The organism is Mycolicibacterium sp. SMGY-1XX, assembly GCF_059132455.1.
In genome coordinates this window covers 6,249,711-6,362,041 of record NZ_CP101139.1, presented here as the reverse complement: position 1 = coordinate 6,362,041, position 112,331 = coordinate 6,249,711, and the positions used below count along the sequence as shown (strand labels likewise).

At 67.0% G+C, this 112,331-nt stretch carries 112 protein-coding genes and 1 riboswitch (2 of these 113 cut by a window edge); of the genes, 45 read left to right on the top strand and 67 right to left on the bottom strand.

The annotated features are described in order from the left end of the window. A protein-coding gene (locus NL241_RS30355; RefSeq protein ID WP_494395903.1) for a thiolase family protein crosses the window boundary here: on the bottom strand, positions 1–505 show its 5' end (the start). It extends 680 nt beyond the left edge of the window; the window shows 505 of its 1,185 coding nt (coding positions 1–505); it begins with the start codon at positions 503–505; the stop codon falls past the left edge of the window. Between the two features lie 136 nt (positions 506–641). Between NL241_RS30355 and NL241_RS30350 the strand changes: the two genes are divergently transcribed. Together NL241_RS30350 and NL241_RS30345 are read left to right on the top strand one after the other, a co-directional pair. Next, positions 642–1,037 carry a YybH family protein gene (locus tag NL241_RS30350; RefSeq protein WP_494395902.1) on the top strand — a complete coding sequence of 132 codons (396 nt, stop codon included), beginning with the start codon at positions 642–644 and terminating at the stop codon, positions 1,035–1,037. Positions 1,038–1,255: 218 nt separating this feature from the next. Next, the gene (locus NL241_RS30345) at positions 1,256–1,579 is read left to right on the top strand and encodes a hypothetical protein (protein WP_487687642.1); all 324 of its coding nucleotides are present in this window, start codon (positions 1,256–1,258) and stop codon (positions 1,577–1,579) included. Positions 1,580–1,841: 262 nt separating this feature from the next. On the opposite strand, the gene NL241_RS30340 is transcribed toward NL241_RS30345, so the two are convergent. After that, entirely contained in the window at positions 1,842–3,338 is a 1,497-nt protein-coding gene (locus NL241_RS30340; protein WP_494395901.1) for an aldehyde dehydrogenase, read from the bottom strand. 54 nt (positions 3,339–3,392) lie between these two features. Next, entirely contained in the window at positions 3,393–4,157 is a 765-nt protein-coding gene (locus NL241_RS30335) for a class I SAM-dependent methyltransferase (RefSeq protein ID WP_494395900.1), read from the bottom strand. A 33-nt stretch (positions 4,158–4,190) separates the two neighbouring features. Here NL241_RS30335 and NL241_RS30330 point away from each other — a divergent pair, with 33 nt between their 5' ends. Next, entirely contained in the window at positions 4,191–5,363 is a 1,173-nt protein-coding gene (locus tag NL241_RS30330) for a glycosyltransferase family 4 protein (RefSeq protein WP_487693067.1), read from the top strand. On the opposite strand, the gene NL241_RS30325 is transcribed toward NL241_RS30330, so the two are convergent. Both NL241_RS30325 and pgfA read right to left on the bottom strand, forming a co-directional pair. Beyond that, positions 5,347–7,026: an MmpA family trehalose lipid delivery protein gene (locus tag NL241_RS30325; protein WP_494395899.1), complete on the bottom strand. Its 1,680-nt coding sequence runs from the start codon at positions 7,024–7,026 to the stop codon at positions 5,347–5,349. The genes NL241_RS30330 and NL241_RS30325 overlap by 17 nt on opposite strands. 7 nt (positions 7,027–7,033) lie before the next feature. Beyond that, positions 7,034–8,260 carry a cell envelope lipid trafficking protein PgfA gene (gene pgfA, locus NL241_RS30320; protein ID WP_487693065.1) on the bottom strand — a complete coding sequence of 409 codons (1,227 nt, stop codon included), beginning with the start codon at positions 8,258–8,260 and terminating at the stop codon, positions 7,034–7,036. A 113-nt stretch (positions 8,261–8,373) separates the two neighbouring features. Between pgfA and NL241_RS30315 the strand changes: the two genes are divergently transcribed. Then, positions 8,374–9,549 (top strand): acyltransferase family protein, encoded by a 1,176-nt coding sequence (locus tag NL241_RS30315; protein ID WP_494395898.1) that lies wholly within the window; start codon positions 8,374–8,376, stop codon positions 9,547–9,549. Next, complete coding sequence (locus tag NL241_RS30310; RefSeq protein ID WP_487693063.1) at positions 9,546–10,496, top strand: D-2-hydroxyacid dehydrogenase family protein; 951 nt, start codon at positions 9,546–9,548, stop codon at positions 10,494–10,496. Before NL241_RS30315 ends, NL241_RS30310 begins: the two co-directional genes overlap by 4 nt. 81 nt (positions 10,497–10,577) lie before the next feature. Here the strand turns inward: NL241_RS30310 and NL241_RS30305 are convergent, their stop codons facing one another. From NL241_RS30305 to NL241_RS30285, 5 genes are all read right to left on the bottom strand, one after another. After that, positions 10,578–12,017 (bottom strand): AMP-binding protein, encoded by a 1,440-nt coding sequence (locus tag NL241_RS30305; protein WP_487693062.1) that lies wholly within the window; start codon positions 12,015–12,017, stop codon positions 10,578–10,580. A gap of 1 nt (position 12,018) precedes the next feature. After that, the gene (locus NL241_RS30300; protein ID WP_494395897.1) at positions 12,019–12,996 is read right to left on the bottom strand and encodes a phosphotriesterase family protein; all 978 of its coding nucleotides are present in this window, start codon (positions 12,994–12,996) and stop codon (positions 12,019–12,021) included. A gap of 10 nt (positions 12,997–13,006) precedes the next feature. Continuing rightward, positions 13,007–17,170: an alpha-(1->3)-arabinofuranosyltransferase domain-containing protein gene (locus tag NL241_RS30295; RefSeq protein ID WP_494398415.1), complete on the bottom strand. Its 4,164-nt coding sequence runs from the start codon at positions 17,168–17,170 to the stop codon at positions 13,007–13,009. A gap of 46 nt (positions 17,171–17,216) precedes the next feature. Further along, positions 17,217–17,390: a DUF2613 domain-containing protein gene (locus NL241_RS30290; RefSeq protein WP_487693060.1), complete on the bottom strand. Its 174-nt coding sequence runs from the start codon at positions 17,388–17,390 to the stop codon at positions 17,217–17,219. A gap of 64 nt (positions 17,391–17,454) precedes the next feature. Beyond that, positions 17,455–17,910, bottom strand: coding sequence for a universal stress protein (locus NL241_RS30285; RefSeq protein ID WP_487693059.1), 456 nt, complete (start codon positions 17,908–17,910; stop codon positions 17,455–17,457). 88 nt (positions 17,911–17,998) lie between these two features. Here NL241_RS30285 and NL241_RS30280 point away from each other — a divergent pair, with 88 nt between their 5' ends. From NL241_RS30280 to NL241_RS30265, 4 genes are all read left to right on the top strand, one after another. Next, positions 17,999–19,192, top strand: coding sequence for a glycoside hydrolase family 3 N-terminal domain-containing protein (locus tag NL241_RS30280; protein ID WP_494395896.1), 1,194 nt, complete (start codon positions 17,999–18,001; stop codon positions 19,190–19,192). Between the two features lie 28 nt (positions 19,193–19,220). After that, the gene (locus NL241_RS30275; RefSeq protein WP_494395895.1) at positions 19,221–19,847 is read left to right on the top strand and encodes a TetR/AcrR family transcriptional regulator; all 627 of its coding nucleotides are present in this window, start codon (positions 19,221–19,223) and stop codon (positions 19,845–19,847) included. An 86-nt stretch (positions 19,848–19,933) separates the two neighbouring features. After that, positions 19,934–20,719 (top strand): oxidoreductase, encoded by a 786-nt coding sequence (locus NL241_RS30270; protein WP_494395894.1) that lies wholly within the window; start codon positions 19,934–19,936, stop codon positions 20,717–20,719. A gap of 19 nt (positions 20,720–20,738) precedes the next feature. Continuing rightward, positions 20,739–21,305 carry a TetR/AcrR family transcriptional regulator gene (locus NL241_RS30265; protein WP_487693055.1) on the top strand — a complete coding sequence of 189 codons (567 nt, stop codon included), beginning with the start codon at positions 20,739–20,741 and terminating at the stop codon, positions 21,303–21,305. Here the strand turns inward: NL241_RS30265 and NL241_RS30260 are convergent. Then, positions 21,302–22,147: a MaoC/PaaZ C-terminal domain-containing protein gene (locus NL241_RS30260; protein ID WP_494395893.1), complete on the bottom strand. Its 846-nt coding sequence runs from the start codon at positions 22,145–22,147 to the stop codon at positions 21,302–21,304. The two genes, NL241_RS30265 and NL241_RS30260, sit on opposite strands and share 4 nt — an antisense overlap. Position 22,148: 1 nt before the next feature. Further along, positions 22,149–23,516: a 3-oxoacyl-ACP reductase gene (locus tag NL241_RS30255; protein WP_487693053.1), complete on the bottom strand. Its 1,368-nt coding sequence runs from the start codon at positions 23,514–23,516 to the stop codon at positions 22,149–22,151. 101 nt (positions 23,517–23,617) lie between these two features. Between NL241_RS30255 and NL241_RS30250 the strand changes: the two genes are divergently transcribed. Continuing rightward, positions 23,618–24,931 carry an acetyl-CoA C-acetyltransferase gene (locus tag NL241_RS30250; protein ID WP_487693052.1) on the top strand — a complete coding sequence of 438 codons (1,314 nt, stop codon included), beginning with the start codon at positions 23,618–23,620 and terminating at the stop codon, positions 24,929–24,931. Positions 24,932–25,389: 458 nt separating this feature from the next. Here the strand turns inward: NL241_RS30250 and NL241_RS30245 are convergent, their stop codons facing one another. Further along, positions 25,390–27,225: an acyl-CoA dehydrogenase gene (locus tag NL241_RS30245; protein WP_487693051.1), complete on the bottom strand. Its 1,836-nt coding sequence runs from the start codon at positions 27,223–27,225 to the stop codon at positions 25,390–25,392. Between the two features lie 225 nt (positions 27,226–27,450). On the opposite strand from NL241_RS30245, the gene NL241_RS30240 reads away from it, so the two are divergent. Beyond that, entirely contained in the window at positions 27,451–28,539 is a 1,089-nt protein-coding gene (locus NL241_RS30240) for an NAD(P)H-dependent amine dehydrogenase family protein (protein WP_494395892.1), read from the top strand. A gap of 64 nt (positions 28,540–28,603) precedes the next feature. Then, positions 28,604–29,092 carry a flavin reductase family protein gene (locus tag NL241_RS30235; protein WP_487693049.1) on the top strand — a complete coding sequence of 163 codons (489 nt, stop codon included), beginning with the start codon at positions 28,604–28,606 and terminating at the stop codon, positions 29,090–29,092. Positions 29,093–29,105: 13 nt separating this feature from the next. Here NL241_RS30235 and NL241_RS30230 read toward each other — a convergent pair whose 3' ends face one another. The 5 genes from NL241_RS30230 to NL241_RS30210 form a co-directional block, all read right to left on the bottom strand. Then, a complete protein-coding gene (locus NL241_RS30230; protein WP_487693048.1) occupies positions 29,106–29,261 on the bottom strand; it encodes a hypothetical protein in 156 nt (51 codons plus the stop codon). A 188-nt stretch (positions 29,262–29,449) separates the two neighbouring features. After that, positions 29,450–30,199: a succinate dehydrogenase/fumarate reductase iron-sulfur subunit gene (locus NL241_RS30225; RefSeq protein WP_494395891.1), complete on the bottom strand. Its 750-nt coding sequence runs from the start codon at positions 30,197–30,199 to the stop codon at positions 29,450–29,452. 1 nt (position 30,200) lies between these two features. After that, on the bottom strand, positions 30,201–32,126 hold the full coding sequence (locus tag NL241_RS30220; protein ID WP_487693046.1) for a fumarate reductase/succinate dehydrogenase flavoprotein subunit: 1,926 nt from the start codon (positions 32,124–32,126) through the stop codon (positions 30,201–30,203). A 33-nt stretch (positions 32,127–32,159) separates the two neighbouring features. After that, entirely contained in the window at positions 32,160–32,978 is an 819-nt protein-coding gene (gene sdhC, locus NL241_RS30215) for a succinate dehydrogenase subunit SdhC (protein WP_494395890.1), read from the bottom strand. 76 nt (positions 32,979–33,054) lie between these two features. Next, positions 33,055–33,354: an Rv0250c family protein gene (locus tag NL241_RS30210; protein ID WP_487693044.1), complete on the bottom strand. Its 300-nt coding sequence runs from the start codon at positions 33,352–33,354 to the stop codon at positions 33,055–33,057. A 150-nt stretch (positions 33,355–33,504) separates the two neighbouring features. Here NL241_RS30210 and NL241_RS30205 point away from each other — a divergent pair, with 150 nt between their 5' ends. Further along, complete coding sequence (locus NL241_RS30205; protein WP_487693043.1) at positions 33,505–34,272, top strand: isocitrate lyase/PEP mutase family protein; 768 nt, start codon at positions 33,505–33,507, stop codon at positions 34,270–34,272. Between the two features lie 57 nt (positions 34,273–34,329). On the opposite strand, the gene NL241_RS30200 is transcribed toward NL241_RS30205, so the two are convergent. Continuing rightward, a complete protein-coding gene (locus NL241_RS30200; RefSeq protein ID WP_487693042.1) occupies positions 34,330–34,800 on the bottom strand; it encodes an Hsp20/alpha crystallin family protein in 471 nt (156 codons plus the stop codon). Between the two features lie 201 nt (positions 34,801–35,001). Here NL241_RS30200 and nirB point away from each other — a divergent pair, with 201 nt between their 5' ends. After that, a complete protein-coding gene (gene nirB / locus NL241_RS30195; RefSeq protein WP_487693041.1) occupies positions 35,002–37,539 on the top strand; it encodes a nitrite reductase large subunit NirB in 2,538 nt (845 codons plus the stop codon). Beyond that, on the top strand, positions 37,536–37,883 hold the full coding sequence (nirD, locus tag NL241_RS30190) for a nitrite reductase small subunit NirD (protein ID WP_487693040.1): 348 nt from the start codon (positions 37,536–37,538) through the stop codon (positions 37,881–37,883). The genes nirB and nirD overlap by 4 nt, the downstream gene beginning before the upstream one ends. Here nirD and NL241_RS30185 read toward each other — a convergent pair. The 12 genes from NL241_RS30185 to NL241_RS30130 form a co-directional block, all read right to left on the bottom strand. Further along, entirely contained in the window at positions 37,880–38,560 is a 681-nt protein-coding gene (locus NL241_RS30185; RefSeq protein WP_494395889.1) for a sirohydrochlorin chelatase, read from the bottom strand. The two genes, nirD and NL241_RS30185, sit on opposite strands and share 4 nt — an antisense overlap. Continuing rightward, positions 38,557–39,690: a uroporphyrinogen-III synthase gene (locus NL241_RS30180; RefSeq protein WP_487693038.1), complete on the bottom strand. Its 1,134-nt coding sequence runs from the start codon at positions 39,688–39,690 to the stop codon at positions 38,557–38,559. Before NL241_RS30180 ends, NL241_RS30185 begins: the two co-directional genes overlap by 4 nt. 187 nt (positions 39,691–39,877) lie before the next feature. Next, positions 39,878–40,435 (bottom strand): GNAT family N-acetyltransferase, encoded by a 558-nt coding sequence (locus tag NL241_RS30175; RefSeq protein ID WP_494395888.1) that lies wholly within the window; start codon positions 40,433–40,435, stop codon positions 39,878–39,880. A gap of 28 nt (positions 40,436–40,463) precedes the next feature. Further along, positions 40,464–41,336 carry a 5-oxoprolinase/urea amidolyase family protein gene (locus tag NL241_RS30170; RefSeq protein WP_494395887.1) on the bottom strand — a complete coding sequence of 291 codons (873 nt, stop codon included), beginning with the start codon at positions 41,334–41,336 and terminating at the stop codon, positions 40,464–40,466. Between the two features lie 11 nt (positions 41,337–41,347). Then, the gene (locus tag NL241_RS30165; RefSeq protein ID WP_494395886.1) at positions 41,348–41,992 is read right to left on the bottom strand and encodes a 5-oxoprolinase subunit B family protein; all 645 of its coding nucleotides are present in this window, start codon (positions 41,990–41,992) and stop codon (positions 41,348–41,350) included. Positions 41,993–42,073: 81 nt separating this feature from the next. Continuing rightward, positions 42,074–42,754: a queuosine precursor transporter gene (locus NL241_RS30160; RefSeq protein WP_487693252.1), complete on the bottom strand. Its 681-nt coding sequence runs from the start codon at positions 42,752–42,754 to the stop codon at positions 42,074–42,076. A gap of 67 nt (positions 42,755–42,821) precedes the next feature. Next, a complete protein-coding gene (locus NL241_RS30155; protein ID WP_494395885.1) occupies positions 42,822–43,772 on the bottom strand; it encodes an ABC transporter substrate-binding protein in 951 nt (316 codons plus the stop codon). A 25-nt stretch (positions 43,773–43,797) separates the two neighbouring features. Continuing rightward, on the bottom strand, positions 43,798–44,913 hold the full coding sequence (locus tag NL241_RS30150) for a YeiH family protein (protein WP_494395884.1): 1,116 nt from the start codon (positions 44,911–44,913) through the stop codon (positions 43,798–43,800). A 153-nt stretch (positions 44,914–45,066) separates the two neighbouring features. Beyond that, positions 45,067–45,864: an SDR family oxidoreductase gene (locus tag NL241_RS30145; protein ID WP_494395883.1), complete on the bottom strand. Its 798-nt coding sequence runs from the start codon at positions 45,862–45,864 to the stop codon at positions 45,067–45,069. Further along, a complete protein-coding gene (locus NL241_RS30140) occupies positions 45,864–46,868 on the bottom strand; it encodes a hypothetical protein (RefSeq protein WP_494395882.1) in 1,005 nt (334 codons plus the stop codon). The genes NL241_RS30145 and NL241_RS30140 overlap by 1 nt, the downstream gene beginning before the upstream one ends. Further along, on the bottom strand, positions 46,865–48,193 hold the full coding sequence (locus NL241_RS30135) for a Dyp-type peroxidase (RefSeq protein WP_487693030.1): 1,329 nt from the start codon (positions 48,191–48,193) through the stop codon (positions 46,865–46,867). The genes NL241_RS30140 and NL241_RS30135 overlap by 4 nt, the downstream gene beginning before the upstream one ends. Before the next feature lie 7 nt (positions 48,194–48,200). Next, complete coding sequence (locus NL241_RS30130; protein WP_487693029.1) at positions 48,201–48,758, bottom strand: hypothetical protein; 558 nt, start codon at positions 48,756–48,758, stop codon at positions 48,201–48,203. A 354-nt stretch (positions 48,759–49,112) separates the two neighbouring features. Here NL241_RS30130 and NL241_RS30125 point away from each other — a divergent pair, with 354 nt between their 5' ends. The 3 genes from NL241_RS30125 to NL241_RS30115 all read left to right on the top strand — a co-directional run bounded on the left by NL241_RS30125 (position 49,113) and on the right by NL241_RS30115 (position 50,190). Continuing rightward, positions 49,113–49,421: a hypothetical protein gene (locus tag NL241_RS30125; protein ID WP_494395881.1), complete on the top strand. Its 309-nt coding sequence runs from the start codon at positions 49,113–49,115 to the stop codon at positions 49,419–49,421. Between the two features lie 47 nt (positions 49,422–49,468). Next, the gene (locus tag NL241_RS30120) at positions 49,469–49,846 is read left to right on the top strand and encodes a heme-binding protein (protein WP_487693251.1); all 378 of its coding nucleotides are present in this window, start codon (positions 49,469–49,471) and stop codon (positions 49,844–49,846) included. Positions 49,847–49,911: 65 nt separating this feature from the next. Continuing rightward, positions 49,912–50,190 carry a hypothetical protein gene (locus NL241_RS30115; RefSeq protein WP_494395880.1) on the top strand — a complete coding sequence of 93 codons (279 nt, stop codon included), beginning with the start codon at positions 49,912–49,914 and terminating at the stop codon, positions 50,188–50,190. Positions 50,191–50,202: 12 nt separating this feature from the next. Here the strand turns inward: NL241_RS30115 and NL241_RS30110 are convergent, their stop codons facing one another. Beyond that, a complete protein-coding gene (locus NL241_RS30110) occupies positions 50,203–50,778 on the bottom strand; it encodes a TetR/AcrR family transcriptional regulator (protein ID WP_494395879.1) in 576 nt (191 codons plus the stop codon). Positions 50,779–50,925: 147 nt separating this feature from the next. After that, positions 50,926–51,489 (bottom strand): LysE/ArgO family amino acid transporter, encoded by a 564-nt coding sequence (locus NL241_RS30105; RefSeq protein WP_494398414.1) that lies wholly within the window; start codon positions 51,487–51,489, stop codon positions 50,926–50,928. Positions 51,490–51,887: 398 nt separating this feature from the next. Between NL241_RS30105 and NL241_RS30100 the strand changes: the two genes are divergently transcribed. Together NL241_RS30100 and NL241_RS30095 are read left to right on the top strand one after the other, a co-directional pair. Beyond that, a complete protein-coding gene (locus NL241_RS30100) occupies positions 51,888–52,976 on the top strand; it encodes a GGDEF domain-containing protein (protein WP_494395878.1) in 1,089 nt (362 codons plus the stop codon). A 386-nt stretch (positions 52,977–53,362) separates the two neighbouring features. Next, positions 53,363–53,608 (top strand): hypothetical protein, encoded by a 246-nt coding sequence (locus NL241_RS30095; protein WP_494395877.1) that lies wholly within the window; start codon positions 53,363–53,365, stop codon positions 53,606–53,608. 39 nt (positions 53,609–53,647) lie between these two features. Here NL241_RS30095 and NL241_RS30090 read toward each other — a convergent pair whose 3' ends face one another. Then, entirely contained in the window at positions 53,648–54,016 is a 369-nt protein-coding gene (locus tag NL241_RS30090; RefSeq protein ID WP_487693249.1) for an ArsR/SmtB family transcription factor, read from the bottom strand. A gap of 77 nt (positions 54,017–54,093) precedes the next feature. On the opposite strand from NL241_RS30090, the gene NL241_RS30085 reads away from it, so the two are divergent. Together NL241_RS30085 and NL241_RS30080 are read left to right on the top strand one after the other, a co-directional pair. Next, positions 54,094–55,431, top strand: coding sequence for an NAD(P)-binding domain-containing protein (locus NL241_RS30085; RefSeq protein ID WP_494395876.1), 1,338 nt, complete (start codon positions 54,094–54,096; stop codon positions 55,429–55,431). Next, positions 55,428–56,621, top strand: a complete 1,194-nt coding sequence (locus NL241_RS30080; RefSeq protein WP_494395875.1) for an MFS transporter — start codon at positions 55,428–55,430, stop codon at positions 56,619–56,621. The genes NL241_RS30085 and NL241_RS30080 overlap by 4 nt, the downstream gene beginning before the upstream one ends. Here NL241_RS30080 and NL241_RS30075 read toward each other — a convergent pair. The 7 genes from NL241_RS30075 to NL241_RS30045 all read right to left on the bottom strand — a co-directional run bounded on the left by NL241_RS30075 (position 56,618) and on the right by NL241_RS30045 (position 62,043). Then, positions 56,618–57,406: a bestrophin-like domain gene (locus NL241_RS30075; RefSeq protein ID WP_494395874.1), complete on the bottom strand. Its 789-nt coding sequence runs from the start codon at positions 57,404–57,406 to the stop codon at positions 56,618–56,620. The genes NL241_RS30080 and NL241_RS30075 overlap by 4 nt on opposite strands. A 170-nt stretch (positions 57,407–57,576) precedes the next feature. Further along, positions 57,577–57,999: an arsenate-mycothiol transferase ArsC gene (locus NL241_RS30070; protein WP_494395873.1), complete on the bottom strand. Its 423-nt coding sequence runs from the start codon at positions 57,997–57,999 to the stop codon at positions 57,577–57,579. After that, positions 57,996–59,090, bottom strand: coding sequence for an ACR3 family arsenite efflux transporter (gene arsB, locus NL241_RS30065; protein ID WP_494395872.1), 1,095 nt, complete (start codon positions 59,088–59,090; stop codon positions 57,996–57,998). The genes NL241_RS30070 and arsB overlap by 4 nt, the downstream gene beginning before the upstream one ends. Beyond that, entirely contained in the window at positions 59,087–59,452 is a 366-nt protein-coding gene (locus NL241_RS30060; protein WP_487693010.1) for an ArsR/SmtB family transcription factor, read from the bottom strand. The genes arsB and NL241_RS30060 overlap by 4 nt, the downstream gene beginning before the upstream one ends. Before the next feature lie 43 nt (positions 59,453–59,495). Further along, complete coding sequence (locus NL241_RS30055; RefSeq protein WP_494395871.1) at positions 59,496–59,696, bottom strand: three-helix bundle dimerization domain-containing protein; 201 nt, start codon at positions 59,694–59,696, stop codon at positions 59,496–59,498. A 99-nt stretch (positions 59,697–59,795) separates the two neighbouring features. Then, entirely contained in the window at positions 59,796–60,677 is an 882-nt protein-coding gene (locus tag NL241_RS30050) for an SDR family NAD(P)-dependent oxidoreductase (protein WP_494395870.1), read from the bottom strand. Next, positions 60,670–62,043 (bottom strand): NAD-dependent epimerase/dehydratase family protein, encoded by a 1,374-nt coding sequence (locus NL241_RS30045; protein WP_494395869.1) that lies wholly within the window; start codon positions 62,041–62,043, stop codon positions 60,670–60,672. The genes NL241_RS30050 and NL241_RS30045 overlap by 8 nt, the downstream gene beginning before the upstream one ends. Positions 62,044–62,290: 247 nt before the next feature. On the opposite strand from NL241_RS30045, the gene NL241_RS30040 reads away from it, so the two are divergent. Beyond that, positions 62,291–62,839, top strand: coding sequence for a hypothetical protein (locus NL241_RS30040; protein WP_487696573.1), 549 nt, complete (start codon positions 62,291–62,293; stop codon positions 62,837–62,839). Positions 62,840–62,858: 19 nt separating this feature from the next. On the opposite strand, the gene NL241_RS30035 is transcribed toward NL241_RS30040, so the two are convergent. From NL241_RS30035 to NL241_RS30025, 3 genes are read right to left on the bottom strand one after another with little or no spacing between them, the layout of a single operon-like run. Next, the gene (locus NL241_RS30035; RefSeq protein WP_494395868.1) at positions 62,859–63,674 is read right to left on the bottom strand and encodes a metallophosphoesterase; all 816 of its coding nucleotides are present in this window, start codon (positions 63,672–63,674) and stop codon (positions 62,859–62,861) included. A 5-nt stretch (positions 63,675–63,679) separates the two neighbouring features. Next, the gene (locus tag NL241_RS30030) at positions 63,680–65,569 is read right to left on the bottom strand and encodes a putative nucleotidyltransferase substrate binding domain-containing protein (protein ID WP_494395867.1); all 1,890 of its coding nucleotides are present in this window, start codon (positions 65,567–65,569) and stop codon (positions 63,680–63,682) included. 12 nt (positions 65,570–65,581) lie between these two features. Further along, positions 65,582–67,054 (bottom strand): sugar porter family MFS transporter, encoded by a 1,473-nt coding sequence (locus NL241_RS30025; protein WP_487696570.1) that lies wholly within the window; start codon positions 67,052–67,054, stop codon positions 65,582–65,584. A 272-nt stretch (positions 67,055–67,326) separates the two neighbouring features. On the opposite strand from NL241_RS30025, the gene NL241_RS30020 reads away from it, so the two are divergent. Together NL241_RS30020 and NL241_RS30015 are read left to right on the top strand one after the other, a co-directional pair. Beyond that, on the top strand, positions 67,327–68,505 hold the full coding sequence (locus tag NL241_RS30020; RefSeq protein WP_494395866.1) for a Gfo/Idh/MocA family protein: 1,179 nt from the start codon (positions 67,327–67,329) through the stop codon (positions 68,503–68,505). A 29-nt stretch (positions 68,506–68,534) separates the two neighbouring features. Next, positions 68,535–69,545, top strand: a complete 1,011-nt coding sequence (locus tag NL241_RS30015; RefSeq protein ID WP_487696568.1) for a sugar phosphate isomerase/epimerase family protein — start codon at positions 68,535–68,537, stop codon at positions 69,543–69,545. A 13-nt stretch (positions 69,546–69,558) separates the two neighbouring features. On the opposite strand, the gene NL241_RS30010 is transcribed toward NL241_RS30015, so the two are convergent. Next, positions 69,559–71,007, bottom strand: a complete 1,449-nt coding sequence (locus NL241_RS30010; RefSeq protein ID WP_494395865.1) for an MFS transporter — start codon at positions 71,005–71,007, stop codon at positions 69,559–69,561. A 206-nt stretch (positions 71,008–71,213) separates the two neighbouring features. Between NL241_RS30010 and NL241_RS30005 the strand changes: the two genes are divergently transcribed. Continuing rightward, positions 71,214–73,439 (top strand): S15 peptidase family protein, encoded by a 2,226-nt coding sequence (locus tag NL241_RS30005; protein WP_494395864.1) that lies wholly within the window; start codon positions 71,214–71,216, stop codon positions 73,437–73,439. Between the two features lie 3 nt (positions 73,440–73,442). On the opposite strand, the gene NL241_RS30000 is transcribed toward NL241_RS30005, so the two are convergent. Then, positions 73,443–75,047, bottom strand: coding sequence for an MFS transporter (locus NL241_RS30000; RefSeq protein WP_494395863.1), 1,605 nt, complete (start codon positions 75,045–75,047; stop codon positions 73,443–73,445). Between the two features lie 106 nt (positions 75,048–75,153). Here NL241_RS30000 and NL241_RS29995 point away from each other — a divergent pair, with 106 nt between their 5' ends. Continuing rightward, complete coding sequence (locus NL241_RS29995) at positions 75,154–75,756, top strand: ClpP family protease (protein WP_487696564.1); 603 nt, start codon at positions 75,154–75,156, stop codon at positions 75,754–75,756. Further along, complete coding sequence (locus NL241_RS29990; RefSeq protein WP_494395862.1) at positions 75,753–76,343, top strand: ClpP family protease; 591 nt, start codon at positions 75,753–75,755, stop codon at positions 76,341–76,343. Before NL241_RS29995 ends, NL241_RS29990 begins: the two co-directional genes overlap by 4 nt. On the opposite strand, the gene NL241_RS29985 is transcribed toward NL241_RS29990, so the two are convergent. The 3 genes from NL241_RS29985 to NL241_RS29975 all read right to left on the bottom strand — a co-directional run bounded on the left by NL241_RS29985 (position 76,340) and on the right by NL241_RS29975 (position 78,084). After that, positions 76,340–76,669, bottom strand: coding sequence for a helix-turn-helix domain-containing protein (locus NL241_RS29985; protein ID WP_494395861.1), 330 nt, complete (start codon positions 76,667–76,669; stop codon positions 76,340–76,342). The genes NL241_RS29990 and NL241_RS29985 overlap by 4 nt on opposite strands. A 58-nt stretch (positions 76,670–76,727) precedes the next feature. Continuing rightward, positions 76,728–77,192 carry a hypothetical protein gene (locus NL241_RS29980; RefSeq protein WP_494395860.1) on the bottom strand — a complete coding sequence of 155 codons (465 nt, stop codon included), beginning with the start codon at positions 77,190–77,192 and terminating at the stop codon, positions 76,728–76,730. Positions 77,193–77,346: 154 nt separating this feature from the next. After that, a complete protein-coding gene (locus NL241_RS29975; protein WP_487696560.1) occupies positions 77,347–78,084 on the bottom strand; it encodes a cutinase family protein in 738 nt (245 codons plus the stop codon). 241 nt (positions 78,085–78,325) lie between these two features. Between NL241_RS29975 and NL241_RS29970 the strand changes: the two genes are divergently transcribed. From NL241_RS29970 to NL241_RS29960, 3 genes are read left to right on the top strand one after another with little or no spacing between them, the layout of a single operon-like run. Beyond that, the gene (locus tag NL241_RS29970) at positions 78,326–78,931 is read left to right on the top strand and encodes a biotin transporter BioY (protein WP_487696559.1); all 606 of its coding nucleotides are present in this window, start codon (positions 78,326–78,328) and stop codon (positions 78,929–78,931) included. Next, positions 78,918–79,613: an energy-coupling factor ABC transporter ATP-binding protein gene (locus NL241_RS29965; protein WP_487696558.1), complete on the top strand. Its 696-nt coding sequence runs from the start codon at positions 78,918–78,920 to the stop codon at positions 79,611–79,613. Before NL241_RS29970 ends, NL241_RS29965 begins: the two co-directional genes overlap by 14 nt. Then, the gene (locus NL241_RS29960) at positions 79,610–80,212 is read left to right on the top strand and encodes an energy-coupling factor transporter transmembrane component T family protein (protein WP_494395859.1); all 603 of its coding nucleotides are present in this window, start codon (positions 79,610–79,612) and stop codon (positions 80,210–80,212) included. The genes NL241_RS29965 and NL241_RS29960 overlap by 4 nt, the downstream gene beginning before the upstream one ends. Before the next feature lie 9 nt (positions 80,213–80,221). Here NL241_RS29960 and NL241_RS29955 read toward each other — a convergent pair whose 3' ends face one another. Further along, positions 80,222–80,821, bottom strand: a complete 600-nt coding sequence (locus NL241_RS29955; protein WP_487696556.1) for an Rv1733c family protein — start codon at positions 80,819–80,821, stop codon at positions 80,222–80,224. A gap of 202 nt (positions 80,822–81,023) precedes the next feature. Here NL241_RS29955 and NL241_RS29950 point away from each other — a divergent pair, with 202 nt between their 5' ends. Next, positions 81,024–81,581 (top strand): type 1 glutamine amidotransferase domain-containing protein, encoded by a 558-nt coding sequence (locus NL241_RS29950; protein ID WP_487696555.1) that lies wholly within the window; start codon positions 81,024–81,026, stop codon positions 81,579–81,581. 106 nt (positions 81,582–81,687) lie between these two features. Further along, the gene (locus tag NL241_RS29945) at positions 81,688–81,993 is read left to right on the top strand and encodes a WhiB family transcriptional regulator (RefSeq protein ID WP_494395858.1); all 306 of its coding nucleotides are present in this window, start codon (positions 81,688–81,690) and stop codon (positions 81,991–81,993) included. A gap of 9 nt (positions 81,994–82,002) precedes the next feature. Here NL241_RS29945 and NL241_RS29940 read toward each other — a convergent pair whose 3' ends face one another. Genes NL241_RS29940 through NL241_RS29915 form a run of 6 tightly spaced genes read right to left on the bottom strand, consistent with a single transcriptional unit; the run spans position 82,003 to position 86,167 of the window. Next, positions 82,003–82,341 carry a DUF3140 domain-containing protein gene (locus tag NL241_RS29940; protein WP_494395857.1) on the bottom strand — a complete coding sequence of 113 codons (339 nt, stop codon included), beginning with the start codon at positions 82,339–82,341 and terminating at the stop codon, positions 82,003–82,005. Positions 82,342–82,350: 9 nt separating this feature from the next. Beyond that, complete coding sequence (locus NL241_RS29935) at positions 82,351–82,560, bottom strand: hypervirulence associated TUDOR domain-containing protein (protein ID WP_494395856.1); 210 nt, start codon at positions 82,558–82,560, stop codon at positions 82,351–82,353. Between the two features lie 49 nt (positions 82,561–82,609). Beyond that, positions 82,610–83,587, bottom strand: coding sequence for a glycine betaine ABC transporter substrate-binding protein (locus NL241_RS29930; protein WP_494395855.1), 978 nt, complete (start codon positions 83,585–83,587; stop codon positions 82,610–82,612). Continuing rightward, positions 83,587–84,354 carry an ABC transporter permease gene (locus NL241_RS29925; RefSeq protein ID WP_487696550.1) on the bottom strand — a complete coding sequence of 256 codons (768 nt, stop codon included), beginning with the start codon at positions 84,352–84,354 and terminating at the stop codon, positions 83,587–83,589. The genes NL241_RS29930 and NL241_RS29925 overlap by 1 nt, the downstream gene beginning before the upstream one ends. Next, complete coding sequence (locus tag NL241_RS29920) at positions 84,351–85,523, bottom strand: ABC transporter ATP-binding protein (RefSeq protein WP_494395854.1); 1,173 nt, start codon at positions 85,521–85,523, stop codon at positions 84,351–84,353. Before NL241_RS29920 ends, NL241_RS29925 begins: the two co-directional genes overlap by 4 nt. After that, a complete protein-coding gene (locus tag NL241_RS29915; RefSeq protein ID WP_487696548.1) occupies positions 85,520–86,167 on the bottom strand; it encodes an ABC transporter permease in 648 nt (215 codons plus the stop codon). Before NL241_RS29915 ends, NL241_RS29920 begins: the two co-directional genes overlap by 4 nt. 149 nt (positions 86,168–86,316) lie before the next feature. Next, positions 86,317–86,382, top strand: a riboswitch (guanidine-III (ykkC-III) riboswitch). Between the two features lie 13 nt (positions 86,383–86,395). Here NL241_RS29915 and NL241_RS29910 point away from each other — a divergent pair. After that, the gene (locus NL241_RS29910) at positions 86,396–86,710 is read left to right on the top strand and encodes a DMT family transporter (protein ID WP_487696547.1); all 315 of its coding nucleotides are present in this window, start codon (positions 86,396–86,398) and stop codon (positions 86,708–86,710) included. Positions 86,711–86,712: 2 nt separating this feature from the next. Further along, complete coding sequence (locus NL241_RS29905) at positions 86,713–87,051, top strand: DMT family transporter (protein WP_487696546.1); 339 nt, start codon at positions 86,713–86,715, stop codon at positions 87,049–87,051. Positions 87,052–87,106: 55 nt separating this feature from the next. Here the strand turns inward: NL241_RS29905 and NL241_RS29900 are convergent, their stop codons facing one another. Beyond that, complete coding sequence (locus NL241_RS29900) at positions 87,107–87,505, bottom strand: heme-binding protein (RefSeq protein WP_487696545.1); 399 nt, start codon at positions 87,503–87,505, stop codon at positions 87,107–87,109. A gap of 282 nt (positions 87,506–87,787) precedes the next feature. Here NL241_RS29900 and NL241_RS29895 point away from each other — a divergent pair, with 282 nt between their 5' ends. Then, on the top strand, positions 87,788–88,678 hold the full coding sequence (locus NL241_RS29895; RefSeq protein ID WP_494395853.1) for a LysR family transcriptional regulator ArgP: 891 nt from the start codon (positions 87,788–87,790) through the stop codon (positions 88,676–88,678). Here the strand turns inward: NL241_RS29895 and NL241_RS29890 are convergent. From NL241_RS29890 to NL241_RS29870, 5 genes are all read right to left on the bottom strand, one after another. Further along, on the bottom strand, positions 88,675–89,613 hold the full coding sequence (locus tag NL241_RS29890) for a DUF808 domain-containing protein (protein ID WP_494395852.1): 939 nt from the start codon (positions 89,611–89,613) through the stop codon (positions 88,675–88,677). The two genes, NL241_RS29895 and NL241_RS29890, sit on opposite strands and share 4 nt — an antisense overlap. Before the next feature lie 49 nt (positions 89,614–89,662). Further along, positions 89,663–90,736 carry an NAD-dependent epimerase/dehydratase family protein gene (locus NL241_RS29885; RefSeq protein ID WP_494395851.1) on the bottom strand — a complete coding sequence of 358 codons (1,074 nt, stop codon included), beginning with the start codon at positions 90,734–90,736 and terminating at the stop codon, positions 89,663–89,665. Between the two features lie 3 nt (positions 90,737–90,739). Beyond that, positions 90,740–91,114 (bottom strand): malate dehydrogenase, encoded by a 375-nt coding sequence (locus NL241_RS29880; RefSeq protein ID WP_487696541.1) that lies wholly within the window; start codon positions 91,112–91,114, stop codon positions 90,740–90,742. 126 nt (positions 91,115–91,240) lie between these two features. Beyond that, a complete protein-coding gene (locus NL241_RS29875) occupies positions 91,241–91,666 on the bottom strand; it encodes an STAS domain-containing protein (protein ID WP_487696540.1) in 426 nt (141 codons plus the stop codon). 112 nt (positions 91,667–91,778) lie between these two features. Then, entirely contained in the window at positions 91,779–92,999 is a 1,221-nt protein-coding gene (locus tag NL241_RS29870; RefSeq protein WP_487696539.1) for a DNA polymerase domain-containing protein, read from the bottom strand. A gap of 67 nt (positions 93,000–93,066) precedes the next feature. Here NL241_RS29870 and fadD2 point away from each other — a divergent pair, with 67 nt between their 5' ends. Both fadD2 and NL241_RS29860 read left to right on the top strand, forming a co-directional pair. Beyond that, positions 93,067–94,767, top strand: coding sequence for a long-chain-fatty-acid--CoA ligase FadD2 (fadD2, locus tag NL241_RS29865; RefSeq protein ID WP_487696538.1), 1,701 nt, complete (start codon positions 93,067–93,069; stop codon positions 94,765–94,767). Between the two features lie 61 nt (positions 94,768–94,828). Beyond that, entirely contained in the window at positions 94,829–95,608 is a 780-nt protein-coding gene (locus NL241_RS29860; RefSeq protein WP_494395850.1) for an SDR family NAD(P)-dependent oxidoreductase, read from the top strand. A gap of 83 nt (positions 95,609–95,691) precedes the next feature. Here NL241_RS29860 and NL241_RS29855 read toward each other — a convergent pair whose 3' ends face one another. The 4 genes from NL241_RS29855 to NL241_RS29840 form a co-directional block, all read right to left on the bottom strand. Then, positions 95,692–96,660, bottom strand: coding sequence for a hypothetical protein (locus tag NL241_RS29855; RefSeq protein ID WP_494395849.1), 969 nt, complete (start codon positions 96,658–96,660; stop codon positions 95,692–95,694). Between the two features lie 162 nt (positions 96,661–96,822). Further along, entirely contained in the window at positions 96,823–99,009 is a 2,187-nt protein-coding gene (locus tag NL241_RS29850; protein ID WP_494395848.1) for an acyl-CoA dehydrogenase family protein, read from the bottom strand. A gap of 60 nt (positions 99,010–99,069) precedes the next feature. Continuing rightward, positions 99,070–100,038 (bottom strand): 2-hydroxyacid dehydrogenase, encoded by a 969-nt coding sequence (locus NL241_RS29845; protein WP_487696534.1) that lies wholly within the window; start codon positions 100,036–100,038, stop codon positions 99,070–99,072. Continuing rightward, entirely contained in the window at positions 100,014–101,132 is a 1,119-nt protein-coding gene (locus tag NL241_RS29840) for an alpha/beta hydrolase family protein (protein WP_487696533.1), read from the bottom strand. Before NL241_RS29840 ends, NL241_RS29845 begins: the two co-directional genes overlap by 25 nt. A 76-nt stretch (positions 101,133–101,208) precedes the next feature. On the opposite strand from NL241_RS29840, the gene NL241_RS29835 reads away from it, so the two are divergent. Then, positions 101,209–101,802, top strand: coding sequence for a VOC family protein (locus NL241_RS29835; protein ID WP_494395847.1), 594 nt, complete (start codon positions 101,209–101,211; stop codon positions 101,800–101,802). On the opposite strand, the gene NL241_RS29830 is transcribed toward NL241_RS29835, so the two are convergent. Next, positions 101,774–102,403, bottom strand: a complete 630-nt coding sequence (locus tag NL241_RS29830) for a TetR/AcrR family transcriptional regulator (RefSeq protein WP_487696531.1) — start codon at positions 102,401–102,403, stop codon at positions 101,774–101,776. The two genes, NL241_RS29835 and NL241_RS29830, sit on opposite strands and share 29 nt — an antisense overlap. Before the next feature lie 73 nt (positions 102,404–102,476). Here NL241_RS29830 and NL241_RS29825 point away from each other — a divergent pair, with 73 nt between their 5' ends. From NL241_RS29825 to NL241_RS29800, 6 genes are all read left to right on the top strand, one after another. Then, positions 102,477–103,385 (top strand): oxygenase MpaB family protein, encoded by a 909-nt coding sequence (locus tag NL241_RS29825; protein WP_487696530.1) that lies wholly within the window; start codon positions 102,477–102,479, stop codon positions 103,383–103,385. Between the two features lie 235 nt (positions 103,386–103,620). Next, positions 103,621–105,447, top strand: a complete 1,827-nt coding sequence (eccA, locus tag NL241_RS29820; RefSeq protein ID WP_487696529.1) for a type VII secretion AAA-ATPase EccA — start codon at positions 103,621–103,623, stop codon at positions 105,445–105,447. Beyond that, positions 105,444–106,964, top strand: coding sequence for a type VII secretion protein EccB (eccB, locus tag NL241_RS29815; RefSeq protein ID WP_487696528.1), 1,521 nt, complete (start codon positions 105,444–105,446; stop codon positions 106,962–106,964). Before eccA ends, eccB begins: the two co-directional genes overlap by 4 nt. Then, positions 106,961–110,923 carry a type VII secretion protein EccCa gene (eccCa, locus tag NL241_RS29810; RefSeq protein WP_494395846.1) on the top strand — a complete coding sequence of 1,321 codons (3,963 nt, stop codon included), beginning with the start codon at positions 106,961–106,963 and terminating at the stop codon, positions 110,921–110,923. The genes eccB and eccCa overlap by 4 nt, the downstream gene beginning before the upstream one ends. Further along, positions 110,920–111,234, top strand: a complete 315-nt coding sequence (locus NL241_RS29805) for a PE family protein (protein WP_487696526.1) — start codon at positions 110,920–110,922, stop codon at positions 111,232–111,234. Before eccCa ends, NL241_RS29805 begins: the two co-directional genes overlap by 4 nt. Next, positions 111,231–112,331 carry the 5' portion of a PPE family protein gene (locus tag NL241_RS29800; protein ID WP_494395845.1) on the top strand. Its footprint extends 501 nt past the window's final position, so the window shows 1,101 of its 1,602 coding nt (coding positions 1–1,101); its start codon is at positions 111,231–111,233; the stop codon falls past the right edge of the window. Before NL241_RS29805 ends, NL241_RS29800 begins: the two co-directional genes overlap by 4 nt.

Genomic DNA, 112,331 nt, shown 5'->3' with positions numbered 1-112,331 from the left:
CTGCGCAGTTGTGCGCGACGGTGATGGACATGTCGAACGGGGGAGCGTCGGGGCTGTCGATCGGATTGGACATCGGCGCCCAGCGCTCCCAGTCGCCTGCTTCTTTGCCGGTGGTGAACGGCTTGCGCTTGGTGAACTGCGGCATGGTCGACAGCGACTCCATGCCGCCGGCCAGGATTGCGCGGCTCATTCCCGACGCGATCTGTCCGGCGCCCACCGCGATGGCGGCCAGGCTGGATGCGCACTGGCGGTTGACGGCCAGGCCCGGGATGTTGTCGAAACCGAGATCCACGGCGATGTAGCGGGCGCTGTCGCCCCCACCTTGCAGGCTCTCGGCCAGGACCAGATCGTCGAAGTCACTGGGGTCCAGGCCCGACCTCTCGACGGCAGCGGCCACGATCGGTTTGGCCAGTTCGACCGCGGGGGTGTTGGCCAGCGTGCCCTTGCGGGCGGTTCCGATCGCGGTGCGGGCTGCCGCGATGATGGCGGCTTTACTGCTGCTCATGGGATCTCCGAACTCGGGCCGAGAGGACGCTTCTGGTTTACAAAGAATGATATTACCGTAACGCCTGTCGCCCCGCCTTCGTGATCGACCGTCGCCGCCGCGATGACTTGGCATAACCGCGCCGGTCTCAACCGGTATGACCGACAACCAGAGCGAGATCCGTGACCTCGTGTACCGCTGGGTCGCCGCCATCCGAACCCGCGACCTCGACGCGGTGGTCGCCGACCACACCGACGACATCGTGATGTTCGATGTGCCACCGCCCCACAACGGTATCCGCGGCATCGAGGCATACCGCCAATGCTGGCCGCCGTTCTTCGAATACGTGACCAGCGGGGCGTTCTTCGACCTGCTCGAGCTGGATGTGACGGCCGGTGACACCGTTGCCTACGCCCACGCGTTACTGCGGTGCGGGACGCCGGTCGAGCTCACCGCCAAGCCGGCGCTGCGGTTGCGGCTCTCACTGGGGCTACGTAAGCAGGACGGCCGCTGGCAGGTGGCACACGAGCACCACTCGTTTCCTGTCACTTAGCTGATTTGCACCGCGTGTGCGTCACCGGAGACGGCTGTGGGCTATGGCCAGTGCCGCGCGAAGACGCAAGTTCCTGCCACCCGGCGATCAATTTCTGCCAGTGGAATTAAACCGCTGATCTGCTGGTTTACACCATCAGAGCACCACGAACCGCGAGCCACAGACCCTCTCTGGGACCCACGATTCGAACCCCAACGAATCAAGAGAGAAGAACCATCATGACCAAGTTTGGATTTGCCACCGCCATTGCCACCGCCGCCACTGCCGCGTTCTTGGGGCTGGCCGCGCCCGCGCTGGCCGCCCCCACCGGCGCCGGCAACGCCCAGGACACCATCTCCTCGCTGCAGGACCAGGGGTACAAGGTGATCGTCAACCGGCTGTCCAACGCCCCGCTGAGCGAAGCCAGCGTCGTCTCCGTCGGTGAAGGCGCCACCTTCAGCCACACCAACCCCAACAACGGCAACGAAGGCGGGTACGGCCCCAACGCCGACAACCAGTTCGCCCCGCAGAACACCAAGACCGTCTACGTCAACGTCCGCTAGTCGCAACGACAAAAGACGCGCCCAGCTCATCGCTGGGCGCGTCTTTTTGTTTGAGACGGAACTCAGTCGAGAGAAACCGGCCGATTCCGTTGACTGAGGTGAATATCAACTGGGTCCGAACCCTCGTCCCTCGGCCGCTCGAACTCACTCCGGGTTGTTGGGTCGTGAGCTTCTTCGCGGCCTCGTCCCTCGGCCGCTCGAACTCACTCCGGGTTGTTGGGTCGTGAGCTTCTTCGCGGCCTCGTCCCTCGGCCGCTCGAACTCACTCCGGCGGCGTGTACCCGAACGGCAGCAGCACGCTCTTCGACTCCGTATATGCCGCAATGCCTTCCGGGCCGTTCTCGCGCCCGATGCCCGAATTCTTGTATCCGCCGAACGGCGCGCCCGGGTCGAACGCGTACATGTTCACCGCGTAGGTACCGGTGCGGATCTTCTTGGCGATCTCCAGCGCCCGGGCGAAGTCGGTGGTGTACACACTGCCGGCCAGTCCGTAGTCCGAATCGTTGGCGATGCGGATGGCGTCGGCTTCGGTGTCGTAGGGGATCACCGCCAGCACCGGCCCGAAGATCTCCTCCTGGGCGATGGTCATCGAGTTGTCGACGTCGGCGAACACCGTGGGCTGGACGTACCACCCGCTGTCCAGGCCCTCGGGGCGGCCGCCGCCGACCACGATCCTGGCGCCCTCCTCGACACCCTTCTTGATGTAGCCCTCGACACGGTCGCGCTGTTTCTCGCTGATCAGCGGGCCGATCATGGCGGCGGGATCATCGGGCAGGCCGGCCTGCATGCCGGCGGCCGCACCCGCCAGTTTCTCCACCACTTCGTCGTAACGCGAGCGCGGCGCCAGGATGCGGGTCTGGCCCACACACGCCTGACCGGAGTTCATCAGACCGGAGAACACCAGCATCGGCAGCGTCGAATCCAGGTCGGCATCCTCGAGGATGATCGCCGCGGACTTACCACCCAGCTCCAGCGTGCACGGCTTGAGCTTCTCGGCGGCCAGCTTGCCGATCTCCTTGCCGACCGCCGAGCTGCCGGTGAAGGTGAACTTGTCCAGCTCCGGGTTGTTGGTCAACGCACGCCCGGTCTCCACCCCACCCGGCACGATCGACAGCACGCCTTCCGGCAGGCCCGCTTCGGCGAACACCTCGGCCAGCGCGTTGACCGTCAGCGGCGTCTCGGCCGCCGGCTTGAGCACGACGGTGCACCCGGCCAGCAGCGCGGGGCCGAGCTTGTTGCAGGCCAGGAAGAACGGCACGTTCCAGGCGATGACGGCGCCCACCACGCCCACGGGTTCCTTGAGCACCAGGGTCTGGCCGTAGATGCCGTCGCGGATGTCCTGCCAGACGAATTTGTCTGCAGCGCCGGCGAAGTACTGCAGCCCGGACAGGCCGGCGCCGTACTGCATCATGTCGACGATCGTGGCGGGCTGGCCGGTTTCGAGTTTCAGCAGATGTTTGAACAGATCGGCGCGGTCCTCGATCAGCTTGACCGCACGGCCGATCACCGCGGCCCGGTCGGCCGGCGGCATGGTGGGCCACGGCCCGTCGTCGAACGCCTTCCGCGCCGCCGCGCAGGCCGCATCGACGTCGGCCTCGGCGGCCAACGGCACCTGTCCGACCTTCTCGCCGGTGGCGGGGGAGAAGACCTCGATCACCTCGGAGGTGGACGGGTCCACCCAGTGGCCCCCGATGAAGAGCTTGTCGTAGGAGGTCTTGTACGCCTCGGTTGGTGAAACAGCATCAACGCTCTGTGTCATGAGCGTCACACTACCGAGAATCGAGCCGAACGAGAACCTGTTCCAGTAACGACTTCAACGAGGGCGCAGAACCAGCACCAGGTTGCTCACCAAAAACTCCCGCACCCCGGGTGCCGAGGTCAACCACCACGCCCATCGCGGGTGGTAGCGGGGAAATGCGGCGATCAGGGCGCCGGTGCTCGCGGCCCAGTCCAGCCCGTCGGCCGCCGACACCGCAAAAAGCGACGATCCGTAGTTGTTCTTCGGCGGATGGCCGTGTTTGCGGGTGTACCGGCGGGCCGCCCGGGCGCCACCCAGATAGTGCGTCAGCCCCATTTCGTGACCGCCGAACGGCCCCAGCCACACCGTGTACGACAGGATCGCCAGCCCACCCGGCCGGGTCACCCGCAGCATCTCGGAGCCCAGCCGCCACGGGTGCGGTACGTGCTCGGCGACGTTCGACGACAGGCAGATGTCGACACTGTCGTCGGCGAAGGGCAACGCCATCCCGGAGGCCCGCACGAACACCCCCGCCCCGCGGGCATGCCCTGGTGCAGCGTGCATCTCCTGCGGGTCGGGTTCCACCCCGACATAGGACATCCCCCGCGCGGTGAACGCCTCGGAGAAGTAGCCGGGCCCGCCGCCCACGTCCACCACGGTGCGGCCGGCCGCTGACCCGCCGGTCGCGCCCTGCCACAACTCGTCGACCATGGCGGCGGTGTCCTCGGCCAATGCGCCGTAGAACCGCGCGGGATCGGACTGCTCGAAGCGGAACTGGGAGAGCAGTCGCACCGACCTCGTGAGCGTCGCCCGCCGCGCAAGCAGATCGGTGGCGGTCATCGGCGCCACGTTACGCAGTTAGGCTGGCTGACAATGACCAGCACACCGCATCACCCCGGAGTCCGCTCCGTGCTGTTGTTGTGCTGGCGCGACAGCGGCCACCCGCAGGGCGGTGGCAGCGAGGCCTACCTGCAGCGCATTGGCGCGCAACTGGCCGCCGGCGGGGTGCGGGTGACGCTGCGCACCGCGCGGTATGACGGCGCTCCGCGGCACGAGATCGTCGACGGCGTGCACATCAGCCGGGGCGGCAGCCCTTACACCCTGTACATCTGGGCCGGTCTGGCGATGGTGCTGGCCCGCTTCGGCCTGGGACCGCTGCGCGCGGCGCGGCCGGACGTGGTGATCGACACCCAGAACGGCATCCCCTTCCTGGCCCGGCTCGCCTACGGTCGCCGAGTCGTGGTGCTGGTCCATCACTGTCACCGTGAGCAGTGGCCGGTGGCCGGTCCTGTGCTGGGCCGCATCGGCTGGTTCATCGAGTCGCGGCTGTCGCCGTGGATGCACAAGCACCACCAGTACGTCACCGTGTCGCTGCCGTCGGCGCGTGACCTCACCGCCCTCGGAGTGGCGCAGGAGCGCATCGCGGTGGTCCGCAACGGACTCGACGACGCCCCCGACTCCAGTCTGCGGGCGGCCCGTTCGGCGACGCCGCGCGTTGCGGTGTTGTCCCGGCTGGTGCCGCACAAGCAGATCGAGGACGCCCTCGATGCGGTCGCGGTGCTGCGCAGGCGAATCCCGGATCTGCACCTGGACGTGGTGGGCGGCGGCTGGTGGCATCAGCCGCTGGTGGATTACGCGGCGCTGCTGGGCATCTCCGACGCGGTCACCTTCCACGGCCACGTCGATGAGGTCACCAAACACCACGTCGTGCACCGCGCCTGGGTGCACGTCCTGCCGTCCCGCAAAGAGGGCTGGGGGCTGGCCGTGGTGGAAGCCGCCCAGCACGGCGTGCCGACCATCGGTTACGCGTCGTCGGGCGGGCTGGCCGACTCGATCGTCGACGGCGTGACGGGCATTCTGGTCGACGACCGCGAAGAGCTGGTCGACAAGCTCGAGGAACTGCTCGGTGACGCCGAACTCCGGTCCGGGCTGGGGGACAAGGCGCAGGCCCGCAGCGGCGACTTCTCCTGGCCGCAGAGCGCGCGGGCCATGCGCACCGTGCTCGACGCCGTGCACAGTGGGCGACGGGTCAGCGGCGTCGTCTGAGCCAGGCGCCGGCGGCCATGCCCGCGGCGCCACCCACCAGCACCGCCAGCCATGTCCAGTGTGCGGCCAACACCGCCGCGCGCGGTCCCGCACCCGCCCCCGCCGCGTCACCTCCGACGCGGTACAACGTGATCTCGGGGTCCTGGTAGGTCACCGGCAGCTGGGCGAGTGTGGTTGCCGCTGAACCGGTTTCGCCGGCCGAGCCGGACTCCAGGACCACCCAGCCGATACCGGCGTCGGCCAATTGCGCAGCGTCGGCGCCCTCCAACAGCAGATTCTGCACGGCCCGGGCCCGCCCGCCCTCGCCCAGTACGGTGTCACCCGAGATGGTCAGATCACCCGTGGTGAGGACGTCGGCGCTCACCCATCGGGGCAGCGGATCGAGCACCGGCGCGGGACCCGACCAGCTGAACTGACGCATGGAATCGGCGGGTAGCACCGCGACGGGCCGGGGGTCGGCGTTGATCTGGCCGGCGACTGCCGCCCACCCGTCCGGGTACCGCACCGGGGCCACCTTGCCCCACACGCCCCACGCCAGGTCCGGCAGCACCGCGATGACCGCCACGCAGCACGCCGTCGCCGCCACCGCCGGCTTCACCGACGGGCGCCGGCTCGTGAGGGTCAGCACCGCCCCCGCGGCCGCCACCGCGTAGCCCGGCATCGCCAGCGCCACCCACTTCTGCGCATCACGCAGCACCCCGAGGCCGGGCAGCAGCTCCACCACCGCCTGGGTGGCGGCCAAACCCGGGCCGGTGGCCATCAACGCGGGCACCACCACCGCCACCGCGGCCAGCACCATCAGTGGCACCGCCGCACGCGCGCGGGCGGCGACCGGCACTCCGAGAGCCACCACCCCCAGCAGCGCAGCGGTGCCCACGACCGCGAACAGCGTCGACCGGGAGCCCGGTACGGCCTCGGCGTTCCAGATGCCGGCCAGCCCGGCCAGACTGCCGACGGTGCCCAGCCCCGGTTCGGCGCGCGCCGCGAACGCCGCCACCCCCGGCACACCCACGGCCTGGTACGTCGCCAGCGACGAAGCGGCTGCAGCGGCCACCAACCACGGCAGGGCCGCCAGCGCGGACAGCCCGGTCGCCACCCCGCCGACCAGCCATCGTGACCGCGGGCCCGGGGCCGTCACACACACCAGCGCCACCGCCGCGGCCAGCAACAGTCCCGTCGGCGTCAGCCCGGCCAGGGCCAGCCAGAAGGCCAGCCGCGCATAGCCGCTGTCCCCGGCCCGCAGCCGCAGCACGGTGTGCGCCACCCAGGGCAGACACCCGTAGCCCACCAGCAGACTCCAGTGGCCCTGCAACAGCCGCTCGGCCACATAGGGATTCCACACCGCCACCGTCGCCGCCACGAACTGTCCGGCTGTGCCCGCGAGCGGTAGCACCGCTGACGCCAGGGCCGCGGCACCCCAGCCGGCCGCCCACAGCCCGCCCACCAGCAGGACTTTCACCACGAGTCCACCGTCGATCAGGTGCGAGGCCAGGGCCAGCGCGAAATCCTGGGGGAGGGCCCGCGGCGCCGCTTCGGTCAGGCCGAGCGCGGCGTCGGACAGATAGGACCGCGGGGTGGACACCGCATCGCGCAGCAGCAGGTAGCCCGGCGCCAGCAGCGGCGCGGTGATCAGCAGGCTCAGCGCCAGGGCGTACCCCGGCACGACCCGATTACCGACGGTCGGGCGGACCCGGGTCGGGGTGCAGGTCCGGTCGTTGCGCCGGCAGCTTCTCGGTCTCGGCTTCGGCGGCGGGCATCGGGCCGGTGTCCTCGCCCCGCCGGCCACCCAGTCCGGCGAAGAAGCCGCCTTCAGGGGCCTCACCGCCCGAATCGAGCAGTGCGGCTTCGGCACGCAGGCTGAACGAACCCAGCAGCGCCCCGCCCACCAGGGCGATCAACCCGGCGGCGGTGAAGGTGATGGGCAGCACGCGTGACCACAGGCCGATCCGGTCACGCTCGTCGCGGGCCGCGGCGACCTGCGATTCGACGCTCTCCTCGGTGGAGGTCACGGTGTACTCGGCGTACGTCACCTCGGGCCGCAGTTCGTCGCGTGAGTAGTAGTGGTTGGCGTGTTCGTCGGACTTGACGATCACACCGGACACCGGGTCCACCCAGAAGGTGCGCTGAGCGGCGTAGTAGCGGGTCATGGTGATCGGCTCTTCGGGGTCGCCCTCGAGTCCCCACTGGATCGCGCGGGCGGTCACCACACCGTCTTCCTCGTTGTCGTACAGCGAGGCGTACTTCACGGGTTCCACCAGCTGACCGTCCGCGTCGTAGCCGACGTTCTGGGTGAAGCGGTAGGTGGTCAGGCCGTTGACGTCTTCTTCACCTTCGTAGTTCGCATCGAAGGCGCGCTGGGCGATCGGGTCGAAGAAGGGGTAGGTCTTCTTCTCCGTGTTGAACGGGAAGCGGTAGGACAGGCCGTCGTGTGGCAGCGCAATGTTGGTGGGCGGCTTGGTGTCCTCGATGGACCGCGGCTTCTGCACCGATCCGCCCGGGTGGGTGTCATCGGAAACGGCCATCGCGGTCTCGCGGTTCACCGTCACGGTGTCGACCATCGCCAGCAGCAGGCCGTTGTCCTGTTGCTGATCCGTCCGGCGCACGGTGGTGCCCACCTGGAACGTCACCACGTCGGCGTTCGACGGCGACTCCACGGTGACCTGCTGCTGGGACACCAGCGGTACATCGCGGTCGATGACGAATCGCTCGCCGGCCAGGGACGCCGGGTCCAGCGCGGTGCCGGTGCCGTCGCTTGTCAGCGAGGTGTCGATGTCCAGCGGGATCCGCTCGATCTTGCCCGCGGTGTAGGTGGTCAACAGCAGCGCGGCGATCAGCAGCGCGGCGCCGAGGCCCAAGATGCCGCATGCGGCGATACGCAACATGACTGCTCGGTTCACGTTGTGCGTACCTTCCTTCCAATACACCGCAGGTGGGGCAAACCCCGTTGACCCTAACAGCAGACTCTAAGGCGGTGACTTACCCGAGTTCGCGGCCCGGCACACTGGAAACGATGACCGACCAACCTGTGACAGGGACGCGCAGCTTTCTTCCTGCCGTCGAGGGGATGCGGGCGTGCGCGGCGATCGGCGTCGTGATCACCCACGTCGCCTTCCAGACCGGACACTCCTCCGGTGTCGACGGCCGCCTGCTCGGACGGTTCGACCTCGCGGTGGCGGTGTTCTTCGCGTTGTCCGGGTTCCTGCTGTGGCGCGGGCATGCCGCGGCGGTCCGTGGCCTGCGGCACACCCCGCCGACGGGGCACTACCTGCGCTCGCGCATCGTGCGCATCATGCCCGGATACCTGGTGGCGGTGATGGTCATCCTGCTGCTGATGCCCGACGCCACGGGTGCCAGTTGGACGGTGTGGTGGGCCAATCTGACGCTCACCCAGATCTACGTGCCGCTGACGCTGACGGCCGGGTTGACGCAGATGTGGAGCCTCTCGGTGGAAGTCAGTTTCTATCTGGCGCTGCCGCTGCTGGCCGTCTTCGCGCGGCGGCTTCCGGTGCGGGCGCGCATCCCGGTGATCGCCTTCGTGGCGGTGGCGAGTTGGGGCTGGGCGTGGGCGGTTGCGGCGTCGGACCTGGCGCCTGACGGGCTCAATCCGCTGAACTGGCCGCCGGCATTCACCTCGTGGTTCGCCGCAGGAATGCTGATCGCCGAGCTCACGGTCAGTCGCGTCGGGTTCTGGCACCGGCTGGCACGTCAGCGGATCCTGATGGCCGTCATCGCGGTGGCGGCGTTCCTGGTGGCCGCCTCCCCGGTGGCCGGACCGGAGGGACTGGTGCCGGGCACTTCCTCACAGTTCGCGGTCAAGACCGCGATGGGAGCAGTGCTGGCCGCCGCGCTGCTGGCGCCGCTGGTGCTCGACACACCCGATACGCAGCACCGCATTCTCGGTAGCCGGGTGATGGTGACGCTGGGGCGCTGGTCCTACGGGCTGTTCGTGTGGCACCTCGCGGCGCTGGCCATGGTGTTCCCGGTGATCGGCGAGTTCGCCTTCAACGGGCACATGCCGACGGTGCTGGTGTTGACGCTGATCTTCGGATTTGCACTGGCCGCGGTCAGTTACGCGCTGGTGGAGCAGCCGTGCCGGCAGGCGTTGCGGCGCTGGGAGTACCGCATGAAACCGCCGCCGCTGGACAGCTCGGTCACCGACGACGCCGAGCCCGTGGTGGCGCGATGAAACCGGTACTGGCGATCCTCAACGACTACCAGGGGGTGGCGCTGGCCAGCGCCGACTTCGATTCGCTGCGTGAGGGTTTCGACATCCGGGTGTTCACCCGGGCGTTCGCCGACGAGCGGGAGACCATCTCAGAGCTGGCCGACGCCCAGGTGGTGGTGGCCATGCGCGAGCGGACGGCGTTGAGCCGCACCGTCCTGGAGGCGTTGCCGAACTTGCGGTTCATCGTCACCACAGGCACCCGCAACGCCGCCATCGATCTGGCCGCGGCCGCCGAACGCGGGATACCCGTCAGCGGCACGGGTATGTCGAAACATGCCGCCGGTGAACACACCTGGGCCCTGTTGATGGCAGCGGCGCGGCACATCCCCACCGAGGTCGACAACCTGCGCGGTGGTGGCTGGCAGAGCACGGTCGGCACCGAGCTGTACGGCCGCACGCTCGGCATCGTCGGCCTCGGTCATATCGGAAGTCAGGTGGCCCGTTACGCGCAGGCGTTCGGGATGACCGTCCACGCCTGGAGTGCCAACCTCGATCCCGACCGTGCCAGGGCGCTGGGCGTGACGCCGGTGGCCAAAGACCAGCTGTTCGCCGAATCGGACATCGTCACAGTGCATCTGGTGCTCAGTGCGCGCACCCGCGGGGTTGTCGGCGCTCACGAACTGGCCCTGCTGGGGCGCAACGGGTTGCTGGTGAACACCTCGCGAGGGCCGCTGGTCGACGAGGCCGCGCTGGTGGCCGCGCTCACGTCCGGCGCGTTGGGCGCCGCGGCGCTCGATGTCTTCGACACTGAGCCGCTGCCCGCGGACCACCCGCTGCGCAGCTTGCCGAATGTTGTTGCCACACCGCATATCGGCTTCGTCACCGACAGCGCGTACGGCGTGGCTTACCCGCAGGCGGTGGAGAACATCCACGCGTGGTTGCGCGGTGAGCCGGTCCGCCTCCTCTAGTCACCTCCGCTGACCGCGCGTGTTTGCACACATCTGCGCGGCGTGTCGTGTACAAGAACGCACGCTCGCACAAGGCGGGCTTTACAGGCGCGCCAGGATCTCGTCGCGCACCGCGGACCGGCGGGCCTTGCCGGCGTCGTCGCGCAACGGCCGGTCGACGAACTCGATGGTGTCCGGCACTTTGTACCCCTCGAGGCGCTCGCGCAGAAACTCCTGTAAACCCGCCTCGGTCAACGGAACACCGGCCTGCACCAAAGCGTACGGCACCTGCCCCAGATCGTCGTGAGGCACACCAACCACCAGGCAGGACAACACATCCGGATGCTCGGAGAGCGCGTTCTCGATCTCGGCGGGGTAGGTGTTGCGGCCGCCGACGGTGAACATGTCGACGCGCCGGTCGCTCAGATACAGGAAGCCGTCGGCGTCGAAGTACCCGAGATCGCCCAGCGAATCCCAGCCGTCGCGCGATTTCGCGGTGGCGCCGATGTACCGGTAGGTCGGCGCGCTACCGGGGCTGGGTCGCATGAAGATCTCGCCCACCTGGCCGGGCGCGCACGGCCGGCCGTCGTCGTCGAGGACCGTCATCTCCCCGGACACCACGACACCCACCGAACCGCGGTGGGTCAGCCATTGCGAACCGGAGATGAAGGTCAACGCCTGGAGTTCGGTGCCGCCGTACAGTTCCCACACCGCGTCGGGGCCGATGAGGTCGATCCACGCCTCTTTGACGGTGGGCGGACACGGTGCGGCCAGATGCCAGAACCGCCGGATCGACGACAGGTCGTAGGCGTGTGGGTCCGCGCGGTACACCGGCAGCAGCCGCTGCATGATGGTGGGCACCGTGGCCAGGTACGTGACGCGGTATTCGGTGACCAGGCGCAGGAACTCGTGGGGCTCGAAGCGCGGCATCAGCACCAGATGGTGTCCCAGCAGCAGGCCCATCACGGCAGTGGTGAATCCGGTGTTGTGGCTCAGCGGCACCGACACCAGGTTCACGTCGTCGGGCTCGGCGCCCAGCGGGTGACCGATCGCAGCCGGGATGCGGCTGCTGCCACCGGCTTCGATGAGCTTCGGCCTGCCCGTGCTGCCTCCGGACGCCATCGCCTTCCACACCGGTGACACCGCCTCGGGCAGCGGTTCGTCGCGGAAATCCGAGTCCAGGCCGCCCGGCACGTCCGGAACCAGTCCACGCGGGTCGGCCCGGCCCACCAGCAGCGCGCGTGGCCGCAGGTCCAGCAGGGCGGCGTACTCGGCGTCGGGCAATCGCGGCGACAGGGGTTGCGGCACCGCGCCCAGCTTCCAGCACGCGATCACGGCTTGCAGCCATTCGATCGAGTTCGCCAGGGCGACAGTCACATAGGAGCCTTCGGTCACTCCCAGTGAGGCGTAGGCCCGGGCCAGCCGGTTTGTCGAGCGATCCAGCTCGGCGCGGCTCAACGTACGGCCGTTGCAGGTGACGGCCGGGCGGTCCGGCTCCTGGGCGGCCAGCACGGAGATCTGCGCCGGTATGGTCGGATACAACTCAGTACCCGCCTTGGCGTTCGAAGATCCTGCGCGGGTTGATGATCAGCATGGTGTCCAGCTGTTCCTGGGTGACACCGCGCTCCTTGAGAGCGGGGATCACGTCATTGTGGATATGCAGGTAGTGCCAATTCGGCAGCGCCAGTGGCAATGTCTCTTCGGGTAGGGCGTCGAAGTAGCACGCGGCGTCATGGGAGAGCACCATCTTGTCGGCGTGACCGCGTTCGCACATCCGGGCCACGGTGTTCACCCGGTCTTCGAACGGCAGGTAGGCGTCGATACCGAAGCGGTCCATGCCGATATACGAGCCGGCGGCGACGAGCTCCTCGAGGTAGTCCAGGTCGGTGGTGTCACCGCAGTGGCCGATGACCACCCGGGACAGGTCCACCCCCTCGTCGGCGAAGATCTTCTGCTGCTCGAGCCCGCGGCGCGTCGCGGCGTGGGTGTGAGTGGAGATGGGCACGCCCGTGCGCCGGTGTGCGACGGCGACCGCACGCAGCACCCGTTCGACGCCGGGGGTGACACCGGGTTGATCGGTGGCGCACTTCAGGATTGCCGCCTTGATACCGGTGCCCGCGATGCCCTCTTCGATGTCGCGGACGAACATGTCGGTCATGATCTCCGGGCCACCCAGTTCGGCGCCGGGCCCGAGGTAGTGGAAGTACATCGGGACGTCGTTGTAGGTGTAGAGCCCCGTGGCCACCACGATGTTCAACTCGGTGGCTGCGGCGATCCGCGCGATCCGCGGGATGTAGCGGCCCAGCCCGATCACCGTGAGGTCGACGATGGTGTCGACGCCCCGCGCTTTCAGTTCGTTGAGCCGGTTGATGGCGTCGGCCTCGCGGCGGCCCTCATCGCCGAAACCCTCGGGATAGTTCTGGGTGATCTCGGTGGTCATGATGAAGACGTGCTCATGCATCAACGTCACGCCGAGGTCTCCTGCGTCGATCTGTCCTCGCGCGGTGTTCACTTTCGGCACGGTGCCGATGCTAGAAGCCCGCGCGCTCCTCGTTGGCGGAATCGGTCGCCCGGGTGAACATCACCGCGGAGGCGGCCAGTAGCGCCACCGAGATCAGGGCACACAGCTGCACCCCGACGGAGAACCCGACGTACCCGTCCACCGACCGCCACGGATTCCGCGACAGCACCGCACCGGCCAGGATCAGCCCTCCGCTGACCCCACCGAGCGTGATCGCCTTCGCAAGCCGGGGCCGGGATCGCAGCCGCCACAGCAGTGCCGTGGCCGCCGCGCACACCAGCGCACCGGCCCACCCGGACAGCAGTGTGCCTGCGACGATCACGCCGGCGGCCGCCCATGGACCGGGATTCCAGGGTGCGGTGCGTCCCGTGCTGATTCGCCGCGACGGCCACAGCGCCAGCAATGCCAGCAGCGGCAGCAACGCCAGCCCGGTGGTCAGCCCCACCCGGTACAACCCGTTGGACTCGAAACTCAACGCGACAACGCCGTCGGTGCCGGCGGGCACCACGAACCCCTGCTGCCAGCCGTTGACGGTCACCGCGCGCAGGGCGGCGCCGTCGGCGGCGCGTGCGGTCCAGCCGGGGTTGACGCTCTCCGGCACCACCAGCACCCGGTCGGAGTTTGCAGCGGTGACGTCGACTTCGCGGTGGTCGGGTCCCCAGTCGCCGGTGCGGGCGGGTTCGGTGCGTGGGCCGGGCAGCGTGGCGGCGACGGGCGCGGTCAGCTGGATACCGTCGACGAAGAACGCCTTGCCGGGGCTGACCAGCACCTCCTGCTGGCCGGCGGGCAAGGTCAGTGGCGCCCGGTCACATGGTTGCGCGGCGATGGGCGCGCCTTCCAGTAACGCGCCGACGGTCGTGGTGACCGACGTCTGCACGAATCGGCCCGCCGCGGCGATCACCGGCCCACGCCCGCACGGCACCGTGATCTCGCGGGCCCGGTTGCGTTCTCCGTCGGCCGCGGCGATCGGTTTTCCGTCCGGGCCCAGGGCCACCACCTCGGCCAGGCCGGGCGGTTTGACCTGATCGAAACCCAGTGCGGTGCGGTCGATCACGTCGGCCCAGTCCAGCAGGCTGATCTTGATGGTGTCGGTGACCGTCGGCGCCAGGTCCAGCGTCTGGGCGCCGTCGGGTTCCATGCTGCGTACCTGGGGTCCGGTACCGAGGTCGACGGCCACCAACGAGGGGTGCGTCGGCAGCGGTGAGCTGCTCGGGGTCAGTTCGACCGCGGACACCTCGGTCGGTTCGGGCAGTGTCAGTGTCAGCGTCGGCGCGGTGCGGTGCTGCACGACGCCCTGCGGTGCGGTCCACGACGTGCGTGGGTCGCCGTCGGCGGCCGCGAAGGCGGTGCCGAGTACGTCGAACGAATCGGCGTCCCCGTCGGCGCGCGCGGTCCCCGGCTGGCGTACCAGGTCGGCCAGCTCGGGTCCCTGCCGGGGCCGCACCCACACCGTCGGGGCCAGCGAAACTTCTTGCGGCACAGTCAAAGTCCGGCTGAGGCTGACCAGCTCCTCGGGTGCCAGCGACAACGGTGAGGCACAGTGCACCCCGTCGGGTGTGTCGACGCATCCGGGCCGGCCCTGCAGTTCGGAGCCCAGATCCCATTTCGCCACCTGCGCGTCCTCGGGCGGCCCGGGCACCAGCGCGGTGTGCCGCAGGTTCACCGGGTGGGCGAAACCCGAGGCGTCGTACTGCGTGATGGCCAGATCCGTGATGCCGAACTGGACGCCGCCGGATCCGTCGACGGTGCCGACAGCGGAGACGCGCACCCACGGCGTCTCCCCGAACGGCAGGGCCACCGTCACCGGTGTGCCGGGCTCGTCGACGCCGATGGTGGTGCTGCCGTTGGCCGTCGAGACCTGGATGCGGTTCACCTGGGCCCCGATCGCCGACGAACTCGGCGTCAACGTCATGGTCGCGTTGGTCACCGGATGATCGAAGTCCACCTGCAGCCACTGTCCTATCGCGGCTTGCAGGGCATTGGACACCCAGCTGGTGGCGGAGTCGGCGTCGACGGCCGCGGGCGGCCCGGAGGCGGGCGCGACATCGGGCAGCGCGGTCGAGTCGGCGGCCGAGCTGGAGACACTGATGCGGCCGCCGTCCCAGCTGCCGTACACCAGCTGCTGGCCGGGCGCGGGGTAGTCGCGAACCCGGTTGTGGGTGTGGCGCGGATCGCCGTCGGCCAGCATCGCCGACGAATGATCGTCCACCCGGCCGTAATCGGTTTCGCGGGCCACCGGGGTGTCGGTGACGGTCACCACGGGATTGGGCAGGCCGGCTTGTTCGGCATCGGAGGTCAGCAGCGCCGGCCCCAGCGGAGGCTGTTCCAGCAGCCGGCGGCGCTCGTCGAGGCGCAGCAGCGATTCCGGTCCGCCCTGCACCCGGGCCATGGTGTCGGTCTCGACGAGATACGGTGCGCTGGACGCGCCTGCGACCCGGTAGATCTCCACCGCCGGGTACCGCAACCGCAGCCCGCTGTCGCTGATGAAGCCCTCGAGCGTGCCGGGCCCCACCGGGTCGCCGAACTCGGCCACCTTCTCCAGTCCGGGGGAGTTGTCCATGACCCGGTGGACCAGGATCGGGCGGGCCGACCGCGAGCTGTCCGGATCCAGATCGTTGCGCACCACCACATACGAAATGCCTTGTCGGGCAAGCGTATCGGCTAGCCCAGCGGATGGCCGGCCGGCGGCGAACAGCCGCTGCACCGAGTCGAGGGCGCGAATGGTCTGCGGCGGGGTCAACGGGATGGAGTCACGCACGCCCCACGGGCTGTCGCCGAGCACCTGCAGTGGTTCATCGTGGCTGCTGCCCCACACCTGGGTGGCGAACGGCGAACCCGGCGCCGCCAGGACGCGGCCGCGTTCGGTGTTGTGCTCGTCGAGCCAGTCGGCGGCCTCCTGCCAGTACGACGGGATGGCGCTGAAGGTGCCCGGCGGGGTCAACCGGCCCGTCCACGCCAACGACGTCGCCGCCATCAGCGCGGTCAGCGCCACGATCCCGACGGCGACGCGCTTGTTGTTCTCGGGGTGGGCGAAGGCACGCACCGACGCCGGCACCCGGCCCAGGAGGTGTGCCAACCCCAGCGCGATCGGCAACCTCAGCAGCGGTTCGAGCTTGTGCACATTGCGCAGCGGTGCGCCCGCGGCGTCGAGGAACAGTTGCACCTGATGTGCCACCGGCGAGCCCAGACCGCCGGCGTATCCGAGACCCATCAGGACGAGACCGGCCAGCAGCACCGTCACCACCCGCCCCCGTGCGGGCATGGTGCGCAGCGCCAGACCGGCCAGTCCGGCGGCGGCCACCAGCGTGGTGGCCAGGACCGCGACCGGACCGGTCACCAGTGAGGTGCCCGCGGTCGCGCCCGGGGCGACGAACGGGGTCCATGCCGCGGTGCCTCGCAGCATCTCGGTCAACGACGTCCACTGGGTGGTGACTCCCGAGGACTCGATGTAGTCCAGGAACGGCGGGCTGATCCGGCCCAGCGACAGCAGCGCCACCACCCACCACACGACGGCCAGTGCGCTCGAGAGCAGCCACCAGCCGCTGAACCGCAGCCAGTTGCGGTTGGGCCGGTGACATGCCCACCAGATGATCGCGGGCAGGCAGGCCGTGAACGTGGCCACCGCGTTCACCGCACCCATCAACGCCAGGGCCACGCCTGCCCGCGCCGCCAGCACCCGCAGTGACCTGCCGCTGTCACCGCGCAGCGCCAGGATGACGGGCAGCAGCACCCACGGCGCGAGCATCATGGGCAAGGTCTCCGAGGAGATGGAGCCCAGCGTGGTCAGCACCCGCGGTGACAGCGCGAACGCCGCAGCGGCCACCACCCGCGACGGGGTGGTGCCGATGCCGAGCGCCTCGGCCACCCGCAGCAGGCCCCAGAACCCGGCGGCCAACAGCAGCGCCCACCACAGCCGTTGGATCACCCAGGCGGGCAGGCCGAGGACGTCACCGGCGAGGAAGAACGCCCCGTGCGGGAAGAGGTAACCGTAGGCCTGGTTCTGCGCCTGTCCGAACGGCAGTTCGCTGTTCCAGAGGTTGGCCGCCCTGGTCAGGAAGCGCAGGGGATTGGCCGTGAGATCGAGTTTGGTGTCCGGGGAGATCAACCCCGGCGACTGGGCGAACGTCAGCAGCAGTGACACCGCGCCGACGAGCCAAAGCCAGCGGCGTGACAGGTGAGCAGGACTGCCCGGATCGAGCCCTGTCGGTGATGCGCTCAGACTAGCTGCGGTCGCCGTACTCGACGCGGTTGAGCACCGACGATGCCGGATCGCCGGCGACCAGCGGCGGTTTGGTGTCCTGCTCCACCATCAGCGTGACACCGAATACCGCGGCCGCGCCCAGCAACAACCCGACCACGATGCTGGCGGCGGCTGGCACCACGAACCGGGTCATGTGGGGCTCCTCAGCGGGGTGGATCGGGCGGCGGACACTGTTCGCCAACCTAGCACGGGTCCGATCACTGCCCCGGCGGCACGATCAGCACCGGGCGGCCACCGTGGCGCAACACACGGTCGGCCACGCTGGACTGGATCAGCGAGCGCACGCCCGTCGTACCCCGGGTCCCGGTCACGATCAGATCGGCGTCCAGCTTGTCCGCCGCGTCGATGATCGTGCGCCACACCGTGCCCGAGACCGCGACCACCAGGGTCTCGGCGTTCAGGCCCGCGCCGCGGGCCAGATCGGCGCCTTCGTCGTTGGTGCGCTGCGCGTCGGCGAACGCGATGTCGAGGTCATCCTCATCGGGGAGGTCGGGCGGGCCGTCGAGGTCGATGCTCACCGAATCCTGGCCGCCGCGCATCGGTTCCCACACCGTCAGGACCACGGCGCGTTCAGCGGAGAGAAATCGACCGGCGTAGTGGACAGCGCGCTGTGCGTTCTGGCTGCCGTCGTAGGCGATCATCAAGACCGTCATGCCTCATCCTCTCTTATGAGGCCAGGTCGTGGCGACGCAGCCCGGTAACCGGTTTCAGGCGGGCGGACCGTCATGCCACAGTGAAGGTATGGCTTTGACTCGAGCACTGACCCGGACGCTGGTGTCCGTCGCGGCGCTGCCTGCCCTCCTGGTGGCCTGTTCACCTGCGGCGGAGGCGCCCACCGCCGCCCCGGCAGCGACGCCGGCGCCGGAGGTCGCGCCGTTGTCGAATCCTGTGCCCGCCGCGCCCGCGCCGGCGACCTGCGGTGATCTGCAGGGCCAGGTGGCGGCGATGTCGACCCGCGACAAGCTGGCCCAGCTGCTGATGGTCGGCGTGCAGGGCGCCGCCGATGCCCGTGCGGTGGTCGCCGACCACCATGTCGGTGGCATCTTCATCGGCAGCTGGACGGACAAGTCGATGCTCACCGACGGTTCGATCGGCGAGATCAACAATCTGGCGGGCGCCCTGCCGGTGGCGGTCAGCGTCGACGAGGAAGGCGGCCGGGTGTCGCGGCTGTCCGGCCTGATCGGTAGCCAGCCGTCGTCGCGGGTGCTGGCCCAGAGCAACACCCCTGAGCAGGTGTATCAGATCGCCCTGGACCGGGGCCGGGCCATGCGCGGGCTGGGCATCACCGTCGATTTCGCGCCCGTCGTCGACGTCACCTCCGACGCCGACGACACCGTGATCGGTGACCGGTCCTTCGGGTCCGACCCCGCGGTGGTGACCGAGTACGCGGGCGCCTACGCGCGTGGTTTGCGCGACGCGGGTCTGCTGCCGGTGCTCAAACACTTCCCGGGCCACGGCAACAGTTCCGGCGACTCGCACACCGGCGCGGTGACCACGCCCCCGCTGGACGCTTTGCAGGCCTCCGACCTGGTGCCGTACCGCTCGCTGACCGGGCAGGCGCCGGTCGCTGTGATGGTGGGGCACATGGAAGTGCCGGGTCTGACCGGAGCCGACCCGGCCAGCCTGAGCCCGGCGGCCTACCAGTTGCTGCGCAGCGGCGGCTACGGCGGGCCCGGATTCAACGGCCCGGTGTTCACCGACGACCTGTCGGGGATGCAGGCGATCAGCGACCGCGTGGGCGTCCCCGGAGCGGTGCTGGCGGCGTTGCAGGCCGGCGCCGACAACGCACTGTGGCTGAGCACCTCCGAGGTGCCCGCGGTGCTGGACCGGTTGGAGCAGGCGGTGGCCGCCGGTGAACTGTCCATGCCGGCCGTCGACGCCTCGGTGCTGCGGATGGCGAACGCGAAGGGGCCGCATCCGCGCTGCGGCGGTTAACCTTGGGCGCGACAGGAGGTTCACAGAGGTGGCAGGTGGTACCAAGCGATTGCCCCGTGCGGTCCGGGAGCAGCAGATGCTCGACGCCGCCGTGCAGGTGTTCTCCGTCAACGGCTATCACGAGACGTCGATGGACGCGATCGCCGCCAAAGCGGAGATCTCCAAGCCGATGCTCTACCTGTATTACGGCTCGAAAGAGGAACTGTTCGGCGCCTGCCTGACCCGCGAGCTGAGCCGGTTCGTCGAGGCGGTTCGTGCTGACGTCGACTTCACGCTGCCGCCGAAGGACATGCTGCGCAACACCATCCTGTCGTTCCTGCGTTACATCGACGCCAATCGCGCGTCATGGATCGTGCTGTACACCCAGGCCACCAGCTCGACGGCCTTCGCCCACACGGTGCGCGAAGGCCGTGAACGGATCATCGACCTGGTGGCCCGGCTGCTCAGCGCGGGCACCCGGAATCCGGAGCCCGACACCGACTTCCAGATGATGGCCATCGCCCTGGTGGGTGCCGGCGAGGCTGTGGCCGCCCGCGTGAGCACCGGCGACGTCGACGTCGACGACGCCTCCGAGTTGATGATCAACCTGTTCTGGCGTGGCCTGAAGGGCAAGCCGAGTGAGCGCGACGGTATGACGCTGTCCGAGCGGAACTGACAGTTCCGGCACAAAGCCAGCTCGAGGCGGCTACTGTTCCCTCAGGTAGACAGATTGGTCTGTCTCGTTGGTGAGGTGGTCGGGGTATGGATCTGCATCTGAACGGTAAGAACGCGCTGGTGACGGGCGCGAGCAAGGGGATCGGGCTGGCCATCACCGCGGCCCTGGTCGAGGCGGGCGCGCACGTGATCGCGGGTGCGCGGACCCGCTCCCGCGAACTGGAGGACCTCGAGAGCGCGGGGCAGGTGAGCTTCGTCGAGGTCGACCTCGCCCGGCCGGACCAGCCGGCGCTGCTGGTGGCCGCCGCGCAGGCGCGCGGAGGCCTCGATGTCCTGGTCAACAATGTCGGGGCGGCCGTGGTGCGGCCCGGGGGCTTCGTCAGCGTCACCGACGAGGACTGGGACCGCACCTGGAATCTTGGTGTGATGGCCGCGGTGCGCACCACCCGTGCCGCCATCCCGGCGATGCTGGACCGTCCGGGCGCGGCGATCGTCATGGTCGGCTCCGTCAACGCCTTCCTGCCCGATCCGGCGCTGCCGGACTACTGCGCCATCAAGGCAGCGCTGACCAACCTCTCCAAGGGACTCTCGAAAGAGCTGGGCCCCAAAGGAATTCGGGTCAACTCCGTCAGCCCCGGCCCGGTGGTGACACCGCTGTGGTTCGGTGACGGCGGCGTCGCGAGCGCCTTCGCGGGCGCCAGCGGCCAGACACCGGAGGACGTCGCGAACTCGGTGGTCGCAGACACCCCGCTCGGGCGCTTCAGCACCTCGCAGGAGGTGGCTGACCTGGTGGTTTTCCTGGCCAGCGACCGCGCTGCCAACATCACCGGTTCAGACATGACCATCGACGGTGGGATGATCACCACTGTCTGAGCCCGGGAAAGGGGATGTGATGTCACCGCGCGATCGAGTGCTCGACACCGCGGACCGACTGTTCTTCTCCGTCGGCGTGCATGCCGTCGGCGTCGACCGGATCATCGCCGAAGCCGGGGTGGCGCGCGCGACGCTGTTTCGGCATTTCCCCACCAAGGACCACCTGATCGCGGCCTATCTGGAACGGCGTGCGGCCACGGCCAGAGCGACGCTGACGGCACTGCGTGACGCGCAGGCAGAGCCGGCGCAACTGCTGACCGCGATCGCCGACGTGGTCGACGACTACCGTCGCCAAACCGGCTTCCGCGGCTGTGAGTTCATCAACGCAGCAGCGGAATTCGGCGACCCGGAGCACCCCGCCCGGCGCCTGGCCGTCGAGCAGCGTCGGTGGATCACCGACTTCCTGGCCGAGACCCTGGCCGCGGCGGGACGGTCCGACAGTCGCGAGACCGCCGAGGCCATGCTGATGGTACGGACGGGCGCGTTGGTGGGCGCCTCGCTGGAGCTCGGAGTGGACGGCGCCGGTGTGGGTGTCCGGTTGTGGAATGCGCTCGCGCAGAACGGTCTCGACGCGCTGACTGGTTAGAGCGGCCGCACCGTCCCCGTCAGGTGCGGGTAGCCCTTCTTCAGGTTGCGCAGTGAGATGTCCCAGCCGCCGTCGGCGCGGTCGATGTACACGCCTGCGGTGGCGGGCAGGATCACCGGTTTGCCGAATTTGACGTCGTAACGGACCGCATCCGGGAACTGGCCTTCGATGTTCGCCAGAACCGCTGCCGCGCTGAACATTCCGTGTGCGATCACGGTCGGGAAGCCGAACAGTTTGGCCGCGATGGGGTTCACGTGGATCGGATTGTGATCACCACCGGCCGAGGCGTAGCGCCGGATCTGCCCGGGCGTGATCTTCAGCAGGGCCTGCGGCGGCGGCAGCTTGTGCTGTTTCTGGGGCGGGGCCTTTGGCTCGTCCGAGAGGCTGGTGCGCTGCTGATGCAGGAAAGTGGTGACCTGGTGCCAGGCCACCTCGTTGCCGACGCTGACGTCGGTGACGACATCCACCAGCAGGCCCTTGCGATGCTCGCGCAGGTTCTCGGTGCGGGTCTTGATGCCCACGGTGTCGGTGACGGCGATGGGGCGGTGCTGGACGATGTGGTTCTCCACATGCACCGAACCCATTGCGGCAAAAGGAAAGTCGAACGCCGTGATCAACGCCATGACCGTCGGGAAGGTCACCGCGAACGGGTAGGTCAGCGGCACCGTGTCGCCGTAGCGCAGTCCGGTGGCCGCCGCGTATGCGGCCACATGTGCGCGGTCGATCGGCAGTTCGTCGACGCTCAGTGTGCGCTCGGGCAGGGTGTCACCGCGGCGGACGAAGGGCAGTGCGCCCGCGGCGGCCCGGGCCAGGTTCGCCAGCCCGCTTGGTTGTTCGGTCATCTCACGCCCCCAGCATGGCCTGGCCGCATACCCGGATGGTGTTGCCGGTGACGGCATTGCTGGCCGGGCTGGCGAAGTAGGCGATGGTCTCGGCGACGTCGACGGGCTGACCGCCCTGGAACAGGGAGTTGAGCCGGCGGCCCACCTCGCGGGTGGCCAGCGGGATCGCCTCGGTCATCTTGGTCTCGATGAAACCCGGGGCCACGGCGTTGATGGTGATGCCCTTGTCGGCCAGCTCCGGTGCCAGCGCCTGGGTCAACCCGATCATGCCGGCCTTGGTGGCGGCGTAGTTGGTCTGTCCGCGGTTGCCTGCAATACCGGCCATCGATGACAAGCCGATGATGCGGCCACCTTCGCCGATGGTGCCGTTGGCCACCAGGCCTTCGGCGAGACGTTGCGGCGCAAGCAGATTCACCGCGATCACCGAGTCCCACTTGGCGTCGTCCATGTTGGCCAGCAGCTTGTCGCGGGTGATTCCGGCGTTGTTGACCAGCACATCGGCCTTTCCGCCGTGATGTTCGCGCAGGTGCTCGGTGATGCGGTCCACTGCGTCGTCGGCGGTGACGTCGAGGGTCAGCGCGGTACCGTCCACCTTGGCCGCGGTCTCCGCCAGCGCCTCGCCGGCGGACTCCACGTCGACGGCCACCACTTTGGCGCCGTCACGGGCGAACACCTCGGCGATGGTGGCGCCGATACCGCGGGCGGCTCCGGTGACGATGGCGACCTTGCCCGCCAACGGCTTGTCCCAGTCGGCGGGCGGAGTGGAATCGGCGTCGCCGACGTAGAACACCTGCCCGTCGACATAGGCGGACTTCGCCGACAGCAGGAATCGCAGCGTCGATTCGAGGCCGGTGACTCCGGGTTTGGCGGAGGGCGACAGGTAGACCAGTGACACCGTCGCACCACGCTGCAGTTCCTTGCCCAGGGAACGGGTGAAACCTTCCAGCGCGCGCTGAGCGATGTGCTCGTTGACACTGGATGTCTGATCGGGGGTGGTGCCGACCACCACGATGCGGCCGGAGCGGCCGACGTTGCGCAGCAGGGGCGTGAAGAACTCGTACAGCGCCCGCAGCCCGGCCGGGGTGTTGATGCCGGTGGCGTCGAACAGGAGCCCGCCGAACGAATCCGCCCACCGACCGCCGAGGTTGTTGCCCACCAGGTCGTAGTCGTCGGCCAGCGCGGTGCGCATCGGCTCGGCGACACGCCCGTCGCCGCCGATCAACAGGGGCCCTGCCAGTGGGGGTTCGCCGGCCCGGTACCGGCGCAGCGTCTCCGGCTGCGGCACGCCGAGCTGCTTGGCCAGGAAAGAGCCGGGCGCCGAGTTGACGACTTGCGAGAACAGGTCGGAAGCCACAGGACTACCTCTCATGTCATGTTCGGGTGGTGTCTCCCACGAACTTACTCCAGAGTAAGAACAGTCGGTAGTATGGGCTGTACCACCCTGCCTAGTGAACGAAGACGGAGATTCCCGTGGCCAGCACCAATTCAAACAGCCAGATTCGCCGCCGTGTGGCCGTTCTCGGTGGCAACCGCATTCCATTCGCCCGGTCGGACGGCGCATACGCCCAGGCGTCCAACCAGGACATGTTCACCGCGGTGCTCGACGGTCTGGTCGACCGTTTCGGTCTCGAGGGCCAGCGACTCGGCGCCGTGGTGGGCGGTGCGGTGCTCAAGCACTCCCGTGACTTCAACCTGATGCGCGAGTGCGTGCTGGGCAGCAAGCTCTCGCCGTACACCGCTGCCTACGACGTGCAGCAGGCGTGCGGCACCGGACTGCAGGCGGCCATCGCGGTGGCCAACGGCATCGCCTTGGGGCAGTACGAATCCGGTGCCGCCGGGGGAGTGGACACCACCTCGGATGCGCCCATCGCCTTCGGTGACAACCTCCGCCAGGTGCTGCTCGGTCTGCGGCGGGCCAAGTCCAACGTGGACAGGCTCAAGCTCGTCGGCAAGCTGCCCGCCTCGCTGGGGGTGGAGATCCCCACCAACGGCGAACCCCGTACCGGCATGTCGATGGGGGAGCACGCCGCCGTCACCGCCAAGCAGATGGGCATCAAGCGCGTCGATCAGGACGCTCTGGCCGCGGCCAGTCACCAGAACATGGCCGCCGCCTATGACCGCGGATTCTTCGATGACCTGGTGACCCCGTTCCTCGGGCTGTACCGGGACAACAATCTGCGGGCCGATTCGACGGCGGAGAAGCTGGCCAGACTCAAGCCGGTGTTCGGGGTTCGCAACGGCGACGCCACCATGACGGCGGGCAACTCCACGCCGCTGACCGACGGGGCGTCGGTTGCCCTGCTGGCCAGCGAGGAGTGGGCCGCCCAGCACGGCCACGAGCCGCTGGCGTATTTCGTCGACGCCGAGACAGCCGCAGTGGACTACGTCAGCGGCGCTGACGGTCTGCTGATGGCCCCGACGTACGCGGTGCCGCGGCTGCTGGCCCGCAACGGGCTGTCGCTGCAGGACTTCGACTTCTACGAGATCCACGAGGCGTTCGCCTCGGTGGTGCTGGCGACCCTGCAGGCGTGGGAGTCCGACGAGTACTGCAAGGAACGGCTGGGGCTGGATTCGGCGCTGGGATCGATCGACCGGAGCAAGCTCAACGTCAACGGATCGTCGTTGGCGGCCGGGCACCCGTTCGCCGCGACCGGTGGCCGCATCGTCGCCCAGCTGGCCAAGCAGCTCGCGGAGCGGAAACGGGAGACCGGTCAGCCCGTGCGTGGGCTCATCTCGATCTGCGCCGCCGGCGGTCAGGGCGTCGCTGCAATCCTGGAAGCGTGACGTCGGAGGCGTTCGCGGGGTTGCCAGAAAAAAGTCAAAAAAAGTTCGAGAGGTTTGTAACGAGCCGCTCAGGGTAAGCGATGTACCGGATAGCTCCGTGTTGCCGTCTGACCCCCCGACCCGACGGCAACACGGGGCATCCTCTTTTCCCACCCTTATTGACGTGGGGGAAGGGCGACCGCCGCTGGAACAGAGGGGATTCCGGCGGCGGTTTTCATGGCTCCAGGTTGAGCACCTGCTCCCGGCTCCGCACATATATGCGCTGATTCCCGTGACACGCCGCTTGGGCGTCGCTGCACATATATGTCGAGGCCAGATGGCCGGCGCCCAGCCCACATATATGTGCTGATTGCCGCGACACGCCGCTTGGGCGTAGCTGTGCACATATATGTCGAACGCGAAAGCCCCCGAGAAACGCAAAAGCCCCCGCCGTAGCGGGGGCATCTGCGTCTCAGCCGTCAGAAGGCGGCTTCGTCGAGTTCCATGATGTCGTTGTCCAGCGTCTCGATGACCGTACGGGTGCTGGAGAGCAGCGGCAGGAAGTTCTTCGCGAAGAACGACGCGACCGCGATCTTGCCTTCGTAGAAGGACTTCTCGGCACCGGCGGCGCCGGCATCGAGCGCCTCCACGGCCACAGCGGCCTGGCGGGCCAGCAGCCAGCCGATCACCAGATCGCCGACGCTCATCAGGAAGCGCACCGAACCCAGGCCCACCTTGTAGATGCTGGCGGAATCCTCCTGCGCGGCCATCAGGTAACCGGTCAGCGAGGCGGCCATGCCCTGGACATCGGTCAGCGCGGTGGCCAGCAGTTCCCGCTCGGCCTTGAGGCGGCCGTTGCCGGACTCGTTCTTGATGAACTGTTCGATCTCACCGGCGACGTGGGCCAGAGCCACACCCTTGTCGCGGATGATCTTGCGGAAGAAGAAGTCCTGCGCCTGGATGGCGGTGGTGCCTTCGTACAGCGAGTCGATCTTGGCGTCGCGGATGTACTGCTCGATCGGGTAGTCCTGCAGGAAGCCCGACCCGCCGAAAGTCTGCAGGCTCTCGGTCAGCTTGGCGTACGCCTGTTCGGAGCCCACACCCTTGACGATGGGCAGCAGCAGGTCGTTGACCCGGTGCGCCACATCCGCCTCCACACCGTGGATGGCCTTGGCCACCTCGGCGTCCTGGAAGGTCGCGGTGTAGGTGTAGAGCGCACGCAGACCCTCGGCGTAGGCCTTCTGGGTCATCAACGACCGACGCACATCGGGGTGGTGCGTGATGGTCACCCGCGGAGCGGTCTTGTCGGTCATCTGGGTCAGATCGGCACCCTGCACGCGCTCTTTGGCGTACTCCAGTGCGTTCAGGTAACCGGTCGACAGCGTGGCGATCGCCTTGGTGCCCACCATCATTCGGGCCTGCTCGATCACGTTGAACATCTGGGCGATGCCGTCGTGCACCTCGCCGACCAACCAGCCCTTGGCGGGAACGCCGTGCTGGCCGAAGGTCAGCTCACAGGTGGTGGAGACCTTGAGGCCCATCTTGTGCTCGACGTTGGTGACGAACGCGCCGTTGCGCTCGCCCGGTTCGCCGGTCTCGGGGTCGAAGTGGAACTTGGGCACGAAGAACAGGGACAGTCCCTTGGTGCCCGGGCCTGCGCCCTCGGGGCGTGCCAACACCAAGTGCATGATGTTCTCGAACAGATCGTCGGAGTCGGCAGAGGTGATGAAGCGCTTCACGCCGTCGATGTGCCAGGAGCCGTCCTCCTGCTGAACGGCCTTGGTGCGGCCGGCGCCGACGTCCGAGCCGGCATCCGGCTCCGTGAGCACCATGGTGGCGCCCCAGCCGCGCTCGGCGGCCAGCACGGCCCACTTCTTCTGCTCGTCGGTGCCGTTGTTGTAGAAGATCTCGCACATGCCGGCGCCCATCGCGTACATGTAGGCCGCGGGGTTGGCGCCGAGGACGTGCTCGATCAGGGCCCACTGCAGCGCGCGGGGCATCGGTACGCCGCCCAGTTCCTCGGACAGGCCCACCTTGTCCCAGCCGCCGTCGAGCAGCGTGCGCATCGACTTCTTGAAGGGTTCGGGCAGTTTGACGGTGTGCGTTTCCGGATCGAACACCGGCGGGTTGCGGTCGCCGTCGACGAACGACTCGGCGATCGGGCCCTCTGCCAGGCGAGCCATCTCCTGCAGCATGTCGCGGGCAGTATCGACGTCCAGATCAGCGAACTGACCGTGTCCGAGAGCCTTGTCGACGCCGAGCACCTCGAACAGGTTGAATTCCTGGTCTCGAACGTTGGACTTGTAGTGGCTCACGTGCTTCCTCCTCGATGAGAATCCACTCAGTGGTTCACGCTTTCCGGTTGGGTACCCGGGATAAGTTACCCACCAGTAACTCTTTCAACTATACCGGCGAGTAACCCAAACGCAAGTCACTGTGAGCTAGTTGTCGTCACTAATCAACCCACCGGTTGGCCACCAGTCTAATTGACACCCGTCAAAACCGCGATATCGCAGGCCAGCCTGGGTTACCGTGACGGCATGCAGCTGCGCGTCGCGGTATGGGGCACGGGCAATATGGGCTCCACCGCCATCCGTTCGCTACTCGCGTTCCCCGGTCTGGCCCTGTCTGCGGTCATCACCTCATCGCCCGAGAAGGTGGGTGTCGACGCCGCCTCGTTCGCGGGTCTGGACGACACCACCGGCATCCTCGCCACCCGCGACGTGGACGCGGCCCTGGCTCAGTGCGACGCGGTGGCCTACATGGCCTCCGGCGATATCCGGCCCGACGAGGCCACCGCCGATATCGAGCGCTGCCTACGTGCGGGTGTGCACGTGGTCACCCCGGCGCTGTACTCGCTGTACGACCCCGCCTCGGCGCCGGCCGAACTGCGGGACCGGCTCACGGCCGCCACCGAAGCCGGCGGCGCCTCGTTGTTCGTCAGTGGCGTCGACCCGGGTTGGGGCAACGACGCGCTCGCCGTGATCGCCGCGGGCCTGTGCACCCGCATCGACACCATTCACTGCCAGGAGATCTTCGACTACTCCACCTATGACCAGCCGTACTCGGTTCGGGAACTGTGTGGGTTCGGAAAATCCATGGACGAGACGCCGATGATGCTGCTGCCCACCGTCCCGACGATGGTGTGGGGCGGGAACGTGCGGCTGATCGGTCGTGGGCTGGGGCTGGAGATCGACGAGGTCACCGAAGAATTGGAGCGACGGCCGCTTCAGGCGGGTGTCGACAACGTGATGGGGCACTTCGAGGCGGGGACGCAGGGTGCGTTCTGGTTGAAGGTCATCGGCAAAGTCGCCGGACGGCCTCGGGTGGTGATCGACCACATCACCCGCATCCACCCGTCCTGTGCGCCGGACTGGCCGCAGCCCGAAGAGGGAGCCGGCGATCACCGCGTCATCGTGCACGGCGATCCAGACCTCACCATCACGGTGCGCGCAGATGTGCCCGGCGGCACCCGGGCCGACGGCGGCAACACCACCGCCACCAACCGCTTGTTGGGTGCCCTGCCGTGGCTGGCCCAGCAGAAACCCGCAATCTACGACGGTCTGGACGTACCCCTGCGATCTGAGAATCCGTCCGCCGTGGAAGCGCATCGCTGGGCACCGGACTGAGAGTTCTGCTCAGGCAGATTCCCGCTGATGACCGTCGGGCCCAGATCGCGTAGGTTCGCAAGTGATGAGTGCACCCAGCGATCTGTCTCCGTCGACCCTGCGTGAAGCATTTGGCCACTTCCCGTCGGGTGTTATCGCCATAGCGGCCGAGGTCGACGGCACCCGAGTCGGTTTGGCGGCCAGTACCTTCGTGCCGGTCTCACTAGATCCGCCACTGGTGTCGTTCTGCGTCCAGAACAGCTCCACCACCTGGCCGAAGCTCAAGGATCTGCCGCTGCTGGGCATCAGCGTGCTGGGTGAATCACATGACGCCGCCGCACGCACCCTGGCCGCCAAGACCGGTGACCGGTTCGCCGGTCTGACCACGGTGTCCACCGAGGGTGGGGCAGTGTTCATCGACGGCACCAGCGTCTGGCTGGAAAGCGCCATCGAACAGTTGGTGCCCGCGGGCGATCACACCATCGTGGTGCTGCGGGTCAACTCATTGACCGTGCATGACGAGGTTGCGCCGATCGTGTTCCACCGCAGCACATTCCGCAAGCTGGGCGCGTAGTCGGGCGCTCTCGTCAGGGTCGCGCGGCGAGTTCGTCGCGGTAACCCTGGATGCGTTGTTCGAGTTCCTTCGCGTCGTCCGGCCTGCCCTCCTTGTGGGCCAGTTCCGCGCGGACGCTGAGCTGGCGGATGGCTGTGCGAATGTCGTTGACGCTGATTGTTTCTCGCATCGTTGTTGCTGCCTCTCATCGTTGACTGGCCGCTGACTGCGAGCGTACTCGTCGAGAACGGGGCCCACCCCGGCATCGACTGTGAATTCAAGGCGAATCCGGACTCCGGCTCTATCGCCTTCGCAAGCTCAGGCTCATCGCCGGCGGTGTCTGATTGTTCCGGCTCTATCGCCTTCGCAAGCTCAGGCTCATCGCCGGAATAGCTTGTTGCCCAGCCAGACGATCGGGTCGTACTTGCGGTCGGCCACCCGTTCCTTCATCGGGATCAGCGCGTTGTCGGTGATCTTGATGTGTTCAGGGCACACCTCGGTGCAGCACTTGGTGATGTTGCAGTAACCGAGGCCGAAGTCGTCCTGCGCCATGTCTTGGCGGTCGACCACGTCCAGCGGATGCATGTCCAGTTCGGCAATGCGCATGTGGAAGCGCGGCCCGGCAAAGTTCTCTTTGTTCTCTTCGTGATCACGCACCACGTGGCACACGTTCTGGCACAGGAAGCACTCGATGCACTTGCGGAACTCCTGGCTGCGGTTCACGTCCTCCTGCTGCATCCGGTACTCGCCGGGCTGCAGGTCCTTGGGCGGGGTGAACGACGGGATCTGGCGCGCCTTCTCGTAGTTGAAGGACACATCGGTCACCAGGTCACGCATCACCGGGAAGGTGCGCAGCGGGGTGACGGTCACGGTCTCGTTCTCGTCGAACGTCGACATGCGCGTCATGCACAGCAACCGTGGCCTGCCGTTGATCTCCGCCGAACACGATCCGCACTTGCCGGCCTTGCAGTTCCACCGCACCGCGAGATCGGGAGTTTGAGTGGCCTGCAGTCGATGGATGATGTCGAGCACCACCTCACCGTCATTGACCTCGACGGTGTAATCCTTCAGCTCGCCGCCGCTGGGGTCGCCGCGCCAGACGCGCATGCTTGCTTCATAAGCAGCCATGTCAGCTCTTCCGTTGGGGGTGTTCGGCCAGTTCGGCGTCGGTGTAGTACTTCTCGAGTTCGGACAGCTCGAAGACCTCGAGCAGATCCGGTCGCATGGGCACCTGGGGTTCGGCAGTCACGTTGACCTCCGGAACAACCGGGTCGCCGGGTCTGTCGCCGGCGCCGTCGACGGTCTTGCACACCAGGAGTTTGTTGCGCCAGTTGGCGTCCATCTGAGGGAAGTCGTCGCGGGTGTGCCCGCCGCGACTCTCGGTGCGCTGCAGTGCGGCCTTGGCCACGCATTCGCTCACCAGCAGCATGTTGCGCATGTCGATGGCCAGGTGCCAACCGGGGTTGAACACGCGGCCACCCTCGACGGTGACATTGGCATAGCGGTTCTTCAGCTCGTCGATCTTGACCAGCACCTCTTCGAGCTCACCCTGCTTACGGATGATCCCGGCCAGGTCGTTCATCGACTCCTGCAGCTCGGCGTGCAATGTGTAGGGATTCTCCGGGTTCGGCTTCGGCTCGAACGGGGCCAACGCCAGCGCGGCCGCGCGGTCGACGGCCTCGGGAGACACCGCCGGCCGAACCTCGAGTGCGCGAACATAATCCGAAGCACCGAGCCCGGCGCGGCGCCCGAACACCAGCAGGTCGCTCAACGAGTTGCCGCCCAGCCGGTTCGACCCGTGCATACCGCCGGAGCACTCACCCGCGGCGAACAGCCCGGGTGTCGCCGCGCCGCCACTGTCCGGGTCCACCTCGATGCCGCCCATCACGTAATGGCAGGTGGGGCCGACCTCCATCTCGTCCTTGGTGATGTCGACCTCGGCGAGCTCGATGAACTGGTGATACATCGACGGCAGCCGGCGCTTGATCTCCTCGGCGGGCATGCGCGAGGCGATGTCGAGGTAGACCCCGCCATGCGGAGTGCCGCGACCCGCCTTCACCTCTTCGTTGATGGCGCGGGCCACCTCGTCACGGGGCAGCAGGTCAGGGGTGCGGCGCGCGGAGTCGTTGTCCTTGAGCCACTGGTCGGCCTCTTCTTCGGTCTCGGCGTACTGCCCCTTGAACACGTCGGGGATGTAGTCGAACATGAAGCGCTTGCCCTCGGAGTTCTTCAGCACTCCGCCGTCGCCGCGTACGCCCTCGGTGACCAGGATGCCTTTCACCGACAGCGGCCAGACCATGCCGGTGGGGTGGAACTGGATGAACTCCATGTTGATCAGGCCCGAGCCGGCGCGCAGCGCCAGGGCGTGCCCGTCGCCGGTGTACTCCCAGGAGTTCGACGACACCTTGAAACTCTTCCCGATGCCGCCGGTGGCCAGGACCACCGCGGGGGCCTCGAAGAGCACGAAGTTGCCGGTCTCGCGGTAGTAGCCGAAGGCGCCCGCGATCCGATCGCCGTCTTTGATGAGTTCGGTGATCGACGTTTCGTGAAAGACCCGGATACGTGCGTCGTAGTCGCCGAGTTCGGCTTTGTCCTCCTGCTGCAGTGAGACGATCTTCTGCTGCAGGGTCCGGATGATCTCCAGCCCGGTGCGGTCGCCGACATGCGCCAGCCGGGGATAGGTGTGGCCACCGAAGTTGCGCTGGCTGATCTTGCCGTCCTTGGTGCGGTCGAACAGCGCACCGTAGGTTTCCAGCTCCCACACCCGGTCCGGGGCTTCCTGGGCGTGCAGTTCGGCCATCCGCCAGTTGTTGAGGAACTTGCCGCCGCGCATGGTGTCACCGAAGTGCACCTGCCAGGAATCCTTGGTGTTGACGTTGCGCATGGCTGCGGCGCAGCCGCCCTCGGCCATCACGGTGTGGGCCTTGCCGAACAGTGACTTGGTCACCACGGCCACCCGTAGACCTCGCTCCCGGGCCTCGATCACCGCTCGTAAACCCGCGCCGCCGGCACCTATCACGACCACGTCGTAGGAGTGCCGTTCCAGCTCAGCCATCTATTCGAACCTCACTTGTTGTGTATTGAGTTGTCAGCCAATGAATCTCAGGTCGGGGAACCAGCCTGCCGCGAGGGCCATGACGTAGAAGTCGGTGAACATGAGCGTGCCGAGCGTGATCCAGGCGTACAGCTTGTGCCGGGTGTTGAGCTTGCTGATCTGAGTCCAGAGCCAATACCGCACAGGGTGTTTGGAGAAGTGCTTGAGCCGGCCGCCGGCGACGTGCCGACAGGAGTGGCAACTGACCGTGTAGGTCCACAGCAGGATCACGTTGACCAGCAGGACGATGTTGCCCAGGCCGAATCCGAAACCGCCACCGGGCTTGTGGAACGCGATGATCGCGTCATAGGTGTTGATCACCGAGATGATCGCGGCGATGTAGAAGAAGTACCGGTGGGTGTTCTGGATGATCAGCGGAAGTCGCGTCTCACCGGTGTAGGTGGCATGGGGTTCGGCGACAGCGCACGCGGTGGGTGACTGCCACACCGAGCGGTAGTAGGCGCCGCGGTAGTAGTAACAGGTCAATCGGAAGAGCAGCAGGAACGGAAGCGACAGTGCGGCGTACGGCAGAATCGGCCAGTCGGGCAGGAACTGCCCGAAGTGGCTGGCTTCCGGCACACACCCTGTGCTGATGCACGGGGAGTAGAACGGCGTCAGATAGCCGTATTCCGGCACGTAGTACCAGTTCTGCATGAACGCCCGCACCGTCGCGTAGATGACGAATGCGGCGAAGCCGAGATCTGTGAGGATCGGCGACTTCAACCAGTTGTCGGTGCGCAGGGTCCGTTGCGAGATCTGAGCGCGCCCCTGGGAGAAGACTCCGGTCGCACGGCGATCAGTGGGCGCGCTCATCTCATGGCTCCTGCATCGGGGCGGGGTGCTGCCCCGCGGAGGCTGTCGGTGTTACCCGGTTCGACGAGCGGCGGACTCATCGTGTGCGGTTGTGGCCGCCCACGCCTTCGTCGTCGACATCGCGCCAGAAGTCGCTGTCGTACTGGGTGTCCGGGATGCCGATCTTCTCGCCGGCGTGGTTGACCACGCAGCGGGCCAGATCGAGATCTCCGGCGTCGAGGTCGAGCATCTCGACGTCGTTGAGAATCCGTTCCGCGTCGAGAACGATGCGGCGCATCGCCGGGCTGTCGCCATACCGCGACCGCAGCGATGTCACGCAGCGCCGCAGGCCGCCGATGAGATCATGCAATTCGGCGAGTTCGGTGGTGCTGGACAAGTGACCTCCTTGGGCTGAAGGTGTCATGGATCACATTACGACACCCAATGCTAGCTACTTCACTAACGGAACGTGACCCGCGTCACGTATCGGAATGTCATCGGGGTTGCTGCGATTGGGTACAGGCGACTCGATCAACAAGGAGGCTCGATGACCGCGACATCTTCGGAAGACCTCGCCAAGAAGGCGACCACGCTGCTCGAACTGCACAAGCCGGGCGATCCGGTGATCCTGCCGACGGTCTGGGATGCCTGGTCGGCGGCTCTGGCGGTGGAGGCGGGTTTCACGGCACTGACTGTCGGTAGCCACCCCGTGGCCGACTCCATCGGCAAGCCGGACAACGAGGGCATGTCCTTCGAGGATCTGCTCACCCGGGTCGCACAGATCACCGCGAAGGTGGACGTGCCGATCTCGGTGGACATCGAATCGGGGTACGGCCTGCCCGCTGAAGAATTGATCTCCGGGCTGCTGCGTGCCGGGGCCGTGGGGCTCAACATCGAGGACACCGTGCACAGCGAGGGTGGCCGGCTGCGCTCGTCGGGCGAGCACGCGGCATTGGTCGGCGCGCTGAGGACGGCCTCCGACAACGCGGGCGTACACGTGGTGATCAACGCCCGTACCGACGTGATCCTCAAGCAGGACGGGGACGAATCCGACCGGGTGGACCGCGCGATCGCGCGCCTGAAGGAAGCAGCCGAAGCGGGGGCGGACAGTCTGTATCCGGTGGGCCGGCACGATGACGAAACCCACCGCAGGCTGACCTCGGAATTGCCGCTGCCGGTCAACGCCATCGCGCTGCCGGATCAGGACGACCCCGCCTCCTTCGGACCGCTGGGCGTCGGGCGGATCAGCTTCGGGCCGTTCTTCCAGTTCGCGCTGGCCGCGCGTGCCAAGGAGATCCTGGGCCGCTGGGGCTGAGTGCGCTGAAACGCAAGAGGCCACCTCCCGCCCTGGAGGTGGCCTCTTGTGGTGGATCTACTTGCTTTCGATGGCAATCCGCTGGGCGCCCGGTACCTCGGGCTTCTTGTGCGCCCCGGCCACCCGGATGCTCAGAACGCCCGCGTCGTAGGACGCGGTGATGTTCTCGCCGGTGACGTGCTCGGGCAGGGCGAAGGACCGGCGGAACGAGCCGTAGCGGACCTCGCGCAACGTCCGATGCTCGCTCTCCTCGACGCGCTCGTCACGCCGCTCGCCGTGGATGACCAGACGACCGTTCTCCACCTCGACGTTGACGTCCTTGTCGACATCGACACCGGGCAGTTCGATCCGCACCACGGCGTCGTCACCGTCCTTGACGATCTCGGCGGCAGGGGTATACGCCCCTGAAATGGACTGAGCCAGCGGTTTGAACCACTCTTCGGCGGCGGCGGGACCGAAAAAGTCGCGCACCCACCGGTCCGCGTTCCATGCGGGACGGCTCCACAAGGTGACTTGATTGCGGCTCATGACCTTCTCCTCATCTGTTGTCCGACCGGCCCCCGCCGGTCTCTCGATGAGTAAACGTGAGTCGACCACGCTCAAGTTCCACGTGCGCGTTCGCCGTCGGCGAACGGTCTCACACTCCTGTTGCCGCGAAAGTGAGCACAGTGTGATTGCCGGTTCACACAGCGCGACATCGCGGCAATATCGGCTTCCTAACCTCACCGCATGCAGTCACAGCAGGATCTGGTCATCGTCGGCCATGGCATGGTCGCCCACCGCTTGGTCGAGGCTTTGCGGGCGCGCGATGAGGCGGCCCTGTGGCGCGTCACCGTGCTGTCCGAGGAAACTGACGCCGCGTACGACCGGGTGGGCTTGACCGCTTACACCGAACACTGGGATCGCGTGCAGCTGGCGCTGCCGGGCAACGACTACGCCGGTGACGAGCTGGTTCGGGTGCGTCTCGGTGCCGCTGTCACCGAGATCGACCGAGAGGCCAAAGCGGTGCGCACCGCCGACGGCGAACTGTTCGGCTACGACGCGCTGGTTCTGGCGACGGGCTCGTACGCGTTTGTTCCGCCGGTCCCCGGCCACGACCTGCCGGGCTGTCACGTGTACCGCACTCTCGACGATCTCGACGCCATCAAGGCCGATGTCGAGACGGCTTTGGCCGGCGGGCACACCCGTGCCGGCGTGGTGATCGGCGGCGGTCTGCTGGGGCTGGAGGCGGCGAATGCCTTGCGCAGCTTCGGCATCGAGGCGCATGTGGTGGAACGCGCGCCGCGGCTGATGGCTCAACAACTCGACACCGCGGGCGGCGCGCTGCTGGTCCGGATGATCTCCGAGCTGGGCATCGCGGTGCATGTCGACGTCGGCACCGAGGGGATCGCGCGCACCGACCACGGCACGCTGGCTGTCACTCTCTCTGATGGCACCGTCATCGACGCCGGTCTGGTGATCTTCGCCGCCGGTGTCCGGCCGCGTGATGAGCTGGCCCGAGCCGCAGACCTGCCGCTGGCCGACCGTGGCGGCGTTCTCACCGACTTATCCTGCACCACAAGAGATCCCAACATCTTCGCCGTCGGTGAGGTGGCTGCCATCGAAGGCCGGTGCTATGGGCTGGTGGCCCCCGGCTACGCCGGAGCCGAAGTGGTGGCCGATCGGCTGCTCGGCGGTGCGGCGGAATTCCCGGGCGCTGATCTGTCGACCAAACTCAAGCTGCTGGGCGTGGACGTGGCCAGCTTCGGCGACGCGATGGGGACCACCCCGAACTGCCTCGAGGTGGTCGTCAACGACGCGGTGAACCAGACCTACGCCAAGCTGGTGCTCTCCGACGACGCCAAGACGCTACTCGGTGGTGTCCTGGTGGGTGACGCCTCGGCCTACGGGGTGCTGCGCCCGATGGTCGGCGGCCAGCTGCCCGGCGATCCGATGGCGCTCATCGCCCCGGCCCAGACCGGTGGCGGGGGAGCAGCTCTGGGTGTGGGTGCCCTTCCGGACAGCGCCCAGATCTGCTCGTGTAACAACGTCACCAAACACGATGTGAAGTGCGCCATCGCCGACGGCTGCGCCGATGTCCCGGCGTTGAAGAAGTGCACCGCCGCGGGCACGTCGTGCGGTTCGTGTGTGCCGTTGCTCAAACAGCTCCTCGAAGCCGAGGGCGTCACCCAGTCCAAGGCGCTCTGCGAGCATTTCCCGCACTCGCGGGCGGAGATGTACGAGATCATCACCGCCACCGAGATCCGCACCTTCTCGGGTCTGCTCGACCGCTACGGACGTGGAAAGGGTTGCGATATCTGCAAACCCGTGGTCGCGTCCATCCTGGCGTCCACCAGCTCGGACCACATCCTCTCCGGTGAGCAGGCGTCGCTGCAGGACTCCAACGACCACTTCCTGGCCAACATCCAGCGCAACGGCAGCTACTCGGTGGTGCCGCGGGTACCCGGCGGTGACATCACCCCCGAGCATCTGATCCTGATCGGCCAGATCGCCAAGGACTTCGGGCTCTACACCAAGATCACCGGCGGTCAGCGCATCGACATGTTCGGCGCCCGGGTGGACCAGTTGCCGCAGATCTGGGCCCGGCTCGTCGAAGGCGGTATGGAATCGGGTCAGGCGTACGGCAAGTCGTTGCGGACGGTGAAAAGCTGTGTCGGCAGCGACTGGTGCCGTTATGGCCAACAGGATTCGGTGCAGATGGCCATCGACCTCGAGCTGCGCTACCGCGGTCTGCGCGCACCGCACAAGATCAAGATGGGGGTCTCCGGCTGTGCCCGCGAATGCGCCGAGGCGCGGAGCAAGGACGTCGGCGTCATCGCCACCGAGAACGGCTGGAATCTCTATGTGGGTGGCAACGGCGGGATGACGCCGCGGCACGCCGAACTGCTGGCGAGCGATCTGGACACCGACACGCTGATCCGCTACATCGACCGGTTCCTGATGTTCTACATCCGCACCGCCGATCGGCTGCAGCGCACCGCACCGTGGGTGGAGAGCCTCGAGGGTGGACTGGACCACCTGCGTGAGGTCGTGTGTGACGATTCCCTGGGCCTGGCAGCGGAATTCGAGGCCGCGATGGCCCGGCACGTCGACGGCTACGCGTGCGAATGGAAGGGCGTCCTGGAGGACCCCGAGAAGCTGGCGCGGTTCGTGTCGTTCGTCAACGCACCCGACGCACCCGATCCCACTGTCACTTTCGAGAACCGATCCGGCCGGTTGGTGCCGGTCGGCATGCCGTCGATGCCCGCGAAAGGGGAGATGAAATGACGCTGCTCGGTGATATTCAGGTCTGGACCGCGGCCTGCGCCTACGACTTCCTGATTCCCGGCCGCGGTGCCGGTGTACTGCTCGATGACGGGTCGCAGGCGGCGTTGTTCCGCCTCGACGACGGCAGTGTGGTGGCGGTCGGCAACATCGACCCGTTCTCGGGAGCGGCGGTGATGTCCCGTGGCATCGTGGGTGACCGCGGGGGCCGGGCCTGCGTCCAGTCACCGATCAAGAAGCAGGCGTTCGCGTTCGACGACGGGGTGTGCCTGGATGATCCGACGATGTCGGTGCCGGTTTACGCCACCCGCGTCGACGACGACGGCACCGTCCACGTCGGCCGCTAGACGGCGACGGAAACCCGGGCGCGGCGGAACCGGCTGGCGATCAGCCGCACCGTTCCCGGGTGCAGGCCCAGCGGTTCGCTCACCACGTCGGCGCCGGATGCGCGCAACCGGTCCTGGAACAGGCCGTCCGCCAACAGGTATGACGCCACCACGACGCGGCGGGCGCCACGGGAGCGCAGACCGGCGACGGCGTCGGCCACTCTCGGCTCGCCGGTGGCCGCATAGGCCAGTTCGACCCGGCTGCCGACGGCCGCCGACAGCAGCGTGGCCGTCACCCGGAGATCTCGCTGAGCGTGCCGATCCGAGGTGCCCGCGGCGGCCATCACCACGGAATCGCCGGGTTGCCAGCCCGATTCGATCAATCGGTCGGTGACCACACGCACCATCTGCGGGCACGGTCCCAGCGCGTGAGTCACCGTGACGTCCGGATGGCCGCTGGCCGCGACGTGCTCCGGGATGTCCTTGCGTACGTGATACCCCGAGGACAAGAACGCGGGCACCACCACGGCCGGGCCGTCCAACGCGGAGAGCACCTCGGCCGGGGTGGGTCCCAGCACGTCGACGAACGCCACCCGGACCGGCTGCCCCAACTGCGCGGAGACCCGGTCGGCCAACGTACCGATCATCTGGACGCCGGACGCCTTGCGGGTGCCGTGTGCCACCAGAACAGGATTCACAGGTCGTCCACCGCCAGGCGGTAACCCCGTTTGACCACAGTGGCCACGATGTTTTTGTCTCCCAACGCTGTTCGCAATCGAAGCACCGCAGTCTCCACGGCATGGGTGTCGGTGCCGGCACCGGGCAGGGCGGCCAGCAGATCGTGGCGCGACACCACGGTGCCGGGCCGCAGCGCCAGTGCCCGCATGGTGGCCATCGCCGCGGGCGACAACGACTTGACCACACCGTCGACCAGGACGCAGGTGCCGCGGATCTCCACCAGATGCCCGGCGGCGGTCAGCACCCGCGACTGCAGAACCGGCAGCTCGTCGGTGATGTGGCGGGCCAGCGCGCCCAGCCGCATCCGTTCCGGCGCCGAGGTCGGCACCCCGAGCCGCACCAGGGGTCGGGCGGTCACCGGGCCGACGCACATGGCGTGCACATTGGTGCGCAAAGCGTTGATCACCTGGTCCTCGACGCCCATCTCGCGGGCCCGCATCAAGGTGGCGGCGACAGCGGGCGCGGAGGTGAAGCTCACCGCGTCGAACTGCTGCTCGGCGATACCCGTCACCAGCTGATCGAACGCCCCGCCGGTGGGCACCGGACGCCAGCGGTACACCCGGATCGGCACCACCTGGGCGCCGGCATTGCGCAGTTCGTCGAGGAACTCGGGGAACGGATCCCATTCATCGGTGGCGCCGTGCAGCTGGACTGCGATCCGCTGCCCGCCGACACCCTTCTCCAGCAGGTAGCGCAGCACCTCACGGGATGACTCGGAATCCGGGGACCACTCCTCGGGCAGGCCGGCAGCGCGCAGTGCGCCGGTGGCCTTCGGTCCGCGGGAGACCACCCGGGCCTGCGACAGCGCCGAGATCAGCTCGTTGGCCAGCCCCCAGCCGTCGGCGGCAGCCACCCAGCCGCGGAAGCCGATACCCGTGGTGGCCACCACGATGTCCGGTGGGGTCTCGATCAGTTCCTCGGTGTACTGGTGCAGTTCCTCGTCATCGGGCAGGGGCACCATCGCAATGGCGGCCGCACTGGTAACCGTGGCACCACGCCGGCGCAACAGCGTGCACAGCTCCTCGGACCGCCGCGCGGACGTCACCGCCACCCGGTAGCCCGTGAGCGGCGCCCAGTCGACCTCACTCATCTGACCTGTGTATTCAGTGATTGTTTCCACGACATTATCCCGTGATTGCACACGCGTGTCGCGCCAGTTCGCGGTGGTCAGAAGGGCTCATGGCGCCCACGCTAGAAACCGAATGTTGCTCCGAGGCTCTCCCCGGTCACCCGGGCGTGAACTTGCGCTCACTCCGGCCGGACCAGTCCTGTGAGGCCTACCAGACGTCTCCGTCACGCCAGTCGCACGCCAGATCCGACGACGTGTCCAGCTCCACCGAGACCGGCAGCACGTAGATGGCGCCGTCGTCGTCGGAGGTCCGGGTGAGCCCGGTCGGCGCCAGCACCCAGGTGGCGCCCTGCCATGGCAGCCACCCGCGGCGTTCGTACACCGGGCGACCCAGCTCGGTGGCGGACAACGCACCGAGCTGATGCGCACCGCGGATCACCTGTTCGGCGGCGTCCATCAGCGCAGTGGCCAGGCCCTGCCCGCGCTGGTCCTCCCGCACCGCCAGTGCCTCGATGTACCCACAGCGCAGCGCCCTGCCCTGGTAGAGGAGATGGCGTTGGACCACGGCGGCATGGGCCAGCAGCGCACCGCGGTGGCAGATCAGCGCGTGCATGCCGCCGAGGGCGTGTTCCCAGTCGGCGTCGGTGAACGCGCCCCCTGAACTATTCGAGAATGCCTCGACCACCATGGACCGGGCCCCGTCGTACGTCTCCTGATCGAGGTCGGAGGTGTGAACCAGGCGGGCGGTGTGAACCTGCGTGCGCACACCCTGAGGTCTACCAGGTTTGAGTCACTCAGGCAGCCATTCGTACCCGCGACCAGTGCAGCCGCACCGGCTGTCCGGGCCGGATCTGGGCCACCTTGTCGATGTCGGCGTCGATGATCACCCCCGCCACCGGGTAACCGCCGGTCACCGGGTGGTCCGGCCCGAGGATGACGGGCTGGCCGTTGGGCGGCACCTGAATGGCGCCGCGTACCGCGCCTTCGGACGGCAGTTGACGCTCGGGCCAGCGGTGCTGCATCGGGGTGCCGGAGAGCCGCATGCCCACCCGATCACTGCGTTCGGAGGCCACCCACACCGTGTGCACCAGGGCGTCCGGGTCGGCGAACCAGTCGTCGCGAGGGCCGGGGGCCACGCGCAGGTCCAGCAGGCGGCTTTCGATCGGGGCCACCGGCGCCTGGTCGAGTTCGGGATAGTCGTCGGTGTGCTTGCCGACGGGCAGTGTGTCGCCGGCCTGCAGGGGGCGCGGCCCGATCGCCGACATGACGTCATAACTGCGGGACCCGAGCACGGGTTCGACCTCGATGCCCCCGCGCACGGCCAGATAGCTGCGCATCCCGGAGGCGGGGACGCCGAGTTCCACCAGCTGTCCGTCGCGGACATGCGCAATGCTGTTGGTGCCGAACGGGATTCCGTTGACGGTGGGCTGGGTGTCGGCGCCGGTGACGGCGATGTCCAGGTCGCCGCCGTGGATGCGGGCGGCGAACCCGCCGAAGGTGATCTCGACGGTGGCCCAGTCGTCGGGATTGGCGACGAGGCGGTTGGCCAGGGTGTGCGCCCGGCGGTCGGCGGCACCGGATCGGCCGACGCCTATCTGCGCCAGGCCGGTGCGGCCCAGGTCCTGGATGAGGGCCAATGGTCCGGTGCGGACGATTTCGATATCCATCGGTGGTCCTTTCACACGGCCCGGAACTGCACCCACATACCCGGTGTCAGCAGCGCCGGGTTGGGTCGGTCGATATCCCACAACACCGCTTCGGTGCGCCCGATCAACTGCCAACCGCCCGGTGACTCCCGTGGGTAGACGCCGCTGAACTCGCCGGCCAGTCCGACGGCGCCGGCGGGCACCTTGGTGCGCGGCTCGGCGCGGCGGGGGACCTCGAGCCGAGAGTCACCGCCGACCAGGTAGGCGAAACCCGGTGCGAAACCGCCGAACCCGACGCGCCACAAGGTGCCGGTGTGTGCGGCGACGACGCCGGCGGCGTCCAGCCCGGTCAGTCGGGCGACCTCGGCCAGATCGGCGCCGTCATAGGTGACGTCGAGGGCGATGTCGGCCTCCCCGCCCGGTGGGGCGCTCGATTCGACGTCCTCGATGGACAGTTTCGACAGTCGCTGCCGGGTGGGGGCCTGGAAGGCGGGCCGGGCCAGCTTGATCAGCACCGTCCGTGCGGCGGGCACGATGTCCAGGACACCGGGCAGCTCGGCACGGCCAAGCACTTCCGTCCACGCCAGCACGTCGTCGGTGCTGCCGCATTCGAGGAGCAACGCCTGATCGCCGTACTCACGGACGGTGGTCACTCGGTCATCGATGGTGGCGCTCATGACACGAAGTTACTCCCGGGTAGGGAGCCGCGCCGCAAACCTTAGAAGGTCGCCATAGGAGCCTTAGCGACTGCTCAGAGCTCACTGCATGGGTTGATAGCTGGGCTCACGATTCTTGACCGCGGAGATGACGCGGTAAGTGACCGGCAGCAGGGCCGCTTCGACGGCGCACTTGTAGATCCAGCCGATCGCCGCGTACGTGGCGAAGGACGACATGTTGCCGAATCCGATGATGGGGGCCGCGACCGCGCAGAACACCAAGGTGTCGGCGAACTGCCCGACGACGGTGGACCCGAGCAGCCGGGCCCAGAGATGGTTCTCCTTGGTGCGCTGCTTGATTCGCACCACCAGGTAGGCGTTGACCAATTGCCCCACCAGGAAGCCGGCGAGCCCGGCGACGGCCAGCCCGGTGATGGAACCGACCATGGTCTCGAGCGCGGCTTGGTTCTCATAGCCTTCGGCTTGCGGAAGACGCACGGTGACCCAGAGCAGACCCACGAACAGCGCCTGCATGGTGAAGCCGATGTAGATGGCTCGGCGCGCCGCCTTGAGTCCGTAGACCTCCGAGAGCACATCGCCGATGACGTAGGTGAGGGGGAAGACCAGGAATCCGCCGTCGGTCAGCAACGGGCCGAAGGCGACGCCTTTGGTAGCTGTGATGTTGGAGATGAGGACGAGGGCGGTGAACACCGCCACGAGAATGGGGTAGTAGGAGGCGCCCACCGCGGCGTACCCGGTGGGCTGTCCAGAGTGCTGGTCGATGTTGTCGAGGTTGTTCCGATTCACCCGGACATCCAAACAGACTCATTGTCGGCCGTAGCCGGCTGACTCATCCGCCCAGCATCCCGGCCAACAGCGGTGGGAGCTGGTCGGCGACCAGCGGTAGTGACAGCGGTGAGGAGAACGCGATCGCGCCGGCGAGCTCTTTCGTGGTGAAGACGCTGCGGTCCTGCAGTGCCGCGATATCAGGGTTGGCCAGCAGCGCGGCCTGTTCGGCGTCACTTTCGGTGGTCCAGATCAGGACATCGGCCTCGCCCACGGCGGAGGCCAGCTGGTCGAGGGGGAGCGGCACCCTGTCGTCGTCCGCGACAGCACCGAGGCCGGCCATCACCAAGCCCATCTGGGTGAGGAACTCGGTACGCCACCCGGCCCGCGTCGCCGTCACCGCACCCTGCCACGGGCTGCCCGCCAACAGCGCGACCTTCTTGTCCTTGAACTGCGGATGGGCGGCCCCGGCCGAGGTGAATTTCTCGTCGACAGCGGTGACCAGCGCTTCCATCTCCGCGCGTTTGAAGACGGCCTCGCCGATGCCGGCCGCCTGGGTTTTCCACGGTTCGAAGAAGGCCTCCGGACCGGCCTGCGCAAGGGTCGGGGCGATGGCGGACAGCCGGGCATAGGTGTCGGCGTCGACGCCGGCGCAAGTGGCGACGATCAGGTCCGGTCGCAGCGCCGCGATCTGGTTGACCTGGATACCGTCGGCGAGGCTGAGTACCTGCGGTTGCGCGGCGCCCAACGCCGCCCGCGCCCAGGGCCACACCGCAAACGGTTCGCCGCCGAACCACTCCGTCGTCGCGATCGGCACCACGCCGAGTGCCAGCAGATCGTCCTGCTCGGTGAAACCGACGCTCACCACCCGCTGGGGCGGGGCAGGCACCGTGGTTTCGCCGAACGCGTGGGTGACGGTGACTGCGCCCGGGTCGCCGGCGGATTCGCTGGACGCGCACCCTGCGGCGAGCAACACTCCGGCGGCCCCGAGGAACGCCCGTCGAGTGCATCGCACCCGGCGAGCGTATCGGCGCGGCGGGTCAGCTCACCTCGAAATTGCCGAACAGGAGTACGGCGAGTCCCAGGGCGACGACGATGTTGACCACGGTGGCCGAGCCGAACACCACGATGGGCCGCCAGCCGGCTTCGCGTAGACCCTTCAGGGAGAACTCCAAGCCGATCGCCACGAACGCGAAGATCAGGAACCAGGTGCGCAGGTCGTTGACGGTGGCGATGGTGGCCTTACTGCCGTCACCGGCGAACTGCAGATACAGCGTGCCGATCACCGAGGCAGCGATGAAGCCGAGCACGAATTTGGGGAAGCGCTGCCAGAACTGGCCCAGGGTGGGACGTGCTGAGTGCGCGCTGCGTTCGACTTTGAGCGCGAAGTACGCGGTCAGGGCAATCGCGACGACGCCGATCAGGGCGTTCTGGGTGGTCTTGACGATGGTGGCGATCTGCAGCGCGTCCTCACCGGCCAGCGCGCCCGCAGCGGCCACGGCGGCGGTGGTGTCGATGTTGCCGCCGATCCAGGCGCCGGCCACGGCGGGGCTGAGTCCGAGCACATCGGCCAGCCACGGCAGCAGGAATATCGACGGCAACGCGAACACGATCACCAGGGACGCGGCGTACGCCAGCTGTTCACGTTTGGCCTGCACGGCTCCGGCGGCCGCGATCGCGGCGCTGACCCCGCAGATGGACACCGCGGAGGACAGCAGTGCCCGCAGTTTGTCGTCGAGACCCAACCGCCCACCCAGCCACCAGGTGAACCCGAACACGATGGTGATCAACAGCAGCGCCTGGATGATGGCCGGGCCGGCGGCGGTGGCCAGGACCTTGAGGTTCACCGAGGCGCCCAGCAGCACCAACCCGGTCTTGATGAAGAACTCGGTGCGGAAGCCCGCCGACAGGGTGTCGCGCAGCGCGAGCTTCGTCAGGACGATGTTGCCGATCAAGCCCAAAGCGATTGCATACACCGGGAATTCGATGGACTTGGCGACCTTGGCCAACGGCGTACCCTCCGCCCAGCCCGGCACCTGAGCTTCCAGGAACCGGGTGGCCGCACCGAGCGCCACCACCACGAGCACACCGGCGGCGACGGTGCCGATCGAGACCGGTTTGCGCGTCTGCTCCTCGGTGTCGGCGGACTCGGTCATGGGATCACGCTGCCCGGGATCGCGCCCACAAGCACCAGTACCAGCAGGGCCAGGCCGACGATGACGGCGAGCCAGTCTTCGTTCATGCGGGCCGACCGTAATCGCCGATCACGGCGCGAGACACCGTTCTACTCAGGGCGAATGGAACACGTTTCAGTGTTTGGCGAGCCGCTTGTTGACGGCCCTGGTGAGCCAAGCCGGGGAGAACCGCGAGCCCAGTGTCAACAACTTGCTCTGAGTGCCCACGGGGAAGTGCACCTGGTGCAGCGCGCGGCCGACACGGGAGCCGGCGGCCGCGGCGACGATGGCGTCGGCGACCTCCTCTGCGGTGAGGTTGATGCCCAGGGTCTGGGTGGTGCCGGTGCTGACGTTGGTGGTCATCGCGGTCTGCACGTACAGCGGCCACATCGCGATCACCCGGATGTCGTGAGCATTCCACTCGATGTCGAGTGCCTCGGTCAGACCGCGGACGAAAAACTTGGTGGCGCTGTAGGTGGCCAGTTCCGCCTGCCCGTAGATTGCCGACGCTGACGCGAGGTTCACCACCACCGCACCCGGGGTGGCGCGCAGGTACGGGAATGCGGCGTGCAGACCGCTGACCACGCCCTTGGTGTTGATGTCGATCTCCCGCAGTTGCGCAGCCAGGTCCACGTCCTCGAAGCGGCCGGCCAGCAGGATCCCGGCGTTGTTGATCAGCACGTCCAGCCGACCGCCGGCAACGTCGACGAACTCCCTGATGCGCGTGCTCATTTCGTCGGGGTCCGTGACGTCCAGGTGTCCGGTCACCACGGTGCCGTGCTGCGCGGCGATCTCCCCGGCCAGAGACGCCAGCCCGATCTCGTCGATGTCGAAGGCGCCCACGGTGTGACCGCGTTTGGCGAACGCCAGCGCGGTGGCCCGGCCGATACCGGCGGCTGCGCCGGTGATGAACACTGCTGGGGAGTTGACCATCAGCCCATTGTGACCAGATTGCGCCACAGTGTGGTGAGGCTGTCGGTGCCGCCGAACAGCGTGGTGAAGTGTGTGGAGTCGATGAGCACGATGTCTCCGGCCCGGTCTTGGGCCGGCGGCATCCAGATGACGGCGTTGAATTCGGTGTGGCCCGCAGCGGTGAAGGGGTGCGGGCGGTCCGGATCGACCCGCTGCCGGCCCAGCACCTGTACGGCTGAGCTCTCGGTGTCGGTCAGTTCGTAGTGCGGCAGGTGCTGGTGGAAGCTCAGGTTGGTGACACCGTGGAGCAGACGATGGCCGTCGAGGTCGGGGTAGGCCGTCAGCGGTACCGGGTCTCGTGTTCCCGCGACGACGGCGGGGCGCAGCCCCCACGTGTTGTGCACGGGCACGCCGAGTGCCTGCATCAGAGACCGGGTGTAGCCGCTGAAGCGTTGTCGCCGCGGGACCAGGCGGTCGCCATGGTGAAGGTATTCGATCTGACGCTGGTCCATGTCGTCGGTGAAGCCGACGTCATGGTGCGGCGCGAGTAGTAGGCAGGTGCCTTCGCGGCGCAGCCAGGCGCGCAGAGCGTCGATCTCGGCGGTGTCCGCGGATTGGTCGGACGGCAGGTGGTCCAGGCCGAACACCATCAGGGTGTCGGTGTCGGCGAGGATCCGTTCGTCGATCGGCAGTCGGTAGCCGGCCTGATCGGTGCGCTGGTACACCGCCACGGGGTGTCCGGTGACCTCGCCGGCCAGGGCTTGGAACAGCAACGTCGACCGGTGGAACAACTCGAGGGTGCCGGCGACACCCTGGAGGAAGTTGTCGGCGCTGAACTCCGGTGTCTCGTAGGCGGGCCAGACGACGTTGCGCACCTCGGTGATGGTGGAGAAGCGGTTCTCCATGGCGGCGGGATCCCGTTGCGCCTCCCACGGGTAACTCCACGTCCAATAGACACTCACCCGCCTGTGCCCGTTGTGCGGCCGTGCGATGTGCTCCTGGTTGTAGGTGCGCGCCGCGGTCATGTCGAATGACCTTCGGGTGCGGCGAGATAACGCAATGCACGCAGGCCGGGAAGGAAGAAGTAGGCGCCACCGGTGAGCGTGGTGAACGCGGGCAGCCCCTTGTGCACTTTCCGGATGGGCCTCTTGGGCACGGTGAAATCCAGGGTGCCGTCCTGTACGCCGCAGATGGGATCGTGCTCGTTGCCCAGTTCGTGGAACGCCTTGTCGTTGATCCAGACGTTCTGCGCGAATTCGAACTGGCGGACCAGGCTGGCGCAGATGATGAAGGCCGCGATTCCCCGGTCCACGCCGTCCTCGGGTGCGTCGGGGGCCAGCGCGGGACCATAGGTGGCGCCACGGCGAATCATCCTGCGCCGGTTCATGTTGACCGCCGTGTCCCGGGGGTTGAGACGACGTGCGTGCGCACCCAGGGGGCACGCGTATCCCAGCGGGTCCATCTCCTTGTAGTTGAAATCGTTGCTGCGCTGGGGATCTGCGCCCAACTCGGGATCGTCGCGATCCGGTGCCAGCACCAGGGGTGCACCGCTTCTCCAGCGGCCCATGAACTTGGCGGCCAGTAGTTCCTCGCCCGCGGGGTCAGAGGCGTTGCTGCGCAGGTAGTCGCGGAAGGGCCCGACATGTTCGCGCAGCCGGCGATATGCCATGAAACTGCCGTTGCGCGAGAGGATCTCGGGTTGCGGGAGGTTGGCGGGGGGCCCCTTCTCGTCGGGGTAGCCGAGGATGAACTCGCCGGGCTCCAGGGCGGCGCCGGAACCTGGTGTCGGCTCCTCCCCGGAGTACTTCATCACCGGTTGAGAGAGCCGGTCCCGGAAACCGAAATGGTCGTGGGCGTAATTGAACGGCGGATTGGCGTTGAGATCGAGGTGGGAAAGCGAGCGTACGCCCGGACACCGGCTCAGGAGCCGGTCGTGCTCTTCCACACAGCGTTGGCGTTCTGGTTCGTCACGGGCAAACAGAATCGCGATGGCGTGTAGGTCGCCCGAGGCCAGTTCGCCGACCCAGTGCTCGGGAGCATTCGGACCGGTATCACCCAGAATCGTTGCGCGCGCAGGCATTCCCTCGCGGAACTCGTCCGGGAACGTCGCGAGCGCGGCCTCGGGTACTCCGAGTGCACGCAGACCTGCCCACGTGAACGCGAGGGTGACCCATCGTGCAGAAGTGTCCATACTCGCCTGCACATCGGCTGCCGACTGCGCCACGTCCACCAGCTCGGACAGCCAGGCCCGGCCTGCCTCGGGGGTGGTGAAGGACAGGAATTCGTACCGCCCCGTCATCGCCGGGGTGCGTGTGAGCAGGATGTGCTGGATGTCGTCGAGCTCGAGCACCGGGTGCCTACTGCATCTGATCGAGCATGTCGGAGAACGCGCTCTTCAGCCGCAAGGCCTTCTTGATCTCGTCGGCAGTGACGTACGGGTATTCGCCGTACTCGAGAAAACTGGGGCATTGGTGGGCGCGGACGAATTCGACGAATGCTGCCGGATTCTCCTTCCAGTCTTCTGGAAAGCCTTCGAGATTGGTGAAGACGGTGGTGATCCCGGTCTGGCTGAACAGAGCCACGGCGTCTTCGGTGTATTTGTCGAAATCGGTGTCGAAGATGCCCTGGTACTGAAAATGCAGCCCCGAACCGACGTCGAACAGAACCCAGCGCAGGTAATGCAGACGCAGCGGGGCCAGGACATCCGGGGATGCCGCGATGGCCGCTTCGATCTCTTTTCCGTACGCTCGTACAACTTCTTCGCGGCCCTCCTTCACTTTCGCGATGATGGAGAACCCATAGCAGGCGGGGGTACGCGGATAAACAGGACCGTATCGACCGCGAACCAGTTCGTGATAACCCTCGGGCGGGATGGCCATTGCGGCCGGCCGCGACCAATCTGGCTGGTTGGACATGGCGGCTCCTCCGCTTGAAACCCGCTGTCAAGGCTGAACGTTAGCACCGCCCTCGACAAGCCACCTGCCCATTCTGATTTCGCCGATTTGTGCGATGAAAGACGTCAGGTCGCGGAAATAATAGTTTGAATCCAAACCGCAGATGAATTCAAACCAAGATGGTTCCACCCAGAAGCGGTTTTCGCATTAGGTGCGCGCCGATCACCCGTCAGATTTATTGTTACGTCAGCGGACATTCCCGTTCGTTTATCTGAGCGGCGTGCGACTGGTCGGGGTCTCGCATCGTGATGCGTCGGCCTGGATCGGCACATGCGGAGAGGAAGTTGTGCCGTGCAGATAAAGTTGTGTTCTTACATGGCCATTCTGGCCGTTTCAACGTTTGCGGTCGGGCTCGTCACTGCGAGTCCGGCGGCGGCCGACTGCACCAGTTCGGGCGGCGTCACGCTGTGTTCTCAGGGTGACGTCCGCGGCTCGAACACCGGTGACGGGCCGTCAGGCGCCGGGCCCTACATGCCCTACCCGTGTGAATACGACTATCTCTGCGACGACACCTACGGCTGGGGGTTTGCCTTCGACGTCGATGCGGATATCGACCGTCCCAACAATCCGGGCCGCCCTGACCGCCCGAACCGGCCCAATCGCCGTGGGGGTGGCAGACGATGAGCAGATCTGAACGGTCAACTGAACCAACACAATTGAAAGGGAAGAACATGTCGCTGTGGACAAGCGGGCGGCGAGCGCTCGCCATCTCGATCGGCACTGGCGCATTGCTGGTTGGTGTGGGAGCGGCGATCGCCAACGCGGAACCGCTGCCGCCGCCTCCTCCGCCACCGCCGAACTGCACTGCCGCCGACCTCGCGGGCGTTTCGACCGGCGTCACCGCGGCCACGGCGGCCTACCTGTTCACCCGTCCAGACGTGAACGCGTTCTTCACCAGCCTCAAGGGCTTGCCGCGTGAGGAGCTGAGGGCCCGGGTGCAGGAGTATGCCGACGCGAACCCGCAAGTGAGGGCGGAGCTGCAAGGCATCCGCCAGCCGATGGTCGACTTCCGTAACCGTTGCGGCGCACCGGGTCTGCCAGCTGAATAGCGCCTCGTCTGGTCTCGTGGCTGACGACGGGCCACGAGCTGGCACGTGCAGAAAGGAAGTGTGCCGTGCGGATCGTCAAACTCTCACTTGCAGTCGTGTTCGCCTTCCCCGCAGTGTCTCTCACCATCGTCACCGCCGGCCCGGCCTATGCCGACTGCGACCGTTCCGGCGGTGTGACACTGTGCTCTGAAGGGGCCAGTGGCTCGGGGGCCTCGGTCGCGCTGCCCTATTTCCCGTATCCGTGTGAGGACGATTGGTTGTGCGCCGACGGCGGCCTGTCGCTCCTGGACCCGGGTGGGCTCAACATCACTCGCGACACCCCAGGAGGGTTTTACACCGATTGACGTCAGCGCGCGTCAGCTCAGCGGAAGCGCGTTTTCCAGGAACGTCAGACCCCGTACCAGCGGATCGTCGGGCATCGGGGTGCCGTCCGAGGCGGCCATCAGCACCCCGACAATGGCGCCGGCCATCATGCGGCGCTCGAAATCGTCCGCGGGTTCGCTGAGCCGCTCCTTCAACGCGTCGGTGATCAAGGTGACACAACGCATGTACTCGCCGTAGAGCAGGCCGCGCGCCTCGGGGATGGCGTACATGAGCCGCTGACCGGCCATCGCGTCTTGGCGCTCTGCCTCTGACAGCCCGGCGAAAGTCTGTTCCACCGCATACCGATACGCCGCGATCGGCTTGAGCTCTCGGGGGGCGGTGACAAAGGCGTCGATGATCGGCTCGATCAGGTCGTCGGACAGCAGAACCGATTCCTTGGACGGGAAATAGCGGAAGAACGTGCTGGTGGAGACCTCGGCGGCGTCGGCGATCTGTTCCACCGTGGTGTTGCCGTAGCCCTGCTCTTCGATCAGCCTGAAGGCCTCACGGCGGATCGCCTGCCGGGTCTTGATCTTCTTGCGTTCTCGTAGCCCGAGAGCAGGGTCCATGTGTCCATTGTGCCTGCTGTCGTGTCGCCTCGACCTACCCAAGTGGGTAGGTCGAGGCGATTGGTCACAATTTCAGTGACTGGTCCATGGATGCTGGCGCGCGGCAATGCTTTTCAGCGAGACTCAATTGGCGGTGCCGAGAAATGGTCACGGCCACGCCAGCACAACTCCGAGCGCGATCATGGTGACTGCGATGACACCGTCCAGGATGCGCCATGTCATCGGGGTGGCGAACAGACCCCGCAGCCGTCGCGCCCCGAAACCCAGGGTGGTGAACCACACCGCGCTGGCGGTCACCGCTCCGACCCCGAACAGCCAGCGGTTGTCGGCGTGATCGTTGGCCAGTGCGCCGATCAAAACCACCGTGTCGAGGTAGACGTGCGGATTGAGGAACGTCATGGCCAGGCACGTCCCGAGGACGCCCGCCAGGCGGGCCGGTGTGGCTTCGGCCGGCGTCAACGTGCCGGGGTTGAGTGCGCGGCGAGCGGCCAGCAGACCGTAGCCGAAGAGGAACGCGGCGCCGCCGATGGTGGCCACCGTGACGACGCTGGGATGTGCGGCGACCAGCGCACCGAAGCCGAAGATGCCGGCGCCGATCAGCACCATGTCCGAGACCGTGCACAACGCGACCACGGCCCCGACATGCTCGCCTCGGATCCCCTGACGCAATACAAACGCGTTCTGCGCCCCGATCGCAGCGATCAGGGTCATGGACGTCAGAAATCCCGTAGCGATGACAAGCGCGGTGGTACTCACGAGCTCCAACGCTAGGGGCCGCCAGACGATCAGTACAGCTAATGATTCTTCATCGGCATTAGCTCAGCTTATGGGGCACTGTCCGACGGCCTTAGCAGGACCGGGTACCTGTCAGTTCTCAATCTGCGTGCCCGCTCCGACGTGTCGGGCGGGATCGCCAGGGCTCCACGTCCCGTGTGCAGGCTGGATCATCGTGAGGGTGTCGAGCAGGGGATTTTATTGAATCTATAGGCCGGATCTGGCATCTATAGTTGGTTGCTCGGCCAGATGGCCTCGGTTCACCGCGCGACTGAGCTGGCCAGGTCGGTTCTGTTGCCGCTAACGGGGGTGGCGAGTTGGCGTACTCGAGAAGTGTGGCGCTGTTCGGCCGTCTCGTCCGCGACTGGTGGAGCGAGCCGGTCGACTACGAGGCACAGGTGCAGTATTTCAGCAAGCGGTCCATCTCCACGGCGGTCCAGGTACTGATCGGCCTGGGAACAGGCCTGGACGCGGTGATCTCAGCCGTTGTCTTGCTGCCCTCCGCCGCTACTTCAGCGTCGCGGTTTGCCGTAGCGGTGTTCGTCGCGCTACAGCTCTTCTGGGCGTGGGTATGGTGTCGCGGCCCTTGGCCGCCGCGGTGGGCTTCCGTTGCGTTCGTCGTCACCGCCGACATCGCGATCACCGTGATGGTTGTGCTCGATGCAAGTTGGGTGATGGGCTCGTTCGGGTTGAGTTTCTTCACCATGCTCTCGGTGTACCTGATTTTCTTTGAGGGCCCCAAATTGCTTGTTGCACATATAACCTGGATTCTTGCTACGACGGCAGCCCTAGGCGTTCGGATAGGCATCGACGCGGAGTTCGATGTTGTCGGATTCACTGCAAAGACACTCCTGTCGGTGGCACTTCTCGTCGGGCCACCTCTGGGCATCCAAGCCGCGATCTGGGCTCTTCGGAACGACGCGAATAAGTCCATCAGCGATCCGCTGACCGGTCTGCTTAACCGACGCGGCTTGCACATGCAGTTTGTCGACCTCATGCACAATGCCATCACGACGGACGCCGAGGTGACCGTGATGGTCATCGACTTAGATCGCTTCAAAGAGATCAATGACAACTTCGGTCACAAAGTGGGAGACGCGGTGCTGATAGGCACTGCACGGCACATCAAGTCCACAGTGCGGGGCAGTGCGTTGGTAGCGCGTGTAGGCGGCGAAGAATTCGTCGTCGTCGACCTAGCTTCGGGCTGGCGGGCCCATCGCGACCTCGATCGCGTCAGACTGGCGATTGCTACTCAAACCGACTACGCCATCACCGCAAGCGTTGGCGTCGCCAGCGTGGCCGTCGCCAACTTTGCTGCCCCGGACGGTGATCCTGCTGCGTTGCTCGATGCCACGATCGAGCGAGCTGACCAGGCGATGTTCACCGCAAAACGTAACGGCGGTAACGCAACAGAGCTGCTCTAGCTCTGCCCCTCTTTGAATCCGTTCGCCGTCAAGCACACAACCCCCACGGTCTCCGGTTTTAACCGGTAGATGAGACATGAGTGTGTGCCACGTAGCTGAGAAGGCCCGAATACTCGCAGCTCGATCGGCCGTCAGATGTCCCGAGTCTGAGATCCGACACTTGTTCAGGACGCGCGCCGTAAGACATTCCGAAGGACAGCGGATCGAGCAGAGCGCCAATAGTCATGGTGCACCGCGTAATTGACCGCCGAAAAGGTTGCTCCCCGGAAGGTAGTGGTTGGGCGAAGACGGCGCTATTCGACCGGCAGTGGCGGTGGCACGTATGAGGCAGCCACCGTGGGGTCTCCGGTGGATTGCGTGAGGAGAAGCCCAACTGTTTCAACCAGGTGGTCGCGCATCCGAGCGGCACTGCCCGCCGCGTCACGATCGCCGTGGTGCTCGGCGGGGCCTCGATATTCGGCGGCCGGGGTAGCTTCGTCGGCGTCCTGTTCGGCGCGCTGCTGCTGCAGGTGATCAGTAACGCGACAATCTTCTTGAAGCTGTCCCAGGCCTGGCAGTACCTGCTGGTCGGACTGATGGCCCTGGCCGCGACCGCGGCTTACGCCCAGGTGCAGCGCAAGACGGCGAGGTGAGGGTCAAGCCCAACCGCGAACGCCACTGCGAGACAAAACCTATCCGGTCGGGGTCGACACGGCGACGGCAAGGCGGTTCAGCGCTTCGGCATTGACGCGGTAGTAGGCCCATTTGCCGCGCTGGTCACGGCTCACCAGCCCACTGTCGACGAGAAGTTTCATGTGGTGCGAGACCGTGGGCTGGCTCAGCCCCAGCGGTTCGGTGAGGTCGCAGATGCACGCTTCGCCGCCGTCGGATGCCGCGATCAGCGACACCAGCTTGACCCGCGCAGGATCGGCAAGCGCCTTGAACAACGCGGCCAGCTGTTCGGCGGCGGCGGTGTCGAGCGCGCCGCCGGTCAGCGGCGAGCAGCAGGCTGCCACGTCACTGGCGGTCAAAGGGGCAGTCCCGGTGGCCATGTCACCCATGATGACACACGCATTGACAATCATCGATACGTGGAGCACCATCGACCCATCGAAGAATGTCGATGAGAGGGGCGAGCGTGTCGGAATTGCCTGTCGTGGTGATCGGCGCTGGACCGCTGGGTCTGGCGGCGGCCGCGCACCTGCTGGAACGAGGACTGATTCCGTTGGTGTTGGAGGCCGGCGCAGCCGCCGGGTCCGCGATCCAGCAGTGGGAGCACGTCCGCACGTTCTCACCATGGCCCGAGCTGGTGGATCCTGCAGCGGCTCGGCTGCTGGGGCCCACAGGCTGGACGGCCCCGGAGGCCGGGTTCCCGACGGGCCGGGAGTGGAGGGACAGCTATCTGACCCCGTTGGCAGACGCCTTGGGGGAGCGGGTGCGTTACGGCGCACGGGTGACGGCGGTGTCGCGGCTGGGACGGGACCGGCTGATCAGCCCGGGCCGCGCGGAGACGCCGTTCGTCGTACACCTCACCGACGCGCGAGGAGCGGAGTCCCGGGTGCGGGCGCGCGCGGTCATCGACGCATCGGGCACGTGGGGGCAGCCCAATCCTGCTGGCGCTGACGGCGTTCCCGCGATCGGGGAACGTAGCGCTGCGGCCGCCGGGGTGCTGACCTACCTCCCACCGACATCGGCGCAGGCCTCGGCGCTGGCCGGCCGGCATGTGGTGGTGATCGGCAGCGGGCATTCGGCCATGACCGCGGTGATTGCGCTGGGTGAGGTGGTGCGCCGGGATCCGTCGACGACGGTGACGTGGGTGCTGCGTCGTGGGGTGGTCGGCAACACCTTCGGCGGTGGTGCCGCCGATGAACTCCCGCAGCGCGGGGCGCTGGGGGTCCGGTCGAAGGAAGCGGTCGACCAGGGCCGGGTCTCGCTGCTGACGGGATTCCGCACCGAGCGCGTCGACCTCACGGACGGATGCGCGGTGGTGACCGCCGAGGATGGGCGCACAGTGCCGCCGGCCCATCACGTGGTGGTGCTCACCGGGTTCCGGCCGGACCTGTCGTTCCTGTCGGAGATGCGCATCGAGTTGGATCCGATCCTGCAGGCCCCGGTCCGCCTGGCCGAATCGATCGACCCCAACATGCACTCCTGCGGCAGTGTGTTGCCGCATGGGGCGGCTGAATTGGCACACCCCGAGCCGGACCTGTACATCGTGGGCATGAAGTCCTACGGCCGGGCACCGACGTTCCTGGCGATGACGGGCTACGAGCAAGTTCGCAGTGTCGCCGCCGAGCTGGCCGGCGATCACGAGGCCGCGAGCCGGGTGGAGTTGACGTTGCCCGATACCGGCGTGTGCAACGGGGCGGGCTTGTTCGACAGCCCGGAGAGCGAGAACGCCGGGGCCGGCTGCTGTGGACCGGCGCCGTCCTCGCCGCGGCCATTGTTGTTGTCGCCCAGTCCCATTGGCGGATGACGGCGCCGGGTCGTCCCTGCGTGCTGCTGACCCTCTGTCTCACCGAGATCACCAGCTGGGGTGTGCTCTACTACGCCTTCACCGTTCTCTCTGATCAGATCAGCGCCGACACCGGCTGGTCCGCCCCCGCGGTCACCGCAGCGTTCTCCGCCGGCCTGGTGACCTCGGCGTTGGTGGGGATCCCGGTCGGGCGGTGGCTGGACCGCGTCGGCCCGCGCTGGATCATGACCGCCGGTTCGGTGTTGGGGGTTGTTTCGGTGGTGGCGGTGGTGGCCGCGCCGAACTACGGCTGGTTCGCCGCGGCGTGGGTCCTGGCCGGGGTCGCGATGAGCGCGGTGTTCTACGCTCCGGCGTTCGCGGCGCTGACCCGGTACTTCGGCGCCGACGCGGTACGCGCACTGACGGTGTTGACGTTGGCGGCCGGCTTCTCGAGCACCGTTTTCGCACCCTTGACTGCGGCGTTGTCGGGTCAAATGAGTTGGCGCCAGACCTATCTGGTGTTGGCGGCGGTGCTGGCGGTGGTCACCATCCCGGCGCATTTCTTCGGGCTGCGGCGTCCCTGGCCGGCGGTGGTTTCCGAACACTCGGTGCAATCCCCGACCCGCATCGCGCGCAGTGGCCCCTTCCTGGCGTTGGTGGCGGCGTTTGCACTTTCCGGGGTGGCGTCGTATGCGGTGATCGCGAATCTTGTGCCTCTGATGGGCCAGCGTGGTATCAGTACCGGCGCTGCGGCGGTCGCTCTCGGCCTCGGTGGCGCCGGTCAGGTACTGGGACGCCTTGGCTATCAGACCTTGGTGCGTCGCGTGGGTGTGGTGCCCCGCACGGTGATCATCATGTCCGGTGTCGCCGTCACCACTGCGCTCCTCGGAGTGTTCAACAGCTACGCCGCACTGCTGACAGTGGCGATCGGTGCCGGGGTGATGCGCGGGATCATGACGTTGTTGCAGGCGACCGCGGTCACCGAGCGTTGGGGCGCAACTCATTACGGCCATCTCAGTGGCATTCTGAACGCACCGGTGATGATCGCCACCGCGATCGGCCCGTTCGTCGGTGCGGCGTTGGCGAGCATTCTCGGCGGCTACGCGGCCATGTTCCTCGCACTCGGCGCAGTCGCGGCGGTGGCTGCTGCCACCGCCGTCGCCACGTCCACCTCAGCCCGTACCACGGTGGCACCGGCAGGGCGTGATTAACGCGAGGCTGTGAGTTCTCGAACCACCTCGTGAAGTGGGTCGGAGGATGTCGCGATCTCGCCGACGTAGGGGTGTGACAGCTGAAGGATCAGAAAGAGGTTCATCGCGATGATCGTGCCGACGATGGCCACCATGGGATAGTGCTGGCGTGGCTTGTCGACGCCGTAGATGATCACGGTGCCGAGCACCATCGCGCTGGTCAGGAAGATGACTGCCCACAACGGCCACGGTGGTCCGACGTCTGCCCGGGCGGTCAGGATTCGGGCCGTGCGGGCCTGGCTCATGGCGTCCAGGTTGGAGAATGACGTTGCCAGGGAGGTCTTCTGGTTGTCGGTTGTTGCCTGAATCTGCTGGTAGGCGGTGTACACCTCGGACAGTGCCCTGTCTGCCTCCGCCGAGCGGGCATCGTTGGCGTGGGTCCATTCGGCGATAGCGGCCTGTTCGTAGGCGAGCAGGCTTTCGCGCACGCGGTCGCGGTCGGCCTGCTCGAACACCGTGAGGTCTCTGACCATCTGCACCGCCGCGGCCCCTTCACTGCGCGCCGCGGTGTCGGCGGCGCTGATCTGGCCCCACATCGAGGAGACGACGAACCCGATGAAGAACGCATAGACGAAGCCGATGAACCCATAGGTGAACTTGGTGACGTCGTTGTGCTCGCCTTGGGCCAGTTGGGGATATCGACGCCGCACGAACTTCTGCGACAGGACCGCTCCTCCGGCGATCAGCACGATCAGGCCGATCAACAGGACGGAGGACGGGATGTGGCTGACCAGCCATTGACTCACGGGCGGAGTTCCGGTGACGTCTGGAGCAACCAGGCCTGTCCGGCGTTTGCTGCCACGGCACCACCTCTGATCCGGCAGCCACCAGGTGTGGCCGTCCGCTGACAATCTAGGACCCAGGAGGCGGTCCCGCAGTTGTTTGCGAACACCGACGCGAGGTTTGTGCCGAACCCCTACCGCAGCAATGCGAGCCGGGCACGCAGTTCGCGCACGCGGCGCTCGATATCGTCGCGCACCAGCCGCATTCTCTCGGCCCCGTCGATGCCACGTTCGGACGGTTCGTCGGTGTCCCAGTTCTCGATCACCGTTCCCGGCAACGGATCGAGTTGCGCCTCACGACCGAGGGTGACCACCAGATCGACGGCGCGGGCCAGCTCGTAGTCGACCGGCTTGGGTGTCTCGGCGGTGATGTCGACACCGACCTCGAGGAGCACCTGGGCGGACAGGTCGTTGATCGCCGAACCGGGTTTGGTGCCCGCCGAATAGACGTTCACGGAGTCACCGGCGAGGTGTCTCATCAGCCCGGCCGCCATCTGCGACTTGCCGCCATTCTTGACGCACACGAACAGCACTGACGGCTGCGACGATTCAGTCATTCTCTTGTCCTGGTCTCTCGGGTCGCGACGGCGAAGCGCCGGCGCAGCGACAGTGACACATAGACCAGGGCGACCAGCACCGGCACCTCGATCAACGGGCCCACCACTCCGGCCAGCGCCTGCCCGGAGGTGGCACCGTAGGTGGCGATCGCCACCGCGATGGCCAGCTCGAAGTTGTTGCCCGCCGCGGTGAACGCCAGCGTGGTGGTGCGTTGATAGCCCAGGCCGATCGCTGAGCCGAGCAGGTAGCCGCCGCCCCACATGATGGCGAAGTACGCCAGCAGCGGCAGCGCGATCCGAACCACGTCGAGGGGCCGGCTGGTGATCTGGTCGCCTTGCAAAGCGAACAAGACCACGATGGTGAAGAGCAGCCCGTACAACGCCCACGGCCCGATCCGTGGCAAGAACGTGGACTCGTACCAGTCGCGTCCCCGGGTCTTTTCGCCGAGCCGGCGCGAGAGGTAGCCCGCCAGCAAGGGGACGCCGAGGAATATCAGGACCGACTTGGCTATCTGCCACGGTGAGGCGTCGATGCTGGTCTGCGCCAGGCCGAGCCAGCCGGGCAGCACGGAGAGGTAGAACCAGCCCAGGACGGCGAACATGAGAACTTGAAAGATCGAGTTCAACGCGACCAGCACAGCCGCGGCTTCCCGATCGCCGCAAGCCAGGTCATTCCAGATGATCACCATGGCAATGCATCTGGCGAGGCCGACGATGATGAGGCCGGTCCGGTACTCGGGTAGGTCCGGCAGCATCAGCCACGCCAGTGCGAACATCAGGGCTGGACCGAACACCCAGTTCAGCGCCAGCGAGCTCAGCAGCAGTCTGCGGTCCCCGGTCACGGTGTCGAGGCGGTCGTAGCGCACCTTGGCCAGCACGGGGTACATCATGATCAACAGGCCGAGCGCGATCGGCAGCGAAATACCGTCGATCTGAACGCTTTCCACGACGGTGTTCAGGTCCGGCACCCAACGGCCCAGAAGTAGACCGGCGACCATGGCCAGGCCGATCCACACCGGTAGGAACCGGTCCAATGTCGACAGCTTGCCCACCACCGGCGCCACGGGATTCGACGCCGCGGTGTCGGTCATACCGTCACCGGGGCGACATCGAGGTCCAGCAGCGCCGACAGTTCCCGCATCGCTTCCGGGACCACGGCGTAGTACACCCAGGACGCCCGGCGTTCCGACCTCAACAAGCCGGCGTCGCGCAAGACCTTGAGATGGTGGGACACCGTGGGCTGGGAAACGTCGATACCGCCGGAGATGTCGCAGACGCAGGCCTCGCCGCCGGCATGGCTGGCGATCGCGCTGAACAACCGCAACCGCACCGGATCAGCTAGTGCCTTCAACTTCTTGGCCATGTCGACAGCCGCCGGCTCGGTCAACGGCTCACGCAGCAGCGGCGGCGTCACACAACAGGCATCCGGCGCGACAGCCTCTGGATTCGACACCCATCGATATTGACAGGTATCGAATCAGCGCGCAACGGTGGAGTCAGCTGGACAGCTTGGCCAGTTCGGCCTTGGCGTACCGCTCGACGAACAAGGGAACAAAGTCACGCACCGGTCGACTGTCGAAGCGAGCATGCACATCGCCGACGAGCCGTCTGACGGTCTCCACGGGAACCGATTGATGCGTCGCACTGAGGCGATCCGCGATCTGTCCAATGACATGTTGCTCAGTCACCTTGTTCACCGATTCAGGGTCCCTCCGCCGAAGCGCACCGGTCAACACTCGGCGTCGGGACGTCACAAACAGGAGCGGACACCCACTTACCGGCCCACGCACCGCCTGTCAGAGCGATTCAAGGTGCTTGAGTGAGGAGAAGGTGTTGCCCACCGACACCTCGCTTGACTCAGAGGTGAACATGATCCTGCGCACCAACGGCCCGATGAGGGCGTCGAATACGTTGGGAAGCAGACGATACGCGGCGATAGCAGGTAGGTTGAACCAGCCGACCTGGCGCTCACTTGAATGGTTTCGCTCCGCGGCACGCACAATCGCTGCAGCTATGACTGCCGGAGCGTCCGCTGTCGGCGGCACGCGCGGCGTCTGTCCGGAGAACGTGCCCGCGTCACGGTAGACAGGTGTGTCCACCGGGCCGGGGTAGACCCCGTGCACACGCACTTCCGGTCGCTCACGATTCTCCTGGCGCAGTGCACGAACCAGCCCGCATATCGCGAATTTGCTTGCCACATAGGCAGATTGATACGGCACCGCGGTCACTCCCAGGAGTGATCCGACCAGGACCAGCTGCCCGGCGTCCTGCGCGTGGAACTGGGTGAGTGCCGATCGCGCGACGTTCACCGACCCGAGGAGGTTGGTGCCGATCACTGCCTCGAACACATCGGGTGGCACGTCCTCGAATCGGCCGAAGGCTGTGATCGCAGCGCATTGCACCGCGACGTGCACGTGGGCGAACGTATCGACTGCGACGTCGAACAATTGCTGCACCTGCCCGGCATCGGAGATGTCGGTGGGGTGCACCACGACGTCGGTGGCGCCGGCGTCCATCGCTTCGTCCGCCACCCGGCGCAGCGCGCCCTCCGATCGGGATGCGAGGACCAGGCGAGCGTGACGACGACCGTAGCGCAGCGCGGTCTCGCGCCCTATGCCGCTGGATGCGCCGGTGATGACGACTGTTCGCGAATCATCGTTGTGCTGTGCGTTATTCATCGGACACCTCAGTTGGCGTGCGGCGGCGCTCGGCGATGCCGAGCACCCCCAACACGGTGGTGGCGGCAAGGGCAAGCGGACTGCCCCGCAAGCTGGACAGAACGGCCGCGCCGACGGCGACCGGCGCCAGCAGTGCGACGGGGTCCCGGCGCCGTTGTCGGACCCGGGCAACGGCCGCCGGAGTGCCCGCGGCCAGGTTGGCCGCGATGACGGCAGTGTGCGCACGTCCTGGGCGGCCGGGCTTCGAGGCCCGCATCACGGCGGCCGCACACCACAGCAGCAACGTGACGTCGTGCACCCGGTGCACCCACGCCGACCCGCCGTTGTGGTCGCCGAGCCCGTATCCGAGCGCAGCGCTTGGGCCCACCACCCCATCGGCGAGCCCGTCGAGCAGTTCCAACGCCGCGTCAGTGGAGGTCCGCGTCGGGCTCCAGTCCAACTCCCGGCGTGCCTTGGCAGTGTCCATCAGCGGGGTTCTGGTTGCCACGTCGTACCAACCCGGAGTGACCGCCACCATGTGCAACCGATGAAGGGCAACCACCACTGCCCGCATCAGCGGTGGGCTCACTCCGACCGCGCGGGCTCCGACCAGGTCCGCCAGGGCGGTGTGGTCCAGGACGTCGGACGCGACGTTGAACGAGCCCCGCGCGCGTTGCTGCATCAGCCGCACCACCGCGTCACCGACGTCGTCAGCGTGCACGAACTGCAAGGACAGGTCTCTGGGCAGTGGAAGAATCGGCAGCATCCGTCCTCGCAGCCCCCGAAGCACGGCTCGGGGAACCCACGGCCCCAGATAGAGCGAGCGTATTTCGTATGCAGCTTCGCGTTGCACCACCACGGTCGGGCGGAAACGGGCCACCGCCGTACCCGGCTGGAACCTCTCGAACTGGTCCAGCAGAGTCTCCACGGCCACCTTGTGCCGACTGTATGTCGAGGACGGCTGACCGGTGGTCGGCCACGATTCGGTGACAGGCAGCGCAGAACTGTTCGGCGCGTAGATGCCAAGGCTCGACGCGTACACCAACTGCCGCACGCCGGCGTTTGCCATGGCTGCCAATACCGCCTCGGTGCCAAGCACATTCGCGCGGTAGAGGTACTCCTCGTCGTCAACGGGGCGGACCGCCAGCGCGAGGTGGATGACGGCATGGACATCACGCATCGCCGGCGCCAACCGGGCGGCAGCATCCGGAGACGAGAGATCGATGGCGAACCACCGCATCCCGGCGTACATGCCAACAGTGGGGGGAGGCCGTCGACAGACGCCGATCAGCTCTGCTGTGGGTTCCTGACGGGCGAGTGCGCGCAGCACACCGGCCCCGACGTTGCCCGACGCGCCGGTGACGAGAATTCGGAGCCGCTCACTCATGAACAGCGGTGTTATCTGATGACATGCCAGCCTTCGGGCAGGGTTCTGTGGTGCCGCTCGCAACCTCACGCCGGCGCGTCCTCGCCAGGTATAGACGGTACGGGCCGGCCGAAACCCGTTTCCCGACAGGAGATTTATGACGTCTTCGGGGCAGAGGTGACTACGCCTTGATCGGACGGCCGAGACCGTTTACGCGGACAGGTGACGGGTACCAGCGGGGGATCCGATTCAGTCACAAGGAGATGTCATGGCTCGCGCAACGCTGTTCCACCAATTGCATGATGTGGGCTTGGCCGCATGGTTCGGGGGCACCCTGGCCAATGCCGTCACACTCAATCCTGCGTCGTCGTCGGCGGGAAACCCCAGGGACGTCGGCGCTGTCGCGAATGAGGGGTGGGATCGCTGGACTCCGGTCAACGCAGCCGCCATCGGCGTGCACCTGGTCGGCGCCGCAGGCCTGGTGAAACACGACTTCGGCAGGATGAAGACACAAGCCGGCGTCCCTACCATGGCCTGGGTGAAGACCGGTCTGACGCTCCTCGCGCTTGGTGTCACCGGCTACAGTCGCATGCTCGGCAGCAAGGTATCCCAGCACGGCGCAGTACCGGCAAGCGACGCCACCACACCGGCTCTCACGACGCCACCGGACGTGGCGGCTGCGCAGAAGCAGCTCAAGGCTCTGCAGTGGATCGTGCCCGCAACCACGGGTGCGTTGGTGGCTGTCGGCGCCTACGCCAGTGAGCAGTATCGGCCCGAAGAGGTCGCCAAAGGCGCGCTGCGCCGCGTACTGCCCTGATCATCGCCGTTCGCGAGGCTCAACGCGCCGTGACGTTGCCGTCCAGCTCCAGCGCATGCCAGGGAACTGTCGGTGTTTCGCGGTGGTCGGGATCGATGCCGATGAGCCTTCCGCCGGCGAGGTGGACGGTCTCGTGTTTGGCGGTGACGTCGAGAGTGACCAGGGCTTCGATGCCGGCGCGGGGGACCGCGGTGTCGGCCTCGCGCCATGAGGTGATGCTGTTGTGGCCGTGGATCTGACTGAACGGCAGGCGGCGATCGGTCCATCCGGGCAGCAGTTCGCCTGCGGTGTCCGCCCACAGGGGCCCGACGTCCGAGGTGATGGATCCGTGCAGGAAGATGCCGGCGCGGAACACCGTATCGGTTCCCGCTCTGGCGAGTTCGTTGATCCGGCGGGCGGCTTCGGCGGCGGTGGACGGACCGCCGAGGTTGCTGGCCCAGAACTCCGCTGTGATGCCGGCGTGGGTGATCAGGAAGGACTCGTCTGCGGTGTCGACTGCGGCGGCAACACAAGCGGCGCCGTTCTTCCACCAGCGGTTCAGTGTGCGAATGTGCCTGCGGCTCAGTTCTTCCGGCCATCGGAAGACGGGCGGTTGGAGGTAGTTGATCTCGTGGTTGCCGATCAGCTGCACCCACTGGCCGGGCTGGGTGCGCAGGTACCGGTCGACGATGGTGACGACCCGGGCCGAGTCGGGACCGCGATGGATCAGGTCGCCGACCTGGATGACCAGCAGGTCGTCAGGCAGTGAGCCGTCGGGATGTGCGCCGAGCCGGGTGAGTTCATGGCGTAGCTGCTCGGCGTGGCCACCGACGTCGCCGATGACGGCAATGCGCATTGCGGTCAAAGTGCCTTTCGCCGGGCGGGTGCGGCGCGCTCGACGACGCGGTCCATCCGGCGTGCGATGGTGTTGATCTCGCGGACGGCCTGCCCGATCATGCTGCGTTCGATAGGCGACAGTTCGTCGCGGTCGATCAGGTCGCTGGGTTGGTGCCCGTCCCTGAGCCGATCCAGGTGATGGCGCAACCGCATCCGCTGGAGGAGCTCGAAAACCTCGATCAGCCGGTCGGCCTCGGCGCGGGGCAGGATCGCCGATCCTGATGCGTCGCGGAGTCGTTTCACGGTCTGCAGTTCGGTGGAACCCACCCCGAGTGCGGCCCACCGGGCGATGCTCACCACCGGTAGTAGCCCATGGGTCTTGACATCGAATGTGAAGGTGTCGCCCTTCCCGGTGAACACGTCACGCAGCGTGCGCTCGCGCACCTTGGCGCGGTGCGAAACCGATTCTGAGAGCAACAGGTTCATTGCTGCGGGGTGTCGCTGGAAGTCGGTGAAGACGCGCGCGACCTCCGGTAGCCCGGGTGTGCCGTGGACGGGCCGGGCGTCCACCAGCAGCGAGGCGATGACGGCCAGCCCCTTGCTGTGGGCTGCCATGGCCGCGCGGGAGTGCTCCCCGGGTACGGTCAGCCAGCGGGTCGCCGCCGCCCGCCACTGGCTGTTGGTCCGGGAGAAGGCCTTGTTCGACGCGTTGGCGCCGTTGACGTCGACCCCGAGCCCGGCATCGGCGAGCAGTGCGTTGACGTCGGCGAACGCGAGACGGTACTGCTCCATCGCCTCCGGGGACACACCGTCGTCGAAGGCGATCGCCGCGTCGACATCCGAACAGGGCACCGCTTCACGCCGGCCGTGGCTGCCCAGGGTGAGCCAGGTGAACTGGTCCAGGCCGAGGTCGGGATGGTCGGCGAAGACCAGTCGGATCGATTGGCGGACAATGGCATCGACAATCGCGGAGTACACCCGGATGACACGGTCGGCGGCCAGCCCCCGGTCGAGGATGTCACCCAGAACCGCCGGCGCCAGCCGGGCCCGCTCGACCAACTCGCTGCGGCTGCGGGCGCGGTGGATGCGTTCGAGCATCCCGACTCCCGCCGTGGTGGGCGCCAGTGCGAAATCACGGGCGCCCACCACGCCGCGCAGCTTCCCGGATCGATCGACCACCGGTAGGTACTCGGCTCGGGTGTCGAGGAGCGTGATCAGCGCCTCGACCGACGATCCGGAGAGCTCGACCGTGGTGGCCGGGTGCGCCATCACCACATGTACGGGGGCGTCGGCGGATACCCCGTCACCGACCACCCGGCGGCCCAGCATCGCGTCGGTGACGATCCCGTAGGTGCCGTCACTGGCGTCGACCACGGCGCAGTGCACGTCCCGGTCGGCGAGTTGCCGCGCGACCACGGCGACGGGCGTGTCCGGGTCGACCACCACCGGGGTGGTCGCGAGCAGGTCCTCCACCGTGCTGAAGGCCGGCGTCGAGGTGGACAGCCGTCTGATCCGGGAGATGTAGTCGGCCAGGAACCGGGCGCCGCTGCGGGAGTAGAACGCCGGCTCGACCAGGTTGCCCGGCAACACGGCAACGCTGGCCGACGTGGTGGCGACCACCCGGGGCCCGACCGGGCGTTCCGTGAGCATCGCCGAGAACCCGAACACCTCACCGGCCACGAACCGGTCGTCACCGGCCTTGGTCACCCGGTCCTGGTCGTGCCAGAGGTCCACTTCACCGGTGAGCACCACATAGATCTCGGTGGGCGGTGCGGTGAAGGCGTCGACCACCAGGTCGCCGGCGGAGAACTGGCGGACCGTGGCCGCCGCGGCGATCGTCGCCAACTGGGTGGGGGACAGCGCGTCGAACGGCTCGATGCCGGCGAGAAATCGGCTCAGCTCCTCTGTCGTCATGGCTGGTCAGGCTCAGCGCATACCGACGTAGATCTGTCCGGTCGACACGTCTTCTTCGAGTGCTTCCAGAGAGCGGCCGCGGGTTTCGGGCACCTGGGTGTACACGAACAACAACGCTACGACCCCGATGCCGGCGAACAGGAAGAACGATCCGGTGATTCCGATGGTCGAGACCAGGGTGGGGAAGTAGAGCCCGAGGAATCCGTTGGTGACCCAGCAGAAGAACACCGCGATGCCGATACCGAGGCCACGCATGTGCAGTGGGAAGACCTCCGCCAGCCACACCCAGACGGCGACGTTGAGGAAGGTCTGCATCGACAGCACGAACCCGACGACTAGGACCAGGATGACGTACGGGCGCGCGGGGTTGCCGGCCGGCAGCAGCATCGAGGCGACACCGACGAGGCAATGGAAGGTGGTGGTCAACGACAGGCCGATCAAGAAGGTCTTGCGGCGGTCCAGCCGGTCCATGTTGCGCAGCGCGATGATTCCGCCGATCACGGCGACCACCCCGAACGCGATGTTGGCGAGCACTGCCTGCTGCTCGCTCATGCCCGATTCCTCGAGCACCCGTGTGCCGTAGTACATGATCGAGTTGATCCCGGTGAGCTGCTGGGTCATGCACACACCGATGCCGACGAAGATGATGCGTCGCAGCCACTTGCTGCCCATGATCGCCTTCAGCCCGATCTGGTGTTCTTCGCGTTCCTCGCGGGCCACCAGTTCCACCTGGCCGAGTTCGGCCAGGGCCCGGTCCTCGGACCGGATGGTCTTCATCACCGCGAGCGCGTCGTCGTTCCTGCCCTTCTCCACCAGCCAGCGCGGTGACTCGGGCATCCGCAGCATGCCGAAGAACAGCGCCACAGCCGGCAACGCGCAGACCGCGAACATGATGCGCCAGACGCCGTCCACATGGCCGAGGGTCACGCCCAGGATCGCGTTCACCACGAACGCGGACAGCTGACCGACGACGATGGCCAATTCGTTGCGGCCGGTGATCGAGCCACGGATCTCATACGGCGACAGCTCTGCCAGGAAGACCGGGACCACCGTCGAGGCGCCGCCGACGGCGAGCCCCAGCACAATGCGGCCGGCCACCAGGACCGCGAATCCGGTCGGGGAGAAGGTACCCGGCTCGGGGCCGGCCGGCGAGAACACCACCAGCACCACGCCGACAAAGAACAACACCGCCAGGATCAGGATCGTCTTACGACGCCCGATGGCGTCGGAGATGATTCCACCCAGTAGAGCCCCGATCGCCGCGGCGAACAGCAGCGCGCTGATGACGACGCCCAGTTGGAGCAGGGAGAGCCCGAGTTCTTGGGCCATCGGACCCTCGGCGCCGTTGGCGACGCCGGTGTCGTAGCCGAACAGGAGGCCGCCCAGACAGGCGACGATGGAGATGAGCCCGATCCGGCGCCGGTGGGGGCCTTCTGTCAGGGGTGGTAGCTCGGCTTCCGACGCCGAGTCCGCATGTGCAGTCATGTCAGGGTCCTCCGTTGCTTGGCCTGCGGGATCTCTGGTGCCGACTGGCGGCGGTGATGCCCGTCACATGCACATAGACTAACGCGCGAAAGTAATTTGTAAAGTCATATGTACATTCAAATGCGGGGCGTCCCGTTTGAACCGCGGCCTTTCCCTGGTCAATCGAGAGCGCTCACAACGAATTTGACGCTTGACACCGGACGGTAGACCCTCCATAGTTGGCAAATTAGACCGGTCTAGTAGACCGAATGAATCCAGACTGGAGTGCAACCATGGGACAGGGAACGATCGGCGTCGCCGTCATCGGCGGAGGCATGGCGGGGCGCGCGCACGCCGCCGGCTACCGCACCGCTACCACCGTGTTCGGCACTGATCGCCCCGATGTCAGGCTGGTGGCGATCGCGGACAGCAACGCAGCGGTGGCCGACGACACCGCCAAGCGGTACGGCTATGAGCGGGCCGAATACGATTGGCGGGCCATCGCCGAGGCGCCCGACATCGACGCGGTGAGTGTGGTGGTGGCCAATCACCTGCACCGCGAGATCGTCGAAGGTCTGCTGGCCGCCGGCAAACATGTGCTGTGCGAGAAGCCCCTGGCCGGGTCGCTGGCCGACGCGGAGGCCATGGTCGCCGCTGCCGAGCAGTCCGATCGGGTGACCGCTGTCGGGTACACCTACCGCCGGTCTCCGGCCGTCGAGGCGATCCGTCGCGAACTCGCCGCGGGCACCATCGGTGAACTGGTCCACTTCAACGGCCACTACTGGTGCGACTACGCGCTCGATCCCACCTCGCCGATCACCTGGCGTTACCGCGGCGCTCCCGGAACCGGCGCACTCGCCGACGTCGGCAGCCACCTGCTGGATCTCGCCGAGTTCCTGTGCGGGCCCATCACCGAAGTCAGTGGCGCGACGTTCGCAACGCTGATCAAGCAGCGCCCGGTTCCGGTGGGCGTGACGTACGGACACACCAAAGGCGCGGTGAGCGGCGAGACCGCGCCGGTGGAGAACGAAGACCTGGCCACGTTCACCGCGCGGTTCGACAACGGCGCCGCAGGAACGTTCTCGGCCTCCCGCGTGGCACACAACCTGCCGGACGGACTGGCTTTCGAGCTGTTCGCCTCCAAAGGCTCTGCGGCCTGGGATCTGCACCGCGCCGGTGAATTCGCCCTCTCGGCCGACGACGTGCGTTCTGAACTCAGCGGCCCCCGCCGAGTGCTGATCGGGCCTGAGCACCCCTACATCCGTGGCGGCCTGCCGATGGACGCCGGCGGCGTCGGGCACGGCGTAGCCGACCTGTTCGTCTACCAGACCCGTGCCTTCCTCGACCAGATCGCCGGGACAGGCGATCTCGGGCCACTGCCCAGCTTCGAGGACGGTCTGCACGGGTTGCGCGTGGTGGCGGCAGTCGCGGAATCGGCCGCCTCCGGCGGTGCGGTCGTCAAGGTCCTCTGACCTCAACACCACTTCAGAAGGGTTTGATCATGAAACTGGGCCTCTACAACGCGATCCTGCACGACCGGTCGCTGCCCGAAGCGATCGACGTCATCGCCGGTCTCGGTCTGACCGGGATCGAGATCAACACCGGAGGGTTCCTGCCCGCGGTGCACGTACCGGCCATGGACGACATCCTGGACAGCGATACCGCGCGCGACGACTTCCTCGGGATCTTCGAGGGGACCGGGGTGTCGATCGCCGGCTTGAACTGCAACGGCAACCCGCTGCACCCCAACCCGGCCATCGGCGACAAGCATGCCGAAGACGTCCGCCGTTCCATCCGGTTGGCGCAGCGGCTCGGTCAGCACCGGGTGGTCACCATGTCGGGACTTCCCGGTGGGGAGCCCGGTGCCACCCGGCCGAATTGGATTGTCAACGCCTGGAATTCAGCCGCCTTGGATGTCCTGGACCATCAGTGGAAGGTGGCCGCGGACTTCTGGCGCGAAACCGACCGGCTGGCGCGCGATCACGATGTGAAAGTGGCTCTCGAACTGCATCCGCAGAACATCGTCTTCAACAGCGCGTCCATCCAGCAGCTGGTCGAGCTGACCGGGGCCACCAACGTCGGTGTCGAACTGGACGCCTCCCACCTGTTCTGGCAGCAGATGGATCCGGTCGCCGTCGTCCGGCACCTCGGCGACCTGGTGGTCCACGCCGCCGCCAAGGACGTCCGGGTCAACGCCGAGCATGCGGCCCTCAACGGTGTGCTGGACAACAGTTTTCGTCGGTTGCGGCCCGACGAAGCGCGGACCAACCTCGGTGGCGACGAATGGGCCAACGAGTGGCCGAAGAATTCGGCGTGGGATTTCGTCGCACTGGGGAAGGGGCATGACACCGCCTACTGGACCGAATTCCTGCGCGCTCTGCACGACGTCGACCCCGAGATGATGGTCAACATCGAGCACGAGGACACCGAACTCGGCCGGATCGAGGGCATCGAAGTGGCCGCCGACGTACTCAAAGCCGCCGACGCCGATCTCCGGGCGTCGCTGAAGTAGCCGACTGCCCAGATCAGCACTGCGGCCGGTCGGCGGCGCGGCGGGCGCGAAAGCTCCCCCATCCGACGAGGGCGGCGGCCAAGGCGGTCAGCGCGAGACCGGCGCAGGTGATCGCCTGACGAAACTGGTTCGCCTGCAGGGTGTTCCAGGTGGACGCCGCCACATCGCCGGTGAACACCGCAGCCAGGATCGTGCCGCTGACGGCAATGCCCACTCCGATGGCAACCTCACCGGCGGTGTCGATCAACGCGGCACCGATGGTGGTGCGATCGGCCGGCAGGCCCCGCATCACGTTGTTGCCGGCCACCACTCCCACCACGCGCATACCCGCCGCGACCAGCGCAAGTGAAATTGCCACCCACACATAGCCGAACCTGCCCAGCAGCGCGTACACCGCCAGCCCGCACACCACGGCAACGGCGCTGAGCCAAGCCGCCTTCTCGAGGCCCACACGGGTGACCAGCGGACCGATCACAGCGCCGCCGGCGAGAAGGACCAGCACCTGGGGCAGCATGGCGAGGGCTGTCTGCGCCGCCGTCCACTGCCAGTCGAGTTGGAGCTGCAGCGTCACCAGGTAGCTCAGGCCCGCGGTCGCCAGCGCGGTGGCGGCCTTGAACAGCAAACCGCTCGACACCAACGGGCGAGCGATGAGCGCGAAGTCCAACAGTGGTCGAGGCGAACGTCGTTGGTGAACAACGAACACGGTGCCGACCGCGATGGCGGCGATCGTCGTGACCCAGGGCAACCATGTTCGTGCGCCCGTATCCACAAAACACGTCGGAGCGATCAGCGCGAGGCCAATCGTTGCGGTACCGAACAAGGCTCCAGCGCCATCGATCGGCTGACGGTGCAGGTCGCCGGCTGTATCCGCGGCAATGCCATTGCGGATGCCGAGGAACGCCAACACCGAGATCGGCACGTTGATCAGCAGCAGGGCCTGCCACGGAGCGTAGGCGAGCACGAACCCGCCCACGGTGGGCCCCACCGCCAGCCCCACCAGGCCCACCGTGGAGATCAGGGTGGTGGCACGGATCCGGAGTCGGTCATCGTCGAACAGACGAAAAGCCAGAGCCAGCGATCCCGGCGTTGTCATCGCGGCGGCCAGACCCATGACCGCCCGGACTGCGATGAGCTGTTCGACGGTGGCGACAAGGGCGGTGGCCAGGCTGGCTGCCCCCAGCAACGCCAAACCCGACAGCATGATCCTGCGGCGCCCGAACCGGTCCGCCGCCGCGCCGAATGCCAGCATCAATCCGCCGAACACGACAGCGTAGATGCCGGTGACCCACTGCAAAGCTGTTGTGCTGGCGCGGAGTTCGCCTCCGATGGTGGGCAGCGCGACGTTGAGAATCGAGTTGTCGAGCATCTCGACCAGGAACACCGCCGACAGCCCGGTGAGGGCGACCCACACCTCGCGAAGTGATCCGGGCATGGCTGAGCGACGGGATGAATTGATGTGCATCTGAGCCCTTCTTCGATGTGAAGAAGTGACGGCTCAGGCGAGACCGTGTGTGCGCGTGCACCCGCCGCCGTAGCACTCACGGCCGGGGGCGGACCCACGTTTTTACTTCCGGTGTCCTCACGGTACCGGACGGCCCGGCCGAATTCACCGTTGACAGATTCGCGAAAGTGTCCCGCGAGGTAGCGCCGGCTTGATAGGCACTAAGGATGGGAGCGGGGAGATACGTAGGACGCGTCGGTGGGTTGGCGGTTGCGCTCGGGATCGGGGCGGCGATATTCACCGGGGCCGCGGTCGCGGCGGCCGATGAGGACGCGACCTCAGCCGGGTCGTCGTCGTCGTCCGCGAGCGCCGAGCAGGAGCCGTCCTCGGACAAGCGGGAGCACAAGAGCGATCACGACACGACCAAGAGCGATACGAAGGCTCAGGACGATCCGGATCCGAAAGCCGACGACGACGACACGGACGCCGGCGAACGCAGGAAAGACCGCAAGACGGCCCGGGGGCACACCGAGCGCGAGCGCGCGGTCGAACAGGCGGACGACGGCGAACCCGCTGTCGAAAAGGACGCCGCCGAGGAACCGGTCGATACCGCCGCCGACGAACCGGCCGAGGTTGTCGCCACTGAACTCGACAGCACGACGGTGGAGCACCCCCTGCGGGACGACGAACCCGACAGCCCGGCAGCGGTGTCGCTGGTTCTGCCGGTGGTCGGCGCCGGCCGGGAGGTCACCGAGAAGTCCTACCCCGTCCCGACGGATGTCGAGGTCACCGAGGTCGTGGCGCCGTTGCAGTGGCTGCAGACCATTCCGGTCGCGGGCCGGCTCGTCGTGACGCCGATCGTCCAATTCATCCATGCCATCCCGCTCGTCGGCGAGGCCCTGCATCCGTTGATCGGATGGCCGATCGACCATGACGCGCCACCCGGGGCGCCTCGGCCGCGTACGGTGCGGGTGACCTCCTTCGACGGCACCGAGATCTACGTCAACTTCATGCCGGCGCGGGGGCTCGAGGCGGGGGATAAAGCGCCGACCGTGCTGAACGGCCCCGGCTTGGGACTGCCGGGAGCGACGACACTGGACCTGGAGTGGGACGGCCTGCTGCCCAACGATGTGATCGGCGTGGGTGCCCTGCGCGGCGCCGGGTACAACGTGGTGACCTGGGATCCGCGCGGGGAGTGGCATTCCGGCGGGGTGATGCATCTGAACTCGCCGGATCTGGAGGGACGCGACGTCTCGGCGATCATCAGCTGGGTGGCATCGCTGCCGGAAGCGCAAATCGACGCCGACTACGATCCGCGAATCGGTATGGTGGGCGCGTCGTATGGTGGCGGAATCCAATTGGCCACTGCCGCAATCGATCACCGCGTCGATGCGATTGTTCCGACGATCGCGTGGAACAGTCTGGTGGACGTGCTGTTCCCGCGCGGCGCGGTCAACAGCAGTTGGGGCACCCTGCTACCGTCGGTGCTGCTGTTGACGTTGGCCCGCGAACATCCGCGCATCTTCCCGGTGGCCGTCATGGGGGTGCTGTTCGGAACCGCCCAGCAGTCCGATATCGACCTGGTGACCGACCTCGGGTATCAGGACCAGATCAAGGACATCACCGCGCCCACGCTGTTGATCCAGGGCACCGTCGACACGTTGTTCACCCTCGATCAAGCCGATGTTGTTGCCCGCCAACTCATCAAGGCCGGCACCACCACCAAGGTCATCTGGTACTGCGGCGGCCACGGCGCCTGCCTCAGCGACGATCCCCGCGGCGACGTCGTGCTCGATCGCACGCTGGACTGGCTGGACCGCTACGTCAAGAACGACAAAGCGTCCGACGTGGGACCGCAGTTCGAATGGGTTGACCAGCTCGGCACCTGGCACGAATCGGAGACCTACCCGGCGCAGAAGGACCAGACACCGATCGTGGCCCGTTCGACCGGGAGCAAGACATTGCCCTACATCCCGTTCCTCGGCGGGTCGGGCCCGAACTGGCTGATCCTCCGAGAGGACCCCATCCAAGCGCTGCTCGGCCTGCCCACGGCTTCGGCCGCCACCAACGCCGTGAACCTCCACGTTCCGGATGCCAAGAGGCTGACCTACGTGGTGGGGGCCCCGACGTTGACCCTGACCTATTCCGGCACCGGCACCGCCGAGCATGTGTACGCACAGATCGTCGATGACGAGACAGGTCTGGTTTTGGGTAATCACGCCACCCCGATCCCCGTCGTGCTGGACGGAAAGACCCACACCGTGACGTACTCGCTGGAGCAGGTGGCCCACACGCTCCAGCCGGGCCAGTCGGTGACAGTGCAGATCGTCACGTCGTCGGTCAAGTTCTTCAACTTCTACAACTGGGGTTCGATCACGGTCGAAGGTATGTCGATCAGCCTGCCCACGCTGAGAGACGAGGCGGCACAAACCAATTCAGAGGTTGCGGCCTGAGCGCTACCGCCTGCCGCGTACCGCCAGATAATGCTCGGAGACCGGCACACCGTCGGTGTACCGTTCGACGGCCTCCTCGATCAGCCGGTCCTGACCTGTGAGCCGGGTGTAGTGCTGGTGCATGTGCTCACCCCAGGACCGCACGACAAACGTCTCGACGAACGTCGACTCGTGCTCGATGCTGCGGAACAGCCGCCACTGTGCCGCGCCGGTGCGTTGCCGGGACCGGCCCAGGACGTCCATGGCTGTCAGGAATGCGTCCTCGTCCGCCGGGGCGACGTGGTACGAGGTGATCACCAGCACCGGCCCGTCGAGCGGTTCGGGGTCGAAGATCAGGTTGGGCTCGGGCCAGTGCGATGACGGTGTGAGGTCCAGGTCGCCGGTCTTGGCGTGCAGCGGCCACCACAGCGAGGACAACCCGCAGATCACCAACAATCCGGCGCTGATCACCAGGCTGGTGACGCTGGTGGTGGCTCCGGCGACCAGACCCCACACCAGCGACCCCACCGCCTGCCCGCCCATGAAGACCAGCTGATACACCGACAATCCACGGGCACGAACCCACGACGGCAGGCTCAGTTGCATCGAGGCATTGAGTGTCGAGAGCGACAGCAACCAGGAGGCGCCGCCCACCAGCAAGGCCACCAGCACAGCGACGAAGTTCGGTACCAGCGCCAGCACCAGGGTGGTGACCGCGAATCCCGCTGCACCGGCCGTCAGCAATATGTTCTGGCCGAACCGGGTCCGCAATCGTGAAAGCAGGAACGCGCCGAGCACCGCCCCGGCTCCGAGAGCGCCCAACAACAACCCATAGCCCGACGATGACAACCCGAGCTGACTGGCCGCGACCACGGGCAGCAGCCCCCACAGGGCGCTGGCCGGTGCGATGAACAACGCCGCGCGCAACAGGATCCGCCGCACGATCGGTGAGCTGCGAATGAAGCGCCCGCCTGCGCTGAGGGCGGCCAGCGCCCGCTCGGGCGGATAGTTCTGCTCGACCGGTGGCCGTCGCCAGGAGACGAGCACGATCACGATCCCGGCGAAGGACACGGCGTTGAGAGCGAAGACCAGCGTCGGGCCCGACAGGGACACCAGTACACCGGCGATCGCGGGCCCGATGGCCCGCGCCAGGTTGATGCTCATGCTGCCCAGCGCAGCGGCGGCCGGAATCTGTTGAGCGGGAACGAGATCAGGCTGGATCGCCTGCCAGGCGGGCGCCACCAGCGCCTGCCCGCAGCCGACCAGGAACAACAACGTCAGCAGCACCGCCGGAGTGGTCAACCCGGCGCCTGTCAACGAGGCGAGCAGACCCACGCCCGCGGCCATCGCCCCCTGGGTGGCGATGAGCAGTCGGCGCCGGTCGATGAGGTCGGCCAGCACACCCGACGGCAGGGCCAGCAGCATCACCGGCAGCGTGGTGGCGGTCTGCACCAACGGCACCAGGACCGCGGCGCGCGGGTCCTCGACGAGCATCCACTGCGCGCCCACGGTCTGCATCCAGGTACCGAGATTGGAAACCAGCTGCGCAATCCACAGGGCGCGATAGACCGGCGATCGCAAGGGTGCCCATGTCGAGGTGGACGATGTCGATGTGCCCGCCGATGTCATCCGCTGCTCCCCTGTGAGGCCCTGTGACCACTGTAGAAGGGCGCTCGGTTCTGCCCACAGCAGCGTGGGCGGCGAAAACGCCCACAGCTGCGGCAGTGTCGACACCATGACCGACGACAAACCCCGACTGTTCAGCCAACAACTGCGTGACGATCTGTTTCGCAAACGTGTGCTCGTCCTCGACGGCGCGCTCGACGACGACAATGGCACCGTTCTGGTCACCCAACTGTTCTCGCTGGCGACGGACTCCGATCAGGACATCGCGTTGTGGATCCACTCACCCGGCGGATCGGTGCCGTCCATGCTGGCCATCCGCGATGTGATGCGCCTGGTGCCCTGCGATGTGAGCACGCTGGCGCTCGGATTGGCGTGCAGTGCCGGGCAGTTCCTGTTGTCCTCCGGAACGCCGGGCAAACGGTTCGCGCTGCCCCACGCCCGCATCCTCATGCATCAGGGTTCGTCGGGTATCGCTGGTTCGGCAGTGGAGGTCGAGGTTCAGGCCGACGATCTCCGGCATACCCGAGATACCGTGCTGGGGTTGATAGCCGCCGATACCGGCCAGGACGTCGAACGCATCTTCACCGACTCCTTGCACGACCGGTGGTTCACCGCCGAGCAGGCCCGCGAATACGGTTTCGTGGACCGGGTGGTGACCGAATTCGGCCAGATCGTCCCCGCCCACAGGTCATCGTTCGGGATCAGCGCATGAGCACCTACACGATCCCGAATGTCATCGCGCGCAGCACTTCCGGTGAGCGCATCATGGACGTGTACTCGCATCTGCTCACCGAGCGCATCGTTTATCTGGGCACCGCCATCGATTCCGGGGTGGCCAACGCACTGATTGCTCAGCTGCTACATCTGGAGGCCGACAATCCCGAGCAGGAGATCAGCCTGTATGTGAATTCCGAGGGCGGCGACTTGTCGGCGATGCTGGCGGTCTACGACACGATGCGTTTCATCAAGGCTCCCGTGGCCACCACGTGCATCGGGCAGGCCGTGGCTGCGGGTGCGGTACTCCTGGCTGCGGGCACACCCGGTCGCCGATCGGTGTTGCCGCACAGCCGGGTGGTGCTGCACCAGCCGGCGGCCCAGTCGCGCGGGACCATTCCCGATCTGATCCTGCAGGCCGACGAGGTGGTGCGGGTGCGCAATCAGCTGGAGACCATCCTGGCGCGGCACACCGGGCGGGCAATCGAGCAATTGCGCCATGACACCGATCGCGACCGGGTCTTCACCGCGGACGAAGCGGTGGCGTACGGCCTGGCCGACCGTGTCCTGCAGGAGCGGGGTTAAGCGGCCAGCAGCACCGGGCCGGACGACGGCCGGGCGGTGGGGCGACTCAGGTCGGCCGAGATCGCGCCGAGTAGGCGAATCAGGTTGATCTCCAGGGCTCCACACACCGCCGCGATCATTTCGCTCGACGGCTCCTTGCGGCCGCGTTCAATCTCGGAGAGGTATTGCGGGGAAACCCCGGCGCGCTCGGCGACGTCCACCAGCCGGTCGCCTCGGTGTTCACGCGTGGCCCGCAGCCGACGCCCGAGCAATTCCCGCCACAGCGGCTCCGGTTCGGGAGCCGGCTGCGATCGACGGTCCGGGTGAATGCGGGTGACCTGGCCCATGGGGCCATCATCACGCGTCATCCACCGTCGCGACGCCGCTGTTCGCGGTGGGCGGAATTCAGCGTGGGGTGAGGCCGCCGGCGTGCACCGGACGCCGGGGTGCGGGCTGCGGAGTGCGGGTCTTCTGCCGGCGCTCGATGTCGTGCCCGATACGACGGCTCAGGGCCCGGCTGTCCCGACGGGTCAGGGCGTGCAGGCGTTTGGCCAGGAGGTCGAGTTGCCGCCAGCTCAATCCGTCCAGATCGCCCTCGGAATCATGGGTGGCGATCACCACCGCACCGCGCAGCAGTGGGACTGTCTTGGCATCGAACCTAGTGGTTGCCAGCAGCATTTCCGTGGCGCTGCGATTGACGCGGCGTTGGCATCCCCGAGTGGTCGGGGCGAACCAGAAGTCGAATTGCCGGTCGGCACTGGTGAGGCTTTCCAGGCCGTGATCGGTGACCAGTTCGGAGATGTCAGCCCTGGTGAACGCGCGGGTTTCGTAGGCGACACCATTCGGGCTGAAATAGAGGACGGTATTCATGGGAGTGTCCTATTCAGAGGTGGAAAACATCGCTGTCGGATCCGGGCGGCCGGTGCGGTCGCTGACTAAAGATTTGCCAGATAACGGTTTGAATAAACCTCACTAACAAACAAATTTCACTCTGGTTTTGCGTGAACGACAATTATGGTGTCGATCAGACCCCGGAAGCCGCTGCGGAACCACCGATCGACCGGGCGGCGAAGTCCGCGGCCTGGTCGGCCATGCCGTTGTTCTTGTACGAACTGTGGGCCGCCCGATCGAAGCCGCCGGGGAAGCACACCGGGTCGCCCTGCGCACACAGCTGCAGTGTCTTTGCCGAATACAGCGATCCGACGGTGATCGGCGGAGCGGAGCGGTCCACCAAATTCAGGAACCAGGTGTCCGGGGTGCCGAAGAGCACCACCGCGTCAACGTGCGAGGCGGTGGCGGGCGGCATCGGCCCCAGTCCGGCGGGCAGATTCAACCCCGCCGGCACGGCGTCGAACGTCGTGTAGCCGGCCACCGCTGCGCCCTGTGAGTAACCGCCGAGCACGATATCGGTGGTCGGGCAGCTTGCCGCCACCGACTCGATCTTGTTGCTGGCGTCCGCCACGCCATTGGCTGCGGCCTGGAAGTCAAGCGAGGCAGGGTAATTCACGGCGTAAACATCGACGGACTTGCCGGGGAGGCGAGAGGTCAGGGCGTTGACGAACGCCTGGCCGGTGTCGCCGACGCCGGGTGCCTCGAAAGTGCCGCGCGCGAACACCACTTCGACATCGGGACACGCCGGTGACGGAGCCGCAACGGCCACGCCGGCGGCCTGGGGTCCGGCCAGGGCGGCGAAAGCCACTGCGGCCGCGCCCAATCCGCTCGCCATCCGCTTGGTTGACTTCTCGCTGAACGGGCTTCGCATGCTCGTACCTTTCGCAGGACTTGATGAGTGAAACAAGACTCCCGCGAACGGCGTGCTGGCACATCGACGCTGGCATCCACCCTGCGCAACCGCTAGTCGGAATCAGCTATTCCAGCTAGCCGGTAGAGGCAACCCCGCTCGGCCTGGATCGCCCCCGGCGGCGGCCTGCTTGCCCCGGGTGCACCGCGGCGAGGGGAGGGCGCGGTCCCCGGCGCACGGCCGGGCGACGATAATGCCTCGAATGCAGACCGGACCATCGTGGCTACAACGGGCGGCCGTCACGCCCGCCGACCTGACCCAAGCCGCGGTCTTCGCCGCCCTGATCGCCGCCCTCGGGCTGCCGGGCACCCTCACCATCGGCCCCAGCGGCGTACCAATCACCCTGCAGACCCTCGGGGTGATGTTGGCCGGCGCGATCCTCGGACCGCGCAAGGGCGCGTTGGCAGTCGCCTTGTTCGCGATTCTCGCCATCGCCGGCCTGCCGATCCTCGCCGGCGCCCGCACCGGGTTGGTGTCCCTGGCCTCGCCGACGGCCGGATTCTTCGTCGGCTGGCTGCCCGCGGTGATCGTCATCGGCGCACTCACCGCGCTGATGATCCCGCGCTACCGAGTGTTCTGGGGCATCCTGATCAACGTCGTCGGCGGCATGGTGGTGATCTACGCCTTCGGCACCGTCGGCCTCATGATCCGGACCGACATGTCCTGGTGGGCGGCCCTGTCGACGAATGGCATCTACATCCCGGGCGATCTCGCCAAAGCGGTGGTGGCCGCGTTCGTGGCCGCACAGGTGCACCGGGCCCGGCCCGGCCTCATCACCCCGTGGCGTGACCGTCGTGCCGGCACCTGACGGCACCGGCATCGTCTTCGACCGGGTCAGTCACTCGTTCGGGGAACGGGTTGTCCTCAAAGATGTTTCGCTGGCGCTGGCCGAACACCGGATTGCCGTGGTGGGCGCCAACGGCAGCGGTAAGTCGACACTCGCCCGGATGATCAACGGGCTGGTGGTCCCCGACAGCGGAACGGTACGAGTTCACGGACTCGATACGCGGCGAGCGGCCCGGAAGGTGCGCCGCGCCGTCGGATTCGTGTTCACCGACCCCGACCGGCAGATCCTGATGCCGACCGTGGCCGAGGACATCGAGCTGTCGCTGTCGCGCCACGGCCTCAGCCGCGGCGAGCGCGCCGACCGGACGCGACAGGTGCTCGAGCGATTCGGTCTCGCCGGGCACGCCCACCACCCCGCGCACCTGCTCTCCGGTGGGCAGAAACAGCTTCTCGCCCTGGCCAGCGTGCTGGTCACCGACCCGCAGATCGTGGTGGCCGACGAGCCGACGACGCTGCTCGACCTGCGTAACGCGCGCATGCTGCGGGCGGCCTTCGCCACGTTGGACACCCAACTGGTGGTGGTCACCCACGACCTCGATCTGGTCGACGACTTCGACCGCGTCCTCGTTCTCGAGGACGGGGAAGTGGTCGCCGATGACACGCCGTCGGTGGCGCTGGCGGCCTACCGGGCGCTGATGACATGACCGTGCTGGGGGTTTACCAACCGGGAACGACGCCGCTGCACCAGTTGCCCGCGGGCATCAAACTGGTCGGTCTCGGCGCGGTGATCGCGCTCATGACGGTGTTCGTCGATACACCCCTGCGGCTCGGTGCCGCCGCTGTCGGCGTGCTGGGGCTGTACGCCGTCGCGCGGATCGGCGTGCGCACCGCGGCAGCACAATTGCGTCCGGTGCTGTGGGTGGTGGCGTTCGTGTTCGGCTTCCAACTGCTATTCACCGACTGGCATCGTGCCGTGGTGGTGTGCGGAATCCTGCTGCTGTCAGTGGCTCTGGCTGCAGTCGTCACCGCCACCACGCGTACCACCGACATGCTGGCCGCGCTCACCGCCGCGATGCGGCCGTTGGGGCGCCTCGGATTTCCGGTCGAGCAGGTGGCGCTGGCGCTGGCGCTGACGATCCGGGCGATCCCGCTGATGGTGGAGACCGTACGTCAGGTCGAAGAGGCCCGTCGGGCCCGTGGGCTGCGCTTCTCACCGCGAATCGTGGTGGCACCGGTGGTGGTGGCCGCCCTGCGCACGGCCGACGGTTTCGCCGAAGCGTTGACCGCTCGTGGCCTGGACTGAGATGACAGCTCAGGTGTGGCGGTTGGCCCAGCCGTCATCGTTGTGGGTCAAGAGCAGCAGCTCACGTTCCCACGACCGGGCGCGCGCCCGGTCAAGTGCCCATCGGGCCGCGCACGCCAACAGGATCGTCAGGCCCACCGAACCCAGCCACACGGTCCACGTCCTGCCCGCGGCAATGGAACTGGCCACCTGAGGAGTCTCCGGAGCAGGCACCACCGCACCGGTGGTGTCGACCCAGACCGTCAGGGGGTCACCTTTGCGGACGGCGACCGGGCTGGTGATCATCTCGCTGCGGACCTCGGTGCCCTCACGCCATTCCGCGCGAACCGGGCCGGGACGGTTGTAGCGCCCGGGTGCGGCCGCGCCGCTGTTGCCGACGGCGACGGCTTCGACCGAATGCCGGGTGCGCAGCTGTTCGTCGATGATGCGCATGCGTGCGTCGTAGGTGTTGTCGCCCGCTTGTGACGCAAAGGGAATGGCCAGGAGGGCAACCACGAACACCATCACGACGGCGAGGGCTTCCATGCGGTCGCTGGGCCGCAGCAGTGGGTTACGCCCGAGGGCGCGGACGAACCACCGGCAGCGCGAGACGAAGGATGAATGCCGCATCGATGGGACCTCTAACCACGACCTGGATGTGTTACGACTGTGTTTCCATGCTGTCACCACTGCATTAGCGCGCGCCAGTCACGCAGCGCTACGGCGACGAACATCACAACCGGTTACCCGTTGGCTCGCCGCTCACGCCCGTGCGATTCGACACCACTGCTGCGGGTAGTCCCTCGCGTAGTCGAGGAAAGGATGAACTCTGATGCCGAACGAACTGCAGGGCCGCAAGATCGCCATTCTGGCCGCCGACGGAGTCGAGAAGATCGAGTACGAACAACCGCGAGACGCCGTGGTCGCGGCGGGCGGACAGGTCGAGTTGCTGTCCATCAAGCCGGATGAGATCCAGGCTTTCAACCACGACCTCGAGCCCGCAGGCACAGTGGCGGTGGACCGCGTGGTCGGCGACGCCCGGGTCGACGAGTTCGACGGTCTGGTGCTGCCGGGCGGGACGGTCAATCCGGACAAACTGCGTCTCGAAGAGTCCGCCGTGGCCTTCGTCCGCGATTTCGTCCGCTCGGGCAAACCGGTGGCCGCCATCTGCCATGGACCGTGGACGCTGGTCGAAGCCGACGTGGTCCGCGACCGGACGCTGACGTCGTATCCCAGCATCCGCACCGACCTGCGCAACGCGGGCGCGACGGTGGTCGATCAACAGGTCTGCATCGACGGCAACCTGATCACCAGCCGGTCCCCGGACGATCTGCCGGCCTTCTGCCAGGCCATCACCGATCAGTTCGCCGCTACCCCGGCGCGCACCTGAGTTCGCCCGGCCGCTCCAAAATTCACCACGAGCAGATGTGTAGGTCCGACGGCCGATCGACGTGACGATGGGTGTGCCCGATACCGGAGCTGTGGGGAGGACACCGTTGAGCAGCGAATGCCGACCGGACGAGGGACGGTTGCCCAAGGCACTCGAGTCGGACTGGGAGTGGCAGTTGCAGGGGCGGTGTCGCGCCTACCCGGCACACGTCTTCTTCCCCGACGATCACCGCGGTCAGGCGCTGCGGGAACGCGAGGAGAAGGCCAAACGCGTCTGCCGCACGTGCCCCGTGCTGGCGACCTGCCGCGACCACGCGCTGCAGGTGCCGGAGCGCTTCGGGGTGTGGGGGGCGATGACCGCCCGCGAACGGTCGCGGGCGCTCAAGGCGATGACGGAGAGCCGAGGGGCCTGAGGCCGGTGATCACGACTTCTTGACCGGGTCGTGACCCCAGTTCATCAGCGAATACCGCCAGGCACTGTTCTCGACATCGTGTGAAGGACCCTGTGCGAGATGGCGTTTGATGTACCCGACGACGGTGCGCATGTGGCCGTAATCGGCGTCGGTGAGGTCGGCTTTCGCCTTCTCGAGGATCCTGACGATGTGGCGGCCGCTCTGGTGGCCGGTTGACTCGCCGCCGTCGGACTTCTGGCCCACCTTCTTGGAATCGTCGGTGTCGAGCCACTTCTCGAGTTCCGAGGCGGTCATGTTCACCGCGTTCTTGAAGTCGTTCCAAGTGTCCTGGTGATTGCTGACGGCCATCGCTGCGTTCTACTTCTTCTTCAACGCTTCGGGCTTGTGCACAGCGTCGTTGCCGCTCTTGTCACTCTTGACCCGGTACTGGGGATCGTCTTTGGACGCGCGGACGGTGCGTTTTGCGGCGGTGGTATCCGAGGTGATCTTCTCCTCGACGGTCCCCTCGGCGGTGCTGCCGTGGCTTTGCCAGGTGACCTTGTCGCCCTTCTTGAAATCCTTGCTCATGGCAGTCGGATACCCACAGGGGCCGGTCTCAACGATCGGTGACCAATGGTCAGGGATCGGTCACAAAACCCTTGGCCACCATCCAGTCGCGGGCGACCACGCTGGGGTCGCGCCCGTCCACGTCGACCTGCTTGTTCATGTCCATGATCGCCTCGTTGGTCAGTGCGGCGGTCACCGGGGCGGTTACTTCGGCGATCTGCGGATGTGCCTCGAAGAACTCGCGCTTCATGGTCACCGAGGGGTTGTAGTGCGCGAAGAACTGCCTGTCGTCGGTGAGCACCACCAGATCGAGCGCGGCGATCCTGCCGTCGGTGGTGAACACCTCGCCGAAATCGCACTGGTTCCCGTCTGCGGTGGCCTGGTAGATGATTCCGACCTGCAGAATCGGTGTCGGCACCCGCGCCGGATCGAAGCCGTAGGCCGCGGCCATGCCGGGAAAGCCGTCCTGACGGGCCCGGAACTCGGTGTCCACACACGTCCTGGCGGCCCCCGGATCGCGCTGCACCAGCTCGGTGTACTGCGAAAGTGTCTGCACACCAGTGCGTTCCACGGTCGCCCTGTTGGCGGCCAATGCGTAGGTGTCGTCCATGGGGCCGGGCTCCAGCCACACCATGTCATTGCGCTCGAGGTCCTCGTCACGCACCGCTTCGAACTGCTCGCGGGTGTCGGGAATCGGTTTCTCGTGGCCCAGGTAGTTGATCCAGGCGTTTCCGGTGAATTCGTAGGCCACATCTACCTGGCCGGACAGCTGAGCTTCCCTGGTGCTGCGGGAACCGACGATGCCCGTCAGGTCGCGGACGTCGGCGCCCGCCGCGGCCAGGGTGTACTCGAGGATGTAGCCCATGATCACCTGCTCGGTGTACTCCTTGGAGCCGACGGTGATCGCCACACCTTCCAGTTCGGGATTGGGTGTGACGGAGCCGGGCTCCACCCGCAACGGCACCGTGCTGCCCGCGCCCAGACCGCAGCCGGACAGACTGACGGCGCAGGTCAGCGCCATCAGCAGCGCCCATCCCGCGCGGCGCATCAGCGCAGCCCCTTGGGGCCGAGGTAGAACTCGGCGAGCCCACCGAGCCAGTCGACCAGCAGGGCCAGGCAGACGGCCAGCACGCTGCCCAGCACCAGCGTCACGTTGTCCTGCAGCTTGTAGCCCGTGTCGATGAGGATGCCGAGGCCGCCGGCGTTCACCAGGAACGACAGGGTGGCGGTCCCGACGGCCAGCACCAGTGAGGTCCGCAGACCCGCCAGGATGAACGGAACCGCCAGGGGTAGTTCCACCCTGAACAGCAGCGCCTGACGGGACATGCCCTGTCCCAGGCCGGCGTCGATCAACGCGCGGTCCACCTGGTCCACCCCCAGGATGGTGCTCGACAAGACGGGAAGCAGGGAGTACAGCGCGATCGGCAGGACACCGATCCAGAAGCCCGTCTGCGCGGTCCACAGGAACAGCAGCACCAGCAGGCCGATTGCCGGTGCGGCCTGGCCGATGTTGGCGATGCCGATGAACAACGGCCGCAACATCTTTGCCCCCGGCCTCGTGACCAGGACCCCGACCGGAACACCGACCGCCAGGACGATGGCCGTCACGGCGGCGGTGATCAGCAGATGCTGCCAGATCAGGGTGGCGACGTTGGCCGGGTTGATGTTCTCCTGCTGGGTGGCGGTGAGGTCGCGGTTGAACGCCCAGAACAGCACCGCCGCAGCGACGATGAGCACCAGCGCCGGCTGCACCCAGAGCCGCAGCCGCTCGGCGGGTGTCGCGGCCGGGGCCTCCGCGTCTACCGTGCTCGTCACGACTCGTGCTCTCCGGCACTGGTTTTGGCATCGGCTTCGGCGCGCAGGCCCGTGATGGTGTCGATCAGCGTGTCCAGGGTCACCACCCCCGCGTACCGGCTACCCGCGCCGGCCACCACCGCCGACGCGTGCTGTTCGGCCAGGATGGCTTCCAGCGCGTCCTCCAATGTCGACCGGGTGCTCACGACGTCCAGTGATTCGACGACCTCGCCGAGAGTCTGGGCGTGGGCGAGTTCGCTCTCACGCACCCAGCTCACCGGCCGGTCACGTTCGTCCAACACCACTGCCCAGTCGAATTCGCTGTCGGCCAGTGTTTTCCGCACCTGAGCGATGCTGTCGTCGCGGTGCACGGCGGGATGGGCGCGCAGTTCCACATCCTCGACACGCATCAGTCCCAGCTGGCGCAGCGACGCACCGGATCCGACGAAGCCGGCCACCGTATCGTCGGCCGGGCTGGCCAGGATGGTCTGCGGGGTGTCGTACTGCAGGATCTTCGAGCGCTGCCCGAGCACGGCGATACGGTCGCCGAGTTTGACCGCTTCACCGAAATCGTGGGTCACGAAAACGATCGTCTTGTGCAGTTCGGACTGCAGGCGCAAGAGTTCGTCCTGCAGCGTGCTGCGGGTGATCGGGTCGACGGCGCCGAACGGTTCGTCCATCAGCAGCACCGGCGGATCGGCCGCCAGCGCCCGCGCCACCCCGACCCGCTGCTGTTGACCACCGGAGAGTTGTCGCGGATACCGGTCCGCGTACTGGGACGGCTCGAGGCCCACCAGGTCCAGCAGTTCGTCGACCCGGGCGGCGATCCGTTTGCGGTCCCACCGCAGCAGCCCGGGCACCAGGCCGACATTCTGCCGAATCGTCATGTGCGGGAACAGCCCTGCCTGCTGGATGGAGTAGCCGATGGACCGGCGCAGGTCGGTGGGCTTGATGGACAGCGCGTTGTTGTCGCCGATCAGGATGCGGCCCGAGGTCGGTTCGCTGAGGCGGTTGATCATCCGCATCGTCGTGGTCTTGCCGCATCCCGAGGGTCCGACGAAGACGACGATCTCGCCGGCGGGGATCTCCATCGAGACGTCCTCGACGGCGGGATGATCGGCGCCCGGGTACACCTTGGAGACGTTGTCCAGGACGATGCGTACTCCGGAAACCTCGGATTGGATTGTCATCGAATACCTTTCGATGTCGTGAGGCGCCCGAGGAGCACCAGGAGTGCGTCGAGAAGCAATGCGAGCACGACGATCAGCAATGTGCCGGTGAGCGCCATCGGAACGGCGGTGGGACTTCCGACGCGGGCCAGTCCGGCGAAGATCAGGTTGCCCAGCCCGGGTCCCTTGACGTAGGCGGCGATGGCCAGCACGCCCATCGACATCTGGGTGCTGATCCGCATCGCCGACAAGATGGACGGCCACACCAGGCGGAGCTCCACCCGGCCCAGTGTGCTGAGCCGGCCCATCCCGAGGCCGCGGGCTGCGTCGACCAGGGCGGGGTCCAACGCGTTCAGGCCCACGATGGTGTTACGGATGATCGGCAGCAGCGAGTAGAGCACCAGCGCGGTGATACTGGGCACCACCCCCAGCCCGAACATCGGGATCAACAGGCCCAGCAGAGCGAAGGCGGGGACGGTCAGGATGACGCTCGAGGTGGCGGTCGCCAGGTTGGCCGCCAGCGCGTTGCGGTAGGTCAGCACTCCGATCACCACACCGACGGCGGTGGCGATGATGACGCTCTGCACAACTGCGCTCACGTGCTGATACGAGTCGAAGATCAGTTGCGAGTGGTGCGCGGTGATGTAGTCCCAAAGCGCCTGCACAGGCCGTACTCACCTCCGGTCGCCGGGCGCGCACCGGCGGGCGCCCACTCGCCCGTACCCCGTTCGCGCCGGGACAAAACGGCGCCGCACCGGTTCTGCGCAGTGTTTCGAGGACATGACGAGCCTGAAACGCCGGTGTATCGTCGCACGTGGAGGCCGGAAAATGACCTCGCGGACGAGGGAGCAGTACCCGCACCGGACAAGACTGACTCACAAGGAGGTCTTGTCATGGCATGGCTCGTCCTGGTGATCGCGGGAGTCCTGGAAGCCGTATGGGCCGTCGCCCTGTCGGCGTCGCGCGGGTTTCGCCGCCTCGGTGCGGTGGCCGTGTTCGTCGTCGCGATGGTCTTGAGCATGATCGGTCTGGCGTATGCGATGACCCAGCTGCCCACCGGTACCGCCTACGCCGTGTGGGTGGGCGTCGGCGCCAGCCTGACGGTGCTGTGGGGCATCGTCACCGGCGAGGAACGTGCGACGGCCGCCCGGAGCTTGCTACTCATCGGCTTGGTGGGCAGTGTCGTGGGCCTGAAGGTGGTGAGTTGACCATGGCGTGGATCGTGCTGGTGATCAGCGCCGTACTCGAAGCGGTGTGGGCCACCGCGCTGGGCCATTCACAAGGGTTCACCGATGCCACCGCGGTGGTGGTCTTCGCGGTGGCGCTGGTGGCGAGCCTCGGCGGGTTGGGCTGGGCGGTGCGCGTCATCCCGATCGGGACCGCCTACGCCGTGTGGACGGGACTCGGAGCCGCACTGACCGTCGGTTATGCGGTGATCAGCGGCGCCGAGTCGGCGTCGGTGTGGAAGCTGGTGTTCCTCAGCGGCATCGTGGCCTGTGTCGCGGGGCTGAAGCTGTTGCCCGAAGAGTCTGAATCGCACCGAGTCTGAACGCAGACGACCCGTCGCCGCGGATGCGGCGACGGGTCGTTTCACGCTGCGGGGGTCAGCCCGCGACGAACTCCTCGTAGGCACTGGCCAGGTACGGCGGCAGCACGGTGGTGTTGCACGCGCGCTGGGTGTCGCCGATCGGGGCCAGGATGCCGCGCAGCTCGTAGTACTCCGTCGGGTTGGACGTGAAGTAGCTGCGGATGTTGGCTGCAGCCACGTCCCGCGGCTGGGTGACCGCGGCCGAGACCACGCCACCGGCGCCCGGGTGTGCGGCCAGGTACTGCTGGGCCGCGACCGTCACCGAGTCGACGGTGCCGTTGATGCCGGCCGGGCTGCAATCAGGAGCCGCCGAGGCCGTCGGAGCGACGATGGTTGCTGCCGCCACGCCCCCGAAGAGGCAGCCGGCCGCGGCTGCGGCGATGCGCCGACGCGCGGAGATGCCACTGAACTTCATGATCACTTCTCTTTCGCTTTGGTGACAAACGTTGCTTCCCCGTCCCGAAAACCACGGTACAGGCGGGAAACTCACACTCTTTTCGGATGAAGAGGCAGGATTCCCGGCGTCGGCGGGCGTTACACCCAACGGGAGTGACGTTCCCCGCAATCCGGGGTTTCGGGTACGCCGACGGCGAATAAAGCTGCACAACGCTTGAGATTTCTCAGAGTTTGCCGCGGATCCTTAAATGATCGTGATGTCGATCGTGATGAACTTGTGACACGCGACGTGAGGAATCGGATGGCCCAGAACTACGAGAACCGGCTCGGAGCCGATCAACTGGCGGCGTTGTCGGCGGTCGTCGAGTTCGGCAGTTTTGATGCCGCCGCCGACAAACTACACGTCACGCCCTCGGCGGTGAGTCAGCGCATCAAGGCGCTGGAGCAGCGGGTCGGTCAGGTTCTCGTGGTCCGGGAGAAGCCGTGCCGGGTCACCGCGGCCGGGGTGCCGCTGTTGAGGCTGGCAGCGCAGACGGCTCTTCTGGAGGCCGAAGCGCTCGCCGAGACCGCAGGCGGATCGGTACACCGCACGCGGGTGGCCATCGCGGTGAACGCCGATTCGATGGCCACCTGGTTCACGGCCGTCCTGGCCGGCCTGCCGGACGTCCTGCTGGACGTACGCATCGAGGATCAAGACCATTCCGCACGACTGCTGCGCGAAGGCGCCGCGATGGGCGCAGTCACCACCGAACGCACCGCGGTGCCGGGCTGCCGGGCCCACGCGCTCGGGGTGATGCGATACATCCCGGTGGCCAGCCCTGGCTACCTCAGCGACCACTTCGCACTCGGGCTCAGCAGAGAAACCGTGGCACAGGCGCCGTCGCTGGCCTGGAACCGCGACGATGCCCTACAGGACATGTTGATCCGCAAGATCTTCCGTCGCCACATCGCCCGGCCGGTGCACTACATCCCGACCGCGGAGGGATTCGGCGCAGCGGTGCGCGCCGGGCTGGGCTGGGGGATGTACCCGCAGCAGCTGGCCACCCCGGCGCTGGATGACGGCTCCTTTGTCCGCCTGGCCGAGGCCTACCTGGACGTTCCGCTGTACTGGCAGTGCTGGAAACTCGACAGCACCACCGTCGCGGCCATCACCGACGCGGTGCACGCCGCCGCCGCCGTGCTGCGGTCCTAGTGCGCGGCTTTCTTCTTACCGAACGGTAGGACGTGCATGACCGCCACGACGAGAGCGCCGACCACCAGGCCGATCACCGCCGAGGCGGCGGTGTTGATCAGCCACGCCAGCACACCGCCGACGCCGGCGAGGTGGTGCACGGCCTCCTCGGCGTGGTGCACCAGCCCGTAGGGGGCGTGCCATCCGAGTTCGTCGACGCCGACCAAGAGAATGTGTCCACCCACCCACAGCATGGCGGCAGTACCGATCACCGACAGCGCCGTCAGCAGCTTGGGCATCGCGGCGACGAGTCCGCGGCCGACCTTCTGCGCGAACGCCGAGCTCCGCTGGGCCAGGTGCAACCCGATGTCGTCCATCTTCACGATGCCCGCCACGACGCCGTAGACCACGGCAGTGATCACCAGCGCGACCACCACCAGAATGATCAGCCGCGGGAAGAACGACTGATCAGCGACCTCGTTGAGCGCGATCACCATGATCTCGGCCGACAGGATGAAGTCGGTGCGAATGGCGCCCGTCACCATGAACTTCTCGGCGTCTTCACCGGCGGCCGCCACCGGAGTCGCATGCGCGTCGTGGCCGGCGATCCTGCCCCAGATCTTCTCGGCGCCCTCGAAACAGAGGTACGTGGCACCCAGCATCAGGATCGGGGTGAGCAGGAACGGCGCGAACTGACTGAGCAGCAGCGCGGCCGGCAAGATGAACACCAGTTTGTTGCGCAGCGAGCCCAGGGCAATGCGCTTGATGATCGGCAGTTCCCGTTTGGGCTCGATGCCCTGTACGTACTGCGGCGTCACGGCGGTGTCGTCGATGACGACACCGGCGGCTTTGGCGGTGGCACGTCCCGCGGCGGCACCGATGTCGTCGACTGACGCAGCCGCCAGTCGTGCGATCGCGGCAACGTCGTCGAGAAGCCCGAACAGACCGGCGCTCATGACCTGAAGGCTACCGGCAGCACGTGACGGACGTGGGATCGCGCCGGCTTCACGGCAGCCTGCGCTGGGAGATCAATCCGTCGGACACCGTCCGGCGCAACAGCTCCACCATCGACCGCGGACGCAGCGGGGCACTCGAGGTGTGCGCTTCGTCGGCGATCCCGGCGAACAGGTCCGCCAGGGCGTCGGTCGAAGACCATGCGGGCTGCCAGCCCAGCTCGGTGTGCGCGCGAGCGCAATCCAACAGCGGAACCGTGAAGATCATGTCGACCCAGCCGCGGTCGACCGGTTGCAGCCGCGCCCGCCAGCTCAGGTCCACCACCGCACCGAGAAGTCCGGACGGGACATGTACCGGTCGGGCATCCATGACGTGGGCGATCTCGTCGCGGCCGATGGGTGGATCGGCAGACAAGTTGAACGCACCCGTCGCCCGGGTCTCGACGGCCCGAACCACCGCGGTGGCCACGTCATCGGCGTGGATGACGGGAAAACACAGCCGGCGATCGACGGGTAGCAGTGGCAGCAGACGCACCAATTGCATTGGCACAAAAGGCGGTAACGCGTAGCGCATCAGACCGCTGGCGGCGGCACGCTGCACCACGAATCCCGGCCGTAAGCGTGTGATGGGAACAGCTCGGTCACCCTGGCGGCGTTCGTAGTCGTCCAGAGCTGCTTCGACGGTCGACTTGAAGCGACTGTACGGCGATGCCTGCACACCGGTCGTGGGCCAGGACTCGTCGACGCGTCGTCCGTAGCGTCCAGGTGCGTACGCCCCCGCCGACGACATGTGGATCAGCTGCGCCACCTGCGCGTGGTGTGCGGCATCGAGCACCGCGGTGCTGCCGCCGACGGCTACCTGCCTGAGATAGTCGGTGTTGCGGGTGGGCTGGAATCCCCATGCCAGATGCACCACGGTGTCGGCGCCGTCGAAGATGCGGGCCAGCTCGCGCGGAGCGGATGCGGTGGCGAGGTCGACCGCATGCCAGGCCACCTGGCTGTACACCCCTTCGGGTGGCGGAGGGCGGCGCACCACTGAAACCAGCTCGTGTTCACCGGAGGGGACCAGCTGGTTCAACAGTGCGGTGCCGACATTGCCTGTGGCGCCGGTGATGACGATCCGCATGCGTCAGACAACGCGGTTGGTGCGCACGGCGGCATAGGCATCGGCGGCGGCGATGCCGGCCAGGCTCAGGGCGATCAGCGCCCCCCGCCGTCCGCGTGCCCGGGGGTACTTGGCCGCTGCGCGGGCCCATACCGCCAGGTCCAGGGCGTCGCCGGCGACCCTGGTCCACACCAGACGAGGTGATCCGAGCAGAATCGCGGCCCCGTGGCCGATTTCGCGTACGCCCAGCGCGCGGACAATGGAATGGCTGGCACCTTGCGCGCCTACGAGTTTGGTGATGCGTCCCGGTGCCAGGGCTTCGGTCAGTCCGAGGCCGATGCTGACGACGCCCAGGCCGGTGGCCAGTGAATGTGCAGGAGATGTTGTGGAAGAAGCCATGGGACGGGGCTACCCGTCCCATGGCCGGTGAATCTCAGGAACGGCCCGCGTGTGCGGCCCTGTGGCGACCCTTGATCAGGTAAGCGAGCCAACGAACGTCGATCAACATGGTGACTCCTTGGAGGTCTAAGCGGTCTTGGCCAGAAGCGGCAGCAGCCGGCGGCGTTCGGTCATCGCGTCTGAAAAGCACTGCAGCGCATCGGGAACCGAAGCGGCAGTGGGGAAGTGGGTCTGGATGCCCGCCTGGAGCATGTCCGCCACCGACTGGCTGGGGATCAGCATCCATTCGTCGGAGGTACGGCGGCAGGCCTCGTCCACGGCAGTGAGGAGCGAGATGGCGATCGGTGCGAACGACGTCACACCGCTGAGGTCGAGAACGTAAGGCTTTTCGCTGATCACGGACCGGGTGACCCGCCGGATCAGTTCATCGACATTCTTTGCGCTCACATCGCCGGTCACCGAGACAACGGTGGCAAGTTGCCGGCATTGTGAGCGGACCTGAGCGCCAGCACATTCGACGGCCGGGTTGCCATAACGGAACGCGGTAGCCATGGAGCGCCTCCCCTCGAGGACTGGTGAAGTGGCTGTCACTTCACCGTGTCACCCAAGGTATGGGGCCAACTTAAGGTACTTGGGAGTAGGGACTAACGCTTCAGTAAGACTTTCACTGAGGAGATTCCCTTGGCCTGAACTGGGCGCCCGAGTAGTTCTCCCACGGGGAGTAGTCGGCGATCAACTCTTCTTGCTGCGGGCGCTGCCCTTCGGGCACGTGCTGCAGATTGATCCGGATCCGGTACCAGATGGAACTGGGCCCCCGCATTCCGTCGACCAGGACGTCGATGGGCTGCAGGCGCGCCGCGACACCGGGATGGCGTTGTTTCCAGGTCTCCAGCGCGGCGAGCGCCTCGTCCTTGGTCTTGGTGCGGGCCACCTCGATGAGCGGCATCTTGCGGGCACCTTTGGGCGCCTTCTCCGGTGGGCCCAGTTCCTCGGCCAATGTCAGCAGCTTCGTGAGGTCACCGGGTGCGTCGTCCATGCCCTCCCAGGGGTCGCCGATCTCGGCGAAGCGGGCCGGCACCGTCTTGATGGTGAACGCCTCGGGCGCACAATCCGGGACCTCGGCCCAGTGCAGGGGCGTGGATACCCGCGCGTCCGGACGCGAGCGCACCGAGTAGGCCGAGGCCACGGTGCGGTCCTTGGCGTTCTGATTGAAGTCGACGAAAACGCCTTCGCGCTCCTCTTTCCACCACCGGCTGGTGGCAAGCTGCGGCGCGCGCTGTTCGACCTCACGGGCCACCGTCTCGGCCGCGAGCCGCACCTGCTTGTACGGCCAGTGCGGGTGGATGCGGGCGTAGATGTGGAAGCCGCGTGAGCCGGAGGTCTTCGGCCACGGCGTGAGGCCGTGATCTTCGAGCACCTCTTTGGCCACCTGCGCCACGTCGAGGATCTGTTGCCAGGTGACACCCGGCATGGGATCGAGATCGACGCGCAGTTCGTCGGGATGCTCCAGATCGCCCGAGCGCACGGGATGCGGATTGAGGTCGACGCATCCGAGGTTGACTGCCCACACCAGCCCGGCCGGCTCGCGCAGCACCGCCTCTTTGGCCGAGGTGCCGGAGGCGTACTTCAGCTCGGCGACGTCGATCCAGTCCGGGCGCTTCTCCGGCGCCCGTTTCTGGAACACCGCCTCTTCGGTGATGCCCTTGACGAAGCGTTTCAGGATCATCGGCCGGTCGTTCACACCGCGCAGCGCCCCGTCGGCGACGGACAGGTAATAGGTGATCAGGTCTCGCTTCGTCACCCCGGCGTCGGGGAAAACGATCTTGTCTGGATTGGTGACGGTGACAGTTCGGTCGCCCACTTCCCACTGCAGCGGACCGGCCATGCCCTCATGGTAATTGCGCGGTTGTTTCCCGACCGGGATGCGACACCTGTCACATAGGGTGAGCACCATGCCCAACCTCACTGACCTCCCATTCCAGGCGGCGGCCAAAGTCCAGCAGCTCGCTGAGCGCGGTTCGGCCGAACTGCACTACGCGCGCAAGATGTTCGAAGCCGGTGCACTCAAGGTCGAGCCGCCGCAAAACATCGTGGCGATGTTCGCTGACATCCGCCGGTGGGGTGAATTTGGCATGATCCCGGCGCTCAACGCGCGACGGACCCCGCACCGCACCGCTGTGATCGACGACGACGGCGAGATCACCTTCAAGGAACTCGACGACTCCGCCAATGCCGTGGCCAACGGGCTGCTGGAGAAAGGGGTGAAGGCCGGCGACGGGGTGGCGCTGCTGATCCGCAATCACCGCTGGTTCCTGATCGCGCTGTACGGTGCGGCGAAGGTCGGTGCGCGGTTGATCCTGCTCAACAGTGAGTTCTCGGGGCCGCAGATCAAAGAGGTGAGCGAGCGCGAAGGCGCCAAGCTGATCATCCACGACGACGAATACACCAAGGCCGTCGATGCGGCCGATCCACCACTGGGCAAGCTGCGGGCCCTGCCGACGAACCCCGACAACGACGCGCCCTCGGAGAGCAATGCGGAAACCCTCGAAGCGCTGATCGCCCGCACCTCGAGCGCACCGCCGCCGAAGTCGGGCAAGCACTCCAAGATCATCATCCTGACCAGCGGCACCACCGGAACGCCCAAGGGCGCCAACCGCAGCACGCCGCCGTCGCTCGCTCCGATCGGCGGGGTGCTCTCGCATGTGCCGTTCAGAGCCGGCGAGGTGACATCACTGCCGGCACCGATGTTCCATGCGCTCGGGTTCCTGCACGCCACCATCGCGATGATGCTGGGCTCCACGCTGGTGTTGCGGCGCCGGTTCAAGCCGGCGACCGTGCTGGCCGATCTGGAGAAGCACAAGGTGACGGCCATGGTGGTGGTGCCGGTGATGCTGTCGCGCCTGCTCGATCAGTTGGAGAAGACGGATCCGAAGCCGGACCTGTCGACGTTGCGCATCGTGTTCGTCTCGGGCTCGCAGTTGGGCGCCGAACTGGCCACCCGGGCCATGAACGATCTCGGTCCGGTGATCTACAACCTCTACGGCTCCACCGAGATCGCGTTCGCCTCGATCGCGCGACCACAGGATCTGAAGAAGAACCCGGCCACCGTGGGGCCCGTGGTCAAAGGGGTGAAGGTCAAGCTCTACGACGAGAACGGCGCCGAGGTGCCGCAGGGGGAGGTGGGCCGCATCTTCGTCGGCAACACCTTCCCCTTCGAGGGGTACACCGGTGGTGGTGGCAAGGCCATCATCGACGGCTTGATGTCCTCCGGTGACGTGGGCTATTTCGACGAGCACGGCCTGCTCTACGTCAGTGGCCGCGACGACGAGATGATCGTCTGCGGTGGCGAGAACGTCTTCCCCGCCGAGGTCGAGGACCTGATCAGCGGACATCCCGAGGTGGTGGAGGCCACGGCCCTTGGTGTCGAGGACAAGGAGTGGGGGCACCGGCTGCGGGCGTTTGTCGTCAAGGTCGAAGGCGCCAGCGTCGACGAGGAGGCCATCAAGCTCTACGTGAAGGAGAACCTGGCCCGGTACAAGGTGCCGCGTGAAGTGGTCTTCCTCGACGAGCTTCCGCGTAACCCCACCGGGAAGATCCTGAAGCGGGAGCTCAAGAACATCGAGGTCGACGGCCAGAAAGCCGACGCCGAATAGTCCCCTCTCTTTCTGCGCTCGTCGCGGAATAGTCTCCGGTGCGCAGTGGTAGTACTCCTGCGTGAAGATTGACCTCTCTGGAAAGACCGCACTCGTCACCGGCTCGACGCAGGGCATCGGCCTGGCCATCGCCGACGGACTGGCCGGGGCGGGCGCCCGCGTCGTCGTCAACGGGCGCAATTCTGACCGCGTCGACGAGGCGGTATCCCGGCTCGACGGCGACGTGCTCGGTGTCGCCGCCGACGTCACCACCGACGAGGGCGTGGCGACCCTGCTGGAGCAGGTACCTGCCGTCGACGTGCTGGTGAACAACCTCGGCATCTTCGAAGCCGTGCCCGCCCGTGAGATCACCGACGAGCAATGGCGGCGCTACTTCGACGTCAACGTCCTCTCCGCGGTGCGGCTGATCCGCAGCTATCTCCCCGGCATGACTGAAAAGGGTTGGGGCAGAGCAATTCAGATTGCCAGCGACTCCGCGTTGGTGACGCCGGCCGAGATGATCCACTACGGCGTGTCCAAGACCGCACTGCTGGCGGTGACCCGTGGTTTCGCCAAAGATGCCGCCAGTACCGGGGTTACGGTCAACTCGGTGATCGCCGGGCCGACGCACACCGCCGGGGTGGAGGATTTTGTGTACCAGTTGGTGGACAAGTCCCTGCCGTGGGATGAGGCGCAGCGTGAGTTCATGAAACTGCATCGCCCACAGTCGTTGCTGCAACGGCTGATCGAGCCCGAGGAGATCGCGAACATGGTGGTCTATCTGGCGTCACCGCTGGCGTCGGCCACCACCGGTGGCGCGGTGCGCGCCGACGGCGGCTATGTCGACTCGATCGTCCCCTGACTCCGTCAAGACTCAAATCACAAGCGCGACTGGGTATTGTCAGCGCTGTGCTCGTGTTTGCACAGCTCTGCGGCTTCATCTGCTCAGCTGTCGGGCATGTCGAACGCATGCCGAAAGCTCCCGATGTTGTCGGCAATGCCTTGCCTTTCGACCGCCTGCAGCATGCGCTGCCGAAGCGGCTCGGGGCATTGCGCGCGTTCGCCTTTGCGGGTTTGATCGAAATCCCAGCCACAGAGAAGTCGGGCTGCGCCGAGTAGCCCGGGTTCGGACTGCTCGGTGAGTGCGGCCAGCAATGTCGCAATGGGGTACTTCATGAGGAGTTGTTCGGCTGTGCCCTCGTAGCTGGGGTACCAGTTCCACGGCCCCGCGCCGGAGCCGAACCACATCAAGAGCGCTCGCACTCTTTCGACGGGATCCGGCTGTGCCTGCTCGAGCGCGGTGTGGGCGACGTCGAGCGCGACGCCCGATGGGGTGGACCAAGACCACAGGGGAAGCAGACACGGCGGCATGGCATTTGTCCAGCGCTCCTGATCTCGAAGGTGTGCAGCCCTGCTCGTCTCCATCTCTTCGCGCTCCTGCTGCGCGTCGGTGAGCCCGTGGAGCAGCAGCCACCTCTCGAGAACCATCGGATCGGCGAGTTCGGCGTCGCCTTTCCACTTCCCCGTCCAACGCAACGAATCCCAGCCGATCAGCTCCAAATACGTGATGACCTCATCGCCGGCCCACAGCTCGAGACGATGTTCGCCGATGGTCAAGCAGTGCCCGTACGTATCGGCCTCGGCGATACGCAACGCATCACGCAATTCCGCAATATCCGCGGGATCTGTGATGTCGAGGCGCACCACGTCGTACGTCACGATGTCGTCGACAGTACGGTTGCCGACCAACCGGATCCGGGTGACTCGGGCCAACGCGGTGTCAAGCGATTCCTGTGTCGGATCTTGGTCCTCGGACTCCAGGAACTTGACCACCGCAGAGTCCATCATCCCTACGACATTCCCGTCGTCGTCCACGATCGAGACGAACTCCGGCTCAAAGTCTTCCCCGGCCATGCTGGGGGATTCTGCCGGACGTGCACTGTCTCTGGGGCCGAACCGCCCACCGTGGCAATACGAGCGCCCGTTGAATGCAAGTCCCCGCTCCGCGAGCGCACGCCTTTGTACGCATCTGGTCGGCGAGTCGTGTACAGACACGCGCGCTCGCGCCAAAGAAGGCTACGGGTCGCGGGGGAGTCCCAGCAGCCGCTCGGCGATGATGTTGAGCTGCACCTCGGAGGTTCCGCCATAGATGGTCGTGGCGCGGCTACCCATCAACCACTCGATCCACTTGCCCTGCGGTGTATTGGTATCGCCGATGACGCCGTCGGTGCCGAACGACGACACCGCGAACTCGGCGTAACCCTGACCGGTCTTCATCGACAGTAGTTTGGAGATCGCGGCCGACGGCATCGCGTCGCCGCCGGCCAGTGTCAGAAGCGTCGAGCGCATGTTCATCAGCTTGGCGGCGTGCCCTTCGGCGATCAGCGTGCCTGCCTGGTTCTGCTCGATCTGATCGAAGTGGCCGTCCTTGATGAACTGCACGAAACCGTCGAGGGTCGCCAAGAAGCCCGGTTCGCTGCTGCCGATCGAAACCCGTTCGGCGGTCAGGGTATTGCGGCTGACCTCCCAGCCGCGGTTGACCTCACCGAGCACCATGTCGTCGGGCACGAACACGTCGTCGATGAACACCGTGTTGAACATGGCGTGACCGGTGAGCTCGCGCAGCGGTTTGACCTCAACGCCTTCGGATTTCATGTCGAGCAGGAAGTAGGTGATGCCCTGATGCTTCGGAGCGCCGGGATCGGTGCGGGCCAACAACGCACCCCACTGCGACACCTGGGCGCCGGTGGTCCAGATCTTCTGCCCGGTGATCCGCCAGCCGCCGTCGACCTTGGTGGCCTTGGTGGTCAAGCTGGCCAGGTCGGACCCGGCGCCCGGCTCGGAAAACAGCTGACACCAGATCATCTCACCGCGGAAGGTGGGTGGCAGGAAGCGTTGCTTCTGCTCGTCGGTGCCGAACGCGACGATCGACGGGATCAGCCACGCGGCGATCCCCATGGCCGGTCGTTTCACCCGGCCGCCTGCGAACTCCTGGGCGATGATGATCTGCTCGACCGGCGTCGCGGCCCGGCCCCACGGCTTGGGCAGGTGCGGCTGCACCCAGCCCGCCTCGGCGATCGCCGTGGTGCGCTCTTCGCGCGGAAGTGCTTTCAGCGCAGCCACTTCGGCGCGTATCTCGTCCCGTAACTTCTCGGTGTCGGGATCCAGGTCGATGTCGATACCGCGCAGCCCGGTGGTGGTCGCGGTGTCCACCACCAGCTGCGGGTAGTCCGCGGCCCGGCCGAAAGCGGCGGCCAGCGCCAGCGCCCGCCGGTAGTAGACGTTGGTGTCGTGCTCCCAGGTGAAGCCGATGCCTCCGTGCACCTGGATGCAGTCCTGGGTGCAGTGCTGGGCGGCGACGGGGGCCAGCGTGGCGGCGACGGCCGCGGCGAATTCGGCGTGCTGGTCACCTTCGTCGATGGCCCGCGCCGCGTCCCACACTGCGGCGGTGGCCCGCTCGGTGGTGGCGATCATTCCGGCGCACCTGTGCTTGACGGCCTGGAACTGGCCGATCGGGCGGCCGAACTGCTCGCGGATCTTCGCGTACCCCGCGGCGGTGTCGGTGGCCCACCGCGCGACGCCGATCGCCTCGGCGGACAGCAGTGTCGAGATCAGCGCTCGTGCCTGCGAGCGGCTCAGATTCGACAGCACCCGCTCGTCGGGGACCTCGACGGCGTTGACCCGCACATGCGCCACCGGGCGCAGCGGATCGACGCTGGCCACCGGCTCGATCTCCAGATCAGCGGCGTCGAGGATCACCCACTCCGAACCGGACGTCTCCGAATCGAGGCCCGCGACCGGCAGCACCAGGAGTGACGCCTGGGCGGCGGCGGGCACGGCGCGCACCTCACCGCGGATCACCAGGCCGTCACCGTGCCGGGTGGCCGTCAGCGTCGAGTCGAGTGCATAGGTGGCGATCACCGCGCCGGAGGCGAGTTCGGCGAGCACCTTCGAGTCAGCGTCGTGAGCGGCGATGAGCGCGCTCGCGATGGCCGAGGGCACGAAGGGCCCGGGTACCGCGCCATAGCCGAATTCGGCCAACACGATCGCGAGCTCGAGGATGCCGAAGCCCTGGCCGTCCACCGACTCGGCCAGATGCAACCCCTGCAAGCCCTGGTCAGCTGCGGCTTTCCAGTAGGGCGGGGGATTCTCCAGCGGTGTTTCCAGCGCCTCGTGCAGCACCTCCGACGGCGCCACCCGCGCCACCAGGGAGCGCACCGAATCGGCCAGGTCTACATGCTCGGGATTGATCGCAATCGGCATCGTTGCCCATCCTCCGTGTCAAATAACCGGTCGGTTGGGAACGAGCGTACTCGGCGAGTCCTAACTCACCTCGTTGACCACGGAATAGGGTTTCTTGCCCTCGTGCAGCCGTCGGCAGTTCCTCAGCGCCGAGACCAGATAACGCTGCACGGTGTCCGCGGTGTAGTAGCTGACATGCGGGGTGAGCAGCACATTGTCCAACGCCAGGAGCGGATTGTCGGTGGGCGCGGGCTCCTCGGCGTAGACGTCGAGCCCGGCGGCGGCCAACTGCCCGCTGCGCAATGCGTCGACCAGCGCCGCCTCGTCGACGACCTTGCCGCGCGAGGTGTTCACCAGGATGGCGCCCGGCTTCATCTTGGCGATGGCCGCGGCGTCGATCAGGTGCTCGGTGGCCGGGGTCAACGGCAGGTGCAGCGACACCACATCACTGCTCTTGAGGAGGTCGTTCAACGACACCCAGCCCACGTTGTGCTCGTCGCGCGTGGTGCTGGTGTGCAGCACCTTGGTGCCCATGGACCGCAGGATCTGTTCGACGCGCTTGGCGACACTGCCGTAGCCGACCAGGCCGACGGTGCAACTCCCGAGATCGCGCACCGTGTCGCCGAGGCTGGGATCGGGCGGCCAGCCGCTGCCGTCGCGGGTGGCCTTGTCCAGCTCGGGCAGCCGGCGCATGGCGGCCAGCATGAACAGCACGGTGGCCTCGGCCACCGACGGCGCGTTGGCGCCGGGGATGTTGGCCACGGCCACACCCTGCTTGGTGGCGGCCTCGACGTCGATGGTGTTGACGCCGGCGCCGAGCTTGTTGATGAGTTTGAGTTTGGGCGCCTTGGCGATGTCCTCGGCGCTCAGTGGTCGCAGGTTGTGCCAGATGACCTCGGCTTCGGGCAGCTCACGATAGAAAGCCTCGTCATCGTTTTCGGCGACCCAGTGCACGTCCAGCCACTCGGACTCTTCGGCGACCTGTTCGACGGCTTTGCTGCTGGGCTTGAAATGCGCGAGAACTCTCAGCGCCACCGTTTTGTTATCCACTTGGCGATCGTATCGGCCTGCTCGCTGCGGGCCCCCGGCGTGGTGAAGTAGTGGTCGGTGTCCATGGTGCACAGCGTCTTGTCGGGGCTTGCCAGCGCGTCGTGGATGCGGCGTGCGTCCGACGGAAACACCCCGGTGTCCTGATTGGCGTTGATCACCAGCGCGGGGCAGCGGATGCGGCTCAGGTGTGGTTCGGCGCGGGTCTGCGCATGCCGCAGGCTCCACATCCCGATCCAGTTCCGCAATGTGCAGTTCGCCGCGATGCCGTGCGTGGACCGATTGGCTTTGACCGGTTCACCCGCATAGCAGAGGTTCGGTGTGCGGTTGGTGGGCTCGAGGGACGGGTCCACCATGCGGGGATCGGCCCAGGTGCGCATGACGGTGAACGGGCGATCGGAAAAGCCCGCTGCGCGAACCCGTTTCAACTCGGTCTGGGCCCAGTCGGTGATCGCGTGGTTGCGCGCCACCTGTGCCGTCCGGTACCGCTCGACGAACTCGGCATCGTATGGCGCCCGCCGGCCGTCGAACAGGTCGAGTTCGGGATCGGTGGCCACCGGGTCGCACTCGTCGACCACGGCGGCGTCCATCCAGGCGGTCAGTACGTCGGGGCGTCCCGGGTGCGCCGCGCTGGCGATGTAGCCATCGGCCGGTGGCAGCTCACCCAGGCCCGACGCCGGCCGCATGCCATCCAGTGGCCGGACGTTGGGGGACACCGCCTGCGACTGGTAGGCCGCCATCAGCGATCCGCCTCCGGAATTACCCAGCAGCACAACGGTTTCCACCCCAGCCACCTCGCGGAGCCAGCGTACGCCCACGCCGATGTCCACCAGGGCGTGATCGAGCAGGAAGCTGGTCTCGAACCCGCGGAATCTGGTGTTCCAGCCGAGGAATCCGATGCCGCGCGTGGCGATGTAGTCGGCGAGATAGTGCTCGGAGAAATCGATTTGGTAGTGCGTCGCAATCAGGGCGACCTTGGGTTTGCGTCCCACCCCGCGGTAGTACAACCCCTGGCACGGGTGCCCCCCGGCACCGGCCCGACGCGCGGTCGGCGATGGCAACCCAATGAATTCACGAATGACCCCCGGCGTACTCATGGCAGGTGCGTGTCCTTCCCGAGAACTGGATCCGATGTTAGGTTCTTCAATGGCTGTTGCATAGAAGAGGTTCGACATGATCAAGCCGCGCAATACCAACGCCGAATTCGAACTCGGCGGTATCAACCACGTGGCGCTGGTCTGCTCGGACATGCAGCGCACCGTCGACTTCTATTCCGGTGTACTGGGCATGCCGCTCATCAAATCGCTGGACCTGCCGGGCGGGATGGGCCAGCACTTCTTCTTCGACGCCGGCAATGGCGACTGTGTGGCGTTCTTCTGGTTCGCCGACGCGCCGGATCGTGTTCCCGGCATCTCGTCGCCGGTGGCGTTGCCCGGGATCGGCGAAATCGTCAGTGCGGTATCGACGATGAACCACCTTGCCTTCCACGTTCCCGCGGAGAAGTTCGATGAATACCGGGCCCGGCTCAAGGAAAAGGGAGTTCGGGTCGGACCGGTGCTGAACCACGACGAGAGCGAGATGCAGGTGTCGCGGACGGTCCACCCGGGTGTGTACGTGAGGTCGTTCTACTTCACCGACCCCGACGGGATCACTCTCGAGTTCGCTTGTTGGACCAGAGAATTCGGCGCGAACGACACCCAGACGGTGCCGCGTACCGCGGCCGATCGGCGGGTACCGGTCAAGGCCGGAACAGTCGAGGCTCATTGAGCATCCCCAGGATGGCCTGGAGTTGATCCACCAGTTCCTCGGGGGTCAGGGCGATCTCCCCGGACAGCCACGCCGACAGGGTCTGTCCCACGCCGCCCACCACGAAGTGGGCGATGGCGCTGATGTGGCTGTTACCCGGCATCTGTAGCGCGGACTGGATGTACTCGCGTGACAGCAGCGCGAAGATCCCGCCGAGTTCGGCACGCTTACGCAACAGCACCGCGTTGGACAGTCGCGTGCTGAACAGCAGGCGCCCCACCCGCGGGTCATCGGAGATCATCGCCACCAGGTTGGCGATACCCGCACGGTTCTGTTCGGCCCAGGGCGCCGCTGCCACCGCGGCCTGCGTGGTGGAGGCCAGTTGCGCCGTCACCGTGTCGAACACCGCCGCGACGAAGTCGTCCTTGTCGCCGAAGTTCTCGTAGAAGTACCGCACGGCCAGCCCGGCCTGCTTGCAGATGCCACGCACCGTCAGCTCGTCGGGTGCCTCGTCGCCGCCCAGCAGATCCAGGCCGGCGTCGAGGAACCGACGCCGGCGGGAGGCGTCGCGATCGCGCGCATCCACCCCGCGGTAGGGCCGTACCTGAGCCACGGGATCCATCTTGACACCTGTCTATCGACGGAGGCAAGATCAGGAAACACTCGTTCTCACATTTAGCTGGCAGGTGACTTGCATGACGATCGCTGATCCGGTTCACAACGTCGAGCGCTCCATGAGTGACGCCCCCCGAGCGCTCACCTCCCGGCGCCCCAGGTGGGCCCGCCGCGTGGGCGGTATCGACGAGGGCCTGATGGGCATCGCACTGCTGCTCGGTCCCGCCAACGTGATCATGCAGCTGGCGCGCCCGGGCGTCGGCTACGGCGTGATGGAGAGCCGCGTCGAGAGTGGTCGGGTGGACCGGCACCCGATCAAGCGGGCGCGCACCACCTTCACCTACCTGGCGGTGGCGGGGCGCGGCAGCGACGAGCAGAAAGCGGCGTTCCGGCGCGCAGTCAACAAGGCCCACGCTCAGGTGTATTCCACCGACGAGAGCCCGGTGAAGTACAACGCGTTCGACAAGGACCTGCAGTTGTGGGTCGCGGCCTGTCTGTACAAGGGCGCCGTCGACGCCTACCGCACCTTCGTCGGCGAAATGGACGACGAGACCGCCGACCAGCACTACGCCGAGAGCGTCAGCCTCGGCACCACCCTGCAGGTGCCCGCCGAGATGTGGCCGGCCGACCGCGCGGCGTTCGACAAGTACTGGCAGGAATCGCTGGACAAGGTCCACATCGACGACGCGGTGCGGGAGTACCTCTATCCCATCGCCGCCAACCGGTTGCGCGGCGCGAAGCTGCCCCGGCCACTTCAGGAGCGCTCGGAGAACCTGGCGCTGTTGATCACGACGGGTTTCCTGCCGCAGCGATTCCGCGACGAGATGAAACTGCCGTGGGACCCGCGGCGTCAGCGCCGGTTCAACCGGTTGATGCGGGTACTGCGGGCGGTCAACGGGGTGCTCCCGGGACCCGTCCGGCAGTTCCCCTTCAACGTCTTGCTCAAGGATCTGGACTGGCGCATTCGCACCGGCCGGCCGCTCGTCTGAGCATGCCCCGAAACATCTGAACACCGGGTTGCCGGGAACCGACCCGGGTTACCTGAGATGCTGTCCGACCAGGTGAAACGGGCCTGTGCAGGGACCTGGTGCGCCACGGGGACGTCTCGACAGTTAGCTTATGCAATGCTAACTTCAGCAAAGTTAGCCTAGGCATAACTACCTTGAGGAGTCGGGCGGGGGCGGTGGTCGCGTTGTCCGATGCCGTCTTCGATCACAGGAGCCCATGAATACTCGTGTTGACACCCTGCGCGTGGACGGGGACATCGTCAGTCGGTTCGCGACGTGCTGCAAAGGGCTCGGTCTGGCGGTGTACGACCGGCGCCGGCCCGCTGACTTGTCCGCGGCCCGTTCTGGTTTCGCCGCTCTGACCAGGGTCGCCCACGACCAGTGCGACGCCTGGACGGGCCTGGCCGCCGCGGGCGATGTGTCGCTGCGGGTACTACAGGCCGTCTCATCCACCGCCGGTACCGCAGGCATCCTGCAACGCAAGGTGGAACTCGAGGCCGGGGCCCTCGGCTTCCGCTACGACACCGGGCTGTATCTCCAGTTCCGCGCCGCCGAGCCGGACGGTTTCCACCTCGCCTACGCAGCGGCCCTGGCGGCCGACGGCAAATTTGCTGAGGCCGACGCACTCGTCACGCAGGTGATCACGCGTCGCCCCAGCCTGCCCGAGGCGCGCTGGGTCGGTGCGGCCCTGCACTACCGGGCGCAACGCTGGTCGGACGTCGTGAAACTGCTGACCCCCATCGTCAACGACGGCGCGCTCGACGAGGTCTTCAGCCACGCCGCCAAGGTCACCCTGGGCACGGCGCTGGCACGGCTGGGCATGTTCGCACCGGCACTGTCCTATCTGGAAGAACCCGAAGGCCCATGCACGCTGGCCGCCACCGACGGCGCGTTGGCCAAGGCGCTGGCCCTGCGCGCCCACGGCGACGAGGAAGCCGCCGCCGAGACCCTGCAGGACCTCTACGCCGCACACCCGGAGAACCAGCAGATCGAGATCGCGCTCTCCGATCCGAGCTACCACATCGTCACCACCACCGCTGCCCGCATCGAAGCGCGCTCGGACCCGTGGGATGTCCACACCGAACCCAGCGAAGCGGACTTCGTCGACCCCGGCGCGCACGACCGCAAAGCCGAACTGCTGGCCGAAGCCGAGCAGCAACTCAGTGAGTTCATCGGCCTCGACGAGGTGAAAGACCAGGTGGCGCGCCTGAAGAGTTCGGTCGCGATGGCGCTGCTGCGCCAAGAACGTGGCCTGGCCGTCGCGCAGCGTTCACACCACCTGGTGTTCGCCGGCCCTCCCGGCACCGGTAAGACCACCATCGCGCGGGTGGTCGCCAAGATCTACTGCGGGCTGGGGCTGCTCCGGAAAGAGAACGTGCGCGAGGTGCACCGCGCCGATCTGATCGGCCAGCACATCGGTGAGACCGAGGCCAAGACCAACGCGATCATCGACAGCGCCCTCGACGGTGTGCTGTTCCTGGACGAGGCCTATGCCCTGGTGGCCACCGGAGCCAAGAACGACTTCGGGCTGGTGGCCATCGACACGCTGCTGGCCCGGATGGAGAACGACCGGGACCGACTGGTGGTGATCATCGCCGGATACCGGGCCGACCTGGACCGCTTCCTGGACACCAACGAAGGCCTGCGGTCCCGCTTCACCCGCAGCATCGACTTCCCGTCCTACAGCGCCGCCGAACTGGTGGAGATCGCCAATGCGATGGCCAAACAGCGCGACAGCGTGTTCGAGAAGGCCGCGCTCGAGGACATGCAGGAGCTCTTCACCCAGCTGGCGACATCCTCGAGTCCGGATGCCACCGGCATCGAACGTCGCAAGCTCGACATCGCCGGTAACGGGCGTTTCGTCCGCAACGTGGTGGAGCGGTCGGAGGAGGAGCGCGAGTTCCGCCTGGATCACCAGGAGCATCTGGGGCAGGGCGGCGCCGGCACGTTCACGGACGAGGAGTTGATGACGATCACCGCTAGCGACGTCCGCGGCGCGGTGGTGCCGCTGCTGCGCGGGCTGGGCCTGACGGTGCCGGCATGAGCAACGGTGACGACCGGCAGGGTTTCACCTCGCGCACCCCGGAGAACTCGAACCCGCAGCGAGTGACGTACCGGCGTGGCTTCGTCACGCGCCACCAGGTCACCGGCTGGCGTTTCGTCATGCGCCGCATCGCCTCCGGTGTCGCGATGCATGACACCCGGATGCTCGTCGACCCGCTGCGCTCCCAGTCGCGCGCGGTGCTCATGGGTGTGCTGATCCTCATCACCGGCGTCCTCGGCTGTTTCGTCTTCTCGTTCATCCGGCCCGCCGGTGCGGCGGGCAACGACGCCGTGCTGGCCGACCGCGATACCGCAGCGCTCTACGTCAGGGTCAACGACCAGTTGCATCCGGTGCTCAACCTCACCTCGGCGCGGTTGATCGCCGGCCAGGCCGTGAACCCGACCCAGGTGAAAAGCTCTGAGCTGGACCGCTTCCCGCGTGGCAGCATGATCGGGATCCCCGGCGCTCCCGAACGTATGGTGCAGGCCGCCGGACACGACGCCAACTGGACTGTCTGCCAGGGCAGCGACGCGGTGTCCCCGGGCGTGACGGTGTTGTCCGGTGTGCCGGCCGCAGGTGGTGAGCGCGCCGCCGCGCTCGCCGCGAACCGCGCCGTGCTGGTCGACACCGGGGCGGGAACCTGGCTGCTGTGGGACGGTCGACGCAGTGCCATCGACCTCGCCGACCGCGCCGCCACCGGGGCGCTCGGATTCGGTGCGAACATCCCTGCCCCCCGCCCGATTTCGTCAGGCCTGTTCAACGCGATCCCCGAAGGCGTGCCGCTGCGGGCACCCCAGATTCCCGGTGCCGGCGAATGGGCGCAGTTCCCTGGATTGCCGGTCGGTGCGCCCATCGGTTCGGTGGTCGTCGCCTACGGCGCCGACAACACCCTGCTCTACTACGCGGTGCTGCCCGACGGTCTGCAGCAGATCTCACCGGTGCTGGCGGCGCTGTTGCGCAACAGCAACTCCTACGGTCTGCAGCAGCCGCCACGCCTGGGCGCCGACGAGATCGCCGCGCTCCCGGTATCCCGGTTGCTCGACGCCGATGCCTATCCCGCGCAGCAGCTGTCCCTGGTCGATGCGGCGAGTTCCCCTGTCACCTGCGCCAATTGGGCGAAACCCGCTGACGCCAGCACGAGCTCGCTGACGCTGCTCTCCGGCGCCGCACTTCCGGTGGCCGACGGCGTGGGCACCGTCGACCTGGTGGGCGACGGCACGGCCCGCCGAGTCGCGATCCCGGCCGGCACCGGCTATCTGGTCCAGACGGTGGCCTCCGAACCCGCGGCCCCGCCGGCCGGTGCGCTGTTCTGGGTCTCCGACACCGGCGTCCGATACGGCATCGAAGCCGCCGGAAACGCCGACGAGCTGACCAAAACCGTTGCCGCGCTGGGGTTGAACGAGCCCGCGACACCCGTCCCGTGGTCGGTGCTGTCGCTGCTCACACCCGGCCCCGCATTGTCGAAGGACGCGAGTTTGACCGCCTACCAATCAGCGAGCGGTCAGGAGATCCGATGAGCCGGTTGATTTTCGAGGCGCACCGGCGCCTGCCGCGGCCGAAGTCCGGCATGGGCACCATCACCATCGAGGCGCCGCCCGAGTTGCCGCGGGTGGTCCCGCCGTCGCTGCTGCGTCGCGCGTTGCCCTACCTCATCGTGTTGTTGATCGTGGGGATGATCGTGGCGTTGGTGGCCACCGGCATGCGGTTGATCTCTCCGACGACGTTGTTCTTCCCGTTCGTGCTGTTGTTGGCGGCCACCGCGCTGTACCGCGGTAACGACAACAAGATGCGCACCGAAGAAGTGGACGCCGAACGCGCCGATTACCTGCGTTACCTTTCGGTGGTCCGGGACAACGTGCGCGCCCAGGCCGATGCCCAGCGCGCCGCCCTGGAGTGGTCGCACCCGGACCCGGCCCAGCTGGCGCAGGTGCCGGGCTCGCGGCGCCAATGGGAACGTGACCCGCACGATTCCGACTTCCTCGTGGTCCGCGCCGGTGTTCACGACGTGCCGCTGCACACCACCTTGCGGGTCAAGGATGCCGCCGACGAAATCGACCTCGAACCGGTGTCCTACAGCGCGCTGCGCGGTCTGCTCGACGCGCAGCGGACCGTGCACGATGCCCCGGTGGGTATCGACCTGACCAAGGTCTCCCGGCTCACCGTCGTCGGCGATCCCGACGAGGCGCGGGCCGCGGTCCGGGCCTGGATCGCCCAGGCGGTCACCTGGCACGACACCGGCGTCCTCGGCGTCGCGCTGGCCAGCCCCCGTCTGGAGGACGCCGACTGGGCGTGGCTGAAATGGTTGCCGCACACCGATGTTCCCGGACAGGTCGACGGCACCGGGCCGGCCCGCTACCTGGCCGGCCACCCCGACGAGCTGATCGCCAAGATCGGGCCCGCGCTGGCCGAGCGGCCGATGTTCACCGGCTCGGCCGGCTCGGCCGATGACGCCCTGCGCCATCTGGTCATCGTCGTCGACGACCCCGGATACGACCTGAGCGGTTCGGTGCTGTCGGTGGGACTGGCCGGCGTCACGGTGGTGCAGATCTCTGAGACCACCCCCGGAGACGATCAGTATCCCGACCCCGAGCGGCCCGTCCTGCGGGTCACCGACGGCCGGATCGAGCGTTGGTTGACCGGTGGCTGGCAACCCTATGTGGACACCGCCGACGGGCTCAGCGCCGCCGAGGCCGCTCATCTGGCCCGGCAACTGTCGCGCTGGGACTCCAATCCCACGCACGCCGGACTCCGGTCGGCGGCCACCCGCGGAGCCACCTTCACCACGCTGCTCGACATCGCCGACGCCTCTCAACTCGACGTACCGACGCTGTGGGCTCCGCGCCGCCGTGAGGACGAGCTGCGGGTGCCCATCGGGGTGACAGCCACCGGCGAGCCGCTGTACTTCGATCTCAAGGACGAAGCCGAGGGCGGTATGGGACCGCACGGCCTGATGATCGGTATGACGGGTTCGGGCAAGTCGCAGACTCTGATGTCGATCCTGTTGTCGCTGTTGACCACACACCCCGCCGACCGGCTGATCGTCATCTACGCCGACTTCAAGGGTGAGGCCGGCGCCGACATCTTCCGCAACTTCCCCCAGGTGGTGGCGGTCATCTCGAACATGGCCGAGAAGAAGTCGCTGGCGGACCGGTTCGCGGACACGCTGCGCGGTGAGGTGGCACGGCGCGAGAACGTCCTGCGGGAAGCAGGCCGGCGCATCCAGGGCAGCGCCTTCAACTCGGTCACCGAATACGAGGCGGCCATCGAGGCGGGCCATGATCTGGCCCCGATGCCGACCCTGTTCGTGGTGGCCGACGAGTTCACCCTGATGCTCGCCGATCACCCCGAGTACGCCGAGCTCTTCGATTATGTGGCGCGCAAAGGCCGCTCGTTCCGCATCCACATCCTGTTCGCCTCGCAGACGCTGGATGTCGGGAAGATCAAGGACATCGACAAGAACACGTCGTACCGGATCGGCCTCAAGGTGGCCAGCTCGGCCGTCTCGCGTCAGATCATCGGCGTCGAGGACGCCTATCACATCGAATCCGGCAGGGAACACAAGGGAGTCGGGTTCCTGGTGCCCGCTCCCGGCGCCGAGCCGGTGAAGTTCCGCAGCACTTACGTCGACGGCATCTACGAGCCGCCGCGCACTCCCACGTCCTACGTGGTGCCCTCGGTGCCGGAACCCAAGCTGTTCACCGCGGGTGCCGTCGAACTCGATCAGGATGTCGTCGTGCTCGATACCGAGCAGGACTTCGCGGGCCCGCCCAAGAAGCTGATCGCGACCATCGGCGATCAGCTGTCGCACTACGGTCCACAAGCCCCGGCGCTGTGGCTGCCGCCGCTGGACGAGTCCGTGGGGCTGTCCTCGGTGCTGGCCCATGCCGGAATCGGGGAGCGGCAGTGGCGCTGGCCGCTCGGTGAGATCGACCGGCCGTTCGAGATGCGCAGGGACGCTCTGGTGTTCGACGCCCGTTCGGCGGCGGGCAACCTGGTGATCCACGGCGGCCCGAAGTCCGGCAAGTCGACGGCACTGCTGACGTTCATCCAGTCCGCCGCCGAACTGCACTCGCCCCGCGACGTGACGTTCTACTGCTTGGACTACGGCGGCGGTGCACTGCAGGAGATCTCCGATCTCGCGCACGTCGGCAGCGTTGCCTCCCCACTGGACGGGGAACGGATCCGCCGCACGTTCGGCGAGATCGAGGCGCTGCTGCGGTCACGTCAGCGGGCCGGAGACCGCGCCGTCAATGACGGGTACGGGCACGTGTTCCTGGTGATCGACAACCTGTACGCATTCGGCCGCGACAACACCGACCAGTTCAACACCCGGAACCCGTTGCTGGCCAAGGTGACCGAGCTGGCCAACGCCGGGCTGGCCTACGGAATACACGTGGTGGTCACCACGCCCAACTGGCTCGAGGTGCCGCTGGCCATGCGCGACGGTCTGGGACTGCGGCTGGAACTGCGGCTGCCCGATCCCCGCGACAGCAACGTGCGGGTCACCGGGGCGCTGCGCCGGCCGGCCGAGAGTGTGCCCGCCGACCAACCGGGCCGCGGCCTCACCATGGCGGCGGAGCAGTTCCTGTTCGCCGCACCGCAGCTGGACCGGATCGCCGAGATCAACGCGCGCTTCCCGGGTGCCGGGGCACCGCCGGTTCGGCTGCTGCCCACCGACCTGGCTCCGTCGGCGGTGGCACCGCTGTACCGGGGTCCGGAACAGGTGGTCATCGGCCAGCGCGAGGACGATCTGACGCCGGTGGTCGCCGATTTCGCCGACCAGCCCCTGCTGATGGTGTTCGGCGACACCAGGTCCGGCAAGACGACCCTGCTGCGCCACATCATCCGGACCGTGCGGGAGAACTCCACGGCCGACCGGGTGGCCTTCACCGTGATCGACCGCCGGCTGCACCTCGTCGAGGAACCCCTGTTCCCGGACAACGAGTACACGGCCAACATCGACCGGATCACCCCGGCGATGCTGGGCCTGGCGGCCATCATCGACCAGCGTCGCCCGCCCCAGGGCGTGTCCGCACAGGATCTGCAACGCTGGAGTTACTCGGGGCACACCCACTACCTGATCATCGACGATGTGGACGCCATCCCTGATGCACCTGCGATGTCGGGACCCTATGTGGGACAACGACCCTGGACACCGCTGATCGGGTTGCTGTCCCAGGCGGCCGATCTGGGCCTGCGGGTGATCGTCACCGGCCGGGCCACCGGCTCGGCGCACGCCCTGATGACCAACCCGCTGCTGCGCCGGCTGGGCGATCTGCAAGCCACCACGCTGATGTTGTCCGGAAACCCCGCCGACAGCGGCAAGATCCGCGGGCACCGGTTCACCCGGCAGCCGGCGGGCCGGGCGTTGCTGCTCGACGACAGCGACACCGCAACACACCTTCAACTCGTCAACCCGCTCGCGGGCTCCGAAGTGCAAGGGGGCCCACGGTTCAGAGGAAGGAATGAGTCATGACCCTGAGTGTGGTTCCTGAAGGACTGACTGCGGCCAGCGCCGCGGTCGAAGCCCTGACTGCCCGGCTGGCCGCAGCGCACGCCGCGGCCGCCCCTGCCATCACCGCGGTGGTGCCCGCCGCCGCCGACCCGGTGTCGCTTCAGACCGCCGCGGGGTTCAGCGCCCAGGGCGCCGAGCACGCCGGCGTCGCCGCGCAAGGGGTGCAGGAACTCGGCCGCTCCGGCCTCGGAATCGGGGAATCCGCCACCAGTTACGCCACCGGCGACGCTCAAGCCGCTCAGGCCTATCTGATCGCCCGCGGCGGCTCATGACGGCTCCCATCTGGATGGCCTCACCTCCCGAGGTGCACTCGGCGATGCTGTCGGCGGGTCCCGGCCCGGGGCCGTTGCTGGCTGCGGCGGGGGCGTGGACCGCGCTGTCCGGTGAATACTCCGCGGCGGCAGCGGAATTGACGTCGATCCTGGGCGCCGTGCAGGCCGGCGCCTGGCAAGGGCCCAGCGCCGAGCAGTACGTGGCCGCCCACGCCCCGTACCTCGCGTGGCTGACGCAGGCGAGCGCCAACAGCGCAGTTGTCGCCGCGCAACAGCAGAGCGCCGCCGCGGCCTACACGACGGCGCTGGCCACCATGCCGACCCTGGCCGAACTCGCCGCCAACCACGCGTTGCACGGCGTTCTGATGGCCACCAACTTCTTCGGCATCAACACCATCCCCATCGCGCTGAACGAAGCCGACTACGTGCGGATGTGGATCCAGGCAGCCACCGCCATGGCGACCTATCAGGCTGTGGCGGGCACCGCGCTGGCCTCGGCCCCGCGCACCACCCCGGCGCCGTTCGTGCTGACCCCCGGCGTGGGCGAGGCGGGTTCCGTGTTCGCCTCGCTCACCGGAACCACCGCGCAGGCCCAGGCCACCGAGGCGGGTTCGGCCAACGACATCGCCAACTTCCTCCAGGAGTTGCTGCGGCTGTACATGGACACCATCAATCAGCTGTTCCAGCCGCTGATCGACTTCTTCCAGGATCCGATCGGCAACTCGATCCAGCTGATCACCGACTTCCTGACCAACCCGGTGGCGGCGCTGCAGACCTGGGGGCCCTTCCTGTTCGCCGTTGCCTACCAAGCCGTTTCGTGGGTGGGCGCCTCGCTGACCTACCCGCAGCTGCTGATCCAGCCGTTGCTGGCACTGACGCTGGGCATCCTGGGTGGCCTGGCGCAGAAGCTGCTGGAGCTGCTGAAGCTGCTGGAGCTGCTGCTCAACCTGCCGCCGCTCGAAACACCCGCCGCGGCCGCACCCGCTCCGGCGAACCAGCCGAACCTCCCGGTGGCCGGCATTGCCTCACCGGGTGCCGGAGGAACCGCGGGCACCGCGGCGCCGGCCCCCGGCTCCGGCACGGCCACCGTGCCCACC

Coding starts and splice junctions, on each gene's coding strand:
- NL241_RS30350 (WP_494395902.1), top strand. CDS start 642: ATGACCGACAACCAGAGCGAGATCCGTGACCTCGTGTACCGCTGGGTC.
- NL241_RS30345 (WP_487687642.1), top strand. CDS start 1,256: ATGACCAAGTTTGGATTTGCCACCGCCATTGCCACCGCCGCCACTGCC.
- NL241_RS30340 (WP_494395901.1), bottom strand. CDS start 3,338: ATGACACAGAGCGTTGATGCTGTTTCACCAACCGAGGCGTACAAGACC.
- NL241_RS30335 (WP_494395900.1), bottom strand. CDS start 4,157: ATGACCGCCACCGATCTGCTTGCGCGGCGGGCGACGCTCACGAGGTCG.
- NL241_RS30330 (WP_487693067.1), top strand. CDS start 4,191: ATGACCAGCACACCGCATCACCCCGGAGTCCGCTCCGTGCTGTTGTTG.
- NL241_RS30315 (WP_494395898.1), top strand. CDS start 8,374: ATGACCGACCAACCTGTGACAGGGACGCGCAGCTTTCTTCCTGCCGTC.
- NL241_RS30310 (WP_487693063.1), top strand. CDS start 9,546: ATGAAACCGGTACTGGCGATCCTCAACGACTACCAGGGGGTGGCGCTG.
- NL241_RS30290 (WP_487693060.1), bottom strand. CDS start 17,390: ATGACCCGGTTCGTGGTGCCAGCCGCCGCCAGCATCGTGGTCGGGTTG.
- NL241_RS30285 (WP_487693059.1), bottom strand. CDS start 17,910: ATGACGGTCTTGATGATCGCCTACGACGGCAGCCAGAACGCACAGCGC.
- NL241_RS30280 (WP_494395896.1), top strand. CDS start 17,999: ATGGCTTTGACTCGAGCACTGACCCGGACGCTGGTGTCCGTCGCGGCG.
- NL241_RS30270 (WP_494395894.1), top strand. CDS start 19,934: ATGGATCTGCATCTGAACGGTAAGAACGCGCTGGTGACGGGCGCGAGC.
- NL241_RS30265 (WP_487693055.1), top strand. CDS start 20,739: ATGTCACCGCGCGATCGAGTGCTCGACACCGCGGACCGACTGTTCTTC.
- NL241_RS30260 (WP_494395893.1), bottom strand. CDS start 22,147: ATGACCGAACAACCAAGCGGGCTGGCGAACCTGGCCCGGGCCGCCGCG.
- NL241_RS30255 (WP_487693053.1), bottom strand. CDS start 23,516: ATGAGAGGTAGTCCTGTGGCTTCCGACCTGTTCTCGCAAGTCGTCAAC.
- NL241_RS30240 (WP_494395892.1), top strand. CDS start 27,451: ATGCAGCTGCGCGTCGCGGTATGGGGCACGGGCAATATGGGCTCCACC.
- NL241_RS30235 (WP_487693049.1), top strand. CDS start 28,604: ATGAGTGCACCCAGCGATCTGTCTCCGTCGACCCTGCGTGAAGCATTT.
- NL241_RS30230 (WP_487693048.1), bottom strand. CDS start 29,261: ATGCGAGAAACAATCAGCGTCAACGACATTCGCACAGCCATCCGCCAG.
- NL241_RS30225 (WP_494395891.1), bottom strand. CDS start 30,199: ATGGCTGCTTATGAAGCAAGCATGCGCGTCTGGCGCGGCGACCCCAGC.
- NL241_RS30220 (WP_487693046.1), bottom strand. CDS start 32,126: ATGGCTGAGCTGGAACGGCACTCCTACGACGTGGTCGTGATAGGTGCC.
- sdhC (WP_494395890.1), bottom strand. CDS start 32,978: ATGAGCGCGCCCACTGATCGCCGTGCGACCGGAGTCTTCTCCCAGGGG.
- NL241_RS30205 (WP_487693043.1), top strand. CDS start 33,505: ATGACCGCGACATCTTCGGAAGACCTCGCCAAGAAGGCGACCACGCTG.
- NL241_RS30200 (WP_487693042.1), bottom strand. CDS start 34,800: ATGAGCCGCAATCAAGTCACCTTGTGGAGCCGTCCCGCATGGAACGCG.
- nirB (WP_487693041.1), top strand. CDS start 35,002: ATGCAGTCACAGCAGGATCTGGTCATCGTCGGCCATGGCATGGTCGCC.
- nirD (WP_487693040.1), top strand. CDS start 37,536: ATGACGCTGCTCGGTGATATTCAGGTCTGGACCGCGGCCTGCGCCTAC.
- NL241_RS30180 (WP_487693038.1), bottom strand. CDS start 39,690: ATGAGTGAGGTCGACTGGGCGCCGCTCACGGGCTACCGGGTGGCGGTG.
- NL241_RS30170 (WP_494395887.1), bottom strand. CDS start 41,336: ATGGATATCGAAATCGTCCGCACCGGACCATTGGCCCTCATCCAGGAC.
- NL241_RS30165 (WP_494395886.1), bottom strand. CDS start 41,992: ATGAGCGCCACCATCGATGACCGAGTGACCACCGTCCGTGAGTACGGC.
- NL241_RS30150 (WP_494395884.1), bottom strand. CDS start 44,913: ATGACCGAGTCCGCCGACACCGAGGAGCAGACGCGCAAACCGGTCTCG.
- NL241_RS30145 (WP_494395883.1), bottom strand. CDS start 45,864: ATGGTCAACTCCCCAGCAGTGTTCATCACCGGCGCAGCCGCCGGTATC.
- NL241_RS30140 (WP_494395882.1), bottom strand. CDS start 46,868: ATGACCGCGGCGCGCACCTACAACCAGGAGCACATCGCACGGCCGCAC.
- NL241_RS30130 (WP_487693029.1), bottom strand. CDS start 48,758: ATGTCCAACCAGCCAGATTGGTCGCGGCCGGCCGCAATGGCCATCCCG.
- NL241_RS30125 (WP_494395881.1), top strand. CDS start 49,113: ATGGCCATTCTGGCCGTTTCAACGTTTGCGGTCGGGCTCGTCACTGCG.
- NL241_RS30120 (WP_487693251.1), top strand. CDS start 49,469: ATGTCGCTGTGGACAAGCGGGCGGCGAGCGCTCGCCATCTCGATCGGC.
- NL241_RS30110 (WP_494395879.1), bottom strand. CDS start 50,778: ATGGACCCTGCTCTCGGGCTACGAGAACGCAAGAAGATCAAGACCCGG.
- NL241_RS30105 (WP_494398414.1), bottom strand. CDS start 51,489: ATGACCCTGATCGCTGCGATCGGGGCGCAGAACGCGTTTGTATTGCGT.
- NL241_RS30090 (WP_487693249.1), bottom strand. CDS start 54,016: ATGGGTGACATGGCCACCGGGACTGCCCCTTTGACCGCCAGTGACGTG.
- NL241_RS30080 (WP_494395875.1), top strand. CDS start 55,428: ATGACGGCGCCGGGTCGTCCCTGCGTGCTGCTGACCCTCTGTCTCACC.
- NL241_RS30070 (WP_494395873.1), bottom strand. CDS start 57,999: ATGACTGAATCGTCGCAGCCGTCAGTGCTGTTCGTGTGCGTCAAGAAT.
- arsB (WP_494395872.1), bottom strand. CDS start 59,090: ATGACCGACACCGCGGCGTCGAATCCCGTGGCGCCGGTGGTGGGCAAG.
- NL241_RS30050 (WP_494395870.1), bottom strand. CDS start 60,677: ATGAATAACGCACAGCACAACGATGATTCGCGAACAGTCGTCATCACC.
- NL241_RS30045 (WP_494395869.1), bottom strand. CDS start 62,043: ATGAGTGAGCGGCTCCGAATTCTCGTCACCGGCGCGTCGGGCAACGTC.
- NL241_RS30040 (WP_487696573.1), top strand. CDS start 62,291: ATGGCTCGCGCAACGCTGTTCCACCAATTGCATGATGTGGGCTTGGCC.
- NL241_RS30035 (WP_494395868.1), bottom strand. CDS start 63,674: ATGCGCATTGCCGTCATCGGCGACGTCGGTGGCCACGCCGAGCAGCTA.
- NL241_RS30030 (WP_494395867.1), bottom strand. CDS start 65,569: ATGACGACAGAGGAGCTGAGCCGATTTCTCGCCGGCATCGAGCCGTTC.
- NL241_RS30025 (WP_487696570.1), bottom strand. CDS start 67,054: ATGACTGCACATGCGGACTCGGCGTCGGAAGCCGAGCTACCACCCCTG.
- NL241_RS30020 (WP_494395866.1), top strand. CDS start 67,327: ATGGGACAGGGAACGATCGGCGTCGCCGTCATCGGCGGAGGCATGGCG.
- NL241_RS30015 (WP_487696568.1), top strand. CDS start 68,535: ATGAAACTGGGCCTCTACAACGCGATCCTGCACGACCGGTCGCTGCCC.
- NL241_RS30010 (WP_494395865.1), bottom strand. CDS start 71,007: ATGCACATCAATTCATCCCGTCGCTCAGCCATGCCCGGATCACTTCGC.
- NL241_RS30005 (WP_494395864.1), top strand. CDS start 71,214: ATGGGAGCGGGGAGATACGTAGGACGCGTCGGTGGGTTGGCGGTTGCG.
- NL241_RS30000 (WP_494395863.1), bottom strand. CDS start 75,047: ATGACATCGGCGGGCACATCGACATCGTCCACCTCGACATGGGCACCC.
- NL241_RS29995 (WP_487696564.1), top strand. CDS start 75,154: ATGACCGACGACAAACCCCGACTGTTCAGCCAACAACTGCGTGACGAT.
- NL241_RS29990 (WP_494395862.1), top strand. CDS start 75,753: ATGAGCACCTACACGATCCCGAATGTCATCGCGCGCAGCACTTCCGGT.
- NL241_RS29985 (WP_494395861.1), bottom strand. CDS start 76,669: ATGGGCCAGGTCACCCGCATTCACCCGGACCGTCGATCGCAGCCGGCT.
- NL241_RS29980 (WP_494395860.1), bottom strand. CDS start 77,192: ATGAATACCGTCCTCTATTTCAGCCCGAATGGTGTCGCCTACGAAACC.
- NL241_RS29975 (WP_487696560.1), bottom strand. CDS start 78,084: ATGCGAAGCCCGTTCAGCGAGAAGTCAACCAAGCGGATGGCGAGCGGA.
- NL241_RS29970 (WP_487696559.1), top strand. CDS start 78,326: ATGCAGACCGGACCATCGTGGCTACAACGGGCGGCCGTCACGCCCGCC.
- NL241_RS29960 (WP_494395859.1), top strand. CDS start 79,610: ATGACCGTGCTGGGGGTTTACCAACCGGGAACGACGCCGCTGCACCAG.
- NL241_RS29955 (WP_487696556.1), bottom strand. CDS start 80,821: ATGCGGCATTCATCCTTCGTCTCGCGCTGCCGGTGGTTCGTCCGCGCC.
- NL241_RS29950 (WP_487696555.1), top strand. CDS start 81,024: ATGCCGAACGAACTGCAGGGCCGCAAGATCGCCATTCTGGCCGCCGAC.
- NL241_RS29940 (WP_494395857.1), bottom strand. CDS start 82,341: ATGGCCGTCAGCAATCACCAGGACACTTGGAACGACTTCAAGAACGCG.
- NL241_RS29935 (WP_494395856.1), bottom strand. CDS start 82,560: ATGAGCAAGGATTTCAAGAAGGGCGACAAGGTCACCTGGCAAAGCCAC.
- NL241_RS29930 (WP_494395855.1), bottom strand. CDS start 83,587: ATGCGCCGCGCGGGATGGGCGCTGCTGATGGCGCTGACCTGCGCCGTC.
- NL241_RS29920 (WP_494395854.1), bottom strand. CDS start 85,523: ATGACAATCCAATCCGAGGTTTCCGGAGTACGCATCGTCCTGGACAAC.
- NL241_RS29910 (WP_487696547.1), top strand. CDS start 86,396: ATGGCATGGCTCGTCCTGGTGATCGCGGGAGTCCTGGAAGCCGTATGG.
- NL241_RS29905 (WP_487696546.1), top strand. CDS start 86,713: ATGGCGTGGATCGTGCTGGTGATCAGCGCCGTACTCGAAGCGGTGTGG.
- NL241_RS29900 (WP_487696545.1), bottom strand. CDS start 87,505: ATGAAGTTCAGTGGCATCTCCGCGCGTCGGCGCATCGCCGCAGCCGCG.
- NL241_RS29895 (WP_494395853.1), top strand. CDS start 87,788: ATGGCCCAGAACTACGAGAACCGGCTCGGAGCCGATCAACTGGCGGCG.
- NL241_RS29890 (WP_494395852.1), bottom strand. CDS start 89,613: ATGAGCGCCGGTCTGTTCGGGCTTCTCGACGACGTTGCCGCGATCGCA.
- NL241_RS29885 (WP_494395851.1), bottom strand. CDS start 90,736: ATGCGGATCGTCATCACCGGCGCCACAGGCAATGTCGGCACCGCACTG.
- NL241_RS29880 (WP_487696541.1), bottom strand. CDS start 91,114: ATGGCTTCTTCCACAACATCTCCTGCACATTCACTGGCCACCGGCCTG.
- NL241_RS29875 (WP_487696540.1), bottom strand. CDS start 91,666: ATGGCTACCGCGTTCCGTTATGGCAACCCGGCCGTCGAATGTGCTGGC.
- NL241_RS29870 (WP_487696539.1), bottom strand. CDS start 92,999: ATGGCCGGTCCGCTGCAGTGGGAAGTGGGCGACCGAACTGTCACCGTC.
- fadD2 (WP_487696538.1), top strand. CDS start 93,067: ATGCCCAACCTCACTGACCTCCCATTCCAGGCGGCGGCCAAAGTCCAG.
- NL241_RS29855 (WP_494395849.1), bottom strand. CDS start 96,660: ATGGCCGGGGAAGACTTTGAGCCGGAGTTCGTCTCGATCGTGGACGAC.
- NL241_RS29850 (WP_494395848.1), bottom strand. CDS start 99,009: ATGCCGATTGCGATCAATCCCGAGCATGTAGACCTGGCCGATTCGGTG.
- NL241_RS29840 (WP_487696533.1), bottom strand. CDS start 101,132: ATGAGTACGCCGGGGGTCATTCGTGAATTCATTGGGTTGCCATCGCCG.
- NL241_RS29835 (WP_494395847.1), top strand. CDS start 101,209: ATGATCAAGCCGCGCAATACCAACGCCGAATTCGAACTCGGCGGTATC.
- NL241_RS29830 (WP_487696531.1), bottom strand. CDS start 102,403: ATGGATCCCGTGGCTCAGGTACGGCCCTACCGCGGGGTGGATGCGCGC.
- NL241_RS29825 (WP_487696530.1), top strand. CDS start 102,477: ATGACGATCGCTGATCCGGTTCACAACGTCGAGCGCTCCATGAGTGAC.
- eccA (WP_487696529.1), top strand. CDS start 103,621: ATGAATACTCGTGTTGACACCCTGCGCGTGGACGGGGACATCGTCAGT.
- eccB (WP_487696528.1), top strand. CDS start 105,444: ATGAGCAACGGTGACGACCGGCAGGGTTTCACCTCGCGCACCCCGGAG.
- eccCa (WP_494395846.1), top strand. CDS start 106,961: ATGAGCCGGTTGATTTTCGAGGCGCACCGGCGCCTGCCGCGGCCGAAG.
- NL241_RS29805 (WP_487696526.1), top strand. CDS start 110,920: ATGACCCTGAGTGTGGTTCCTGAAGGACTGACTGCGGCCAGCGCCGCG.